Here is a 115,343-nt window from a genome sequence, read left to right as displayed (position 1 = left end):
CTCACGCACATCCGCTGCATCGGTATGGCACCGGCGCGTTGGAGCGTTCGGATCAGCTTGATCTGGGTCAGCAGCAAATCGGCCTGCTCGGCCGGCGTCAGTTCAGCCAAAGCCACCGCGATCGTCGAAGCCGCCCCGGCGACCCTCCGGCCGATGCCGCGCCCCTCCTGCGTCGGCCGCGCGATCACGGCCCGCGCGTCGCCCGGATCGGGCGAACGCTCCAGCAGGCCCTTCCGTTCGAGCGCCGACAGGGTATCGGCGATGCTCGCGGCGGAGACCGCAAGATGCGCCGCGATCTCCTTCGGCCGCAGTCCGGCGGGCCTGCCCGTCAGCAGGGCCAGCACCTGCGCCTGGGCGGGATTGACCCCGGCCCCGGCGGCCGAGGCCCAGCTTTCGGCGCGCATGACGAGCGCGATGCGCTCAAAGCCCTCGCGCAAGCAGATCGTCATGGGATCGGGGTCGGTTACAGGGTCCACACGATATTGATAGGACTCCTAATTATAACCGTCAACCCGCTGAGCGCGAAGATGGAGCCGGGCCCGGCCAGTGGCTCATGTCCTCAGGACGCGGTAGATCGCCGGGATGACGAGGACCGTCAGCGCCGTGGACGAGGCGAGGCCGAACAGGAGCGAGATCGCGAGCCCCTGGAAGATCGGATCGGCAAGGATGACGGCCGCGCCGATCATCGCGGCGATGGCGGTCAGCAGGATCGGCTTGAAGCGGATCGCGCCGGCCTCCAGCAGCACGTCGACGAGCGGCCTTCCGGGCCGGCGGGCATGGCGGATGAAGTCGGCGAGCAGGATCGAGTTGCGCACGATGATGCCGGCGAGCGCGATGAAGCCGATCATCGAGGTCGCGGTGAACGGCGCGCCGAACAGCCAGTGCCCCAGCATGATGCCGATGAAGGTGAGCGGAATCGGCGTGAGGATGACGAGCGGCAGCTTGAACGAGCCGAACTGCGCGACGACCAGGATGTAGATCCCCAGGATCGCCACCATGAAGGCCGCGCCCATGTCGCGGAACGTCACCCAGGTGACCTCCCATTCGCCGTCCCAGAGCAGGGTCGGGCGGCTTTCGTCCTCGGGCTGGCCATGCAGGGCGATCGCGGGCTTCGGCAGGCTCCCCCAATCGATCCTGTCGATCTCCTCCTGCACGGCGAGCATGCCGTAGAGCGGCGCCTCATAGGCGCCGGCAAGCTCCGCCATCACCATCTCGGCGGCGCGGCCATTATGCCGGAAGATCGGATAGGAGCCCGGCTCGCGCCGGACGCCGACGACGTCGCCGAGCTCGACCACGCTGCGCCCGCCCGGCAGCGCATTGGCCGGCACGGGGGTGGCGAGCACCGTCTCGTCGACGACCCCGGCCCCCTTGGGCAAGGCGAGCCGGATCGGGATCGGCGGGCGCCCATCGCCGCGATGGGAATAGCCGACATTCGCCCCGCCATAGAGATAACGCAGCGTGTCGTAGACATCCGACTGCTCGACCCGGTAGTACTCCAGGCTGTCCTGGTCGATGGCGAGGCGCACCCGCTCCGGCCGGTTGTGGTAGCTGTCGTCGATATCGACGATGAAGGGAACGCGCCCGAACGCCTCGCGGACCTTGTCGGCCACCGCGCGCCGCGTCTGCGGATCGGGGCCGTAGATCTCGGCCAGCAGCGTCGCGATCACCGGCGGGCCGGGCGGCGGCTCCACCACCTTGACGACCGTGCCCTCCGGCAGCCCGATCCCCTTCAGCCGCTCGCGCAGCTCGAGCGCGATCGCATGGCTCGCGCGCTCGCGCGCGTCCTTGGGCGAGAGGTTGACCGTAACCTGCCCCTGCTCGGGGTTGGCGCGCAGGTAATAGTGCCGCACCAGCCCGTTGAAGTCGAAGGGCGCGGCGGTGCCGGCATAGCTCTGGAAGGAGACGATTTCCGGCACCGGGGCAAGGCGGGCAACGATCTCCCTGAGCGCGCGGTCGGTGGCCTCGACGGAGGAGCCCTTCGGCAGGTCGAGCACCACCTGCAACTCGGATTTGTTGTCGAAGGGCAGGAGCTTCACCGTGACGTGCCGGGTGTAGATGAGCCCGAGCGAGGCGACGGTCGCGACGCCGACGACGATGAGGAAGGCCCAGGCCCGCGCACGGGTCTTGAGGATCGGCTGCGCCAGCGCGACATAGAGCCGGCCGAGCCGCCCGCCATTCGCATCCTCGTGCCCGCCGGCGACATGGCCTCCCCCGATCCGCAGCATCAGCCAGGGGGTGAGGATGACGGCGACGAAGAACGAGAACAGCATCGCAGCCGAGGCGTTGGCCGGGATCGGGCTCATATAGGGCCCCATCATGCCGGAGACGAAGAGCATCGGCAGCAGCGCCGCGACCACGGTCAGCGTCGCGGCGATGGTCGGGTTGCCGACCTCGGCGACGGCGTCGATCGCGGCCTGCGCACGCGGGCGCCCGTCGCGCATCGCCCAATGGCGGGCGATGTTCTCGATCACCACGATGGCGTCGTCCACCAGGATGCCGATCGAGAAGATCAGCGCGAACAGGCTGACGCGGTTGAGCGTATAGCCCATCAGCCGGGCGGCGAAGAGGATGAGCAGGATCGTCGTCGGGATGACGAGCGCCACCACGATCGCCTCGCGCCAGCCGATCGCCACGGCGACCAGGAGCACGATCGAGATCGTCGCCAGACCGAGATGGAAGAGCAGCTCGTTCGCCTTCTCGTTGGCGGTCTCGCCGTAGTTGCGCGTGACCGTCATCTCGATCTCGGCCGGGAAGATCCGGCCGCGGACCTCACCGAGCCGGGCCACGATCTCCTCGGCGATCACCACGGCGTTGGTGCCGGGGCGCTTGGCGATGGCGAGCGAGACCGCCGGCGCGGCCTCGAACCCATCGCCGACCTTGCGGATGTCGGTGACCCGGCTTTCCATCGGCGCGGTCTCCAGCACCACCCGGGCGACGTCACGGACATAGACGGGGCGGCCGTCGCGCGCGGTCAGCAGGAGATTGCCGATCTCTGGCAGCCCCTGCAGGGTCTGCCCCGCGACGACGGCGCGCTGGCCGCCCTCCTCGCGGACGAGGCCGAGCCGGAAGGAGCGGTTCGCCCCTTCGATCTTGGCGGCGAGCTGCTGCAGCGTGATGCCGTAGAGCGAGAGCTTCTCCGGGTCCGGCTCGACGCGGAACTGCTCGGGTTGCTCGCCGACGATGTAGGTCAGGCCGATATCGGGCAGCTTCGCGATCTCGACCTTGAGCTCGCGCGCGAGCCGCGTCAGCCCGTTGGCGCTCCAGCGCTCGGCCGCCGCCGGCGTCGGCCGGAGAGTGACGACGGCAATCGCCACGTCGTCGATGCCGCGCCCGACGATCAGCGGCTCGGGGATGCCGACCGGGATGCGGTCGAGATTGGCGCGGATCCTCTCATGCACCCGCAGGATCGCGGCGTCCGAACTGGTGCCGACCGCAAAGCGCGCCGTGACCAGGGCGCCGTCGTCGTCGGTCTGGGAATAGACGTGCTCGACGCCGTCGATGCTCTTGACGATGGTCTCCAGCGGCTCGGTGACGAGCTTGACCGCATCCTCCGCACGCAGGCCGTTGGCATCGACGCGGATGTCGACCATCGGCACGGAGATCTGCGGCTCCTCCTCGCGCGGCAGCGTGACGAGCGCGACGAGCCCCAGCGCGAGCGAGGCCAGGAGGAAGAGCGGCGTCAGCGGCGAGGCGATGAAGGCGCGGGTGAGAGCGCCGGCTATGCCGAGCTTCATGGGCGCAGGACCCGGTCGCCGTCGCGCAGGCCCGAGAGGATCTCGACGCGCCGCTCCCCGCCCTCCCCGAAGCTCTCGCCCAGAATGACCGCGACATCCATCGGGCCACCGCCGGCGGCGATGCGCACATAATCGACGCCATGGACTGTCCGGACCGCGTCGGGCGGAACCGCCAGCACCTTGCGCTTGCCGACGGGGACCCGGACCAGCGTGCGTTCGTTGACGAAATAATCCCCGATTCCCCCTACCTCGACATCGGCGATCACGCGCCCCTCGGCGATTTCCGGATAGACCTTGACGATCCGCCCCCGTCGCGCCGCTGGCAACGCACCGGGGCCTTGCGTCAGGCCCCGCCCGCCGACGAGGACTTGCGAATCCTGCACGATCTCGGCCGCATGGCGCTCCGGCAGCGACAGGCGCAGATAGTAGGGGCCGGGCGCGATGCGCACGATCACCTCGCCGGGCAGGACGACCGAGCCCGGCGTGACCGGCACGGTGAGGATCCGGCCCGTGGCGGGCGCCAGCACGTCGCCTTCGCGGCTGCTCTGCGCGATCACGGCCTTCTCGGCCCTGGCCGCCGCCACCTGGTTGGTCGCCACCTCGAAGAGCATCGTCGCCTGGTCGAGGCTGGCCTGCGAGCCGGTGCCGCTCGCTCTCAGCTGCTGCGCCCGCTCGAGCTGGAGGCGCGCATTCTCCAGCTGGGAATTGAGCGCCTCGATCTTGGCGTCGGCGGCGGTCAGCTGGAGCGTAAGCTTGTCGTCGACGACGACGGCGATCACCTCACCTTCCCTGACCTCGTCGCCCTGGCTGACGCCGAGCTCGCGGATCGAACCGCCGATCCGGGCGCGCGCCGGCACCACGATCCGGCTCTCGACCTGGCCGAACACGGCCTTCATCTCGGGGATCGTCTCGGCCTTGACGGTGAACTCGGCCGCCCGCGCCGGCAGGGCGGCGAGGACGACCGCGAGCAAAACGGCCGAGAAGCGGCTATGCGGCAACGGGCGATGCATGGAAGGCGCGACTTTCATGGGCGGCGGCCGGGCGGCAAAGCCCGGCCCGAGATGGACATGACGGCGGCTGCCGTCACTCGAAGGCGGCACCCGCCCGGCAACCGAGCTTGCGGAAGATCATGGCCGCCGGGCAGAAGCCGGTGATCGAGGCCTGAACGAGGTTCAGGCCGACGAAGGCGGTGAGCAGATACCACCAGGGCGACACATAAAAACCGAGCCCCAGCGAGACCAGGACCATCAAACCTGCGAACATCATCACGGCGCGATCGACTGTCATTTTGGCTTTCTCCTCGCTAAGAGCCTCAGCGGCCCGTGCGGTGGCTTGCATCTAACATTCAAGGAATATAAATTCAATATCATGAATGTAAAGGATATGATCCCGGCGGCGGAGGCGGCGGCCCAGCTGATGCGCAGCCTGTCCCATCCGCAGCGTCTCCTGGTGCTCTGCGCGCTGGTCGACGGCGAGAAATCGGTCGCCGATCTGCGTGAAGAGCTCGGGATCGAGCAGGTGCCGATGTCCCAGCAGCTCATGCGGCTGCGGGCGGATGGTCTCGTCGAGGCGCGGCGGGAGGGAACGACGGTCTTTTACCACATCGCCCAGGGCGAGGCGCTGAGCGTGATCCAGGCAATGCACACGGTGTTTTGCGCGCCGGTTTCCAAGACGCCCGGCGGCCGTCGCGAGCGCTCCTGAAGGATCTTGAGACCCCCGCTGCGGCTCAGGACAGCTCTTCCAGGCCGGTTCCCGTATCGAGAAAGCGGTCGAGCTTCGCCTTGTAGGGCGCGATATCGAGCTTTTGCGCCGCAAGCCAGCCGGGTTCGTAATAGGTCGAGGCGTAGCGGTCGCCGGCATCGCAGATCAGCGTGACGAGCGACCCTTGCGTTCCCTCCCGCATCATGCCGGCCGCGATCAGCAGCAGGGCCATGAAGTTGGTCCCCGTCGATCCGCCCACGCGCCGGAACAGCCGTTCCGACAGCACATGGGCGGCGGCGATCGAGGCCACGTCGGGTATGCGCAGCATGCGGTCGATGACGCCCGGCACGAAGGACGGCTCGACGCGCGGCCGGCCCACGCCCTCGATCCGCGAGGGCCGCGCCGAGGTGATGGCCGGGTCGCCCGTCCTGTAGGAATCGAAGAAGACGGAATTCTCGACATCGGCCACGCAGAGCCGTGTCGACAGGTTCTGGAAGCGGATGTAGCGGCCGATCGTCGCCGCGGTGCCGCCGGTACCGGCACTCATCACCACCCAGCGCGGAACCGGGTGGGGCTCGCTGGCCATCTGGCGGAAGGTGCTCTCGGCGATGTTGTTGTTGCCGCGCCAGTCCGTCGCCCGCTCGGCATTGGTGAACTGATCGAGATAATGGCCGCCGGTCTCCCCGGCGATGGCGGCGGCGGTCTCGTAGACCCGCGCCGGCTCGTCGACGAAATGGCAGCTGCCTCCCAGGCGCTCGATGGCATCCACCTTGGCGCTCGAGGTCGAGCGCGGCATGACGGCGATGAAGGGCAGGTCGAGCAGGCGCGCGAAATAGGCTTCCGAAACGGCCGTCGAGCCCGAGGACGCCTCGACCAGCGTCGTGCCCCGGCTGATATGGCCGTTGCAGATGCCATAAAGGAAAAGCGAGCGCGCCAGGCGGTGCTTCAGGCTTCCCGTCGGGTGGGTGGATTCGTCCTTCAGGTAGATCGAAATCCCCTTCAGCGCGGGAAACGCCGGGTTGATCAGGTGGGTGTCGGCCGAGCGCCGGCCGTCGCATTGCAGCAGGTCGATGGCCCGGAACACCCAGTCGCGGTCCGGCGACACGGCCTGCGCCGAGGGAAACGGGGTGGAATCGTCACATGCGGGATGTGTCATCTCAGCGTGCTAGTCGCCGTTGCCACTGTCGGCCGCGCGCAAGGTGTCCAGCGCCGGCATCGAGGTGATGTGGTAGCCGGCATCGACATGGTGGACATCGCCGGTGACGCCGCCCGAGAGATCCGACAGGTAATAGAGCGCCGCCCCGCCGATCTCGTCGAGCGAGACCGATTTGCGCAGCGGCGAGTTGGCGCGCTGCCAGGACAGCATGGCGCGCGCATCCGAGATGCCGGCGCCGGCCAGCGTCCTGACCGGGCCGGGCGAGAGCGCGTTGACGCGGATGCCGCGCGGGCCGTAATCGCCGGCGAGATAGCGCACGCTCGCCTCGAGCGCGGCCTTCGCGACGCCCATGACGTTGTAGTTCGGCATGATCCGGGTCGAGCCGCCATAGGTCAGCGTGATCATGCTGCCGCCATGCGGCATGCGCCCGGCCGCCCGCCGGGCGACCTCGGTGAAGGAGAAGCAGGAGATCACCATGGTCCGCGAGAAATTCTCGCGGCTGGTGTCGGCATAGAGGCCCTTCAGCTCGTTCTTGTCGGAGAAGCCGATGGCGTGGACGATGAAGTCCAGTGTATTGCGCTCGGGCTCGCCGCCCCAGGCTTCGTCGAGCGCGGCGAAGACTGCGTCGACCGAGGCCGCATCCTCGACGTCGCAGGGCAGGACCAGCGTCGAGCCGACGCTCTCCGCCAGCGGCCTGACCCGCTTGCCGAGCGCATCGCCCTGATAGGTGAAGGCGATCTCGGCGCCATGGGCGTTGAGGGTGCGCGCGATCCCCCAGGCGATCGAATTCTGGTTGGCGACCCCCATGACGAGGCCGCGCTTGCCGTGCATCAGCGGGAGCATCAGGCCCTCACGCCTCCAGCCGCTTCATCACGATGGTGGCGTTGGTGCCGCCGAAACCGAAGGAATTCGACAGGACGCAGCCCAAGCCCGCATCGTCGATGCGCTTGCGCACGATCGGCATGTCGGCGAAGGCCGGGTCGAGCTCCTCGATATGGGCGCTCTCGCAGATGAAGTCGTTGTTCAGCATCAGCAGCGAGTAGATCGCCTCCTGCACGCCGGTGGCGCCGAGCGAATGGCCGGTGAGCGATTTGGTCGCAGCGATCGGCGGCGCCTTGTCGCCGGCGCCGAAAACCTCGCGGATCGCCTCGATCTCCTTGCCGTCGCCGACCGGGGTCGAGGTGCCGTGCGGGTTGATGTAGTCGACCTTCGCCTTCACGCCCTCCAGCGCCATGCGCATGCAGCGCACCGCGCCCTCCCCCGAGGGCGCGACCATGTCGTAGCCGTCCGAGGTCGCGCCGTAGCCGACGACCTCGCCGTAAATCTTCGCGCCGCGCGCCTTGGCGTGCTCCAGCTCCTCCAGCACCACGACGCCGGCGCCCCCGGCGATGACGAAGCCGTCGCGGGCGATGTCGTAGGCCCGCGAGGCGACGGCCGGCCGGTCGTTGAAGGAAGACGACATCGCGCCCATGGCGTCGAAGAGCACGGAGAGCGTCCAGTCCAGCTCCTCGCAGCCGCCGGCGAAGATGATGTCCTGCTTGCCCCACTGGATCAGCTCATAGGCGTTGCCGATGCAATGATTCGAGGTCGCGCAGGCCGAGGAGATCGAATAGTTGACGCCCCTGATCTTGAACCAGGTCGCGAGCGTGGCCGAGGCGGTGGAGGACATGCCCTTGGGCACGGCGAAGGGGCCGACCTTCTTGGAGGAGCCGCTCTCGCGCGCCTTGTCGTAGGCGTCGATCAGGGCCCGCGTCGAGGGGCCGCCCGAGCCCATGATGATGCCGGTGCGCTCGTCGCTGACCTCGCCGGCCTCGAGCCCGGCATCGGCGATCGCCTGTTCCATGGCGACATGGTTCCAGGCCGTGCCGCCGCCGTGGAAGCGCATGGCGCGGCGGTCGACCACGCTGGCGGCGTCGAGCGTCGGCACGCCGGCGACGCGGCTGCGGAAGCCGTGCTCGGCAAATTCGGGAACGAAGGAGATGCCCGATTTCGCCTCGCGCAGCGAGGTCAGCACCTCCTGCGTGTTGTTGCCGATTGACGAGACGATGCCCATCCCGGTGACCACGACGCGTCTCATTGCCTAAAACTCCAGCATTCGGCGGGCGGCGGCGGACAGGCCGCCGGTCCGGATTCCTCAACCGCGCACATGGACCGGCCGCCCGCCGCGCGCAAGGCCGCGGCGCGCTTTTCCTTCAGGCGGCTTCCGGCTTGAACAGGCCGACGCGCATGTCGGCGACCGTGTAGATCCGCTTGCCGTCGGCCTCCAGCCAGCCATCGGCGATGCCGAGCACGAGCTTCGACTTGAAGACACGCTTGAAATCGACGCCGTAAACGACCTTCTTCACGCTCGGCAGCACCTGGTCGGCGAATTTGACCTCGCCGACGCCGAGCGCCCGGCCGCGGCCCGGCAGGCCGAGCCAGCCGAGGAAGAAGCCGGTGAGCTGCCAGAGCGCGTCGAGACCGAGGCACCCCGGCATCACCGGATCGCCCTTGAAATGGCAGTCGAAGAACCAGAGATCGGGCTTGATGTCGAATTCGGCCCGCACGAGGCCCTTGCCGTGCTCGCCGCCCGCCTCGGCGATCTCGGTGATCCGGTCGAACATCAGCATCGGCGGCAGCGGCAGCTGCGCATTGCCCGGCCCGAACAGTTCCCCGCGACCGCAGGCGAGGATCTCCTCGTAGCTGAAAGACGACTGACGCTGCATACCCGTGACGCGCTCCCTGGCACCGGCCGGGGGCGGCCGATGTCTCCTCGTGCCGTGCGTAACACGGCGCAAGCCCGAAACGAAAGAGCACCGGACACACCGACCCGCATCGCGGCCACGAAAACCACAGGCAGGATGCGCCCGATCAAACAAGGCGCGGCGCGCGCCTGCGCCATGCTTGCGGCGCGCCACACCAGGCCCTACATTTCAGCTTGGAATTATTCCAGGAGACGGAAGCCCTCCGGACATCCTGTTCGCATGGGGCACGAAAGCGGGCATGAGCGAGCCGATCATCCAGAACCAGGGCTACGGCGCGACGACGCGGCAGGGCTGTCCCTTCCACGACATCCGCCAGAAGCTCCGGCGCGTCGGCTTGCGGCCGACCCGGCAGCGCGTCTCCCTCGGCTGGGTGCTTTTCGCCAAGGGCCAGCGCCATGTCAGCGCCGAGATGCTGTTCGAGGAGGCGATGAAGGAGCGCATCCCGGTCTCGCTGGCGACGATCTACAACACGCTGCGCCAGTTCACCGAAGCGGGGCTTTTGCGCGAGCTGACGCTGGACGGCGCCAAGGCCTATTTCGACACCGCCGACCACGACCATCACCATTTCGTCGTCGACGGCGAGAACCGCGTGATCGACATCCCGGCCGAGGCGATCGGCGTCGCCAGCCTGCCGGTGCCGCCCGAGGGCTACGAGATCGCCCGGGTCGAGGTCGTGGTCAGGCTGCGCAGGATCGAGGGCTGATACGGACACCTCTCGTCATTCCGGGTTCGCGCCTGCGGCGCGCGCCGGAACGACGACCACGGGCGCTCAGTCCACCTTCTCGTTCGGATAGACGCCCCAGAGGCGCTCCTGGCGGATATAGCCGCTGAGATTGCCGACGCTGATGCGGCACCAGGCATCGGCGCAGGAGGCGACGTTGGCGACGACGCCGGGCTGAAGCCTGGCGACGACGCGCGCCTCTTCCGCCGCGGCGCTCAGCATCGGGAAAGCCTCGTCCTTCTTCTTCGACCAGGGGGCGACGAGCGCGGTGCGCCGGCCGGAGAGCAGGCTGTGCAGCACCCAGCCTTCGGTGCCGTCGGCATCGCGCACGCGCCGCCAGGTCTCGAATTCCGCCGTGATCTCGACCGGCAGGCCGGCCCGCTGATAGACCCAGCGCGTGCGATGCTCCTTCGAGGGGCCCTCGCGCAGGTTGACGCGGTCCGTCTTCAGGCTGACATAACGCGGCACCGGCAGCTTCGTCACCGATCCGGCCTGCATGTCCTGGGCCGAGGCGACCGCGGGCAGGCCGACGAGGGCGAGCGCCGCCAGGGCGCAGCAGCGCATCGACTTGACCTTCATGCCGCTATTCTCCTTCGCATGGCCCGCGCCCCGGCCGGAGCCGGCCGTCATCCGCCTTCCGCAGAACGCGCGGCCCGACCAGACGCATTGCAATCCGGCCGGCGCGTGCTCTAGACAACGAAGATGCCGCCGCGCAGCAACTCCCATTCCTGGGCCACCAGGGTTAATGGCGGGTTGAGGACATGCGGCCGATGACGGAAGGGTGACCGCCATGTCCAAGAAGAAGCCGCTGGTGGTGGTGACGCGCAAGCTGCCTGCCGTGGTGGAAACCCGGATGCGCGAACTGTTCGACGCCCGGCTCAACATCGACGACAAGCCGATGTCGCAGGCCGCGCTGGTCGAGGCGGTGAAGACCGCCGACGTGCTCGTGCCGACCATCACCGACAAGATCGACGCCGCCGTCATCGCGCAGGCCGGCGAGCAGCTCAGGCTGATCGCGAATTTCGGCAACGGCGTCGACAAGATCGACGTGGCCAGCGCCGTGCAGCGCGGCATCACCGTCACCAATACGCCGGGCGTCCTGACCGACGACACCGCCGACATGACGATCGCGCTCATCCTCGCGGTGGCGCGCCGGATCGCCGAGGGCGCGCGCGTCATCCCCGACGACGAATGGACCGGCTGGTCGCCGACCTGGATGCTCGGCCGGCGCATCACCGGCAAGCGGCTGGGCATCGTCGGCATGGGCCGGATCGGCCAGGCGCTGGCGAAGCGGGCCGCCGCATTCGGCCTCTCGATCCACTACCACAACCGCCGCCGGGTCGATCCGCAGATCGAGGAGAAGCTCGACGCGACCTATTGGGATTCGCTCGACCAGATGCTGGCGCGGATGGACATCGTCTCGATCAACTGCCCGCATACGCCGGCGACCTATCACCTGCTCTCGGCGCGCCGGCTCAAGCTGATGAAGCCGGACGCCATCCTGGTGAACACCGCCCGCGGCGAGATCGTCGACGAGACCGCGCTCGCCCGCATGCTGGAGGCCGGCGAGCTCGCCGGCGCAGGCCTCGACGTGTTCGAGAGCGAGCCGGCGGTCAATCCGCGCCTGCTCAAGCTCGCCCGCCAGCACAAGGTCGTGGTGCTGCCGCATCTGGGCTCGGCGACGCACGAGGGCCGCGCCGACATGGGCGAGAAGGTCATCGTCAACATCAAGACCTTCATGGACGGCCACAAGCCGCCGGACCGCGTGCTGCCGAGCATGCTCTGAGAAGCCGCCCGGCGGCTCCGCGAGCCTCGGGGCCGCTTACGCGTCCCGGAGCGTGTCGAACTGGCCTGTCCTGCGGAAGCGCCAGAGATAGGCCGGAACGATCGCCTCGGAGGAGGTCGGCGCCAGCCCGAGTCCGGCGAAATCGCGCCCCTCGGCAACCGCCGCAGGCGAGACGACATTGTCGCTTTCGAGCAGCGTCACCTGATCGCGCGTCATCACCAGCTCGTCCGGAATCAGGCCGAGCGTCAGCGCATCGGCGACCTGCAGGACGCTGCCCATGATCCGCGCCAGCGGGAAAGGCAGCGGCGCGATGAGGCGCTTGCGGCCGGTTATGCGGCAGATCTCCTCGACGATCTGGCGCAGGCTGAGCACCTCCGGCCCGCCGAGCTCGTAGACGCGGCCGCCCGGCACGGTGCCGTCGACGGCGCGGGCGACGATCTCGGCCACGTCGCCGACGAAGGCCGGCTGGAATTGCGTCGCGCCATCGCCGATCAGCGGCAGCACGGGCAGCATGCGGGCAAGCGAGGCGAAGCGGTTGAAGAAGCTGTCTTCCGGCCCGAACATCACCGAGGGCCGCAGCACGACCGCGCCGGGCACGGCGGCGAAGACGGCCGCCTCGCCCTCGGCCTTGCTGCGGGCATAGATCGAAGCCGATTCGGCATCCGCCCCCAGCGCCGAGACATGGGTGAGCCGGGCGATCCCGGCGGCGGCGCAGGCCTGGGCGACGGCGCGCGCGCCGTTGGCCTGCACGGCCGAAAAGCCCTGGCGGCCCTGCTCCTGCATGATGCCGACGAGGTTGACGACCGCATCGGCGCCCCTCACGGCCGCAGTGACCGAGGCGGGATAGCGCAGATTGGCCTGGACGGCGTGGATCTGGCCGACGACGCCGAGCGGCTGGAGGAAACCGGCGAGATCGGGCCGGCGCACCGCCACGCGCACCCGGTAGCCGCGCTTCACCAGGGCGCGCACGACATGGCGGCCGACGAAACCGGAGCCGCCGAAGACCGTGACGAGTTGCTGGGCCGGGGCGGGAGAAGCCATCGCGAAAGCTCCGTTTGGACTGCTTGAGCCCTCCTAGATCATGTTCCGCCAAAGTGGAATGCCTTTTGCGGCCGGTGCCTCGCACCGACGGGCCCTGCGGCATCACGTCCTGTCCGGATGGGGCGCCGCGACCCGGCATCGCGGTTTTCCCGGCCGGTCCGGAAACAAATGCATTTCGCCGCGACAGGCCCGTTGACAGGACGCGGCGCCCCCCGTAAACGAACCGCCGTTGCCCAGGTGGCGGAATTGGTAGACGCGCTGGTTTCAGGTACCAGTGGTGAAAGCCGTGGAGGTTCGAGTCCTCTCCTGGGCACCAAATTTACCTTCGTCGGCCTTCGCCGATGACCGAAAAGGCCCTTGAAACCGAGCGTTTCAGGGGCCTTTCTCTTTGCTGGCCTTTGTCGGTCTTCGTTGACATCCGGCGAATTCGTTGGCCTCCTCGGCGGCATAGGCCAACAGGCCCGAAATTCAGGCCAACACCATGCCCCTGACCGAGTTGCGATAAGGAATGCCAAGCCTGCCGACCGAACCGTGAAGCTACCGGACGGCGGCGGCCTCCAGCTCTGGATCGAGCCGAAAGGCGGGAAGCTCTGGCGCTTGGCCTATCGATTCGACGGCAAGCAGAAGAAGCTATCCATCGGCACATATCCGGCGATCGATCTTCGGGCGGCTCGGGCGAAGCGGGAGGAAGCCAAGGCTCTGCTCCGCGATGGCAAAGACCCCGGCGCCGAAAAGCGGCTGGAGAAGCTGACGGGGAAGGCCAACAGGGAAAACACCTTTGAGGCCATCGCCGCAGAAGTGGCCGCGAGGAAGAAGCAGAGCGGCAAGGCTCAAGCGACGCTCGACAAATTCGACTGGTTCTTGGCTGGTCACCCTGGCGATTTCCGCAGAGGATCCAAACGCGGGCCTGGGATATGCCCTCAACGCCCTGTCGGAGCTCCCGCAGGCTGCTCGTAGGGAACTCATGGCCGACCGCGCCTCGAAACTGGCGTCAATCGCCCGTCAACTTCGCGAACGTCCCGCAGCGGAGGCAACGCTAGAAAGTCTCACTCAGGAAATGGCGAACAGGCAGGCGGCACTCGAAGGGGAGATAGCCAAGCGCCGCTCAAGCATTGAGGAGGTGCAGAAACGATACGGCAGGGTTTCGGCCATAGGGGCAACGTGCGCAGCACAGTGGCACCGTTTCGACCTTTGCTCCAGCAAAGTGCTGACTTCCGGCGAGCACAACCCAAACTAGGCTCAGGATCTGTAATTTTGGGCTTCCGGCAGCTGTCCCTTGAGGGTTTCAAGGATCACCCTCGACCCACCCTTTGGTGACCGTCTCGGCGTGCAACAGCAGCAGGGAGCCGGTCGAGGTTGTGATCTCGAGCACCGTGACCGCGATGCCGGCCCTGGCGAGCAGGAGGCCCAGCATCAGGCCGGCCGGGCCGGCTCCGACGATGGCGCAGCCTGCTTCATCCGCTGCGACGTCGATATCGCGACCGGTGAAATCGACATCGTGATCCTGCTTGTCTGTCTGGATCACATGGCCGCCGGCTTCGGGGGAAACGTGCATCGTCTGTCCTCGGTCGCCGACGCGAATTAGAATTTCATCCTGGCCGTGACCTCCACGCTACGCCCGACCGCCGGCAGTTCGCCCAATGTCGGCCGGTAGGCCCTGTCGAAGATATTGTTGACCGCGACCGCCAGCGAATAGCGCCCTTCCGGCCCGAAACTGGCGCCTGCGGCCAGGTTGAGCGTCGCCCAGCTCGGGGATTTGTCCGTGACCAGCCCGCCCGTGCCCTCATAGGTCTGCTTGCTGCCGCTTCCCGCCCGCACGAACAGGTCGGCCCAATAGGGCAGCGTATCCCACCGCCCCTCATAGCGCAGGCCGAAACGGCCGCTCGCCACCGGCGTGTCGGAATTATAGGTCGTGTATGTGCCGAAATCGAGCTTGCGCCGCATCAGCGTGCCCGAGGCGTAGGGCGTGAAGCCGCTCTCGCCGATCCTGTATTCAGCCAGCAACTCCAGACCGTAGGTCGTGGCCTTGTCGGCATTGACGTAATAGCTCGCCGAGCTCGCCGCCGTCGCGGCCGTGAGGCAGGCGGCGCCGACCGCGAGGCAGCGGGTCGTGCCGATATAGTCCTGCGCCCTGGTCAGGAAGGCGGCTGCGTCGAGCACGAGGCCCTGGTGATCGTAGCGGACGCCGAATTCGACATTGCGCGAGGTTTCGGGCTTGAGCGACGGGTTGCCGTAGGTGACCCCCTGCCCGCCGGCGGTGGTCGAGCCGAAAAGCTGCAGCAGCGTCGGCGTGATATAGCCTTCCGAATAGCTGGTGCGCAGCACCGTGTTCGGCAGCCCCGACCATGTGAGCCCCACCGACTTGACCACCGCGGTGTCGTCCTTGGCGGGCAGGTTGGCGCGGGCGGCCGTCGTCGTCTCGTTCAGTGACGTGCGCGTATTGTAGAGGCGGGCTCCGGCCGTGAGCTTGAAATCATGGGGCAGCGTCCACTCGTCCTGGGCATAGACGGACAGGGTATCGATCGACGCCTTGTCGCGGCTCGTGCTGATCGTGGTCACCGGGCGCGGGCCGAAGCCGGTCATCACCGTGGTGCTGCCCTTCTTCGTATCCAGCGTGTCGCCGAGATATTGCAGGCCGAGGATCGTATAGTGCTTGTCGAAGGCGTTGAGATCGATCTGGAAGTTGCCGCCGTAATTGGCGATGCGATCCTCCGAGGTCGAATTCACTGCGACGGAGCGGGTCGGCGTCGTCCGCACCGTGACGCGGTTCTCGAAGACGCGCTCGACGGTCTGGTAGAAGGCGTCGGCATGGATCTTGGCGATGATCGGGGTGACCCGGTCGACGTCGTAGTAGAGGCCGACCTTGGTCCGGTCGCGCTTGGGCAGGTCGATCCGGAAATCCTGCCCCGCCACCGGCGTGCCCGGCCAGCCCTGGCTGGTCAGCCGGTGCCGCTCCGCCTTGAGGGCAAGGTAGTGGTTGTTCTCGGCTCCGAACCTGTAGCCGAGATGGGCGTAGAGATTGTCGTTGTGGAAGGAGGTGTCGTCGAGCTTGCCGCTCGGCGCCCAGCGGCTCTTCGGCACGTCGCGGTCACCATGCCTGTCGCCGCCGACCGAGAAGCGGTAGTCGAATTGGCCGAGCGTGCCGGAGACGGCGGCAAAACCCTGCCAGCCCCGGCTCGCCGAATACAGGCTCCCGCCGGTCTCGAACTGGATCGGCTTGTCGGCGCCGCCACGCGTCACGATGTTGATCACGCCGCCGATCGCCTTGGCGCCGAACAGGACCGAGGACGGGCCGCGCACCACCTCGATGCGCTCGATCACGGAAGGGTCGACCAGCAGGGGCGTGCCATAGGTGCTGTGGTCGGTGATTTCCTGGCCGTCGACCAGGATGGTGACGCGCCGCGAGGATTCGCCGCGGATCCGGATCCGCTGCATGCCGGCGACCGACTCGTCCGCGACCTGGACGCCCGGCACGTCGCGCAGGATCTGGGCGATGGTCTGCGGAGCCTGCCGCTCGATCTCGCTGCGCTCGATCACCGAGACCGAGCGGGGATTCTCGCGCACCGGCACGGCGGTGCGCGTCCCCATCACCGTGATCGTGTCGAGGAAAGTGACCTCCTCCGCCAGGGCGTGAGACGCCAGCGCCACGGGCGAGACGCTCGCGAGCAGGACGAGGGCGGCGAGCTTGCGGGTCGTCATCGGGCGTTCTCCCTCAGGGTCTGGCGGGATTGGGCGCAGTGCTGCTCGCCGGCGGCGGGCGCGGCGGCGATCGCGCGCCGGCAGGCCTCGGCACCGTCGTGCCGGATCACGGCGGCGTTCTCGCCGGAGAGGACGATGCGGTAGTGCTGAATCGGCTCGTCATTCGACTGGCCGTGGCTGAAATCGCTGAAACGCTCTGCCGAAGTGAAGCAGCCGGAGCCGGCGATGCGGGGGCCGCCCTTGGCGGCTCCGTCGTTGATGATCAGGCGCACGCGCTCGAGCCGTTCGCGGCACTCGGGGAGGGTCTCGGTGCCGACGAAGGCGGCGGACAGATCGCCTCCCGCCAGCGTCGTCATCACGATCATCAGCACATGGGTGTTCAAAGGCATATCTCCCTGCGACGAACCGGGTTTCGGCCGGCGCTGCCGGCGCGGGTTTTTCTTCAGGCCGGCGGGCCCGCCTGGATCAGCGGAAAGGCGACGAGCGGATGGATGCTGCGGGCGCGCCCGGCATCGACGGCGGCGAAGGCCCGACCGATCGTGGCGTCGTCCTGCAGAACCAGCGAAACCAGCTCGGCCATGTCGGCGCGATGGATGAAGCCGTGCAGTTCGGCATCCTCCGAGAGCATGCCGCGCCCCGTGGCGGGCTCCGACAGCAGCCCACCCGGGCGCAGGATCGTCCAGGCAAGCGAGCTCGCCCGCAGGCGCTCCTCCGCCCTGGTTTTGGCATCGACCGCCGCGCCGAAAGCCGCGATCGCCTGGGGCGAGCGGTAGGGCGCCATCTCGCCGCAGCCGATCGAGGTTACGAGCACGAAGCGGCGGGCCACGCCTGCCTTCCCGGCCTCGTCGATCAGGTTGATATTGCCCTCGTCATCGGCGCGCCGGCTATCCGCCGCCAACCCGCCTATCGTCGAGACGACGGTGCAGGCGGGCGGCACGCGGTCGAAGACCGCCGCCACCGCACCGCGATCCAGCGCATCGCCCGGCACCGCCTCGACACCGAGCTCAGCCAATGCCGAAAGCCCGGCGGGGTCGGAGCCTGAGCGCGTCATCGCGAAGACGCGCCGGCCTCTCGCCCGTTCCAGCCGCGCGAGCGCGAGGCCGACGCCGCGCGTGGCGCCGAAGATCAGCAGCGGCTCCATCTCAATGGCTCGTCGGGCTTTCCGGAAAGCGGCGTTCGAGCTCGGCGAAGCGCTCGACCTGCTCCGGCTTCAGCCGGCGCTGCTCGTCGCGCCCGACATAGATCTTGAAGATCGCCTCGCCCTCGGCGTTGAAGAACTGCACCGAGAGCGTGTCCACCCCCATGAAGGGCCGGCGCACGAAGAAGATCGCCTTGCAGTTCTCATGGCGCAGATGGCCGCCGAGACCGCTGGCGCCATGGAGATTGTACATGCCGTGCCCGATCTTGCCCGGCGGCACCGGGCCGGAGAACTCGACGACGGCATCCTTGGAATGGCAGATGAAGGTGACGTCGCCCCAACCGGCGATATCCTCCAGGACCGCCACGAAATGGGCGCCGTCGATGCGCTTCCTGCCGTCGGCAGGCAGACATTCGACGACCGTTCGCAGCGGGACGCCATGCTCGGCGGCGAGCGTCTCCAGAATGCCGTCCGGCTTCAGCGCAAGCGCCTGCCTGACCCGGTCAACCGCCGCATCGTGATCGAGAGTCTGCATGATATCGTCCTGTCCTTCGCTGGGGTGGATAACGAGCGCCGTCATGCCGCTGCCCTCGCAGGGCGCGGCGGGCCGTTCAGAAGGTCGTGGAAAGCGCTGACGAGGTTGCCGTACCAGAAGCGCCCGGCGACGGTGAGGTCGGCCGTCCCCTCGTCCAGAACGAGCAGGCCGGCCTGCTGCCACTGTTGCAGCAGGGGGAGCAGCAGGGGCGCCAGATCGCGGCCCGCGATGCGCTCCAGCCGCTCCAGCTCGAGATGGCCGACCTCGAACGCCGCCGTGACCGCATGGCGCAGCGCCGCGTTGCCGTCCCGTCCCGTCATCATCGCGATCGGCTTCTCGCCGGCACGCACCGCCATGGCGTGGCGTTCGAGATCTCCCGTCAGCATGTAGCCATGCCCGCCGAGCGAGCCGCCGGCACCCGAGCCGTAGGCCAGGCAATCGGCGCCCTCCTTGATCAGCAGGTTGTAGAGATTGCGCTCGCGGGTCGTGCGGCCCCAGTGATTGTTGCTCAACTGGCGCCAGTTGCGGCGCCTGAGGAAGGCTGCGCCCTCGGCGTAGAGCCCGCCGAGATCGGACAGTTCCGCAATGGACGGGAACTTTCCAGCGGAGATCGCGGTAGCGAGCGGCGTGCCGGGAATGAGGTTCAGCCCGTAGAGATCGATCCCGTCCGGCTCGAGCGCCGCCGCCGTGTCGAGATCCTGCCGCCAGATCTCGGGGTCCTGCCCCGGCAGCCCGTAGATCAGGTCGATCACCAGCGCCGCCCGGTCCCGCGCCCGCAGGTCCGCGAGGAAACGGATCGCTTCCTCGCGCGTCGAACGCCGGCCCTGCCGGCGCCTGACCTGCGTATCGAAGCTCTGCACGCCGATCGAGAAGCGATTGGCGCCAGCCTCCAGGCAGGCGTCGATCTTCTCGGGATCGAAATGGATGATGCGGCCCTCGACCGTGATCTCGCAATCCGGGGCGAGAGGAAGGCTCGCGCGCACGGCCTTGAGCAGGCGCGACAGCTCGTCTGCGCTCAAGGCGCTCGGCGTCCCGCCGCCGAGATAGACGGCATGCACGGGAACCCCGGCAATGGCCGCGGCACCGGCTTCGCGGCCGATCTCCTCAATCACGAGATCGACATAGCCCGACGCCTGCGCGCCGACATAGGCGTTCCGGTAGAAGCCGCAAAACAGGCAATGATTGGCGCAGAACGGGACATGGATATAGGCGAGGCGCTTGCCGCGCTCGCTCGCCTGCGCCAGCAGAGAGCGCCAGCGCCCCTGGACCTCATCCGGCTCCACCGGGCCGCCGCCGCGCGCTGGCATCACCGCCCGGCGCGCCTCGAAGGCATCACGGAGGGGGTTCGGGCCGATCCTGGCGAAATACGGCCCGATATCGGCAACACCCACCATGAAGCCCCCTTTCGCCGCCCGATGATCCAGGGCGGCGAAGTGTTAGCGAGCAATGCAATGGAGTTGTTTGCGATAGCACAAACAGAAAAAGTTATTTCTAATATTTATATTGTAATAAATTAAATCTATAAGGTATTAATCAGATTATACCCGATACAAAGCGCTGGAAAATAGCAGCCATGAATAGGTCTATTCTAATAAGATTTACCCTGCCGATACCACCACTGGCAGCCATAGGAAACGGTCTTGAGCGAAAGGCGATTGGCGGCCCGTAGCAAAGAGCCGACTGACATGCTCCGATCGGTGGTGGAGGTGTTTCCCTAGGCGGGGCCGGCGGTGTCGCGCGTCAGCACGAAGGCTGCGCCGGAGAGCATGAGAGCCGCGACGGCGAGAGCCGGGAACGGTCCGGGCCTGCTGCCGATCCAGAACAATCCGTAACCGATAGCCATGCCGATGCAGGACAGCGCCTTGGCCTTGCGCGGGATCGCGCCGCGCTCGCGCCAGTCGCGCAGCAGCGGCCCGAAGCGCGGATTGCGCAGGAGCCACTCCTCCAGCCGGGGCGAGGAGCGCGCGAAGCAGGCGGCGGCCAGGATGAGGAAGGGCGTCGTCGGCAGGACCGGCAGAAAGGCCCCGACGAAGCCGAGCGCCACTAGGCACCAGCCCAGCGCGAGGAAGCCCGCACGCCTCATCGGGCCTTGGCCTCCCGTGCCGCGGCCGGCGGAAGGCGGACATGCTCGGGCCGGAAGCCGAGGCCGATCAGCCGGCCGGCGAGGCGGGAGAGGATCGGCCAGCGCGCGATATAGCGCATGAAGGCCGGCGGGCCGGCGCGCTTCGCCTCGTCGCCCTCGCGTTTTCTTCTGTCGCGCCGCATCATCAACTGGAGCTTCTGCGTCGCCCTGGTGGGGAACCGGCGGCGCGCCTCGACGGCGGCGAGGTGCCGGTCGGAGACGATGCCGTCCCGCAGCAGCGCGGCGAGGATGTTCGCGGCCGCGACCGCGTCCTGGATCGCGAGGTTCACGCCGACCCCGCCGATCGGGGACATGGCGTGAGCGGCATCGCCGATGCAGATCAGCCCGGGCCGCCACCAGCGCGCGAGCCGGTCAATGCGCACGCTGAGGAGATGGACGTCGTCCCAGGAGCGCACCTCCCGCATGCGCTCGGGCGGCAGGGGCGAGACGGCGGCGACGGCGGCGCGGAAGGCGTCGAGGCCCGCTTCCTTCACCTCGGCGAAACCGCCCTTGCGGACCACATAGCCGCATTGCCAATAGTCGCCGCGATCGACCATGACGAAGCCCTGCCGCGGCCCGCCGTGACCCATCGTATAGGGCGGGTCGTCCGGCTGCCGGGAGAACTTCATCCAAAGCACGTCGCTCGGGCTGCCGAAGCGCTCGACGATGAGCCCGGCCTTCTCCCGGACGATCGAGTTGCGCCCATCGGCGCCGACCACCAGGCCGGCGCGCAGCATCAGCGGACCGTCGGGCGCGGCGGCGCGAATCCCGACGACCCGGCCGTCCTCCTCGATCAGTTCGGTCACCTCAGTCTGCATGACGAGCCGAAAACCCGGATGGCGCCCGGCTTCCGCCGCGACGAAATCCAGGAAATCCCATTGCGGCATGAAGGCGATGAAGCGACACCTCACCGGCAGGCGCGAGAAATCGGCAATCGTGACATCGGCGCCGCCGATCTCGGCATGCAGGCGAGGCGCCCGCGTATGCGGCAGCTTCAGCAGATCGTCGAGCAGGCCGAGCTCGGCCATGACCTCCAGCGTCGAGGGGTGGATGGTGTCGCCGCGGAAATCGCGCAGGAAATCGGCGTGCTTCTCGAGCACCGTGACCGCGACACCGGCCCTGGCGAGCAGGAGGCCCAGCATCAGGCCGGCCGGACCCGCTCCGACGATGACGCAGCGGGTTTCGTCCGCTGCGGCACCGACACCGCCGCTGGTGGGATCGCCGGCGCGATCGGCCTCGTCGCTCTGAATCACATGGCCGAACTCCACCGGTGCTTCGAAACAGCACCATACTCAACCCAACCCCGCAAGACCCGCATCGAGCTCCTCCATCAAATGATAAGTTATAAAGTTACATCACTGGCGCCCGGACTCCAATATCCCCCTGCTCTCTATGCTCGTGACGGATAGGAGACGGATCCGAGCGGGAGCGACCATTTGGCAACAGGCGGGCGAACGGCCCCACACCGCTCTCCCGTGAACCGGATCACGCTTCTTGCGGACTTGCTTCGGGAAAGTGGAGAGCTCTTCTGACGGAAAGAGGAGCATTTCATGGGCAAGCTGCAGCGCCGGTTTGGGAAGGATTTTGAGGCTGAATTATGAAAATATGAAAAAATATACAAAACATATTATAAATCTTCTTCGACAATCGCGAAAACTACTACATGTTAAGCTGACTGAAGCGCGATGGCGATGCCCTGACCGACGCCGATGCACATCGTCGCGAGCGCGCGCCTCTTGCCGGTCAGCGAAAGCTCCAGCGCTGCGGTGCCGGCGATGCGGGCGCCCGACATGCCGAGCGGATGGCCGAGCGCGATGGCGCCGCCGTTCGGGTTCACATGGGCGCCGTCCTCGGCGATGCCGAGCTCGCGCAGCACCGCGATGCCCTGGCTGGCGAAAGCCTCGTTGAGTTCGACAATGTCGAAATCGCCGGGCTTCAGGCCAAGCCGCGCGCAGAGCTTGCGCGTGGCCGGGATCGGCCCGAGGCCCATGACGCGCGGCGCGATGCCGGCCGTGGCGCCGCCGACGACACGTGCCAGTGGGGTCAGGCCGTATTTCACTGCCGCCTTCTCCGAGGCGACGATCAGCGCCGCCGCGCCGTCATTGACGCCGGACGCATTGCCGGCCGTGACGGTGCCGCCTTCCTTGCGGAACGGGGTGCCGAGCTTGGCGAGCTTCTCCAGCGTGGTGTCGCCGCGCGGGTGCTCGTCGCTCTCGACGCGGATGGGATCGCCCTTGCGCTGCGGGATCAGGACGGGGACGATCTCCCTGGCGAGCCGGCCGCTCTGCTGGGCCGCGACCGCCTTGAGCTGCGAGCGCAGCGCGAAGGCGTCCTGGTCGGCCCGGCTGATGGCGCAGTCGGCGGCGACGTTCTCGCCCGTCTCCGGCATCGAATCGACGCCGTACTGCGCCTTCATCAGCGGATTGACGAAGCGCCAGCCGATGGTGGTGTCGTGGATTTCCGCCTGGCGCGAGAAGGCGCTCTCGGCCTTGGGCATGACGAAGGGCGCGCGCGACATGCTCTCGACGCCGCCGGCGATCATCAGCTCGGCCTCGCCCGCCCTGATCGCGCGCGCCGCCGCGATGACGGCATCCATCCCCGAGCCGCAGAGCCGGTTGATGGTGGTGCCCGGCACCTCCTTGGGCAGGCCGGCGAGCAGCAGCGACATGCGCGCGACGTTGCGGTTGTCCTCGCCCGCCTGGTTGGCGCAGCCGAAGATCACGTCGTCGACAGCCCCGAAATCGAGCTGCGGATGCCGCTCGACCAAGGCCTTCAGCGGCACGGCGCCGAGATCGTCCGCTCTCACAGAGGACAACGAGCCGCCGAAGCGTCCGATCGGAGTGCGGACATAGCCGCAGATGAAAGCCTCGCTCATCGTCTCACCCAAGATCCCACTTGAAGGTCTTCGTGTACACGGAAGGCCTTCGGTTTGCCTCACCCATCGCCGCAATCGCCATGCCAGCACTGGCAGGAAGGTTGCAAGGCTTCGCAAACCAGCCTCCTCGTACCGATCGCCGCTGGAGCACGATATCGTTGTTCGGCCGCGCTGGCACACTGATTGCGGCACGCGGTCGCCGATCTTCGCATCCAGGGCATCGTCCCCGAGGATATTGGTGATCATCCGCGCCCCCTCGTCGAGCAGGACCGCCGCGACGACATAGGGAACCTTGTCTCGGTATGCCGCCGTCGGCGCCCGCCTGACGATCGTGAAGCTCTCGATACGGCCAAACCCGCCGGCCTCCACCTGATCGAGATCAGCTTCCCAGCAGGCCGCGCAATGATGCCGGGGCGGAAACTGAAACGACCGGCAGGCGCGGCATTTCTGGAGAAGCAGGCGTCCTTCCCGGGCCGCGGCCCAGTATTCCCGTGAGTCGCCGTTCGCAGGGCTTGGTTCGTTCGTCGTCACGATGAGCTCCTGCGCGCAGGGGTTTTGCTGAAACGGGAGGGGATGGAGCACCCTCGAATGGGCTTCAATGCGCAACGGCCCGGGCCATCGGGGGCAGGCGCCGAAGCGCTGCACGGCTCGCCGCCAGCTCGGCTTCCTTTTGCCGGCGTCGTTGCAGCGACGAGGGGATGTTCATCGCTTTCCGAGTATGGCGCAAACCGCTTCTTTCGCAGACGGGCGGAAGGCGTCTACGACATGGTCGACCTTGCCTTTCGCACCGAAAAGATGACCGACTTCATCCGGGCGCATCGCAAGGCGCATGACGGCGCTCCCGTTTACGGACTTGGCTATTCGAATGGGGCCAACATCCTCGCTTCGGTGATCTTCGAGGCGCCTGAACTGTTCGACCGTGTTGTGCTGATGCATCCGCTGATCCCGTGGGAGCCTGAGGCGAATGCTGCGCTGAAGTCTCTCGATGTGCTGATTACCGCCGGCCGGCATGACCCCATCTCGCCGCTGCCGCTGACCGAGTCCCTGGCAAGGTATCTTGCAGAACAGGGCGCCAAGGTTGACCTGCGATTGCACGATGGCGGCCACGAAGTCCGCCCGCAGGAAGCAGACTTCATCACCACCTTCCTCAGACGAGACCCGTAGGCCCGTTTGTGGAGCAGGACGCATGACCTGCGACCCTTTTCTCCCGCGGTCTGAGGGAGGGTCCCGAGTTTGATTTCTGGCCTCAAGCGGCCGGCTTTTCCAGCGCGGATTTGAGGGCGAACTCGGCGGGCGTGACCAGCCATCGGACAAGCGATTGGGTTGCATGCCCCTGCAGCCAGTCGGATATTGCGCTGGACATCACCGGTGCCGAAGATATCGCCGCCTCCGTCCGCCGCTGTTCGACGGTGGCGTCGGTTGCCGCCGACGGGTGCCGCGCAACAAGCGCCGGCTTTCCTTCCTCCCGAGAAGAAGCGGAGGAAGGAAAGCCGGCGCGCCATCGTCGCCGGCCGCCAAAGGGACTTCGGCCGCGACTAGAGCAGGTCCGGTGTCACGCCTCCTCTTGGCCGGCATGGCCCTCCGGGTCGCGCAGGATATGAGAGAGGTCCGCGCATTCGTGATCTGGCGACCCTGGCTCGCCGACGCCCCGCGGTCGATCCGCATCCTGTCGGGGCGCGGGGGAATGGCCAGCCCTGCCTCCAGGGCTTCAACGAGACCCTATGCCTGGTGGCCTCGCCTTTAGCCTGGATCAGGATCCGGAGCCTGGCCGATGAGCCGGCGGTATCAGCCATGGCCGTAATCGTCTGCACCACCATCGCCCGGACCCTGGCCATCGCGCGGATCGTGGCAGCGGAGCCAGTCCCGCAAGCGACCAGTCGGTCCGTCGCGTTCCTTCTGCTGGCGTAGGGCGACCTTGACGGTGTTGCGCCCGAACCGGCTCGGCGGCGGTGAGAAAGCCTCCGGCGCCGCATCGCTCGCCAGCAGGTTCCGTACCGCGCGCTTCGTCGCCACCAGTCCGGGATCTCCAAAGCGGTCGAGCAGATCGGCGAAACGGTCGAAGGCATCGCGGTCGAACGGCCGTGGCTGCCCCATCGCATCCCTGAGCGGGTGGACCGGCACCAGATGCGCGCAGGGCACATGACCGGCGGGCACCGGCTCGGTCGCGGCATGGGTGCGGCCCGCCCGCAGCAATTGCGGCAGCACATGGGTATGCGGGCCTTCCGGGCTCCTGCCGTCGGCCGGCGGGATCGGCTGATAGACCTCGCAGCGGCCGATCCGGGCGATGAAGACGCGGTGCGGCCCCGCCGCGACGATCGCCGGCATGGCCTGGTTGCCCGGCTCGAACAGGGAACGGCCGGCCTGGGCGCGCAGCAGCCCGATCAGGGCGGGATCTGCGGTCCGGATGCAGATATCCGCCTGGAGCGTGCCGAGCCCCATGTCGAACAGGATCGCGCCGGCATCCGCCGCGCGCAGCGCCTCGCTGTCGGGACCGAGGTCGGTCAGAACCGTGCGCCGGCTCATCGCACAGGCTTCTTCCGGCAGGCAGAGTGCGACGCGGTGGCTCCAGATCGTGCCGATCGCCGTCTCGGAAGCGAAAAGCCGCACGCCGTCGAGCCCGCCGAAGCCGATGCCGCCGCGCGCCGTGGTCGCCGCGAGACGGCCAGGCTCGTCGACGATCGCGACCGGCTCGCCGGGATCGCGCATGAACTCGGCGATGGCGCCGAAGGTGCCGAGATTCCATTGGCTGGTTTCGTCCAGGAGATGCGCGCGCAGGACGGCACGGATCGCTTCGCTATCGGTCATGGCTTACTCCCCAGGGCAGGAGAAAGGGCTCGCCTTCATGGCTGCCGCGCAGCACCGCGATGCCGAACACCGCCTTGAGGCGCCGGTCGTCGAGGACCTCGGCCGGCGGTCCGGCGGCGACGAGCCTCCCCCGATCGATCAGGGCCAGACGGTCGCAGAAGCGGGCGGCCAGCGTCAGGTCGTGCAGCACGACGACGACGCCGGCTCCGCCCCGTGCCGTGCGGCGCAAAAGCTCCATCACCTCGAGCTGGTGCAGCGGGTCGAGCCCGGCGAGCGGCTCGTCGGCGAGAAGATAGAGGGCCTCGACCGCCAGCGCCCGGGCCAGCAGCACACGCCGCTGCTCGCCGCCCGAGAGCGTGCCCAGCGTCCGGTCGCCGAGATCGGCGGCGTCGCAGGCTTGCAGGGCCCGTGCGATCGCAGCGTCATCGGCCGGCGACAGCCCGGAGAAAGGGCGGCGGTACGGCAGGCGCCCCAGGCCGACCACGGCCTCGACCGAGAGCGGCCAGGCCGCCTCGCCGCCCTGCGCCAGATAGGCGACGCGCCGGGCGAGCGCCTGCCGGCCGAGCGCGGCGGCCGTTTCGCCGTCGTAGCGCACCGTGCCGCCCGCCGGCGGGCTCAGGCCGGCGAGGACGCGAAGCAGCGTGGTCTTGCCGGCACCGTTGGGGCCGACGAGGCCGAGGCATTCGCCCGGCCTCACATCGAGATCGACGTCGCGCAGGATCGGCTTGCCGCCGAGCGAGACGGTGATGGCGCGGGCCTCGACGGTCATCGCGCCTCCCGCCGCATGCGGTCGACCAGGCTGAACAGGAAGGGCGCGCCGATCAGCGCCGTCACCACGCCGAGCTTGAGCTCCGGCCGGATCGGCGCCAGCCTGAGCGCCGTATCGGCGGCGAGCACCAGGATGGCGCCGCCGAAGCCGCTGACCGCCAGCAGCCGGCCGGGCCGGTTGCCGACCAGCGGCCGCAGCAGATGCGGCACCACGAGGCCGACGAAGCCGATCGCGCCCGCAACCGCGACGGCGCTGCCGACCGCCAGCGCCGTGCCGCCGATCAGCCGGGCGCGCAAGCCGGCGAGGCCGACACCGAGGCTGGCGGCGGTGTCGTCGCCGAGCGTCAGCGCGTCGAGGGCCGAGGCCGTCGAGAGCAGCAGGCCCCAGCCGACGAGCATCAGCGGCAAGGCGAGCAGGACATGGGTCGGGCTGCGGTCGGCGAGCGAGCCCATCAGCCAGAACACGATCTCCAGAGCGGCGAAGGGGTTGGGCGCGAGGTTGAGCGCGAGCGCGGTCGCGGCACCGGCGAAGCTGTTGAGCGCGACGCCGGCGAGGATCAGCGTGGTGGTGCCGGCCCCGCGGCCGAGCAGGATGAAGAGCACGAGCGTCGCGAGCACCGAGCCCGCGATGCCGCCGAGCGGCAGGGCGAGCGCGAAACCGGCCGAGAGCCCGGAATAGAAGGTCAATACCGCACCGAAGGCGGCGGCGCTGGAGATGCCGATGACGCCGGGCTCGGCCAGCGGGTTGCGCAAGAGCCCCTGCAGCGCCGCGCCCGAGAGCCCGAGGCTGAAGCCGACGAGCGCGCCGAGCAGGGCGCGCGGCAGGCGCAACTCCCACAGCACCAGTGCCGGAAGCGTCGGCCGGCCGGCGAGAAGATCACCGAGAGCCGCGCCGAGATCGAGCGGTGCATAGCCGATGGCGACCGAAAGCACGAAGACGGCGAGCGTCGCCAGCGCGAGCAGCGCGACCAGCAGCATGAGCGGCGGGGTCCCTCTCATCGGGCTTCCCCGGCGGCCCTGGCGAGCAGATCGACGGCGTCTAGCACGCTCGGCCCGGCGCAGGTCCACAGCCGCGACGGCAGGGCGACGAGCGTCAGCCGCGCGCCGAGCTTGCGGATCAGCGGATGGTGCAGGATCTCTGTGGCGAGCGAGGGCGGCCCATCCGGCGTGTCGTTGAGGATCAGCATCTGCGCCCCGCCGAGCGCCACGGTCTCCAGCGCGATCCGGCCATAGCTCTCGATGCCGAGGCTGGCGGCGATGTTATCGAGGCCGGCGGCGTTCAGGATCTCGTCGACCAGCGAGCCGCGCCCGACGGCGAAGCCGTTGGGCTGCAGGACGATGGCGCGGAGACGGTGGGCCGGTCGCCTCGCGGCGATCGCGGCGAGGCGCGCATCGATTTCGGCGATCAGCGCGGCGCCGCGCGCCTCCTCGCCGATGAGCGCCGCCATCTCCGCGATCTGGGCGCGCATCTCGGCGAAGCTGCGCGGCACGCCGAACTCGCGCACCGGGATGCCGGTGCGTTTCAGCAGCGCGACCGTCGTGCGGGTGGTATAGGCGCCGGCGACGACGAGGTCCGGCTTCGCCGCCAGGACCTCCTCGGCGAGGCCGTGATTGACCCCGACCGCGCGGGCCGCCTGCGCCATGTTGGCATTGCGCGGATCGCGCGAGAGCCAGGTGACGGAGGCGATGCGGTCGCGGCCGGCCAGCCGCAGGACGAGTTCGTCCGTGCACAGGTTGAGCGAGACGATGCGCTCGGGCTTCGGCTTGGCCGAGAGCGCTCCCGCCGCGGTGCCGGCCAGCACCGCGGCGAGAACGATCGTCGAGCGTCGCGCGCGAAAAAGCCTCATCCGCCCAAGGCTACCCTGATCCCGCCGAAAGCGCCGAATCCAGGCACGAGGAAGCCGACCGGATTCTCCCAGCGCTTGTCGAACAGGTTGTCGACGCGACCGAAGACCGTGACCTTGTCGGTCGCCTTGTATTCGGCGACGAGGTTGACCAGCGTCGCGCCCTTGGCCTTGAGGCGCGGCACCGAGAAGTCGCGGTTGCCGTCGACCCAGGGGCCGACATAGAGCACTGTCGCCGAGAGGGTGAGCTTCTCCATCGGCGTCCAGGTCGCGGTGGCGCTGGCCTTGTGGCGCGGCCGGCGCAGCAGTTCCTGCCGGGCGATCTCGTCCTTGGCCAGCGTGAAGGTGTAGTCGGCGCGGATGCGGAACTGCGGCGAGATCTCCAGCGCGGCGAAAGCCTCGGCACCCTTCGTCTCGGCCTTGCCGACATTGGCGTAGGAATCGAAGGTCGCGTTGGTGACGATCAGGTTGTCGATGTGGTTCTGAAACCAGGTCGCGCCGAATTGCAGTTTGCGGTCGAAGAGCGGCTGCTCGAAACCGACATCCCAGCCGCGGCTCTCCTCCGGCTTCAGGTTCGGGTTGCCGTGGAAGTTGAAGCCCGGGCGATAGTCGACGAAGAGCTCGTTCAGCGTCGGCGCCTTGAAGCCGGTGCCGTAGCTCGCCTTCAACCTGGTTTCCGTGCCCGGAACGATGACGGCCGGCGCGATGCGCCAGGTGGTGTGCCCGCCATAGCTGTCGTCGTCGTCGTGGCGGATATTGGCGGCCAGGAAGAAGCGGTCCTGGATATTGCCCTGGTATTCGAGGAAGCCCGCCTTGTTGCCGTTGGAGGCGGTGAGATTCGTCGTCTCCAGTCGCTCGCGCTCGTATTGCAGGCCCATGATCAGGTTGTGGCCCTTGGCGATCTCGTAATCGCCGCGCCAGTCGACCTTGGTGCGCTCGCCGCGATAGTCCGTCGGCAGGCCGAGAAGGCCGAAGGCGTTGGGGGTGCGGCTGAAGCGATCCTGGTTGGAAAAGGAGACGCCGTAGCGGTTGACGAAGCGCCCGGCGAACGGGTCCCAGACCACCTCGCCACGGGTCAGGAACTGCCCGTAGTTCTGGCTCGAGCGATACGGCGTCGGGCGGCTCGGGAAGCCGGCATCATAAGTGTTGAGGAACTTGCCGTCGGTATAGCGGCCGGTCCAGTTGAGCCTGAGCGTGTCGGTGAGGGCAAAGCCCAGCCGGCCGGAATAACTATAGCTGTCGAAGGCGTCCGGCCGCACGCGCTGGCCTGGAGGGGTGAGCTGCTTCGGCACGGTATCGTTCGAATCCGAACGGAAATGGCTGACGTTGAAGGCGTAGTCGAAGCGGTCGTCACCGCCGCTGAAGCCCGCCGCCTGGTTGAAGGTGCCGTGCGAGCCCGCCTCGACGCGGGCTGTGACCTTCGGCGGCCCCTCGCCGCGCTTCGTCGTGATCGAGATCACGCCGCCGATCGCATTGGCGCCGTAGAGGCCGCTCTGCGGGCCGCGCAGCACCTCGATACGCTCGATGTCGTCGGTCGTCATCGAGCCGAAATCGAAGGAACGGTTCGGCGTCGCCGGGTCGTTGGCCTCGATGCCGTCGATCAGCACCTTGACGTGGTTGGAATTGGTGCCGCGCATGAAGACCGAGGTCTGGCCGCCCGGCCCGCCGGTCTGGACGATGTTGAGGCCGGGCACGGCGGCAAGCGCCTGCGGCAGGGTGCGGCGCTGCTGCTGCGCGATCTCCTGCGCCGTGACGACGGTGACGGAGCTTGCGACCTCGCGCGCCGGGGTCGGCCTGCCGGTCGGGCTGACGACGATCTCGTCGAGGGCGATGGCGCCCTGCCCGGCCGGCGGCGCCGGCTGACTCTGCGCGAAGACCGGGCCGGCGGCGCAGGCCAGGCCGAGAAGCGAAACGGAAAACAGGAGACGGCCGCATCCCGCGGCGGGCTGGAAGGGGATCACGCTGGAGACCTCGGGCGTTGACGTCAGTGGCACGTCACCGCGAACGCGATCTCCCATCGGCCGCGCGAAAGGCGGCGAACGGTCGAATCAGCGATCGGCTCACCCCGTCCGAACGTGTCCGCGTGTGACCACGGCTGACGGCAGGTCTCCTGGCTCGCGGGTCGGTGCCCTTCGCCGCCTTCCCAGGTCCGAGGCCCCAGTGGCGTCTGGCGAAAGGCTCGCCGCTTACAGTTGCGGGGGCAGCCGCGGCATGAGGAGGCACCCCCCGCACCGCGTTCCCTTTTGATCCCGTGAGGGAACCGTCCCGAAGACGGGTAGAGCGGAAATGCCGCGGCGTCAATGATACCAACGGTAGCCGGAATCCGGACCAGCCTCGCTCTCGAACATCTCGATCCTCGCGGCGCTTATTGACAATCCTCTGCAACTGTTCCCACGGCGACGCATATGCAGTCGGATTCTCATCCTGCATGTCCGCCGCAGCAGGCTGGCTCCGCGGATATACGATCGTAGGATAAAACAGCTAGGACGAATTTGTGACACAACCGAAGTCTGCCCGCATAGGGGATCAGCTTTCCTCAACGAAAACCCGATTTCGTCGTTCGGCGATCATCGGCAGGCTCATGGAAACCAACAGCGTGACTGCGAGCACCAGCAGGACAGCGCTGATCGGGCGGGTGATGAACACGCTCAAGTCCCCGTCGGCCAGGATGAGGGCGCGGCGGAAATGTTCTTCCAGCATCGGGCCGAGGATAAAGCCGAGGATGAACGGAGGAATCTCACAGTCGAGCTTCGAGAGCGCGTAGCCGAGCAACCCCGAAATGATTATCTGGTAGACGCCGAAGGTAGCGTTGTTCACGCTATAGACGCCGATGCAGCAGAACACCAGGATGGCGGGGAATAGAACATGGTATGGTACCCGCAGCAAGGAGACCCAAACCCCGATCAATGGCAAGTTGAGGATCACCAGCATCGCATTGCCGATCCACATTGACATGATCAGGCCCCAGAACAGGTCGGGTTTGTTGTTGATGACGTTCGGCCCGGACTCGATCCCCTGCATGATCATTGCGCCTATCATCAGCGCCATCACCGCGTTGGAAGGCACGCCCAGCGCCAGCATCGGAATAAAAGAGGTCTGGGCACCGGCGTTGTTGGCGGATTCGGGCGCCGCGACCCCCTCGATTGCGCCTTTGCCGAATTCGGCAGCATTGGACGACACTCGCTTTTCGAGATTATAGGCGACGAAGGACGACAGCATGGCGCCGCCGCCCGGCAGTACGCCGAGGACCGATCCGATCGCCGTTCCCCGGATCGATGGCGGAATAATCCTTTTGAAATCGCTGAGTGAAGGCCAGATGCTGCCGACCTCGCTGATCGTCCCCTGCGACTCGTCTGTCGCCTCGAAGTTGCGGAACATCTCGACGATGCCGAACGTGCCGACGGCAATCGCGACCAGGTCCAGCCCGTCGAACATCTCGGGCATCCCAAAAGTGAAACGCTCGGCGCCGGTGTAGATATCGCTCCCGGTCAAGCCGAGCAGCAGGCCGAGCGTGACCATGCCAATCGCCTTCAGCACCGACCCCGACGCCAGTGCGATGGAAGACACCAGCCCGAGGGTCAGCAGCGCGAAATATTCCGCCGCTCCGAAACTGAGGGCGACCGTGGTTAGAGGTATCGCGACGAAGGCGATGAGCAGCGTCGCCATGCTGCCGGCGAAGAACGAGCCGAGCGCCGCGGCTGCGAGCGCTGAACCCGCCTTGCCCCGCCGCGCCATCTGATAGCCATCGATGGTGGTGACCGATGATGCCGCCTCCCCCGGCAGGTTGATCAGAATTGCCGTGGTTGAGCCGCCATACTGGGAGCCGTAATAGACCCCCGCCAGCATGATCAGCGATGTGGTCGGATCGAGGCCGAAGGTCAGCGGCAGCAACATAGCGATGGTGGCGAGCGGCCCCAGCCCCGGCAGCACACCGATCGCCGTTCCCAGCAGGACGCCGGCGAAGCAATAGCCAAGGTTGATCGGCTGGCCGGCGACGGAGAGTCCGAGCGCGAGATGATCGAACATTTCCATGTTCGCCTCAGTAACCGAACCATGGGCCGAGCACGGGAACCGGCAGCCTTACACCCCACGCGAAGATCGCGGTCGAAAGGATCGCCAGCCCGGCGCTGACCAGCACTGCCTTGCCAAAATGCAGTTCCTTGCTGGCCATCGACGCCACCAGCGAGGTCAGAAACACCACGGGCAGCAGACCAAGCCCTTCGAGGGTTCCCGCGAAGACGACGACAGCGACCGACAGGAAAGCCACCGCCCGCCAGGGAACCTGGCCAAACACAGCCTCCTTTCCGGCGAAAAGCGAGCGGACGACGACAGCCAAGCCGATCAACGCCAGGACAAGCGACAGCAGAAGCGGCACATAGCCAGGCCCCATCCGCGAGGCCGTGCCGAGAGGCAGATCCAGCGACATCTTCCCGTAGAGCAGGCCGACGATGATGTACACGCCGCCTGTCAGGAGGTCTTTCCGGCTGAACGTCATAGTGAGGACCCCCGTTTCACGGCTGCCGGCAGTCAAGCAACCTCGGGCCAGTCACGAAGCCTCGAAGTCCGGCCGCGCTTCTGGCAGGCCGGGACTCGATGCGGCGGGTTGCGGCAGATTACTGCAAAGTGATGCCAGCCTGCTTGATGATACCGCCCCAGCGCTCGAGTTCGGAGTTTATTTTGATCTGCAGTTCCTTTGGCGTGCCGGGCGTGATCGCGACGCCTTGCGCCTCCAACTTCTCGCGCAGCGCCGGCACTTCAAGCGCGGCATGGAATGCGGCATTGAGCTTGGCGACAATTTCGGGCGGCGTTCCGGCTGGAGCGAGCAGCCCGTACCAGATGCTTGTTTCATAGCCGGGCAAGCCGGATTCATCGACGGTCGGGATTTCGGGCAGCAATGGAGTCCGCTTCAGCCCAGCGAACGCAATGGCGCGGGCCTTGCCGCCTTCAACCGCCGACCAGACCGTATTCTTCGACGCGATGATGAAGTCGAGTTCGCCGGACATCAAATCGACGACGGCCGGAGCGCCGCCTTGGTAAGGTACGTGACGCGCCTTGATACCCGCCGTGTGGGCGAAGAGCTCGCCGGAGAGATGCAGCCAGGAGCCATTTCCCGCGGAGCCGAACTTGAGTCCGCCGGGTTTGGATTTGCCGAGCGCCACCAGGTCGCTCACCGACCTGACCGGAAGCGCTGCGTTCACGAACAAGAACCCCGGAACAACCGCGAGCTCTGTGATCGGCGTAAAGCTTTTGATTGTGTCGTAAGGCAGCGTCTTGTTCAGCAACGGCGCATGGATGAAGTCGTTGTAGATCAACAGGATTGTGTAACCGTCAGGTTTTGCCTTGGCGACGAAATTGGTGCCGATGATCTGTCCAGCCCCAGGCCTGTTGTCAACCACTACCGGCGAGCCAAGAGACTTCGAGACCTCGTCGGCTAGGAGGCGGGCAATGAAGTCGGCGCTACCCCCGGGAGGCGTCGGCAGAACGATGCTAATCGGTTTGGATGGAAACTTGGATTGCGCCTGGGTGCCTCCCCATGATCCAAGCAACAGGACTGCGGCAGCCAACGCGGACACCAGATGTTTTCTCATTTCCTCCTCCTTTGTTATATTGAATGTTTATCGCCTCTGATCGTTCGCTATCTGAAACGTATCGGGTCGGCGAGGATGCGCTCGCTACCGAAGCTCACTGGGCTCAAGACCGCGCTGGCGTTCTCGCCGTCCGCTGCGCAGACATGCGCCAGCGCCGCCTCCAGGGATGAGAACCAGACAATGTCTGCCGCGTCGCAGGTAAGAGGTGCGCTGCCGTCGAACTCCCGATGCACAACCTGTTCGTGGCCAGCCAGCTTTTCGGTATCCAGGCGATCGGCGTATTCCTCAACGAAGGCAGCCCGAAATTCTCCTGGCGTCACGTCGGAACGGCGCCTCAGGAAGGTGATCAGCTTGACAGCGCGATCCTCCGCTGGTGGCGCCTTCCTGACGATACGGTCGCCCTCGACGACGACGAGCTTCGACATGTCCACGAAGGCGTGCGCGTCCGGGCCCGTCTCTCTCTTGTAGCCTTCGGAGGCAAAGGCATCTCGCATCGACTGGGCATCATCGAAATCGAGCTCGGCGCAGAGATCGAAGTTTGGATGCGGCAGCGGCCGTAGGCCGCCCACGAAGAGCGGATGGTTCTGAACGTAGCGCCGCAGGCCGGGCAGATGAAGCGCACTCGGCCCGTGCACCTCGCGCCAGTGCTGGGCAAACGATGCCCTGGAGACGCCCGCCTTCCTGGGTGCAACCGCCAATCGCGTATACATTCGTCGGGTACTCCTCGTCAGGCGGCGGCCGCCGTTCTCAAACCACTCCCGAGCGGGAGAGGAAATCCAGCACCTGAGCACCATGCTCTTCAGGCTGCTCGATATGCGAGAAATGCCCGACGCCCGGCGGCAACAGAATTTCGACCTTGGGCGAGTTCACCAGCCGTTCCGCGCTTTCCCGCACGGCCGTTTCGCTGACGATCCAGTCGTCCTGGCCGCGGATGAACAGCACCGGACAGCGAATCTGCTTCATGCGGGAGCGGTAGTCGAAATTGCCGTAGGCCGTCAGATCGGCCTGGATACTGATCGAGGAGTAGCAGCGCACTTCCCACATCAGATAATCCCGCACCTGCTGGCGCGTCCGATGGCCGGTGCGGTCGATGGTGCGGGCGATATGGTGATAGGCCGGATTGATCCTCGGATGATCCATCATCGCGAGCGCGGCCGGCGACTTGGTCGTCGGTGTGTAGTCCGCGCCCTGGAAGGAGATGGCCGCCGCCACCTCGCCCGGATAGTCGCCGGCAAGCTGCAGCACAAGATTGCCACCGACGGAGCAACCCAGGACGACGACCGGCTTCGTGATGCCGACGGCCCTGCGGAACGCCCCGATGAACTGCGAGATCGCATCCATCGTGGACAGGCACCGGTTGCCGTCCAGCGGCCAGGATTTGCCGTGGCCCGGCAGGTCGACAGCATAGAAGCGACCGCTGCCGCAGACGACGTCGGCGAATTTCTGCCACTGCCGGCAGTCGCGGCCGGCGGTATGAATGCCGAGGAAGACGACCTTGCCATGATCGTCGCCGGCCGTCTCGTAATAGGTCCGCACGCCGTCGACATCGACATAATGGCCGGTGATCGGGTTCTTCGTCGACCAGGTGAACGCCGGATCGTGGCCCGCTGGCATCGGCTTCGACACGACCGCGATGCCGGCTTTCGCCGCCGCCTTGGGCAGCAGCCGCGTGAAATGCGCCATCGCTTGCGCCTCGGCGGAATAGCGGACGCGGTCGCCCCGGATGATCGTGCTGCCGAAGGGCTTGACGATCGCCTGGGTGAGATCGATCAGGCCGACGAACATCTTGACCCAATCGCTCTTCGGGCCGGTGATCTCGTAAAGCCATCCGCTCGAATGGCCCTCGTCCCCGGTCACGGCGACGATACGTCCCTGGCGGAAGCAGAGGTTGTATCCGTCGTCGCCGATGCCAAGGCGGACCCAGCCGTCGAGATGCTCGGCGAAGATCGGAAAGCCTGAATCCTGCGCGCAGATCTCGGCCATCGCGGCGAGGATGGCGGCCACGGTGTCGCGGCTGACTTCGGGAAGGGAAGCCGGGTCGGAAGAAGCGATGTTCATGGCGGGATTCTCTTCAGAAGGGCCGCGGAGTGACAAGGATTTCGCCGCGCTCGACGACGACGGTCCCGTCGACCGCGAGCGTTGGCTCGGTCATGATCCCGTCGAGATGCAGCGAGCTCTGGTATTTGCAGCGCCACGAGCCATCGAGCGCGTTCAGGCCCGAACCGCAGGCGATGTGGACATGGCCATAGACCTCCTTGTCCTCGAAGGAGCTGCCGATCGAGCGGGCGGCATAGTTGGTCCCGACGGCCAGCTCGCCGATGTAGCGGGAATATTCGTCGCCGTGCCGGTCGAGGATGCGCTCCAGTGCACGCGCCTCCGCACCGCCCGAGATGCTGACGATCTTGCCGTCTTTCAGGTCCCAGATAATCGGCTCGCGCAGCAGCCCCACTTCCATCATGAAGGCATCGAGCACGATGCGGCCGTTGCCCGAGTGCTCCTGCGGCGTCGTGTTGACCTCGCCGCCGGGGTAGACGATCGTGCGGGCGCCGTTTTCAAACCGGCTGTAATAGGCGGAGAAGTTCCTTCCCGTCATGTCGAAGGTGACATCCGTGCCCTTCGGCGACGTCAAATGGATGCTCGTGCCCTTGTTCAGAGCGTCCCGCGTCTTGATCGAGATGTCGCGGACGATGTCGACATCGGCCCTGGCCGCACCGCTGACCAGCATGTCCTCGGTGACGTTGGACATCACGACATAGCGCACCTTGTGCTCAAGCCGGGCCACATGGCACGCCTTGCTGTGCGAGATGCTGCGACTGCAGCAATTGATCAGGATATCGCAGCTCTTCATCGCCGCCGCCACCGCCGGCGGCGGCTCCGCGCTCGGAACCGCCAGCGGCTCCATCACCGTGATGCTGACGGTGCCGCCATCGCCGCGGATGGCGCCGGCGATGGAATAGTAGACGAGCGGGCTGATCTCGGTGTCGGTGACGATGCAGACCTGCTCGCCTGGCTTGATCGCCAGCGTCTCCCTTGAGAAGCGGGTGGCAGCAGCGCCGATCTGGAACAGGCGTCCCGGCTTCGCAGCCGTGTCGACCATCTCGTACCAATATTGGTTTGCCAACTTGTCCCTCGCCACGGTCATTTACGGAACCGGCTCCCATTCTTTTTGTCGGAGCCTCTTGAGCGTGGCCAAGCTGGCATCAAAGATCAAATGATGTTAGATGCTAATTCTCAATCAATTTTTTTGATGCCTCAGGGGACAGCACTATGACTCTGAAGCAGTTGCAGGCATTCTATTGGATCTGCCGAATGGGCGGCTTTTCGGCTGCGGCAAAGCGGTTGAATTCGACGCAGACGGCGATCTCGATGCGCATTCGCGAGTTGGAGCAGAGTTTCGGCGTAAAGCTCTTCGAACGCGGAGGCCGGGAACTTCGCATGACCAGCAAAGGCAGGGAACTATACCCGCTTGCCGAAGAACTTTTGGAGAAGACGGCCCGCATCCAGTCGGCGATCTCCGATCCAGCTTCGATGTCCGGCATGGTGCACCTCGGCGTTACCGATTTCATCGCGGTGACCTGGCTGCCGCTGCTGGTCCGCGCCATCGAGGAAAAATTTCCGAACGTCCTGGTCGAAATGGACGTCGATCTCGGCCCCAACATCCAGCACAAGATCGATTCGGCCGAAGTCGACCTCGCCTTGATGCCGGGGCCTCTGCCGGGGCGTCATTACCTTCACCGGCACCTGGGCTCGGTCGAGTTCGCCTGGATGGCGAGCCCTTCGCTCGGCGTGCCGGACAAACTCGCACATGAAGATCTAGAACAGCTCCCGCACCTCTCCCTCCGAAAGGCGTCCAATTCCTACAATCTCGTCCAGGACTGGCTAAGCGCACGTAACATCCGGTTCCGCAGGACCTACTTCTGCGCCAACATGCAGGTGCTGATATCGCTCACGCTGGACGGGCTCGGCATCAGTCATTTGCCGCTCGACTACGTCCGTCCGCACATTGAGAGCGGCAGGCTCCGGGTGATCTCCATTCCTCCGGATATGGAAAGCCTGGAATATTATGCGATCTTCGACCCGAAACTAGCCTCGGTCATCGTTCAGTCGGTCGCGGATTTGGCCGTGAACTGCAGCTCTTTTCAGTGAACCCGCTCACAAGCCGGTTCTCGATGCTGCCGGGGTACACGCGAACGAAGGCGTACACGCGCGAAGGCTGCAGTTGCAGCGCAGCGATGAGGGCTTCCGGCCTGATCTCGAACGCGGCGACCTTCACGGAATACATCCAGAACCCGCGCCGCAAGGCGCGGGTCACGAAGATGATCCATGCCGGCCTCGAGGACGAGAAGCGCGCCGCCGGCCTGCTGGCCTATCTCAAGCAGTTCGACGCCATCGGCAAAAGGCGCAAGAACCCGCCCTGGAAAATCTGCAGGTCAAGCTCACCATCGCCTCAGGCCAGAGACGAGCTTTTCCTGTATAATCAAATTTTTGACTGGAATCCTGTTCGTAGATTCGAAGCAAAATTAGATTTTTGATCATCCCTGTATTCAGCGCATCGGTCGACTCTATCCTGAGTCACAAAGAATATTTCCCTATCATTATTATCTGATATTCAGCATGAATTTAAACTTATTGATTTACGAAGCGCAGGATGCTATCAGGCCGATGTGCTCGATGTGGGCACGCATCTGCTGGTTGGGGAGGACGGCATGTCTCACGACGCCCTCTTGCAATTGGGGATGGCTTCAGTCGTGCTGAGCGCCTCCCAAAAGGAAGACACTCTTGTCGCGCGCACGCTGGACCCGCGCGCCGAGGCCATCGACCGGGATAGCACGGGCCGGCACGTAGTGCTCGGGCTTCGTGGGCAGACCCTGCGCAGGGGCAACAGCGCGAAAGCGCTTCCTCTTCGCGAGGAGACGGCGGCAGCCCTTCGCCCCGTCGCCTGAACGCGCCCGCCGCCGGCCACCTCCAACCTGCCTCGATCCGGCCGCTGGAAGATCGCGCCGGAAGACCGATCCGAAACGTCGCGCACAACGGGGCGCCAGCCGCAGCTATCGCGCACAACACAAGGTTCCGATGATCGAGACACCGTATTACCAGATCGACAAAAGCAAGCTGCTGCGCAATCTGCGGACGATAGGATACGTCCGCGATCGTTCCGGCGCGAAGGTGCTGCTGGCGCTCAAATGTTTCGCGACCTGGGCCGTCTTCGACGTCATGCGCGATCATATGGACGGCACGACGTCATCGTCCCTCTACGAAGTGAAGCTCGGGCGCGAGGCGTTCGGCGGCGAGACGCATGCTTACAGCGTCGCCTTCGCCGACCACGAGATCGATGAGGTCGTGGCGAATGCCGACAAGATCATCTTCAACTCGATCCGCCAGCTCGACCGCTACGCCGGCCGGACCGGGGGGCTGAGCCGGGGCCTGCGTCTCAACCCGGGCATCAGCTCGTCGCATTTCGATCTCGCGGATCCCGCCCGTCCGTTCAGCCGGCTCGGCGAGCAAGATCCGGCGGCCATCGCGCAAGTCATCGACCAGGTCGACGGCCTCATGATCCACAACAACTGCGAGAACGGCGATTTTGTCCTGTTCGAGCGCATGCTCGGCCAGATCGAGGAAAGGTTCGGCGCGCTGTTCTCGCGGGTGAAATGGATCAGCCTCGGCGGCGGCATCCATTTCACCGGCGAGGGCTATCCGCTCGCGGCATTCTGCGAGCGCCTCAAGGCATTCTCGCAGCGCCATGGCGTGCAGCTCTATCTCGAGCCCGGCGAGGCCGCGGTCACAGAAAGCACGACGCTCGAGGTGACGGTGCTCGACACGCTCTTCAACGGCAAGCATCTCGCCGTCGTCGACAGTTCGGTCGAGGCGCATATGCTCGACCTGCTGATCTACCGGCAAAGTGCCCGCATCGAGCCCGATAGCGGCAACAACCGTTACATGATCTGCGGCAGGTCCTGCCTCGCCGGCGATATCTTCGGCGAATTCGCCTTCGATCGCGAATTGAAGCCGGGCGATCGCCTCTCGATCCAGGATGCGGCCGGCTACACCATGGTCAAGAAGAACTGGTTCAACGGCGTGCAGATGCCGTCGATCGTCATGCGCGAACCGAACGGCAGCCTTCGGCTGGTCCGCGCGTTCTCCTATCAGGATTATCGATCGAGCCTGTCCTGAAAGCCCCCCTCCCCTTTGAATCAACCGGAAGCCGAAAGGAGGCCCCCGCCCAAATGAAGAGAAATGTCCTGATTATCGGCGCCGGCGGCGTAGGCCACGTCGTCGCCCACAAATGCGCGCAGAACAACGACGTTCTGGGCGACATCCACATCGCCTCGCGAACGAAGGCCAAGTGCGAGGCGATCGTCCGTTCGGTGCATGCGAAGGGAAATCTGAAGACGGGAGGACGGCTGATCGCGCATGAGGTGGATGCGCTGGATGCCGGGCAGATCGCCAGGCTGATCGGGACGACGGATAGCGCGATCGTCGTCAATGTCGGCTCGCCTTTCCTCAACATGTCCGTGCTGTCGGCATGCATCGCGACCGGTGCCGCCTATATCGACACGGCAGCCCACGAGGATCCGCTCGAGGTCTGCGATCCGCCGCCCTGGTACGGCAACTACGAATGGAAGCGGCAGGCCGAATGCGCAGGCGCCGGCGTCACGGCCATCCTCGGCGCGGGCTTCGATCCGGGCGTGGTCAACGCCTATGCCCGCCTCGCCCAGGACGAGTATTTCGACACGATCGACTCCATCGACATCATCGACATCAATGCCGGCGATCACGGCCGGTACTTCGCCACCAATTTCGATCCGGAGATCAATCTCCGCGAATTTACCGGGCCGGTCTGGTCCTGGCAGCGGGGTCGATGGACGTCGAACCGGATGTTCGAGGTCAGCAAGCAATGGAATCTGCCGGTCGTCGGAAAGCGGACCGCCTATCTGACGGGCCATGACGAGATCCACTCGCTGTCGCGCAATCTCGACGTGCCGAACATCCGCTTCTGGATGGGGTTCGGCGAGCGCTACATCGCCATCTTCAACGTCCTGAACAATCTCGGCCTGCTCTCCGAGAAGCCGATCAGGACCGCGGAGGGCCTGGAGGTGGTCCCGCTCAAGGTGGTCAAGGCCGTGCTGCCCGACCCGTCGTCCCTCGCCCCCGACTATGCCGGCAAGACCTGCATCGGCAACGTGGTCAAGGGCGTGAAGCACGGCAAGCCGCGGGAGGTCTTCATCTACAACGTCGCCGACCATGCCGAAGCCTTCGCGGAAGTCGGCAGCCAGGCGATCTCCTATACGGCGGGCGTGCCTGCCGCGGCAGCGGCGATCCTCGTCGCCAAGGGCGACTGGGACGTGGGGGCCATGGTCAACGTCGAGGAGCTTGCGCCGAAACCGTTCCTGGCGCTCCTCGACCGCATGGGCCTTGCAACCCGTATCAGGGATGGCGATGGAGACCGGCTCATGAGCTTCGCGGCGGCGGCCGACCGGACCAAGAGAAGCGTCGGGGCGCTGGTTCCGGTCGCCTGACCGCAACCGCGCGATGCCTCGCGAGCCGGGGCTGGATCCGATCCGGTTGGATCAGCCGGATCGGATCATGCGCCGGAGCATGGGGGAACGGCACGACCCGCACGATCGACGCGCGGCGCTTTCAATCGGTCGGACGGGAACGCTGACGCAGGGGCGCCCGTGCGTCACCGGCATCGTCCCGCTCGGGCGCCCCAAACATGAACTGGTGGGGCTCGCGGCCTCAGGCCCCTCTCCCGCTGCCACAACTTTCTCAAATGAGATCAAACGCATAGCCTCTGCGGAGGCTGAGAACGGAGCGTGATTTCGTGTTGCGTCAGCTCGCAACACGTTTCGTTTGATTTCAACGGGCTACAGCGGGGTCGCGGCGCCTCTACGCGACATCGCCGGCAGCCGAACACAATTCGTTCCTGTTAGGGGGTGGAGGTGAAGCGCGCGCTCCTGCCATTGCCCTCTCTGCGCCGCCCGAGGCGGCCGATCGACGCCGTCGCGGGCTTCTTCGCCTGAGCCTTACCGCAGCAGCCGCCAGCCGCCGTCTTCGCACTGCCGCCTTTTCGCGGCTCCCGCTCTCGCCTGCGCGCTCGCCGCCTCCGCCCGCATCCCCAAGGACGACGCCGGTCCTGACCTGGGACCCTTTTCTCCTCCGGTCCGAGGGAGAGTCCCGAGTTTGATTTCTGGCCTCGAGCGGCCTGTTTTTCCAGCGTGGATTTGAGCGCTTTTTCGGCGCTGCATCGCCGGCTCGCCAACATCCCGGTTGACATTCCCATAATTTAATACAATGTGTATTTTAACAAGGAGGCGAGAGATATGGGGCTGCTGATCGGCATCGATGCTGGCGGGACCTTCACCGATCTGATGGTTCACGACACTGAGACGGGCCTCACATATTCGCACAAGACGTCGTCGACTCCCGCCAACCCGGCCGATGCGATTGTCCGGGGAATCGAGGAGCTGCTTGCCTGTCACCGGCTCCCCGGGGCTTCCGTGGAGCGCGTCTCGCATGGCACGACCGTCGGCACCAACGCGCTTCTCCAGCGCAGCGGGGCTCGTATTTCACTGATTACGACCCGTGGTTTCCGGGACCTGATCGAGATCGGCCGGCAGACCCGGCCCTATAATTTCGACATGCACACGGATTTTCCGCCGCCCGTCGTGCCGCGTCACCGGCGTGTCGAGATCGAAGAACGGGTCGGTGCGGATGGTTCAATCCTGGCCGCAGTCGATCAGTCCGATCTCGATCGAGCTATCGGCGAGGTGCTGCGCGAAGAGCCGGAGGCGGTGGCTGTATGTTTCCTGTTCGGCTACCTGAACCCGGTTCACGAGCTTGAGGTGAAGCGTGCACTCGGCGTGCGAGCCCCGAAGCTATTTGTGTCCACGTCCAGTGAAGTCCAGCCCGAATTCCGGGAGTACGAACGCATCTCGACCACGGTTTTGAATGCCTATCTACAGCCGGCAATGGCACGCTACCTGGATGCCGTGGACAGGGAATTAGCGATCAAGATGCCTGGAGTCCGGGTGGCGATCAGCCGATCCAACGGCGGGCTGATGTCGCTGCCCCTGTCGAAATCATTCCCGATCCGGACCGCCCTCTCCGGACCTGCCGCGGGTGTGATCGGTGCTGCCAGCGTGTTGAGGAGCGCCGGGCGGCCGAATGCGATCACCTTTGACATGGGTGGAACGAGCGCTGACGTGGCTCTGATACTGGACCACGAATGCGGTTATCGCCATGCCTCGTCGATCGGCGGCTTTCCGATCCGAATGCCCATGCTCGATATCCACACGGTGGGGGCTGGTGGTGGGTCAATCGCCTGGTTCGACAAGGATAATCTTCTCAAGGTTGGCCCACGCAGCGCCGGCGCTGTTCCGGGCCCAGCCGCTTATGACAAAGGTGGCGTCGAGCCGACGGTCACGGATGCGAACGTGGCGCTCGGACGATTGTCGCCAGCCGGTCTTCTCGGCGGCGCGATGCGGCTCGATCAGGATTTGGCGCGGCAGGCCGTCAATCAGGTGGCGGTTCCGTTGGCGCTTTCCGTGGAGCATGCGGCCTGCGGCATCATCGACATTGTGACTTCGAACATGGTCCGCGCCATCCGGGCCATCACGGTCGAGCGCGGCTTCGATCCGCGAGACTTCGCCCTCGTCGCTTTCGGCGGCGCCGGTCCGCTGCATGCCCGCTCGGTCGCGGCCGAACTCGGGATCGGCGAAATTCTCGTGCCGTCCCGGCCCGGCCTTCTCTGTGCTGCCGGCGCTCTCACGTCGCGTTTCAAGGAAGATCTCGTTCGCACGGTCAACCGCCCCATCCGCGACGACGCGGATCTCTCTCAAATCGCTTCCGGCATTGCTGAACTGCTCGATCAGGCAAAAGCCTGGTCTGCTGTCGAAGTGATCGACCCTGCGACCGTAGAACACCAGGTCGTGCTCGACATGCGGTATATGGGCCAGAATTTCGAGCTTCCGATTCCGCTGTCGCGCGAGGAGATCCAGGCGCTGCCGCAAGCGGACACACTGCGCGACCGGTTCTTTACGGAGCATGATCGGCAATACGGATTCCATGCTCCGGACGGCGTGATCGAAGTCGTCAATATCCGCATGACCGCCGAGAGCGGCGCCGGCCCCGGCCTCGTCCATGATCAGGTCAATGTTGATCGACCTGCGGCTGTCCCGCGGGGGACCAGAACCATATGCTTCGATATCTCGGGTTCGATCAGCACTCCGGTCTATTGGAGAGACGACCTGGTCTCCGGCCAGAAATTGATCGGGCCGGCGGTCGTCGATCAGCTCGATACAACCAGCCTCCTGTTTCCCGGGGACGGGCTCGAGGTCGACACCAACGGCAATCTCATCATCGCGGTGAAGTCATGAATCGTTTCGTTCCCGTGAACCCCGCCGAACAGCTGGATCCTATCAGCATCGAAGTTATCCAGAACGGCTTAAGGTCTATCTCTGACGAATGCTATATAGCGCTCATGAAAAGCGCTTACTCGACCAATATAAAAGAGCGGCATGATCATAGCACCTGCATCATGGACGCTTCCGGGCGGATCGTCGTCCAAGCCGCGCAGACGCAATCGATCCATTTGAGTTCGATGCTCGGCCATGTCGAAGCGCTCCTATCGCGTTACCGCCTGACCGATCTCCAGGAGGGGGATATCTTCATCTCCAACGACCCTTTCGTGGCCGGCGGCACTCATCTTCCCGACGTGAATTTTGCAATGCCGATCTTCTTTGAAGGTCGGATCATCGGATTCTCATGCAACATTGCCCATCACGTGGATGTCGGCGGCATGGCCCCCGGCAGCATGTCGTCGAATATGACCGAAATCTACCAGGAAGGGCTCCGCCTGCCGGTCGTTCGGCTTGTCTCGCGCGGCCAGATCGTTCCCGACGTGCTCGAGATAATCCTGCTGAACGTTCGGGTGCCGCAGGAGCGTCGTGGCGATTACTTTGCCCAGATCGCCGCTTGCCGCCTGGGGGAGCGCCGCGTGCGGGAGCTTTGCGAACGCCGCAGCGCCGGCCGCGTCCTGGCGACATTCAAGGAGGTGATCGATCGTACCCGTGCGCGCATGCGACGTGCCATCGAAGAACTCCCGGATGGGATCTACCGCTTCGAAGACGTCATGGAGGATGACGGCAACGGTACGCACGACATCCCCATTCGCCTTTCGCTCACAGTCGACGGCGATCGCATTCGGCTCGACTTCAGCGGCACGAGCCCCCAGGTCCGTGGCAATATCAACTGCCCGTTGACTGCCACTCAATCGGCCGTCGGCTATGTATTGAAGGCGCTGCTCGATCCGGATGTGCCCAATAATCATGGCATTCTCGACGTGATCGAGATTCATGCTGAGCCGGGCTCGCTGCTGAACCCGGTTTTCCCGGCTGCGGTCGCCTACCGGGCCCATACAACCCAGCGCATCATCGATGTCGTCATCGGCGCACTCGCTCCTGCGCTTCCGGATCGGGTCATCGCCGCGAGCAACGGCTCGAATACAACCGCCGTGTTTTCCGGCATCGACCCGCGCAGCAACCGGCCCTATCTTTACCTTGAGACTCTCGGCGGCGGCTGTGGCGCGCGATCGTTCAAGGACGGCAAGGACGGCGTTCAACAGCATATCGCAAACACCGCGAACCTCCCGGTGGAAGCGATCGAGAGCGAATACCCTCTTCGCGTGCGTGAATATGGTTTCGCATCGGATACCGGCGGAGCGGGCCGGTTCCGCGGTGGCCTGTCGCTGCGCCGGACCATCGAGCCAATCGATCATGATTGCCTTTTCAACGGTGCCGGCGAGCGATTTGTCCATGCACCCTGGGGAGTGTTCGGAGGCGGTCGCGGCGCGCCCGGTCGCATCCGTCTGGTCGACGCCAACGGAGGAGCCCGTGATCTTGGCGGAAAACCCGCGCCGATGATCTGCCCCGACCGCCACGCCATCGAGATCACCACTCCAGGGGCCGGCGGCTACGGCGATCCGCAAAAGCGTAGCGCTGCCGATCTGGCTCGCGACTTGCGCAGCGGAAAATTCAGCATGGACTTTATCGCAAGTCGATACGGCATCGCCCCGGCGGCGCTTGAACGGGCGGCCCGCGCCGCACCGGACACGGACTACGATGACCCGCCTGCGCCCTGGCATAACGTGGATCAGGGATGAGTTCGGACAACCACTTTGCCGCCGCAATGGGATTGACCGCATAAGCCATTAATAATACACTGTGAATAAAATAGGTGGTGCATGGCTACCAAGGTCTATATCGGGGGTGGTGCCGGCTTTGCAGACGAGCGGCCTGACGCCGTCGAAATCCTCGTGGGCACGCTGGAACGTCGTAACGGGCCCCGCTACATCATCCTCGAAACGCTCGCGGAACGGACGCTGGCCCTTGCTCAACTCGAGCGGCGCAGAAATCCCGATGCCGGTTACACCCCTCAACTCGGCGCTTTTCTGCGTCCGATCCTGACACGCTGCGTCACCGCGGGCATTCGGATCGTCTGTAATTCAGGGGCCGCCAATCCCAGGGCTGCGGCGGCCCTCGTGTTCGGGATCGCCAGGGAACTGGGGCTCGAGGGCCTGCGCGTTGGCCTGATCGAAGGGGACGATCTCCTCGGTATGGTTTCCGAGCAGGAGATTCGCGCCTGGCCGACGATCGAGGGGCTTCCGCTCGGGGACGAGCCGCTGATTGCCGCCAACGTCTATCTCGGCGCACGCCCGATCGCCGAGGCGCTGAACCTCGGCGCCCATATGGTCATAACCGGTCGCTGTACGGATTCCGCGCTCGTTCTCGGCCCTTTGATCTCGGAGTTCGGCTGGACAGAAACCGATTGGGATCTTCTTGCGGCCGGGACCTTGGCCGGTCATCTCCTCGAATGCAGCGCCCAGGTCTCGGGCGGTTACTTCGCGGATCCTGGCTACAAGGACGTGCCTGATCTTGGACGGATCGGCTTCCCGATCGGTGAAGTCGAGGCGGACGGCCGACTGGTCATCACCAAGGCGGACGATACGGGCGGTCTGGTTTCGACCGCCACGGTGACTGAGCAACTGCTCTACGAAATGCACGACCCCGCGGCTTATGTGGTGCCCGACGTGGTGCTCGATGTGACCGCTGTCCGCCTCGAGGAGGCCGGTCCCAACCGGGTCGCCGTAACCGGAGCGCGCGGTCGACCCCGTCCCGAGACTCTGAAGGCGACACTCAGCGTTGAAGGCGGGTTCCTGGCCGAGGGAGAGATCACCTATGCGGGACCCAATGCCCTGGCTCGCGCGGAGCTCGCCGCGCAGGTGCTGGCCGAGCGTCTGCGTATCGTCGGTATTCAGTGTCCGACGCGCATCGACCTGATTGGCGCGGTCAGCAGCTTCGACGGCGACAGCGGCACGATGCGCCGTCGGGGCGAATTTCCCAACGATGGCGAATATCGCGTTCGGCTCGCCGGCAATGCCCCCGACAAGCTTACCGCGGATCGCATCGCCAACGAGGTGATTGGTCTCTACAGCACCGGCCCAGGGGGAGGAGGAGGCGTCAGGAAAGGTGTTACCGGCAGGGTTCAGACCCGGTCCGTACTGCTTGGGCGGGACTTGGTTAAGCCGACCGTTGAAATCTTGGCGGAGGCCCCCCTATGAGCGCCGAAGAAACCCTGGAGGTCGCTCTCCATGAGGTTGCCCACAGCCGAACGGGCGATAAGGGCAATCGCGTAAATGCGAGCCTCATCGCCTATGATCCCGCGATCTTTCCGCTGTTGGCCGAGCAGGTGACAGCTGAGCGGGTTGCCCGGCTTTTTTCAGCGCGCGGACCGGTCAAGGTATGCCGCTACGATCTGCCTTTGCTGGCAGCCTTCAATTTCGTGATCGATGACGTTTTGGAAGGCGGCGTCAACGGCAGCCTCAACCTGGATGGGCACGGCAAGACCTTGTCCTTTTTCCTGCTGACCTTGCCGGTCAGGATCCCGCGTCATCTCCTCGCAGCGCGCAAACGAGGCTTCGACGACCAGCCCGCTCCAATGCGAAGAGTGGCGTCCTGAATGGCTGGGCCGATTCATCACTCGAGGAGGGCAGAGGACCGCGCCTCCGCCATCGTGCCGGTCGACGATGGGCAGTACGGCACGCGAAGCGATGCCGCGAGCCCGCTCCTGGAAGCCGTTGGCATCTATCGCAGGTTTGGCGGGCTGCGGGCGCTGCAGGGGGCGAGCATCGCCGTGCAGCCGGGCACGATCACCGGCCTGATCGGCCCCAACGGCGCGGGAAAGAGCACGCTGTTCAATATCATCGCCGGCGCATTGTCCCCGGATCAGGGGACTGTACGCCTGCGCGGCCGAGACGTGACACATGAGCGGCCTGATCGACGGGCAGCGCATGGGCTCATCCGCACATTCCAGTTGTCGAGAACGCTTCCGACGCTGAGTGTCCTTGAGAATCTGATGCTTTATGGGCCGAAACAGCCGGGAGAATCGGTCTGGGCAGCTCTTCGCGGATCCGCTGCCGCCGTGGACCGGGAGCGTGATCTGCGCAAATCCGCGTGGCGGATCGCTGAGATGCTCAAGCTCGGCCACCTCGTCAACGCCGCCGCCGCGGATCTCTCAGGCGGCCAGAAAAAGCTTCTTGATCTGGGGCGCGTGCTGATGGCGCAGCCACGGCTGATCCTGCTCGACGAGCCCATGGCGGGGGTCAATCCCTCGCTCAGCCGCGATCTCAGCGAGCATCTGCTGCAAATCCGGGCCGCCGGAATCACGGTGCTGGTGATCGAGCACAACATGAGTTTCGTCAAGTCCGTCTGCGACTATGTCTATGTTCTTGCGGGAGGCCGGAACCTCGCTGAGGGCAGGTTCGAGAGCATCCGCGCACACCACGGTGTTCAGCAGGCCTATCTCGGGAGCGATGCATGACGCTCCTGACCGCAGCCGGCCTGGTCGCAGGCTACGGCGCCCAAGACGTAATCCTGAAAAGCATCAGTGTCTCCGTCGCCGCAGGGGAGGTCGTGGCGATCCTCGGGCCCAACGGCGCGGGAAAATCGACATTCCTCAAGGCGCTTGCCGGCGTCGTGCCTCTCAGAAAGGGATCGATCCTGCTGGCCGGGCACGAGATCTCAAACCTGCCGCCGCGAGAGCTGGCGAAGAGGGGGGTCGCCTTCGTGCCGCAGGAGCACAACGTCTTCCCGAGCCTGACCATCGTCGAAAATCTCGAGATCGGCGGAAATCTCCATCCCTCCTCCAACCGGGAGCGGACCGAGAAGGTCTTCGAGCGCATTCCTGCTCTTGCCGAAAAACGGCGCGCACGGGCAGGGGCGTTGTCCGGCGGCCAGCGCCAACTCCTCGCCATGGGCATGGCCCTCATGGTCGATCCGAGGCTCGTCCTGTTGGACGAACCGACCGCGGGTCTCTCTCCAGCGGCGGCTGGAGACCTGTTCCAGCTGATCCGAACATTCGCGGATAGCGGCATAGCCGTTCTGTTGGTCGAGCAGAATGCCGTAAGGGCGCTGGAGTTCGCGGAAAGAGCCTACATCCTGGTCGATGGCTGCAATAGTCGGGAAGGACCTGCCGCAAAGCTCCTGGCCGACCCCGAGATACGCTTCGTCTTCCTGGGAGAACACGCAGCCGAGACGCTAAAATCAACGTAACATAGGGGAGCAAAGCATATGACCGCCTCTTTTCATCCTACGCGCCGTGCTGTCGCGGTTGGTGCCTCCGCACTCGCAGCACTTCCGATTCCGTCGTTTGCACAGCAGTTTCAGGGGCCGATCCGTGTCGGCGGCCTGGTTCCGCTCACCGGCGCCGGCGCTCCCCACGGCCCGACGATGATGAAGATCCATCGTGCAATTGTCGAAGACGTCAACAGGGCGGGAGGCATATTTGGCCAGAAGATCGAATATTTCGGAGAAGACGATCAGACCAATCCGGATGCCGGCGTTCTCGCGACTCGAAAGCTCATAGACGTAGACCGCGTCAGCGCAATCATCAGCGTCTGGGCATCGAGCGTCGGAGCCGCCATGCTGCCGATCTGTTGGCAGAATAAAGTCATTATGTTTGGCATCACTTCCGCTGACTCGCTTAGCGCCATGCCTCACCAAGGATATTTCATCCGAACGCATCCCGATACCGGCATGCAAGGACGCAAGCTGGCCGAGTTCGCGATCAAGCGAAAAGCCAAACAGGTCTATGTTCTTGCCCCGCAGCAGCCATATGCCGAGCCGTTCATCCGAGCGGTCGAAGCCGCGTGCACGGCAGCCGGAACGAAAGCGACCAGCGTCATCTACGATATTCGTAAGACGTCCTTTCGTACGGAAGTCGACCAACTCCTCAAGGCGCAGCCCGATGTCGTCCTGCTGGGCGGGCTGGCACCCGACAACATCATCATGACACGCGATCTTTACAGAGCCGGTGTCAAGGCGCCGATCATCGGCCTTGCGACGGGCGTCAATCAGGCCGTGATAGACGGGGCTGGAAAGCAGGTCGTCGAAGGCCTCTACACGCAAGTACCGGTTCCGGCGCTGGGATCACCAGGTTACAAGCGCGTCCAGGAGATCGCCGGCACAGATCAGCCCGACACCTACGCCTGCCAGGCTTTCGACCATATCAATCTTTTCATCCTCTCGGTCGCCCGGGCCAAGGCGGCAACCGGCACGGCAATCAAGGATACCATCCGTTCGGTCAGCAGTGGTTCGGGGGAGGTCGTGACGGACGCCCTGGCGGGTCTGGCGATCCTGCGCGAGGGACGCCCGATCAATTATGACGGGGCCTCCGGACCTTGTTCGTTCGAGCCGAATGGCAGCCTTTCAGACTGCGAATTCCAATTGCAGCAAATCCGTGACGGCAAGCTCGTCAACGTGACCCTCTGATGAGTTCCGAACTTCTACAACTAACCGTCAACGGGCTCATGGCCGGCTCTACGATTGCTTTGCCAGCTGTGGGGTTGAGCCTTATCTTCGCCGTCCAGAGAATAACGAATTTCTCGATGGCGGCGCATGTGGCCGTTGGCGCCTTTGTAGGATACGTCTCGAACACTTACTTCGGAGTCCCCTTCGTGGGGACTCTCATTTTTGCCTTTATCCTCGCGGGACTTGTCGGGGTTTTCACAGATCGGATTGCGTTGCAGCCTCTGCGTGGCGGGGGACCCTTGATCGTGGCCATCGGTTCGATGGCGTTGAATATGGTTCTCGAGAACGCGCTGCGCATGCTCTTTGGAAACGATGTCCGTTCCCTCGACGTCCCGATCATGCGCGACGTCGTGTGGGGCAACATCCGAATCGCGCCGCAGCAGTTCGAGAATCTCGGTCTCGCGGTCGTCGCCATGGGTCTTTTGTTCGGCCTCCTGACCTTTACAAGCATCGGGCGCGCCATGCGGGCGGTGGCCGATAATCCTCAACTTGCAGACATAAAGGGAATAGATCCTCGACGTATCTCAACCATCTCCAACTTTATTGGAATGGGTCTCGGTGGCGCTTCGGGAATCATCCTGGCAACGAATACTGCGATTACGCCCGATATGGGCTTTCTGATCATCATTTCGGTCTTTGCCGCGGCCGTTGTCGGAGGGCTCGGGAATGTGACCGGAGCAGTCGTTGGAGCCATTCTGATCGGCGTCGCCGAAGAGTGGTCGACGCTGATCCTGCCGGTCAACTATCGATCGGCGATTGGATTTGTAGCGATCATCATGACATTGGCCCTACTTCCCCGCGGCATTCTCGGCGGACGCCAGACTATCTGAGAGCAGGCAATGCTGAATTATCTCACAGCCGCGGGGACATTCGCAGGCATCTACGCCCTGATTGCGCTTGGCCTCAATATAATCTGGGGCATGACCGGCATGGTCAACCTTGGCGTAATTGGCTACTATGCTTTTGGCGCATATGCTTCCGCTATTCTCTCGCTTGAGCTGGGTATTCCGGTGCCGCTATCGGCACTGATCGCTGTTCTGATCACGGCTGGAGTCGGCGCTGCCACAACCTTGGGTGTCGTGCGGGTCAAAGATGATTATCTTGCTATTGTTACGCTAGGATTCGCAGAAACGGTGCGCTTGGTCGCTGAGAACGAGGTGTGGCTTACGAACGGTACGGATGGCCTCGCCCAGATTCCGCAGCCCGGTCTCGATGTGCTGGGGCCAGCGTTCGGCTACTGTTATTTTGCTTTCGTGCTCTTGACCGTTTGTGCAGCGCTCTTCCTCCTGGAGCGGCTTCGCGGCGCTCCATTCGGCCGAGTGCTCCGCGCTATTCGTGACGACGCGCCGGTCGTCGCAGCCGCTGGGAAGAACGTTGTCCAGTTTCAGATGGTCGCGCTGGCGATCGGCGCGGGCCTCATGGGGCTGTCCGGCGCAATATACGCGCACTATATCGGATTTGTATCGCCAGATACATTTGGAACACAGAGGCTTATCTATATATTCTTTGCAATAAGCCTCGGCGGGAAAGGCAATAATTTTGGTGTAGTCCTCGGAACATTCCTGCTCGTTCTTTTCGATGAAAGCGCCCGCTTTGCGATCTCGTCCCTGCCTGGCCTGTCGGCCGTTCAGATCGGCGCCGGCAGGCAATTCATTATTGGCGTTTGCTTCCTCCTGGTGCTCCGCTTTAGGCCCCGAGGCGTTCTCCCGGAGGCAAGGCCGGCGTATGGCCCGGAATAAGTGCCGACCACCCAGGCAGACTTGCCGGCATGAAGTATTTCATGAGGTAGGGACTACGCTAACGCTTAACAGATCATTCTGCTTCATGTAAGCCGCCACATTCTCCTGGAAAAGCCGGGTATGGCGGCCGGCCAAGGCTTCGGCGGATACGGCGTTTCCTGTTTCGATTTCATCGAGAATCTGCTCATGTTCCTCGACGAGACGATCGAAATAGGATCGATAGCTCTGGCTACGGGTGACAGCCGCGGAATGGACCAGGTAGGCGAAGCGCATCGTTGCATTCAATGTGCGCGTTTGAGCCTCGGCGAGGTAGCGGTTGCCCGCAGCGCGACCGAGCTCATCGTGAAACCGCCAATTGGCTTCTCCCATCGCGCGGAAATCATTGCGCCGCGCCGCGTCAGCGAAGTCGACGTTTATCTTTCTGGCCGCGGTCAGCGCCACTTTATTGGGGCGGCGGGCCGCCAGGTGGCAGATCGCACGCGAATAGAGGTCGAGAGCCTCGAAAAGCTCGCCGACGCTGTCGAAATCGATCGGTGACACCCGTGCGCCCCGGTTTGCGACGATCTCGACGAGTCCGTCCGCCTCGAGCCGGATCAGCGCTTCCCGAACGGGAGTGCGTGAAAGCCCGAATGATTGCACGAGGGCCAGCTCATCCAATAGCGCGCCCGGTCTCATTTCCATCATCAAGATCTGGCTGCGGAGCTCGTCATAGACGACTTGGCTGCCAGTGCCTTTCGGGCGGCCCGAAGGGCGCAACGGCCCTGTATCCACGGTCATGCAGATCCTCGATCTCTCATCTGTGAAAATCTGTGAGAAACCATGATATAATACCGCGCCGGCAAGGGCCACGGTCGGGCCGCTTTGAGATGGACGCCGGGCTCGCGGCGATGCGATTTTGACGTGAACGACTCCCGAGAAGACCCCGGGCGCCCGAGATGCGCAAGTGCCGCAGGCAACGACACCCAGGCGAACATCGAGGCCCTTTCGGCGCCTGTATCAGGTCGGAATTCTCGATAGGCCGGCGCCTTTCGGCCCGATGCCGGGACAAGGCGGTTCAGCTGAGATCCAGCGTGGCGAACTGGTCGCCGTAATTGCCGTGGGGGAGTTGCTCGAACCCGGTCGGCTTGTACACCGCGAGGTTCTGGAGGTTGGAGCAGAAGCACGGGATCACCGGCGTGGCCTCCAGCATCATCGCCTCGGCCTGCACCGATGCGGAAGCAGGCCGGCGGGATCTCCGGGCGGCGGTCAGGAAGACCGATTTCCGCGACGACTTCAGACGAGGCTGGCGACGTTTTGCGAAACGGATGCGGCCGCGGCCACGACGAGGGGCGCGAAACGGGCTTTCGCCTCCTCCGGCGTGTAGCGGGTGCTCGACACGCTGATGTTGAAGGCGCAGAGGGGCTGGGCCTTCGCGTCCAGGACGGCGGCCGCGATCGACAGATCGCCGTGATAGAATTCCTCGAAAGCCGTCGCGTAGCCCTGGGCGGCCGAGGCTTCGATCTTCCCGATCAGCGCATCGAGCATGTAGGTCGTCGAGGCCGTGTAGGGTTTGAGATCGCTCTGTTCCAGGACGGCGCGGGCCGCAGCCGGCGCCATGCGGGAGAGCATGGCGATGCCCGGCGCCGTACAGAAGGCGGGCATCTTCGCGCCGACCACGACATCGTTCGCCAGGACATGCCGGCTGAGAAACCGTGAAACGAAGATGATATCCGTGCCGTCCAGAACGGTGAGATTGATGGTCTCCTCGGTCTCCCGGCTGAGGTGGAGCAGATAGGGGATCGACTTCGTGATCAGCGTGTTGGATCGAACGTAGTTGGACCCCATCGTCAGCGTCTTCGACGTCAGCTCGAGGCGGCGGTTGTTCTCGTTTTTCTTCATGTAGCCGAGCTTGGTCAGGGTATGGGCGAAGCGCTGTGCCGCGCTCTTGTCGAGATCGGCCGCCTTGGCGATCTCCGTCAGGCTCAGCGTCGGATGAGCCGGGCTGAACGCGGCCAGGACACGAAAGGCCTTCTCGACGGAGCGGACCGTCAGCGGGTCGTGACGCTCGCCCGCGGCGTCGGCCGTCTTCTTCTCCCGGCGCTCGGATCCAGATCGTCCCACCATGAGCCATCCCCCAACTAGGTTTGAATTGACAATTCAAGCAAGATTATAATACGCTATATTGTATCTCATTGCAATACGATAACTGGAGGCTGATTTCATCATGACGGACGGAGTGGTGGAAGAAGCGCGGGGCGAGATTGCACTGATCCGGCTCGCCAAGCCCGAAATCCTCAACGCCTGGGACGCGCCGATGCGAGCGCGCCTCGTCGACGCGCTGCGCCGCGCGGGAGACGATCCGCAGGTGCGCGCCATCGTCCTGACCGGGACCGGGGAACGCGCCTTCTGCGCCGGCCAGGATCTGCGCGAGGCCAGGAGCTTCGACGCCGAGCGGGCCGAGAGCTGGATCCGGGAATGGGAGACGCTCTACGACACCATCCGCTCGCTGCCGAAGCCCTTCGTCGTCGCCCTGAACGGGCTCGCGGTCGGCTCGGCCTTCCAGGTCGCCCTGCTGGCCGATTTCCGCATCGGGCATGCCGAGGTCCGCATGGGGCAGCCCGAGATCAACGCCGGCATCGCCAGCATCACCGGTCCCTGGATCATGCGCGAGATCCTCGGGGTGGCGCGCACGACGGATCTGGCGCTGTCCGGGCGCCTGATGCCGGCGGAGGAGTGCTTCCGGATCGGCATCATCAATCGTCTGGTGCCGCGCGAGCAGGTTCTCGACGAGGCGCTGGCGCTGGCGCGCGAACTCAGCGGCAAGGCCGCGCTCGCCATGCGGCTGGACAAGCAGTGGTTGCGGGAGATGAGCGAGCCCGGCTTCCGAGCCTGCATCGCCGCGGCGATCCGTTACCATCGTGAATCCTATGGATCCGGCGAGCCGGGCCGGCAGATGGAGAAATTCCTCGATCGCGGAGCGCGAGCGTGAGGGTTTCGCCATGACCGGCGCCCTGCAAGGGTTCGTCGATCTGCTTCGGCGGCGGGCCGATGCCGAGCCGGACCGCGTCTTCGCCAGCTTCGAGGGCGCGTCGCTGACCTTCCGCGAGCTCGATCGTCAGTCCGATTCCTGTGCCGCGACGCTGCGGCGGCAGGGATTGGGCCGAGGCGACCGGGCCGTCGTGATGATGCGCAACGCGCTCGCCGTCCTGCCGCTGCTGTTCGGCCTGGCGAAGGCCGGCGTGGTCTGGGTCCCGGCCAATCCCCGTCAGCGGGGCGCCGGGCTGAAGTACCTCCTGGAAAGCAGCACCCCGCGGCTCGTCGCCGCCGACGCCGATCTCCTGCCCGAGATCGCCGCGAGCGGAGCCCGCCTCGAAGGGGTTCCCCTCATCGCGGACACGGCGGCCGGAGGCGCCACTCCGCTCGGTGCGATATTGTCCGGCGACGCGGTCTTCGCGGAAGAGCCACCCGGCCCGTCGGCCCCCTTCGCGCTGATGTACACCTCCGGAACGACCGGGCGGCCGAAGGGCGTGGAGGTTTCCCATGCGATGCTGCGTGTGGCGGCGGAGGCGGCGGCGATCGTCTCGGCCGTTCGCCCGGGCGACGTTCTGTTCGTCTGGGAACCCCTGTTCCATATCGGCGGCGCGCAGCTCCTGGCGCTGCCGCTGCTGGAGGAGGTCAGGCTGGCGATGGTGCCCTCGTTCAGCGCGAGCCGCTTCTGGGAGCAGGTTCGCGACGAGAAGGCCACGCATATCCATTACCTCGGCGGCATCCTCCAGATGCTGCTGAAGCAGCCGCCGCGATCCGACGACCTGACCCATGGCGTGCGGATCGCCTGGGGCGGCGGCTGTCCGCCCGATATCTGGCGGCTTTTCCGGCAGCGCTTCGGCGTCGCCATCCACGAATGCTACGGCATGACGGAGACCTCCAGCATCGCGACCTGCAACATCGGCGGCACGGTGGGGGCCGTGGGCAAGCCCCTGCCATGGTTCGACGTGGTCCTGCTGGGCGATGACGGGCTCCCCGCCGCTCCGGGCCGGCGCGGCGAGATCGCCGTGCGCGCCAAGCGGCCGGGCGCCCTTTTCGCAGGCTATCTCGACAATGCCGAGGCGACGGCGGCGGCTTTCCGCGACGGACTGTTCCGGACCGGCGACGTCGGGAGCTGGGATGAGACCGGCGATCTGCATTTCCACGGGCGCAAGGGCGATAGCGTGCGCTGCAAGGGTGAGAACGTCTCGGCATGGGAAGTCGAGCATGTCGCGGCGCAGCACCCCACGGTGGAGGATTGCGCGATGATCGGCGTGCCGAGCGAGCTCGGCGAGCAGGACATCAAGCTTTTCGTCAAACCCAAACCGGACTGCGAGGTCGATCCCGCCGCCCTTTCCGATTGGCTCGAAGAGCGCCTCGCGCCCTACCAGAACCCGCGTTACATCGCGACGGTCGATGGCTTCGAGCGAACCCCCAGCGAGCGTATCATGAAGCACAGCTTGTCGAAGGCCACCACGGATTGCTGGGATCGCGGCGCACGTTCAGCTGTTGAAAAATTTGCCCTGGTTTCTGCGGAGATGCGCTCGTGAGCCCGTCCCAGTCCCACGACATCCGTATCGGCGTCGATATCGGCGGCACCTTCACCGATCTCGTCGGCGTGCGCTCCGACGGCGTGCTCTTCGTCGAGAAGGTGCTGTCCTCGACCGAGGATTACAGCCGCTCGATCGCGAAAGGGATCGAGGTCATCCTGAAGCGGGCGGAGTTGCCGGCCGCCTCGGTGACCGAGATCGTCCATGCGACGACGGTCGCGACCAACGCCATCCTCGAAGGCAAGGGCGCACGGACCGGCCTGATCACCACCGCGGGCTTCCGCGACGTGCTCGACATGCGCCGGCACCGCCGCCCGGACATGTACAATCTCGACTGGGTGAAGCCACCCATCCTGGTCGAACGTTATCTGCGCCGCGAAGTCGGCGAGCGCATCGACGCGCACGGCGCCGTCATCCGGCCTCTCGACGAAGGCTCCGTCCATGCCGCGATCGACCGGCTGGTGGCCGAGAAGGTCGACTCCTTCGCGGTCTGCCTGATCAACGCCTTCGCCAACCCCGTCCATGAGCAGCGCATCGGCCAGATCCTGCGCGAGCGCCTGCCCGACGCCTCGATCTCGCTCTCCTCCGACGTGCTGCCCGAGGTGAAGGAGTACGAGCGCACCAGCACGACCTGCGTCAACGCCTATGTCCGGCCGGTGATGCAGCTTTATCTGGCGAGCCTGAAGTCGCGCCTCGCCGGCATGGGCATCATGGCGCCGCTGCTCACCATGCAGTCGAACGGCGGCATCATCAGCGCCATGATCGCGTGCGAGCGGCCGGTCAACATCATCGAATCCGGCCCGGCCGCGGGCGTCATCGGCGGCGTCGCCACCGCCATGCAGGCCGGCGCCTCCAAGGCCATCACCTTCGACATGGGCGGCACCACCGCCAAGGCCGCGCTGATCGAGGGCGGCGAGGCCAGCCGGATCGGCAGCCTGGAGGTCGGCGCCGGCATCTCGAGCTTCAGCCGCCTGACCACCGGCGGCGGCTACACGATCGGCACGCCCTCCATCGACGTCGCCGAGGTCGGCGTCGGCGGCGGCAGCATCGCCTGGCTCGACGAGGGCCGCTCGATCCGGGTCGGGCCGCGCAGCGCCGGCTCCAATCCCGGCCCGGTCTGCTACGGGCTGGGCGGCACCGAGCCCACCGTCACCGACGCCAATCTGGTGCTCGGCCATCTCAACCAGACGCATCTGGTCGGGGGCACGCTGCCGGTCGACGTCGAGGCGGCGCGCCGGGCGATCGCCCGCGTCGTCGCCGAGCCGCTCGGCATCAGCATCGAGGACGCCGCCTACGGCATCGTCGCGGTCGCCAATGCCGGGATGATCCGGGTCATCCGCGCGATCTCCTCCGAGCGCGGGCAGGACCCGCGCGACGCGGCACTGATCTGCTTCGGCGGCAACGGCCCCGTCCATGCCGTCGAGCTGGGGCGCCAGCTCGGCATGCGCAAGGTCGTGGTCGCGCTCACGCCCGGCGTGTTCAGCGCCTACGGGCTGCTGCATACGCCGATCGAGCACAGCTATTCCAGATCGACCTATTGCGTGCTCGACGAAACCACCCGCACCGGCATCGAGGCGACGCTGGCGGAGCTCGTCGCCATGGCCGCGCGCGATATGCAGGAAGCCGGCTACGGCGATGTCCGCGTCGCCTATCGCGTCGACGGCGACCTGCAATATCGCGGCCAGGGCTCGACGATCCCGACCCGGTTCTCCGACGATGTCGCGACGCTGGGCGATCTGAACGCCGTGCTCGGCCGCTTCCACGACGAGCACCAGCGCATATTCGGCTATTGCATGCGCTCCGAGACCGTCGAGGTCGTGACGCTGCGCCTTTCCGCGCGCATCGTGCAGGATCGGGACGCCGCGCTCCGGCGCTACACGCTGGACCGCCCGCACCGCGTCGCCGCAGGCGAGCGCCGCCGCATCTATTGCGGCCCGGAGATCGGCTATCGCGACGCGGCGGTGACGACGCGCGAAGGCATCGGACGCGAGCCGCTGGCGGGGCCGGTGATCGTCGAGCAATACGATACCACCATCGTCGTGCCGCCCGGAACCACGATCTCCCGCGGCGACGACAACACGCTCACGATCGACATCGCGACGCAGGCCGCCGCCTCCTTCGGCGACGAGCGCTTCGACGGCGTGACGCGCGAGCTGGTGCGCCACGGCCTCGAGACCCTGGCCGACGAGATGGCGCTGACGCTGATCCGCACCTGCCGCTCGCATCACGTCAAGCATACCGGCGACTTCTCGACGGCGCTCGCCGACGCTGAGGGCCGGCTCCTGGCGCAGGGCATGACGATCCCGCTGCATCTGGGCGCGATGCCCGACGTGATCGAGGCGGTGATCGCCCGCTATGACGGCGACATCCATGACGGCGACGTCTTCATCATGAACGACCCGTTCGGCGGCGGCATGCACCTGCCGGACATCTTCCTGGTGAAGCCCGTCTTCGCCGAGGGCCGGCACGTCGCCTTCACCGCCGCGATCGTCCACCATCTCGACATCGGCGGCAACACGGCCGGCGGCAACTCGCCGCTGAACACCGAGACCTTCGCCGAGGGCCTGCGGATTCCGGTGCTGAAGCTGTTCCGGCGGGGCGAGGCCGATCCGTCGATCCTGCCGATCCTGCTCGCCAATGTCCGGGTGCCGGACAAGGTGCGCGGCGACATCGACGCCCAGCTCTCCGCCTGCGAGCGCGGCGCGCAGGACTATGCCGCCCTGGCGGCGCGCCACGGCGTCGCCCATCTCAAGCGCTACGAGAACCAGCTTCTCGAAGCCTCGGAGGCGATCGCGCGCGACACGATCCGGGCGATCCCCGACGGAAGCTATGCCTTCGAGGACTTCCTCGACGACGACGGCATCAGCGAGGAGCCGATCCGCATCGCGGTGAAGATCACGATCGACGGCGACCACGCGCTGGTCGATTGCACGGGCAGCGCTCCGCAGGTCGCCGGCGCGCTCAACGCCACCCTCTCCGCCACCAAGAGCACGGCCTATCTCGCCTTCCGCTGCCTGATGCCGCCCCACGCCGCGACGAATTCCGGCTATATGCGGCCTATCACCATCGTCGCGCCGGAGGGCACCGTGCTCAACGGCAGCAGCCCGGCAGCAGGCGCCGCCCGCGCCATCACCACCTACCGGCTGATGGACGCACTGTTCGGCGCGCTCGGCAAGGCGCTGCCGGGTCGGATCATGGCTGCCGGCGACGGCGGCTCGCTGCTGCACACCTTCTCCGGGCGCACGCCGGCCGGCAAGCCGTTCATCTTCGTCGACATGCTGCGCGGCTCCTGGGGCGCCAGGCCCGCCGCCGACGGGCTGGACGGCACCTCGCTCGCTTTGGCCAACGCCTCGGCGGTCCCGGCCGAGGTGGTCGATCTGGAGGGCATCGTCCGGCTCGAGCACTGGAGCTATGTGCCGGATGCCTGCGGGGCCGGGCGCTTCCGCGGCGGCATCGGGGTGATGCGCGAATATCGTTTCCTCGCCGATGCCGGCAGGCTGCAATACCGTTCCGAGCGCCGGAAGTTCCTGCCCTACGGCGTCGCCGGCGGGCAGCCGGGCACGCCCTCCTTCGTCCTGCTCGACCCCTATGGCGAACCGCAGCTCCTGCCCGGCAAGGGCGAGGTGCATCTGCGCAAGGGCATGGTGATCCGGGTCTGCCAGTCCGGTGGTGGCGGCTATGGCTCCCCGCTCGACAGGGACCCGGAGGCGGTCGGCCGCGACGTCCGCGACGAATTGCTCGGCATCGCGGCCGCCCGAGACGTCTACGGGGTCGTGACCTCCGCGGCTGGAGAGGTCGATGCCGCCGCCACGGCCGCCCTGCGCGCCCGGATGCAGGCGACGCAGCCGGAGAGCGAGGAAGCGCATGTCCTGCCGGCCACCGAGTCCGATCTGGCGGGAATCGTCGAGAAGGCGGGCAAGCTGATGCAGCATTCCGCCCCTGTGCTGCTGCGGAGGGTGCGCGGATGACGGACATGCTCGCCCGGCCACCGGCCACGCTCGGCGCCGGAGTCCGGATCCGGGGCCTCAGCCTGAAGTATGGTGGGTTCAAGGCGGTCGATGACGTCTCCCTCGACATCGCTCCGGGCGAATTCGTGACGATGCTCGGACCGAGCGGCTCGGGCAAGACGACGACGATGATGTCGATCGCCGGCTTCATCCGGGATTACGAGGGCTCGATCTCGATCGGCGGCGAGCCGGTCGACGCACTGCCGCCGCACCGGCGCAATATCGGCGTGGTCTTCCAGCATCTGGCCCTGTTTCCGCATATGACGGTCGCGGACAACATCGCCTTCCCGCTGCTGATGCGCGGCATGCCGAAAGCGGAGATCGCGGATCGCGTCCGGCAGGCGCTCGACCTCGTGCGGCTCAGCCCGATGGGCGGCCGCTTGCCGAGCCAGCTCAGCGGCGGCCAGCAACAACGCGTGGCGATCGCCCGCGCGCTGGTCTTCTCGCCACCGCTCCTGCTGCTGGACGAGCCGCTCGGCGCCCTCGACCGGAAACTGCGGGACGCCCTCCAGCTCGAGCTGAAGGAGCTGCATCGCAAGCTCGGCATCACCATCGTCCTGGTCACGCACGACCAGGTCGAGGCCATCATCCTCTCCGACCGGGTGGCGGTGATGAATGCCGGCCGCATCGCGCAGATCGCCACGCCGACCGATCTCTATTTCTCGCCGGCCAATCGGTTCGTCGCCGATTTCGTCGGCGAGTCCGCCTGCTTCCCCGGCACGATCCGCGCAGTCGACGGCGCCCGCTGCGTCGTCGAGGCGATGGGAGGGTTGCGCTTCCACGCCCGCCACCTGCACGGGCCGAAGACGGGCGACGCGATCGAGGTCATGCTCCGGCCCGAGCATGTCCGCATCGCCCCGGAGCCGGATGCAGAGAACGCCGTCGAGGGCACCATCATCGACAGCATCTTCCTCGGTGAGCACACCAGGATCAGGGTGGCGCTGCCGGGCGGCGGCACGATCGCCGCCGTGGTCGACAATCGCAGCGCGCCCCGCGAGCGCGGGGAAAGCGTGCGGCTCGGCTGGGCGGCCTCCGACGCGCTCGTCCTGCCTCCAGACCAATAATCGTATCGCTATGCAATCCGATAAGATTTATTGCGATATTGACTGAATTCGCCTAGCTTCGTCTGCAACCACGACAATGAGGGGACGACCAATGACGCATCGCAATCCAACCCGCCGCACGGTCCTCGGTGCCATCGGTGCCCTGGCGGCGGCGCCATCCTCGGCGGCCTTCGCCCAATCGGGCGAACGGATCGTCGTCGCCTCCTATGGCGGGCGCATGCAGGACAGCCAGCGCGCCGCCTATTTCGAGCCTTTCACCAAGGAGACCGGCATCGCCGTCAACGACACGACCGGGATCACCCTCGCCAAGGTCAAGGCGATGGTCGCCAGCAAGAATGTCGAGTGGGACGCCTTCCTCGTGACGAACGAGGAACTCGAGGCGCTGGCCGAGGCCGGGTTGCTCGAGAAGATCGACTATGGCCAGATCGACAAGGCGACGATCGCGGAGATCGATCCGCGGCTGGTGCACGATTACGGGGTCGGATCGCAGTATTTCGCCTCGGTGATCGCCTATAACACCCGCAAATACACCAAGGACAACCATCCCCGGAGCTGGGCCGAGGCCTGGGATACGGCGAAGTTCCCCGGCCCGCGCGTCTTTCCGGCGGGCAGCTACCAGCTTCGGCCGATCGAGCCCGCGCTGCTCGCCGAGGGCGTCGCGCCCGACAAGCTCTATCCGCTGGATCTCGAACGGGCCTACAGGAGCCTCGGCAAGATCCGGCCGAGCGTGATCAAATGGGTCAGCTCCGGCAATGCCGGCCCGCAGGCGCTGGTGGACGGCGAGGCCGACATCGTGATCGCCAATCACGGCCGCATGGCGCAGTTGCGCGATGAAGGGGCGCCTGTCGACTACATCTGGGACGGCGCGGTCGTGACGGCATCCTTCTGGGCTATTCCCAAGGGCGCGAAGAACTACAAGAACACCTTGAAGTTCATCGAATTCGCCTCGCGCGCCGACCGCCAGGTCGATTTCGCCAGCCGCATGCCCTACGGCCCCTCGAACCGGAAGGCGTCGGCGGCGCTGCCGGCGAAGTTCGCGCGGGACAATCCGGTGTCGCCGGAGAACCTGCCGAAGGTGGTCTTCATGAACGCGAAGTCCTGGGCCGAGAAGACCAACGGAAAATCCACGCTCGAACGCAATGTCGAGATGTGGAACCGCTGGATCCGCGAGTGATCGCAGCGTCGAGTCAGCCGCCGGCGCCCGTCGCCGGCCGCTCCATGCAGCCCGCTCCCTGGACGCCGACCGAACGATGAACCCCGGCATCTCCCGATCTCGCATCCGGCTTTCGGGTCCGGGGCTGCTCTTCATGCCCGCCCTGGCCTTTCTGGTCGTCACCTATGTCGTGCCGATCCTGGGCCTGTTGACGAAGAGCTTCGGCAGCGAAGGCTGGACGCTGCGGTATTATGCCGACGTCATGTCCGACACGCTGCTCTGGCGCGTCTTCGCCGAGACCTTCGTCCTGGCGGCGCAGGTGACGCTGATCTGCGCGGTGATCGCCTATCCGCTCGCCTATGTCGTGCTGCGCCTGCCGGAACGGATGCAGAAACTGGCCCTGCTGCTCATGCTGATGCCGCTCTGGACCAGCGTCCTCGTGCGCGCCTATGCCTGGATCGTGCTGCTCGGCCGGCAGGGCATCGTCAACGACGCCCTGGTCGGCATCGGCATCGTGCCGGAGCCGTTGCAGATCCTCTACGGCCGCTTCGCGGTGGCGCTCGGCCTCGTCCATCTCCTGATCCCCTTCGTGTTCTTCCCGCTGTTCGCGGTCATGCGCCGTTTCGACGGAAGGCTCCTCTCGGCGGCGGAAAGCCTCGGCGCCAATCCTGTCCTCGCCTTCCTGCTGGTTTTCCTCCCGCTCACCTTGCCGGGCCTTTTGTCCGGCAGCCTGATCGTGTTCCTCCACGGCATCGGCTATTTCGTGACGCCCGCCATTCTCGGCGGTCTCAAGGAAGTGACCTATGTGATGCTGATCGAGGAGCAGGTGAACACCCTGTTCAACTGGGAGCAGGCCGCCGTCATGGCGGTCATCCTGCTGGTCGCGACGCTCGTCATCGTGCTCGTCTGCGCGCGCACGCTCGGGCTGATCGAGGGCGGCGGCGATGCGCCGTCGAAGCCGTCGGGGACGTTCTCGCTGCTGCTCCATGCGGCGGGGGCCGTCCAGGCCCGGCTGCGCGGAGGCCTCGACCGTTCGGCCGGCCGCAGCTGCGCCCGGGTCTCGGCGGGGGCCGCCGACCTTCTCGGCAAGGGCTTCGCCGTCGCGACGCTGCTGTTCCTGCTCACGCCGATCTTCATCCTGCTGCCGCTGAGCTTCAGCGCCTCGCCCTTCCTGCAATTCCCGCCTTCGGGCTGGTCGCTGCGCTGGTACGAGACCTATTTCTCACGGCCGGACTGGACGGGGCCGACCCTCACCAGCTTCCAGGTCGCGGTGGTGAGCGCGATCCTCGTCACGGCGCTGGGCCTGGCCGCCGCGGTCGGCGTGACGCGCTCGCGCTCCCGGCTCGCACAGGTTTCGCTGGCGCTGATGCTGTCGCCCGCGATGATTCCGACGCTGATCATCGCGGTGGCTCTCTATTTCCAGATGTCGAGCATCGGGCTGGCGGGGACGCGGATCGGCCTGATCATCTCCCATCTGGTGATCGGCCTCCCGATCGTGGTCCTGATCCTGATCGGCGGGTTGCGCCAGGCGGACCAGCGTCCCGAAATGGCGGCGCGCAGCCTCGGCGCGGCGCCCTTGCGCGCCTTCATGAAGACGACCTTCGTCGCGATCAGGCCGAGCATCGTCGCGGCCGGGCTTTTCGCCTTCCTCGCCTCGTTCGACGACGTGACCGTCGCGCTGTTCATCAGCGGCACATCGGCGGTGACGCTGCCCGTGAAAATGTGGGAAAGCGTGCGGCTGGAACTCGATCCGACACTGGCCGCGGTGTCGAGCGTGCTGGTCGTGTTCTCCATCGCCCTTTTGTCCCTCTCCGAGGTCGCGAAACGGCTGGGCCGGGGAAACACGGCCTCGCCGCCCGGCTGAGGCGCCGACATGCTCGAGCTGGCGAGAGACGGCCGGGAACCGCCCCTCGCCGTCATGCTGTCCGGGAGCGGAACCAGCTTGCAGCGGAACGCACGCCTGGATCGTCGCGCGTCCTGTCGGACGCAAAGCGGCGATCCAGCCTTTTGTCTCAGCATCGGATTTCCGGAAAACCGGGATTCCACTTTTCCGTCCGATGACCCGGGATGAACGCCAGCCCTCGCCCCTCCATGTTCGCCGCTTTCGCCGTCCGCAATTTCCGGTTCCAGTGGGGCGCGGATCTGCTGACGTCCTGGGCCTTCGAGATGGAGACGATCATCCTCGGATGGTACATCTTCACCGAGACCGGATCGGTTTTCCTGCTCACCCTGTTCGCGTCGCTCCAGTTCTTCGGTACGCTGATCGCCCCGGTGTTCGGCCTCCTCGGGGATCGCGCGGGGTACCGCAACGTGCTGTGCCTCATGCGCGTCGTCTACGCGCTATTGGCCGGCGTCCTGGCTGTCCTGTCCGTTCTGGGAGCGTTGTCGCCGGTCGTGGTCCTGGTCGTCGCGGGCCTCGCCGGCATGGTCCGGCCATCCGATATCGCACTGCGCAACGTGCTGATCGGCGAGATTCTTCCGCATGAGCGGCTGATGGGGGCGATCGGGCTCGCCCGCATCACCACCGATTCGGCGCGCACCGCGGGGGCGCTGGTCGGCGCCGGTGCCGTTCATGCGGTCGGCATGGGATCGGCCTATGGGTTGGTCGTCGCGTTCTATCTGTCGAGCGCCGGGCTCATGTTCGGCGTCAGGCTCGCTCGGGGCGCTCGCCTCGCGTCCGGGACATCGCCCTGGCGCGACATGGCCGATGCCGCGCGCTCCGTCCGCGATGCGCCGCCTCAACTGGCGGCCATGCTGCTGGCCTTCCTCGTCAACTTCACCGCCTATCCCTTCACGCTGGGGCTGCTGCCCTATCTCGCGCGCGAGATCTACAAGACCGGAGAGACGGGCCTCGGCTATCTCTCGGCCAGCGTGGGGCTGGGCGCGATGACGGCCTCCCTGTTGCTGAGCAAGCTCGGCTCGGCGGTTTGGCCGGCCCGCATGATGCTGATTTTCAGTATCGTCTGGCACCTGCTGGTGATCGCCCTCGGCTGGGCGCCTCATTTCACGGCCGGCTCGGCTTTCCTCGTCCTCAACGGCGCCGCTTCGATGCTGTGTCTGCTGCCGATGGCGGTGCTTCTGCTGCGTGGAGCGCCGCCCGCCTTGCGCGGGCGTATCATGGGGATACGGGCGCAGGCCGTCTACGGCCTGCCGCTCGGATTGCTCCTGTCGGGCCCGCTCATCGAGCATGTCGGGTTTCGGGCGACGGCAACGATCTATGGGCTGCTCGGCACCGTCTGCACGCTCATGATCCTGATGCGCTGGCGCACGCATCTCTGGCCTGCGGGAGCCGCCTCCAATCGTGGATGACGGCACGGCTTCGGCAGATAGTCGTCGTGCAAACCGTCCTATGCCTGAGGGTGGTTCATACCGGCTCGTTGGCGAGTGAGGCAGAAGGGTTTCCGCCTCACCCGGGATGCAGCTTACCGATACTTTTCCCAGAGCTTCCACTCGTATCGGATCGCGGCACAGACGAAATCAGTCATCATCTGGAAGGACTTCTCGCCCACTTCCACCGAGGCGTTCGCCGGATCGCCCCAAATGCCTCCGTGGAAATTTTCGAAGACCTCCGGCGGATACTTGTAACGGCCGATGGCCCCGCCAAGATAAGGCATGTGGTCTTCCGGAGGACGATCGCCCGGGATGTTCGGCTGATAGCTCTCAGCCTTGTCCATTCGGACGAGATTCGGGATGGCGACCAGCATCCGCGAGGTTTCGCCCTCGCCGCCATGCGATTGCGAGCGCTCCGATTTCATCATCGTGCGATAACCTTTGCCCCGGACACCGATCAGCTTGTTAAGCGTCACGACGCTCGCATCGGTCGTCTCGGAAACCTCCTTCGCGACGATCTGGAGGATCGCGTCGGTCTCGGCATGGCCGCATAGCAGGTAGATAACCTTGAAGCCCTGACCCACGAGTTCGCGACAGACCTCCTCGGTGATCGCCATCATGGTCTTCTGCGAGATGTTGATCGTCCCGGGGAGGGAAAGCGGGCACTCGCTGAGGAGAGGCCGCGGCCCGTAGGGAATGACGGGTCCCGACAGAACCGGGATGCCTTCGCGATTGAGCACCGCCGCGGCCATCCTGGCGAGGGTAACGCACTGGTAGACGTCCGTCCCCAGCGGGAGATGGGCGCCATGCTGCTCGATGGCTCCTGTCGAGACGATGATGTGTGCGCCCTTCTCGATGGCGGCCGCCACGTCCGGGCTCGTCAGCTCCTCGTAATGCGGGATATCCCGGAAGCTATCGGTCTTCTTGTAGGGAAAAGTCATCTCTTGGGCCTTTCGGTAGGGTGATCTGGTGGCTCGGTCATGCCCGAGATCAAATGCGATCTATCTCATTGTCAGAGCAGCGGATTTTTCCAAAAATGGGTCTAGGAGACCGCTTCGATGTATCGATTCAGAGCCTTCGCCGAATTCTCCGCGTACCATTCGGCATCGGCGGGAACCTGCATCGCGTAATTCTCCGCAGCCCCTGGGTTGAACCGCTTCATATCCTCGGGGACCAGGGCGTCCGCGGCGGGGTTGATCGGTCCATTGCCCAGCAACTGGAACCAGATCACCTGGGCCTTGGGATCCTGCATCGACGCGATGAACTTGAAGGCTTCCTTCCCGGCCGGGTTGCCCTTCAGCACCAACGAGGCGCCGGGCCAGACGCTCCCCTGGTTGAAGGTGAAAGTGTACCGGCCCTTGGTTTCCCGATGGGTCACATAGGCGCGGGTGTGGAACATGTTGCCCATGACCACCTCGCGATCGCGTGCCATCTGCTGGCTTTCCGCCCCCGTCGACCAGAAAAAGCTGTGCTGCTTGATCTGCTTGATCTTCTCCAGCGCCCGGTCGACATCGATCGGATAGATCTTGCTGGGCTCGACACCATCGGCCAGCAATGCGGCCTCCAGCTGGCCGTCGATGTGCTTGCGCAGCATCCGGCGGCCGGGGAATTCCTTGACGTTCCAGAAATCCTTCCAGTCCTTGGGCGCGCGCTCCTTGAACACCTGGGTGTCCCACGTCAGCACGAAGGAGAAAATATAGCTGCCGATACCCCATTTCGAGACATGCTCAGGGCGCACCTTGCTGCGGTCGACGATCGAATAGTCGATCTCCTCCAACAGCCCCTGGCTGCCGAGCTCGAGAGCCGCGGGCAGGTTGCGGTCGGCGATGTCCCAACTGACCTTGCCGCTCTCGACCATGCTCTTGATCGCGCCGGAGGTGGCGCTGGAACCGTCGATGGTGATGGTGACCCCGGGGTTCGCCGCCATGAACGGCTTGGCGAAGGCTTCCCTCACCGCCGCGACGGCGTCGCCGCCCGCGTTGACGTAGACGATCTCGGTGCCGGCAGCCAGCGCAGGCGTCATGCGGAACAGCCCGGCTGGAACGCCGAGGGCGCCGAGGACCGCGAGGAACGCCCTTCGGTCGACCAGCTGCCCGTCGATGACGGCGCGAAAACGCTCGGTCAGGAAATCGGTGGTCTCCTTTGATCTCTGTTCCATCATATTCCCCATTTTTGAATGTTGATCCGGCTGGGCCCGCCGTGGGTCGTTCGCCTCGTCTTGCCGCAAGGTCATTCGTCTTGGTCGGCGAGCACGATGCCGCCCGCCGCGGGATGCCAGGTCAGCCAGACGGCTCGGTCCTTTTCGAGTGGGACGGCGCTCTGCCAGCTCGGGCAGATGACCTCGAATTCACCCAGATCCGTCTGGGTCTTGAGGATCGTCGTGGCGCCCTGATAGCTCACGTCCGACAACCGGGCCTGGAGCTTGTTGGCGCCGTCGGCGGGTTCATGCATCTCGACCGAGATGCGCTCGGGCCTGATCGCCAAGGTCAGGTTCTCTCCGGGGCGGGGCTTTTGGCCGCTCGTCTCGATCGCGAACTCACGATTGCCGGGCGTGAGGACAAACGAGCCGGCCCGCTCGACGAACGTGCCCTCGATATAGTTGCTCCTACCCAGGAAGCCGGAGACGAACCGCGTCGCCGGATTGTCGTAGAGGTCCCGCGGTGTCCCGTGCTGGATGATACGGCCGCCTCTGAGGATCGCGATCTCGTCGGACATCGAAAGCGCCTCGTCCTGATCGTGGGTCACGTAGATGAAGGTCACGCCGAGGCGCGAATGCAGGGATTTGAGCTCCCATTGCAGATCGGCGCGCAGCCGTCGGTCCAGGGCCGACAGCGGTTCGTCGAGCAGGAGCACGCGCGGCTCGAAGACCAGGGCGCGGGCGAGCGCGACGCGCTGTTGTTGCCCGCCTGAAAGCTCCCGCGGATAGCGGCCCGCGAGGTGCCCGAGCTGCACCATGTCGAGCGCGTCGGCGACGCGCCGGGTGAGTTCGGCCGAACCGACATTGCGCAGCTTCAGGGAGAAGGCGACGTTCTCGGCGACGGTCAGGTGCGGAAACAGCGCATAGCCCTGGAAGACCATCCCGAAATTCCGGGCTTCCGGCGGGCGGCGTGTGATGTCGACGCCGTTCATCAGGATCTTCCCCGATGACGGGACGGTGAAGCCCGCGATCGACATCAGCAACGTGGTCTTCCCGGAGCCCGACGGCCCCAGCAACGTCAGGAATCGTCCATCGACGATCTCAATCGAAACGTCTCTGAGAGCCTGAGCCTCACCGTAGAACTTCGATACCGCCTTGATCTCGATGTTCCCACCGGTGGCATTGGCAATGTTTTTCACTCAGCTGCCCCCCTGGAGCTATTGTCTGGAAGTCGCCGGCCCTGGATCAGGTCGCATGGCCGAAGCGCCGCGCAGACCAGCGGTCCCAAAGGATCTTGAGGAGAACGGCGCAGATCGTCGCGCAGATCAGGATGACGCCAATCGCCGCGATCGTCGGACTGACATTGTCCTGGATGCCATCCCAGATCTTCCGCGGGAGTGTGTAGATCGCGCGGCGCGTCAGGAACAAGGCGACGACGATCTCGTCCCACGCGATCGCGAAGGACAGAATTCCGCCCGCAACCGCGCCTGGCCAGATGTTCGGCAGCAGCGTCAGCCGAACCGCCTGGAATGGTGCCGCCCCGAGGCTGCGGGCGGCTTGCTCGAGACGCAGGTCGAAATTCGCCAGCGCCACCGAGACGGAGACGACGACATAGGGAATGCCCTTCATCGCATAGGCGATGATGAGCCCCGGATAGGTGTCGAGCAGCCCGAATTCGGCCCAGACCCGATACATTCCCAGAGCGTGGACAATCGACGGCACGATCATCGGCGTGAGCATGAGAATGCGGATCGCCTCGCCGGCGGTGGAAGACAGGCGCCAGCAACCGATCGCCGCCGAGGTTCCTAGCGCAATCGCCAGGAACGACGAGCTGAACGCGACGATCGCGCTGTCGAGAGCGGAGCGCCGCCAACTCGCATCCTCCAGCAGCTCGCGATAGTGCGTGAACGAGATTTCCCCGCTCGGCAGCGATAGAAAGCGCTCCGGCGTCAGCGAGACGGGAACCACGACGAACAGCGGGAGCACCAGGAAGCAGATGACGATCCACGCGGAGCCGAAGACCGCGAACTGACCTGTGGAGAGCCTTCCACGTTTCATTTCACGGCTCCGAACATTTTCTTGAAGTTGGCGATGCGAGCCATGACGATCAGCAGAATGAGCACCATCGCGAGGATCGAGGCGGCCAGAGCCGTTCCTTGCCCCCAGGCGAGGGTATGGCTGACCTGGACAGCGATATATTCGGCCAGCATCGTCACCCGCCCGCCGCCGAGCAGCGCCGGCGTGACGTAGAACCCGATCGAGAAGATGAACACCAGGATGCCGGCGCTGAAGACGCCAGGGAGCGTCAGCGGGAAGTATATTTTGCGGAACGCGTGAAAGGGCGAGGATCCGAGCCCGCGAGCTGCCATGACATAGCGATCGTCGATGTTGCGCATGCTCGCGAGAAGCGGCATCACGGCCGTCGGGATGAGGTAATGCACCATGCCGATGACGACGCCGATCTGATTCCGGATGAGTTGCACGGGCGCGTCGGTGAGGCCGATCGACTGCATCGCCTCGTTGACGATGCCGCGGGTCTGGAGCAGCGCGATCCAGGCGAAGGCGCGTATCAGAATGCTGACCCAGAAGGAGAGAAGGACCGCGGTCACCATCCAGCGCTGCCAACCCGGCGAGGCATGCAGGATCGCGTAGGACAGGAGATAGCCGAAGAAGAGCGCCACCAGGGTCGAAAGCGAGCAGATCCATAGCGTCGTGCCGATGACCTTCCTGATCACCGAGCTGGATGCGATGTCCACATAGTTGCCGAAACCGACGCTCGGCTCGGTGAAGCTGATGATCAGGATCCTGAGCAGCGGATAGATATAGAAGATGCACAGGACGCACGCTGGAATCAGCGCCATCGCCAGATAGACTGTCAGCCCTTCCGTCTCGGACGTCGATCTCATCTGAAGCTACCTTTGACCGACCGGAAATACGTCTTTGCGAGCTTCGGTCGCCGGGCGGGCCGAGCACAGCCCGGCTCCCGTCCAACCGTCGCTGGCGAAGGGCCGGCTTGCCAGCTTCCGGGCCCCGGTCATCCCCCTCTCCCCGTGCGGGAAGCCATGTAGCCGTCGATCACCGCGATCATCCTGCCCCGCGTCATGGGATCGTTGTGACCGCCGAAAACTGTTTGAACCGGCAAGCGCTTCAGGCGCTCCATCGTGGCGAAATACGCCGGCACGCTCGCATCCGGGCCGGTATCGTCGATCACGCCGTCATAAATCGCATCGCCGCTGAAGAGGCTTCCCGTCTCCGCTTCGAACAAGGCGACGCTGCCGGAAGAGTGGCCGGGCAGATGAAGCACCTCCAGGCGCCGATCGCCGAGTTCGACGACAGAGCCTTCGTCGACGAACGACGTCGGCTTGACCGGCCGACGCATGTGGGCGTCGATATCGTAGTCGTCGTCGGGCACCGCGTCGACCACGAGCTCGGTGACGGCGATGCCTGCGCGCCGCAGCATCTGGGCACTCTGAGGCGACATCTTCGGGAAGCGCAGCCCCCTGGTTCCGGGCCGGCACAGGGCATCCGCCTCTGCCGGGTGAACGAGAATATCGTGCTCGGGGAATTCCGAATGACTGCCGATATGGTCGGCATGGCTATGCGTGGTGAAGATCGCGAGCGGCGCGCGCGACAGCGATTCAACGATCGGGCGGAGCGCGGCCACGCCCATGCCGCTGTCGATCAGCAGGTTCCGCCGCAAGCCGAGCAGGAGATAGCAGTTCGCTCGAAAGAGCCGATGGCAGCGCGGCTCGGTGATGCGATAGAGATCCGGCCTGAGCCGGGACACCGTGAACCAGGATCGTTGGACGGGCAGGGTCACCTAGGGCCCTTTCCCGGCGCTCGCTCGAGCGCGCGCCTGCGCCGCCACGGCGAGAAGGGAGAAGATCGTGAACAGGACCTGGGCGCCGGCCTGCGCCGTGTTTGTGGTGGCGTCATAGGCAGGAGAAACCTCGACGAGATCGCCACCGACGAAATCGACGCCGCCCAGCCCGCGAAGAAGCGACAGGGCCTGGAGAGAACTCAGCCCCCCGATCTCGGGCGTGCCGGTTCCCGGGGCGAAAGCCGGATCCAGGCTGTCGATGTCGAAGGAGAGATAGGTCGGGCCCGTGCCGACGACATCCCGGGCCGCCGCGACAATGCGGTCGACGCCCATGCTCAGGAACGCGTCCGCGTGGATGACGGTCATGCCGGCGTCGCGCGAGAACTCCCAGAGATACTCCGCGCCGCCGCGGATGCCGATCTGGATGGTGCGCCGCGGATCGATGGTCCCGTCGAGGACCGCCTGCCGGAACGGGCCGCCATGATGGAACCGCGACCCCTCATAGGGTCCGCTCGTGTCGCAATGAGCATCGATATGCACGAGGCCCACCGGCCTTTCGCGGCCGACAACCCGCAGGATCGACTGCGTGATCGAATGATCCCCGCCGACCGAAAGCGGCACGACGCCCGCATCGACCACTGCCTGGAGATGAGCCTGGATGTCCTGATGGCAGCTCTCCAGGTCGAACCGGCTACGGAACGGGACGTCGCCGATATCCGCAGCATTGGCGATCATCATCGGAGCGACGCCGAGCCCGTGCTCGAAGGGCCCTATGCGCTCGATCTGGCGCACCGCCCGCGGTCCGAGACGGCAGCCAGCCCGGTTGGTGACGCCCAGATCCATGGGCACGCCGAGGACGGCGATATCGAGATCGCAGAATTCAGGCGCCTCGATGCCGCGCTCCAGTAAAGGCAAGTCGAAGAATGTCGAAAATCCAGAATAAGGAAGCTTACGCTGGTCGCCCTTGAACTGCTCTTCCGCTACCTGACGGAATAGAGGATCGTAGAAATTACTGCCGGCCTCCGAGCCATATTTTGCTCTTAGGCGCTGAATCTCGCTCTCAGCCGTCAAGAAAACTCTCCTGATCCGCCGCCAAACGCATCAAAGCTTCTTGCGCCTGGCATACTGATTGCCTGTCGTCGCAATAAATTTTACTCTTGGTTTCGAGGCCGGCAATCGCCAGATTGGAAACCGCCGTTTTGGGAGGCTCTAACTATGACCAGACCAACGAGCGCCACGCCCATCGCCGATTTCGATATTCGCCTTCTTCGTGTCTTCAAGACGATCGTCGAGGAAGGCGGGCTCAAGGCGGCGACCGCCGCGCTCGACGTCAGCCTTCCAACGATCAGCAAGCAATTATCGGACCTGGAGGCCCGGCTCGGGGCGAGGTTGTGCGAGCGCGGCAGCAGGCGCTTCGAGCTCACCCCCGAAGGTCACGTCCTCTACAAGGCCGCGGTCGATCTGTTCGTGGGCATCGGCCAGTTCGAGTTCGAGATCGATCAGATGAAGATCGGAAAGAAGGGGGAGCTGAGGCTCGCGGTTATCGACAACGTGATCTCGGACGATAATTGCCCGCTGATCGGCGCGTTGACGCATATGCAAAAGAACGACGTGCATATCCGCCTGTCCGTTCTCGATCCGGACACCATCCTGTCCAAGATTTCGGAAGGCCGCCTGGATGCCGGCATCGTGCCCGTCTATCGCAAATGGGCCGGTCTGGAGTACCGGGTGCTGTATTCGGAACAGATGAGCCTGTATTGTGGGCAGTCCCACCCGCTGTTCCACAGGCATGACGATGTCTGCGAGCGCGAGCTTATCGACCACGACTTCGTCGAGCACGGCTATGTCGACGTCAACGAGATCGATGATTTCGCCCCGGTGGGCAAGGCCGGCGCCACAGCCTGGCAGGTCGAGGCGGTCGCCATACTTCTCATGACCGGGCGCTATCTCGGCTATCTGCCGGACCACTACGCCGAGCCGCTGATCAGGAAGGGAAAGATCCGCCGATTGCTGAAGGACAGCGGCGGATACCGGACCAACGTGGCGCTTGTCCATCGTGTCGCCGCACGGCCGTCGCGACCGTTGAAGATGCTCTTTTCGGCCCTGGACGAGGCTTTGACAAGCGCGAAGACGCTGGTCGCAGGTGAGCGGGCCATCAATAGCGAGATGAGTTTCAAGCTCTGAAAGCCCGTCTCGACGACACGATACTGTATCGCTCGACGGACCGCTGCTGTCGTCGCGGCGCTCCCAAGGCCGGCGGGGAAACAACGCATAGTTCCGAAAATCACATCGAGCCGGCGCCTGTGTGCAGGGAGATTGGTGACATCCGTCTCACAGAGAAATCGACGATGGCTTCAACCAGCACATCGAGCGCGTCGAATGCTCTCGCCCCGACGGCGTGGCTGTCCGCCACGAGTGAGAACTCGGTGCACGCGATCATCTGCACTGTGACGCCGTTCGCCAGCAGTTCCGCCGACGCATGATGGAACACGTCGCGGGAGAAATCGCCGGCCCCCCGCGCCTTGATGCTTTGGATGGCTCTGAGCAGAGCGTTCTGATCGGTGGGATACGCGGCCGTCAGGCCCAGCCGAGCGAGCTTGTCCTCGAACAGCCGGATCCGGCATACGGCTGGCGAAGCCAGAATGCCGATCCGGCTCGACCCGCCGGCGAGTTGCCGGGCGCGGGCGACGGACAGATCGATCATATCGATGAATGGAATGGTCACGGCCGAGCGGATCGCTTCGGCGAAGTGATGAGCGGTGTTGCATGACATCGCCAGTGCTTCGGCGCCGGCCAGCTCCAGGCGCCGCGCCATATCGGCCAGGACCGGCGCGGGATCGTCTCCGGTGCCCTCGATGAGCCGGGCGATCCGCGAAGGCACCTGCGTGTTCTGGTCGACGATCAGAGGAATGTGATCGCGGTCATCTGCAGCAGGTACGGCTGCGATCAGCTTTTGCATGAGAAGCACGGTCGCCTGAGGACCCATGCCCCCGAGTATGCCGACCGTCCTTGGCATTGAAAAACCCCTTCGATCCGCAGCGCCGGAAAGGGCCGGCAGGAGCGCGCGGCGCGCACCGCCCTGTCGGGCGGCGTTCATCCTGAACCCACATCGAGCGCGCGCTAAGCCGCCTGGAAATAGCTATCGTAGCCGAACAGCCCCACCGAACCGCCCGTATGCAGGAAGACGATGCGTTCGCCTTTCTTGAAACGGCCCTTGCGGATGTAATCGATCAGGCCGGCCGCGCCCTTGCCCGAGTAGACCGGATCGAGAAGGATACCTTCGATCTCGGCGAACATCCGGATGGCTTCCAGCGTGTCCGCTCCCGGAATGCCGTAGCCCTTGCCGACATAACCGGTGTCGGCGACCACATCCTTCCGCTGGACGACGCCGGGGCAGCCGAGCTTGGCGGCGGTGCGTTCGGCAAGCGCGAAGACGTTCTCCTCCTGCTTGGCCTTGGGCGCGCGAACGCCGATGCCCAGAAGCGGCACGCCCGCATTGATCGCCTGGAGGCCGACGATGAGACCGGCCTGCGTGCCGGCGCTGCCCGTCGCGGTCACGAGCGTATCGATCACGAGGCCGATATCGTTGGCCTGGCCGATGAGCTCCATCGCGCAGTTGACGTATCCCAGCGCGCCCGTCGGGTTGGAGCCGCCGCCGGGGATCGTATAGACCTTGCGTCCCTGGCTTCGGAAGGTCTCCGCGACCTGCTCCATCTCGGCATTCATATCGAGCCCCGAGGGGCGTTTTTCCGTCGACGCTCCGTGAAGGTGATCGAGCAGGACATTGCCGTTGTTGTTGTAGTTGGGATCGTTCGAGCCGGTCCGGTCCTCCAGCAGAATATGGCAGGACAGGCCGAGCTTCGCGGCGGCCGCGGCGGTCTGCCTTGCGTGGTTCGACTGCGTGGCGCCCTGGGTCATCACCGTGTCGGCGCCTGCGGCGAGCGCCTCCGCCATCAGGAATTCCAGCTTGCGGGTCTTGTTGCCGCCGGTCGACAGGCCGGTGCAGTCGTCACGCTTGATCCAGATCTCCGGCCCGCCGAGTTCCCGGCTCAGCCGATCGAGCCGCTCCAGCGGCGTGGGGAGATGCGCGAGACGAACCCGGGGGAAGCGAGCTAGATGCATGGCCAATCCTCAACTTGCACAATACGATTCTTGCAAAAAGACTTTTCCGGTGCAAATTCAAAATTCTCCATATAAATTGCAAGAACTGCATCTTAGGGCATATTCATGCGGCTGGAATGGCTGGAAGACATCCTCGCCGTGGCTGAAACCGGCTCCTTGCGCGAGGCAGCCGAGCGCCGGCACCTGACGCAATCGGCATTTTCGCGCCGGGTGCAGCACATCGAAGACTATGTTGGCATCGCGCTCTTCGATCGGTCGCGCAAGCCGGTCCAGCTTCACCCGGCCACGGCCGAGCAGCGCGAGGAGATCGCGCGCCTGGCTCGCAAGCTCCATCAGCTCACCGACGATCTGCGTCGCAGCGATCGGACTGCGGGCAACCGGCTGGCGCTCGCCAGCCAGCATGCGCTGACCGCTTCATGGGCGCCGCGCTTCATCGAGCGGGTCCAGTCCGAAAACAAGGACGTTTTCTTCAAATTGCGCTCGGCCAATCTCGAGGAGTGCTTCGCCCTTTTGCTGTCACGCCAGGCCGATCTCGCCGTGGCCTACCGCGTCGCCGGCGAGGAACACCGCATCGCCGCCACCTACATCGAAACGCTGTCCATCGGCCGGGATCGGCTCGTTCCGGTCTTTGCGCGATCGCGGGCTGACCACCTGAACGATCGTATCGAGCAACGCGAACTGCCGTGCATCGCCTATCCACCGGAGGTCTTCTTCGGAGACGTGCTCAACCGGATCCTGCTTCCCCGGATGCGTAACACGATGCGGATCGTGCCGATGGTCGAGACCGCTCTCACACAGGCGTCCCTGGAGCTGGCGGCGAGCGGTATCGGTGTTGCCTGGGTTCCGCAATCACTGGCGCGGGATCGAACAGCAGCAGGCGAACTCGTCGATCTCTCGGCTGTTCTGCCGATATGCGATCTGGAGGTCACGGCGGTTCGGATCGCAGGGCCGGCGACCCATGCCGAAGCTCTCGTCTGGGAACAGTTGAAAGGATGACGGCATCATCGCGCCTGACGGATCGCTTCCATCGTCGGGCCGGCCGGCCTGAGCGAGTGCGAAACGCTGGTCCAGCACCCGGCCAGCATGACCCATACGACCTACACGCCGGGACGAGCGCACCAGGCACGGCATCAGCGACGCCCTGCTGCGCCTGTCCGTCGGGCTGGAGAGGCTCGACGACCTGCTCGACGACGTCGAGCAGGCTCTCAACGCGATCCGGGGGCTGCCGGCTCCGGCCTTCCGGCAAAACCAGGACGCCGCCTTCACTCGCCGGTCAGCTCGCGGTTGCGGCGGCTGACCTCCTCGCTGTAGCGCTTGATCGCATGCGCCTCGCTGAGGATGCCGACGAGGCGGCGGCTCTCGCGATCGGCGACCACCGGCAGCGCCTCGCTCTCCGCCTCGTCGAACAGCTTCAGCGTATCGCGCACCGACATGGCGGCGAGCAGCATCCTGTCCCGGTTGCGCAGGAGATGGCGCACGGTGCGCGGCGCGGGCTCCGCCGCCGCCTTCTCGTCCAGGGCCGGGTCGGGCTCGTAGAGCGCGCCCGGCGGCACCATCCCGGCATAGGCGTCCCCTGCCCCGACGGCGACGAGGTAGTTGGTCGAGCCCGGCGGGTACTTCAGCCGCGCCTCGGCGATGGTGGCGTCGGCTTCGATCTTCGGCACCTCGATGCGCATCATGCTGCCGGCGGTGAGATCGCGCATCCAGCCGATGTCATGGGCGCCGCGGATGCTCTCGCCGCGCAGGTGGAAGCGCCAGGTCGCGAAGGAGAAGCCGAAGAGCCGGCGCGTCACCAGCGAGGCGGCCCCGGCCGCGCCCATCACCGCCAGCGTCAGCTTGAGATCGCCGGTCATCTCGAGCGCCAGCAGCGCCATCGTCATCGGCCCGCCGACGATCGAGACGGCAAGCGAGCTCATCCCGACCAGGGCGAACAGCGTCTCGTGGCCGGCGAGATTGGGGAAGACGAGCGTGATGAGGCCGATGAAGAGCCGGCCGGTGACGACGCCGAGCAGGAGCGAGGCGAAGAACAGGCCGCCGCGGAAGCCCGAGCCGATCGAGACCGAGGAGGCGAGCGCCTTGGCGACCAGCACCAGCGCCAGCAGGCCAAGGCCGGTCGGCATGCTGAGATAGAGATTGATCGCGCCGTGCCCGGCCGAGAACACCGTCGGAATCCAGATCGCCAGCCCGCCGACGACGAGGCCGCCGAAAGCCGGGCGCAGATAGCTCGGGATGCGCGAGCGCCGGAAGCCCGCCTCGACGAAGGCGGCCGCGCGCATGACGACGATGCCGACGAGGCCGCAGGCCGAGCCGAGCAGCACGACCAGCGGCAGGTCCGCGATGGTGATGGAGCCGATCGCCGGCACCTCGACCGAGAGCAGCGCCGGCGAGAGGATGTCGTGCGTCACGGTCGCCATGAAGGTGGCGGCCATGACCGGCACGAAGGCGGCGATCGAATAGCTGCCGAGGATGAGCTCGAAGGCGTAGAAGGCCCCGGTCAGCGGCGCATCGAAGGCGGCGCCGATCGCCCCGCCGGCGGCGCAGCCGACGATGAGCCGCAGATCCGCCCGGCGCAGGCGCAGGCGCCGCCCGATATGGGAGGCGAAGCCGCTAGCCGCCTGGGTATAGCCGGCTTCGAGGCCCACCGAGGCGCCGGAGCCGCTGGAGCCGATGGTCTGGAGCGCGACGACGATGCTGTCGCGCATCGACATGCGCCCGCCATGCAGGGCGTTGGCCTCGATCGGGTCGACCGGCTGGCTGCGCTTGCGGAAGAAGAACCAGGAGACGAAGCCGACGACGAGGCCGCCCGCCACCGGCCCCGCCACGGCCCGCCAGGGCGGAATGCCGGCCGCGACCGAGAGGCGCTGGCCGCTGGCGATGCCGAAGATCAGCTCGTGCATGAGCTGCGTCGCCAGCGACATGGCGACGACGATCAACCCGGCCATGACGCCGATCGCTGCGGCGAGAGCGACGATGCCGAACTCGCTGGAGCGGATCAGGGCGCGCAGGCCCTGCGGTGCGTCGGCCGGCGCGGGATCGGGAGTGGTGGCTTTGACGGCGATCAAGGCGATAAGCCCGTAAGGCGGTGTCTGCGTCCGTGGGCGGTCGCATATCGCCGTGGCGAGGACAAGGGCAATCCGCTCGGCGCCCGAGCCACGGCTTCCGGGACGATCCACGGGCGAGCCACGCTCAGGGGGCTATTGGGCCTTCTTGCCGGTGGCGTCGAACTGCTTGAGATAGGCCAGCAGGTCGGCGACGCGCTTCTCGTCCTTGATCCCGGCATAGATCATCTTCGTGCCCGGCACCTTGCCGCGCGGGTTCTGGATGTATTCGGCGAAAGTCGCCTCGTTCCAGACCAGGCCGGAATCCTTCATCGCCGCGCTGTAGGTGTAGCCTTCGCGCGTGCCCGCCTTCTGCCCGATGACGCCGTTGAGGATGGGGCCGACCGTGTTCTTGGCCGTTTCTCCGATCTGATGGCAGGCACGGCATTGGGCAAAGACCTTCTCGCCGGCGGCAGCGTCCTGTGCATCGGCGGGCTGTGCGGCGAGGCCGAGCAGGGCAGCGCCGGCGAAAATCGCGAACTTCATCTCGGTATCTCCTATGGCTTCGGAGCGAACGGATTGACCCAGCCGCTGCCCTGCGCCGGCGCCTTCGGCGGAAAAGCCTGGGCGAGATAATCGAGCAGGGTCTTGCGCATCTCCGGGTCGGGCTCCGGCATGCCGTGCTTCTCGGCCATCCAGTTCAGCGTGTCGTCCCAGCGGGCCCGATCCATGCCCTGCCGGCCGACGACCTTCATCGAATGGCAACCGATGCAGTAGCCGAAGGTTTCGTCGCGGCCCGGAAAATCGGGCAGCGTCTCGGGGGTCTCCTCCTGGGCGAAGCCGGTGGAAGGGGCGAGGAGGATGGCCGCGAGAGCGGCCATCCGAAGCGATTGCGCACGCAACATCGTCAACCCACCAGGATCGCGATGCGGTGGAACGGGTTGGAGCCGTAGCCCTGCGGGTTCCAGTTCGTCGCGACATGCGGCTGGGCGACGCCGCGGGAATCCGTCGCGCGGGCCCAGAGCTCGAAATAGCCCTCGCTCGGCAGCGTCACCTTCCCGGTCCAGCGCACCCAGTCATAGCGGTTCTTCGGCTTGGCGAGCGTCATCGCATGCCAGCGCTGGCCGGCGTCGAAGGACACCTCCACCTTCGCGACCTCATGGTCGCCGGCCCAGGCCGCGCCGCGCAGGGCGACCTCGCGCGTCGCCGCGGGCAGGCGCGTGCCGTTGGCGGGCGCGCTGATGATCGAGCGCACCGGCATCGAGGTCAGGTCGGCGAAATTGGTCTTGCCGTCGGCATTCGAGCCGGGAACGATCGGAACCGTCGGCACGCGGTAGGAGGTGCCGCCCATGCCCTGTCCGTCATGCGGCGTGGCGCGGACCAGGATCCGGTTCAGCCATTTCGACGAGAGCGAGGCCGGCCAACCCGGCACGACGAGGCGCAGCGGGCCGCCATGGATATGCGGCAGCGGCTCGCCGTTCATCGCCCAGACGATCAATGAATGCGGCTCCAGCGCCTTCTCGATCGGCATGCCGCGCGAGACCGCGTCCTTGCCGGGGTCGCCGGAGAGATGCGGATCGGCGCCGAAATGGCCGGTGAACTTGGCCGAAGCCTTGAGCCCGGCCGCCTTCAGCACGTCGGCGAGGCGCACGCCGGTCCATTCTGCACAGCCGGCGCCGCCATTGGTCCACTGGTTGCCGCGCGCCGCCGGCGAGAAGAAGGAGCGGCCATTGCCGCCGCATTCCAGCACCATGCGGAAGCTGTGCGGGGTGAAGCGGGATTTCAGCTCCTTCACCGTCAGCGTCAAAGGCTTGTCGACCTCGCCCTCGATCTTGAGCTGCCAGCCGTCGACATCCGTGACCGGTTCGGGGATCTGGCCGTTGTTGCGGACGAAGAATTTCGCGATCGGCGTGGTGTCGTCGTCGAGCAGGCTCTCGGGCGTCTCGGCGACGAGGGGGCGGTCGCCGAGCAGGACCATACCCTTGTCCTTGCCGGGGTAGTCGAAGGGCTGCGGCCCCTTGGGCGGCGCGGCGGCCGGGGCGCCTTGGGCGGCAGCCGGCGAGACGGGGGACAGGCGGGTGAGACCGCCGGCAGCCAGGCCAAGCGCGGCGAGGCTGCTGCCGAGCACGAGACGTCGCGATGTACGGGGGGTATCAGCGGCGCCTGCGGCAGGCACGGCATCGGTATCGGCTGCGCCATCGCGCAGGTCTGCTTCATTCAGCATGGCGTTTCTCCGGAGGACATATTCCTCACTGGAGAGAACGCTTCAGGGCCTCGATTTATTCCAGGCCGAGAGAATCTTTTTTCAGCCGAGGCAGGCTGCTCCGACACTGTGGGCCTCGGCGAGCGCCGCGACCTGCTCGCGCGCAACGCCGGGCTCGTCGCGCGTGATCCGGGCGACGAGCGCAGCGATCCCGTCGAGGCGAGCCGGATCGACGCCGCGGCCCAGCAGGGCGTAGCTCGCGTGCGCGCCGCGCCAGGCACGGATCGCAAGGCCGTCGCGATCCTGCACCGCCGGCCGCGGCGGCAGCACCTCCTCGACGGGCGCGATCCAGAGGCCGACGCGGCAGCCGTTCGGCCCGACATAACCCGCCAGCATGCCGCCGCCCCGATGCCCCGACGGATCGAGCGAGAGATGCACGAGGCGCAGCGAGGCGAGCGACAGATCCGGCAGCGACCCGGCCTCGGTACCGGCGAGCTCGACCTCCAGACGCAGCGCCTCGCCGGGCGGGGTCTGGGCCAGCCAGAGCTGATGCGCGACGATCGCGGCGGAAAGCGACGAGCCCGACGCTGGCCGGTGGCCGATGCCGAGCGCGGCGGCTGCGATCAAAAGGGCGAAGCAGGCAACGACGGCCGAGGGCAACCGGCGCGCGAGGCGCGGGCGGGCTTGCGGCAGGACGACGGGCGGGGGCGAGATCGGTTCCGCCTCGGCGACGGCTGCACGAAGCTGCGTCAATGTCGCGACCTTCGCGGCGACCGCGTGATCGGCCGCGATCGCCGCCGCGACCCTGGCGGCGGCGGCGCGCGACAATTCGCCGTCGACATAGGCGTTCAGCAGCGGCCAGGAGATGTCTTCGCGATGGGTCACTTCATCACCTGGGCCGCCGGCGCCGCGATGCGAGAGGCCTGATATTGTCGTTCTCGATCGCCTCGAGGAGCGACAGGCGAGCACGGCTCAACCGGCTCATCACCGTACCGACGGGAATTGCGAGAATTTCGGCGGCCTCGGCGTATTTGAAACCGGCGAGTTCGACAAGCTCGATGATCTCGCGCTGCGCGGGCGCTATCACGCTCAAAGCCTGCTGCACCGATATCCTCGCGATCAGATGATCATCGTAGTGCCAGCCATGGCCCACGAGCTCATCCGCCGCGATATCCTCCGAAGCCTGGTTTCGACGGCGCTCGTCGATCCAGATGTTGCGCAGAATCGCGAACAGCCAGGCGCGAAGCCGGGCTTCCTCGTCGGGCGCAACGGCGCCCAGCGCCTTCACCGCACAGGATTGCAAAAGGTCGGAAGCCGCGTCACGGTTGCCGCTCAGACGATAGGCATAACCGAAGAGGCGATCCCAATTGTCACGGAGAGCACGCTCTACCGTTGCAGCGGACGTCTTCCTGACCATCGTTACCAGCCGCCCCCTTGGCAAAGCGCTGCATCGCCGATGCCTTCATTGTTAGCGAAATGACGATCTGGCCTTTCCCAAAAAAGATCTCAATCCGCAAAACATGAAAATGTGAGACAAACTGAAATTTCCCGGCGGCTAAAGCATCGGATGCGAAAAGTGAAATCCACTATTCGGAAAAATCCGATGCCCCGACAATAAGATAGATCATCGTTACCGCGCCGACAGGACGCGCGATGACCTAGAGCAATTCCGCGATTCTCCGAATCGCGGAATTGCTCCAGGTCTTTGTTTTATCGCATTTTCTTCACGCGAACCGGTGTCCACTTCGCTCGAAAATGCTCTAGAGATCCGTGCTCTGCGGCAGGATCACGAGGTCGCGGATGGTGACGTTGCGCGGGCGGGTCAGCATGAAATGCACGGCCTCCGCCACCTCCTCGGCCTCGATCAGGCCGCCGCGGGCGCGTTCGGCCTCGAGCTTCTCCTGCGGCCAGTCGGCGATCAGGGCCGTCACCACCGGGCCGGGCAGCACCGCCCCGACGCGCAGGCCGTGCGGGATGACCTGGCGGCGCAGCGTATGGACGAAAGCCTGCACGGCGTGTTTCGAGGCCGTGTAGACCGGCTCCCAGACCACCGGGACCACGCCGGCCACCGAGCTGGTGACGAGGATGTCGCCCGTCCTGCGCGCGATCATCTGCGGCAGAACGGCGTGGATGCTGCGGAAGACCGCATTGACGTTGAGGTTCAGCATCCGGTCCCAGGCGTCCGGGTCGCCCTCGCTCACCGGCCCGCCGACATAGGCGCCCGCATTGGCGTGGAAGATGTCGAGCGGACCCGCCTTGTCGAGGATCTGCGGCAGCATGCCCGCGACGGAAGCCGGATCGGTCAGGTCGACGACGAGCGGGATCGCCGCGCGGCCAAGCGGCGCCGAGACCCGCGCGAGGGCTTCACCGTCGCGGTCGATCAGGACGACGCGCGCCCCGGCGGTGATGAGCCGCCTGGCGCAGGCGAGCCCGATCCCCGAGGCCGCGCCGGTGATTGCGGCGATTTTTCCGGTCAGGTCCTGGGTCATCTCGGGGTCTCCGATGCGGCTTGGGTCCGGGCGAGCTGCCGCGCCGTGCGGGCCGCCGTCTGCAACGCCTCGAAAGCGGCATGGCGCCCGGCATGCCGCGCGGCGATCGCGCCCCCGGCCGGCAGGAAGACGGCGGCGCCCGGCGCCATGCCTTCCATCGCCCCGGCGAGGTCGGGGAAGATCGTCGCCGCCGTCGCGGCGAGCATGGCGGAGCCGAGCAGGACGGGATCGACCGCGTCCGGCACCAGCACGGGCAGGCCCGCGCAATCCGCCAGCAATTGCCGGATCAGGGGCTGGCGCCCGGCGCCGCCGCTGAGCACGATCGCCTCGATCACGGCGCCCTTGGCACGGCTCGTCTCGATGATCTGGCGCAGGCCGTAGCCGATCCCCGTGAGGCCCGCGACATAGAGCGCGACGAGATCGTCGAGGCTCCGCTCCATGCCGAGCCCGGCGATCACGGCGCGCGCCTGCGGGTCGGCATGGGGCGAGCGGTTGCCGAGGAAATCGGGCACGACGATCACCTCGCCGGCGAGACCGACCGCCTCCGACGGCCCGGCGACGGCGCCCGTCGCCTGCGCGGCGAGCCAGTCGGGCAGTGAAAGCCCCTCGGCTTCAGCCCGGCGCTGCGCCTCGGGCGCGGCCGGGTGGAAGCCGAGCAACTGCTCGATCGCGGCGCCGGCTCCCGATTGCCCGCCCTCGCTCAGCCAGAGGCCGGGCGCCATGGCGGAAAAGTAAGGTCCCCAGATGCCGGGAATGAAGATCGGCTCGCGGCTGCTCGCCATGGTGCAGGCCGAGGTGCCGAAGACATAGGCCATGCGGGTCAGCGCCGTGCCGTGCGGCGAGCGAACCCCGACCGAGCCGACGCCCCCGGCATGGGCATCGATCAGTCCCGCCGCGACGGCGATGCCCGGCTTCAGCCCGAGCTCGGCCGCGGCCTGTTCGGTCAGTCCGCTGCCCAGCGCGGTGCCGCCCGGCACGATCTCGGTGCCGATGCGGGCGAAGCCGCCATCGGCCAGGTCGCCGAGCCCGATCAGCCGGAAATAATCGGCGTCCCAACGGCTCTCATGGGCGAGATAGGTCCATTTGCAGGTGACGGTGCAGGTCGAGCGCGTGAGCGAGCCGCTGGCGCGCCATGTCAGGAAATCGGCGAGGTCGAGGAACTGCCACGCCGCTTCATAGGTCGCCGGCAGCTTCTGCTTCAGCCAGAGCAGCTTCGGCGTTTCCATCTCGGGCGAGATCGTACCGCCGACATAGGCGAGGACCGGGTGCTTCGTCGCGTTGATGCGCTCGGCCTGCTCGATGGCGCGGTGGTCCATCCAGACGATGATGTCGCGGTCGGCATCGCCATGCGGCCCGACAGGCAAAGGCGTCCCGCCCGGCCCGAGCACGACCAGCGAACAGGTCGCGTCGAAGCCGATGCCGGCGATATCGTCGGCTGCGAGACCGGCTTCCGCCATCGCCTCGCGCACGCTGGCGCAGACCGCCCGCCAGATATCCGCGCTGGACTGCTCGGCGATGTCGGGACCGTCGCGATGGAGCGCGATCTCGCGCTTGCCCGTCGCGACCATGCGCCCCCGCCCGTCGAAGATGCCGGCCCGGGCGCTGCCGGTGCCGACATCGATGCCGATGACGTGCCCGCGCATCTCAGGCGGCGGCGCGGTTTTGCGGGCCGGCGCGGCTGCCATCCGGGTTGCGCAGATAGACGCCGCGCTCGAGCTGCTGGCGGCGCAGCTCCTCGACGTCGATATCGGCCGGCGGCCGGTTGCCGCGCACCGAGATCTTGGCGGCGCGGCCGGCGGCCTCGCCCATCGCCATGCAGGTCGCCATGACGCGGATCGCGCCCATCGCCTCGTGCGTCGCCGAGATGCTGCGCCCGGCGACGAGCAGGTTGCCGATCTTCCGCGGCACCAGCGAACGATAGGGGATGTCGTAGCAGTCGCCGCACCAGATCAGCGTGCAGCCGTCGTCGGCCGGGCGGTGGATGTCGATCGGATAGCTCGCCACCGCGATCGCGTCGTCGAAATGCTTGCAGGCGAGCACGTCCTCCTGCGTCATCACGTATTGGCCGACGATGCGGCGCGTCTCGCGGATGCCGAGGAAGGGCGCGGTCTTGGTGAAATAGGCTTTCTCGAAGCCCGGCACATAGCCGACGAGATAGGCGACGATGTCGTCGATCTGGGCGCGGCCCTCGATCTCGCCCTTGGTCAGGCTGCGGGCGTCGGTGCCGTCCGTGCCCTTGACGCGGGTCATGTTGATCCAGACCTCGCCCTTCTTCAGCCCGGTGATGATGATGGTGCGCTCGTTGGGGATCTGGAGGCCGCGCTCTTCCTTGGCCTTAGCCATCAGCTCGCGCAGGCCGACGACGATGAACTGCTGGTTCTGGCCGAAATATTCGGCGGGAATGAAGTCGGTGAGATAGGTGCGCGCCGCCGGCGGGGCGTTGGCGATGGAGAGCCTGAGCGCATCAGTGTCGACGCCTGCGAGGCAGAACATCAGCGTCGGCGGCTGCATGCCGCCCTCGGCATTGCCCTTCTCGGTCGGGACGCCGGCGCTGTAGGCGACGTCGGCATCGCCGCTGCAATCGATCACGACCTTGGCGAGGATGGCGCTGCGGCCGCTCTTGCTCTCGGTGATCACGCCGCGGATCGTGTCGTTCTCGACCAGCGCCCCGGCGAAGAAGGTGTAGAACAGCACGTCGACGCCGGCTTCGGTCAGCATTTCGAGCGCGACGGTCTTCACCGCTTCCGGCTCGACCAGCGTGATGCCCATATGCAGCGGACAGGGCCGGTGCTCGCTCGCGCCATCCCTCTCCCTGCGCAGCCTCTCGATGAACTTCTGCGGCAGCCCGTCGATGATCTGGTTGCCCTTCTGGCCGAGGAAGCCGAGCACCGGCAGGCCGATCGTCATGTTGCCGCCGACGAAGCTGCGGCTCTCGATCAGCCCGACGCTGAGGCCGTCCTCGCAGGCCGCCAGCGCCGCCGTGATGCCCGAGGGGCCGCCGCCGACGACGAGCACATCGTATTCGGCAGAGACGGGGATGGAGCGGGCCGGCTCCTCGATGAAGCGGGTCGCGGCGGTCGACATGATGGTTGGGTCCTTCAGGATGCGATGATGATGTCGGACGGCCGCGGAGCGACATGCGCCCCGCGGCCAATCAGCGAGGATCAGGCCGGCATCATCGGCTTGACGCGCTCGATGATGGCGGAGACGGCGTCCTTGACCGGCTTGCGGCCGAGCACGGCGAGCTGGACCTCCTCGAGGAAGGTCGCCTGGGCGCGCGCCGCTTCCGGGAAGGGCGGGAAGGCGCCGCGCGCCGTCGCCAGCACCTTCGCCTCGACGGCGGCGAGCGGATTGCCGGCCTTCAGCTTCTCGTCGGCATAGGTCGAGACGCGGACCGGGCCGTTGCCGTTGAGCGCCATGCCGAGCGTCACGCGCTTGCTCGAGACCTCCCTGATGAAGCTCCAGGCCAGCGCCTTGTCCTTGGCGTTCTTCGGGATCGACATCGCCCAGGCTTCGACGACGGAGGCCATCGGCATCTTGCCCTGGATCGCGGTCGAGCCCGGGAAGGGCACGGCCTTGATCTTGCCGGGGAACTTGCTCTGCTCGGCATTGTTGAGCTGCGCGCCCCGCGCGAAGGGCAGCACGGTGAAGGCGGCGCGGCCCTGCTGGAGCCAGGTCACCTGGTCGTCGTTCTTGGTCGTCGCATAGCTGCGCGGCAGGCTGCCGGCCTCGAACATGCCGCGCAGGGCGTCAAGCCCCTGCTCCAGCGCCTCGCGGTTCGGCACCAGCTTGAGATCGGGGCTGATGAAATCGCCGCCATAGGCGCGGGCGAACATCACCGGGAAGACGGCGAGGTCGCTCGCCAGCACCATGCCGGTGACCGGCGTGCCGGCCTTGGAGGTGAAGGTCGTCTTCTTCGCCTGCGCGATCAGCTCCTCCAGCGTCGTCGGCGGGGCTAAGATGCCGGCCTCCTCCAGCAGCGCCTCGTTGTAGAACAGCCCCTGCGTGGCGTGGCGCACGGGGATGCCGATCAGCTTGCCGTCGACCGTCATGCCCTGGACGAGGCCGGGCGCGATGTCGCCGAAATCCTCGATCGCCTCCTTGGCCTGATAGGGGCCGAGCGGCTCGAACAGCGCGGCGATCTGCGAGGTCGGGCGGTTGTCGATCAGATAGCCGACGCCGTATTCGGTCTCGTTCAGGCTCGCCTCGCGGAAGAGCCGGTCCTGCAACGGATTCGAGTCGAAGGTGGTGAAGGCGATCTCGGCGTCGTTGGCCTTGCGCCAGCCCGCCATCAGATCGCCCTCGCCGCTGCCGAGTACGGTCTGGTGGACCTTGTGGCTGAGCACGTTCAGCGTCTTGCCGGCGGCGAAGGCGGGCCGGGCGGCGAGCGCCGCCGCCATTCCGGCCGAGCCGGCGACGAATGCGCGCCGGGTGATCTTCGTTCCCTGGTGTTTCAACATGGTTTCCTCCTTCTGGTGGTTGGCTACCCCTTCGTCGAACCGGCGGTGAGGCCGGCCACGAGGTAGCGGTTCATGAAGACGACGAAGACGAGGACGGGCACGAGCTGCACCGTCGAGGCGGCGAAGAGGATCCCCCAGTCGACCCCGTCGATGGAGCCGATCATCTCGGAGATCACCAGCGGCGCGGTCTTGGCCTTCGTCGCGGTGAAGACGAAGGCGAAGAGGAATTCGTTCCAGGAGAAGACGATGACGAAGACCGCGACCGCCAGCACGCCCGGCATCGCCAGCGGCGCGACGATCCTGCGCAGGATGGTCATGCGGCTCGCCCCGTCGATGGCGGCCGCCTCGTCGAGCTCGCGCGGGATCTGGTCCATGAAGGTGCGCATCAGCACCGTGCCGAGCGAGACGAAGAAGGTGGCGTAGAGCAGGATCAGCACCAGATGCGTGTCGCTGAGGCCGAGCGCGTTGACGATCGGGAACAGCGGCAGCGTCACCACGATCGGCGGGATCAGCCGCACGACGATCAGTCCGCCGAGGCTGGCGCCGAGCCAGCGCCCGGAATGGCGCGAATAGACATAGCCGGCGCAGGCGCTGGCGACGATGGCAAGTAGCGTCGCGCCGGTGGTGATCAATAGGCTGTTGAGGAGCCCGTCGAAGAACACGCCCCAGGAGCGCCAGAGCTCGGCGTAGTGCTTGAAGGTCGGGGTGAACAGCCATTTCGGCGGCACGGCGAAGATGTCCTGCCCCGGCTTCAGCGACGACAGGGCGATGAACAGGATCGGGAACAGCGACCAGAACAGGATCGCGGCGACCGCGACCGCCTTGCCGAGCCCGGTCAGCAGGCGCTCAATGCGCATGGCCGAGCCCTCCGCGCCTGAGCAGGAGGATGTAGGCGCCCGCCAGCACGAGCGAGACCACGACCATGATCCAGGCGGTCGCGGCGGCCGAGCCGAAGGCGTTGAAGGTGAAAGCCTCCTGATAGAGGTAGATCGCCACCACCTCGGTCGAGCGCGCCGGGCCGCCCTTGGTCAGCAGCCAGGCTTCCGAGAACAGGCGGAAGGCGAAGATGTAGCGGAACAGCAGCGCGATCAGCATCGCCGGGCCGAGCAGCGGCAGCGTCACGCGGCGAAAGGCCTGCCAGCGCGTCGCGCCGTCGATCCGCGCGGCCTCGTAAAGCTCGGCGGGAATGGCAAGCCGCGCCGCATAGACGATGACGAAGGTGAAGGGCAGGTGCAGCCAGATCGTCAGAAGGCCGATCAGGACCATCGCGTGCGAGGGCTCGAACGACCAGTCGAGCGTCGGCAGGCCAAGCGCCCGGAGCGCCAGCGTGACCGGCCCGGCATCGGGATCGAACAGGAAGCGCCACATCACCACGGCCGTGACCTCGCTGACGGCATAGGGCGCGAGCACGGCGACGAGCAGGAAACGCCGGAACGGCAGGCCGCTGGCGAATAGCAGCGCCATGCCGAGCCCGATGGCGAGCTCCAGATGCACCGCAACGACGACGAGGACGACCGTGTTGAAGAGCGCGCTGTGAAACGCCGGATCGGCGAGAACGCGCCCATAGTTCTGAAGGCCGACGAAGCTCGGCGCCTGGCCGAAGCTCGAGGTGTTCAGGCTCAGCCAGACGACATAGAGCGACGGCAGCACGATCACGCTCAGGATGAGCAGATGCACCGGCGCCAGCAGCGGTAATATCCGTGCCGTTCTCTCGAGCTGCACGCGTTCCTCCACAATGTCATTCGGTCCGGGCTCTGTCGGCCCGGTGGCTCGGCTGTCGGTCAGTGCACCGCCTTGGGCGAGGCGGATGGTCTCTCCGGGTTCGGACGCGGATCGGAAGCCCGGCCGTTGCCGCGTTCGGCCGCGGCAGTGAGATCGCGCACGGAATCGCGGGCCTGCAGGCTCGCCTGCAGCACGGTATGTCCGGGCGGCGCCCCGTCCCCCGCCATGCGGGCGCGCAGGCGGTTCCAGGCGGCTTCCGCGATCTCCGCGATCGGCTGGCGGATCGCGGTCAGACCCGTCCGGCGCGCGCTCATCCAGGGATAGTCGTCGAAGCCGACGACCGAGACGGGATCGGGGATGTCGATCTGCACCCGGGCCAGCGCCGAGAGCGTGCTCAGCGTCGTGACGTTGGTGAGCGCGATGACGGCGCTCGGCTGCGTGTGCCGCTCCAGCCAGTGCAGGAAGGCGGCGGCGCCGCGGTCGGCGTTCGAGCCGAGCTCGATGACGGTCGGCTTGCGGTCGAGCATCGTCCCGATCAGCTCGCAGGCGCCGCGGGCGCGCTCGCGGATCGGCGAGATGGCGAGGCTGGAGGCCGCGACCAGGATGTCGCGATGGCCCTTGGCGAGGAGGTGGCGGGCGGCGATCTCGCCGGCCTCGCGGTTGTCGATCGCCACGGTGTCGACGACCGAGCCCTCGGGCGGCACGCGGTCGGCGAAGACGATCGGCAGCCGCCCGACCTTGCCGCGCAGCGCGTCGGGAACCGCATCCGAGCAGGGGACCGCGATCAGCCCCGAGGGCCGCCAGGCGAGCAGGGTGCGCAGCCGCGATTGCTCCAGCCCGAGATCGTCGCGGGAACTGGCGACGAGGATGTCGTAGCCGTCCTTCTGCGCCAGCACCTCGAGCTGCGAGACCAGCGAGGTGAAGAAGACGTCGTCGAGATCGGGCACCAGCACGCCGACGACGCGAGCCTGGCCCGAGCGCAACTGGGACGCGGCGCGGTCGACCTGATAGGCGAGCTCGCCGGCAGCCTTCAGCACGCGCTCGCGCAGATCGGCGTTGACCGGCTTGTTGCCGCTGAAGACGTTCGAGACCGTCGCGGTCGAAACGCCCGCGCGAGCTGCGACATCCCGGATCGTGACGCGTCCCTTGTCCATCAAGCGCCTGTTAAACGTTTAACTGTAAAACGTTTAACAGGCTTTGCGGCGAGGGACAAGAGCGTTTCCGCCGCAACCCGCCAGGGCGGGCGACATCTCCCCGCTGCTGAGCCGGCGTCTTTACGAGCTGCGACGGATTCCGGGGAAATCGAAACGATAAGTGGACCTCACGGCTGCGAAGGCTGCCCGGCCGCCCGATCGAGCTTCAACCGTTGCCGGGCGTTGCGACGTGTTGGCGCATGAGCGCCTCGGCCAAGTCGGCATCGCGCTTTTGCAGGGCCCGGACGATCTGCCGGTGTTCCTCGACAGCTCCTTCGTAATGATCCGGGATTTGCCCCGTCCGGGCCCGATAGAGTCTCAAGCTTGCGACCCTCCAAGCGGCTCAGCGCTTCGCGCAACGGTCCACGGCTGATGCATATCGAAGAGAAGGGCCGCAGCGTGCGCCGGCCCGATCTGACGGTCGCCGTCCAGGACCACACCGTCTCGACCCTGCCCGGGCACCGGACCTCGGACCATATCGAGGCGATGCGCGGAGCTGAACGGCACGGCTTTCGGCTCTTCGACGTCGACGATCCCGAGCAGGGCATCGTCCATGTCGTCTCGCCCGAGCTCGGCATCGCGCCCTGCCGGGCCTGACGCTGGCCTGCCCCGAAAGCCACGCCTCCACGGTCGGCGCGCTTGGAACGCTCGCCTTCGGCTGCGGCACGACCGAGCTGGAGCATGTCTTCGCGACCCTTGTCTTGCTTCATGCGGCCTCGGACCGCTCCTGCGGCGTCAGATAGGCATTCCGGAAGGTCGTCATCACATGCCCGACCATGTCGCGGGCGATGTGGAGTTGATCGTCCTGGAAGGCGATCGCCCGCGGCGAGTTCAGCACGATCTCGTAGCTCGGGAAGTAATCGACGAAGTCGAAGCGGCGGAACAGCTCCTCGGCGACCGCCCGCAGCACCGATTTGGACGCGCTGTTGGCGACGATGACGTCCGCATCCTTGAAGGTCGCGCCGAACGGCACCGGCGAAACCGTGACGACGAAGCGCATATCCGGGTGGCAATGCTCGCGGATCAGCCCGATGATCTCCAGCATGTCGGCGAGCGTCGCATCATAGCCGTAGTCGACGAAGCGGAAGCGGTCCGGCATCCGCTGCAGCCAGGCCGGGCCTGGATGCGCGTTCATGGCGAGGCCGGTCTCGGCGTCGAGCCAGGTCTCGGTCAGGCCGAGCGTGAAGAAGCACAGCCGCGCCTGCCTGATCTGCGCGGTCGCATCAGCCAGGCGCCTGCGGTTGGCGAAGGCGGTCTCGCGATCGAGCAGCCTTAAGCCGCTGGCATGCGGATCGAACCACTGCCCGGAAGCGAGCTCGATCAGCCCGTCATCCGGATAGCTCTCGCCGAGCAGGACGCGCTTCAGCTCATGGGTCATCGAGCGGACCGAGTATTTGTTGAGCGCGCCGCGGGACAATTGGCCGCGATCGGCACCGCCGCCGCGGCCGGTCTCCTCGTTCCAGCTCTCGAAATGCTCGGCCGGCACCCCGTGGCCGTCGAGCAGCAGCCTGAGGCCGCGCATCATCAGGATGTTCTCGACCTCGCGCGCAAAGCACGAGCCCATGGTGAAGATCGGCCAGGACGGATCGATCCTGAATTTCGGCTTGTGCTCCACGGCCAGATAGTCGCCCGTGGTCAGGCGCTCCCTGGCCATCTTCTCCGGCTTGCCGGAGATCCAGCCGCGCACGGGGTTGCCGCGCATGATCGAAAGTGCGGTACCTGCATCGTATTCGATCTTCATGATCGTCTCCTGATGGGTGCAATCGACGGGTTGCACAGCCCTCACATCCGATGGGGAACGCCGTTCCGGTCGAGGAAATCGCGCATCCGGTCGTAGGATGCGGCATAGCTCTTCGCGAGGCCGGCGAGCGCCGCCTCCCGATAGACCGCGCGCCAGCCGCCTTCCGCCAGGGCCGCCTCCGGCACGACCGGGATCTTCAGCGTCTCGGCCAGCTCCTGGCTGCGCGTGTCATAGGCGACCAGCACGCCGGGCACGCCATGGGCAACGGCCGGCAGCACGCCATGGACGCGATAGCCCACGGCGAGATCGAGCGAGCGGGCGAAGGCGTCGTAATGCTCGACGTCGAAGAAGGAGAACAGCTGCTTCTCGTAGATCCGGCGCATAGCGGGGTCGTCCGGCCCGTTCCACCAGCCGGTCCTGACGAATTCGGCGACCGCCTTCTCCTTGGCTGCAGGATCGCGCAGGAAGAACGCCTTCTCCTCATGCTCGCCATGCGAGGACATCACCATCTCGCTCTGGGCATCGACCTTGAGCAGGGCGGCCTTCTGGTTGCTGAGATAGGCTTCCGGATCGGCGGTGTAGCTCTTGTCGGCCTCGCGGCGCAGGCTGAACGCGACCTTGCGGATATCGCGCTGGTCGGGAACGCGGATCCCAAGGTCGCGGTTGCGGGTGCGGAAGATCGAGGGGCAGCCCACCACCTCGACATTGCGGATGCCGTTCTGCCGCAGGGTCTCGGCGCTGAAGGCGCCCCGGACGCCGATGGCGGCCGAGCGCTCGGCCACGATCGACCAGAAGCGCCGCGACGCCTCGGGAAGCTCGATCCTGCGGTTCTGGCTCGCCTGGGCGCCGACGCCGATGGCGTAGACCGGCAGCTTCACCTTCTCCAGCACCTCGACGGCGCGGAACCACTCCATGTTCTCGTGGATGAAGTTCGAGCCGCGCACGAAGACGAAGTCGAACTCGCTGGCATAGCGCGCGATGTCGGCTTCGGTCGGCGCCATGATCTTCATCGGCTCCAGATGCGCGTAGCGCAGGAGCTTCAGCGTCGAATCGTAGACGATCATGTCGCCGATGTTGAAGTAGTCGCCGAGCAGCTTCTCCACCGGGACGCGGTACCAGCGCACCTTGTCGTGGTCGTAGACCTCGCCGGCCGGATAGATCACCAGCGCGCGCAGCCTGGTCTCGGTCGGGATCGGGCGCAGGTTCGAGCCGGGAGCGAGCGTGCCCGTGGCGGCGTCGGCGACCGCGATCGAGCGAAGCCGCCGCTCGGGCAAGCGCGGCAGCGGGATCGCCAGCTCCGCGACATCGGCCTCGCCGGTGACGATCGCGCCGGGCTGGATCGTCGCATAGTCCTGCCCGTCGAGCACCAGCCTGAGCGCCGGCCAGCTTCGATCAGGCCGGCGGCCGACGCAGACGACGATCTCGTCGGTGGTCGCCCGCAGGATTCTGGTGGCGCTATCCAGGGCAGCGGCGGATGCGGGCGAAGGCACGGGCGCGTTCATGAGCCCTCCTTGACGAAACGAAGTTTCAGGCGGACCAGATCGCGATCGGGGCCGAGCTTGCAGCCGGTGACGTGCATCCGCGTCATGAACAGATAGGCGGTGTCGCCCGTCGTCTGGAAATTGCGCGAGCGCGACTGCGGGTCGGCGATGGCGCCGTAGCCGTAGCGCTGCCGGTCGCCGCAGTTCCTGCTCCACATCGTCGGATGCACGATGAGCGTCTGCAGCGGCGACCAGCGGATCAGATCGTCGGACCAGCTATAGGCGACGCGGCCGCCCGCGATGTTCCGGTGCGGGTCCGGGCCGAGATGGAAGAGGGCGAGCCATTTTCCGCTCGCCTCGTGCCGGGTGACGGAGCCGACCGTGGTCGGCAATTCCTCGAGCGTCCGGCACGGCCGTGCCCGGCTCAGATCGTCGCGATAGGGGTCGACCGCGGGAATCGTGAAGTCCTGCCCGTCGAAGGCGCGCCACGCCGTCGGGTCCCTGACATCCGTCGACCGGAACAGGCAGACGCCGTGCTTCTGGCCTTCTCCTCCCGTGGTCGCGATCAACGCATACCAGGCGCCGTCCTTCTCGACGATGTTCGAGGGGTTGAAGAAGCCGCGATGCCGGCCCTGGTCGACATCCTGCCTGTAGGGCGGCGCCGCCACGAGCGGGCGCGGCTCGTCGGTCCTGAAGCTGCGTCCGCCATCGTCCGACCGCGCGGCGGTGACGACGTTGTACCAGCAGCTCATCGCATCCTTGAACCGGCAGGCGCCCGGATGCTTGTCGGCATGGTACTCGGCATGCACCAGCGCCTGGACGTGGCGCCCGTCGTCGGTCCAGGTCGCGGCGATCCAGCTCTTGTCGCTGAAGGCGCTCGGATCGGCGCTGTTCTTCGCCTCGAAGGAGACGGCGCAGCTCTTGCGGATCGAGGACAGCTCGGCGCCGATCAGCGGGCGGCTGCGGTAGTGGCTGGCGAAGGCGACGACCTCGCCCTTGTCGTCGCGGAAGGCGCGCAACGGCGCGTCCGGCAGGTCCCATTCCTCGCAACGCTCGCGCGCCCAGGAAACCACCGTCTCCTCCTCGGCACCGGGCGCGACCTCGAGCCGGTAGCCCGGCGCCTGCGCCCATGCGGCCGGAGGCGAGAGCAGCAGGCATGCCGCCGGCAGCGCCGCGCGCAGGGTTCGGGCGCCGCTCATGCGACCTTCCGCTGCGGTTCGCGCGCGCGCGGCACCATCTTGTTGGCGACGCCGTTCTCGACGAGGAAGTCGCGCATCTGCCCGTAGACCCGGGCATAAGCCGCGTTGAAGCGGTCGAAGCGCGCCTGCTCCCAGTAGTCCTCCAGCCGGAAGTTCCGGCCGGCGAAGACGTCGAAGCTCGGAATCGCGAAGGTGTCCGCGAATTCGACGGTGCGGCTGTCATAGGTGAAGTAGATCGAGGGCGTGCCGTTGGCGAGCGCCATCAGATTGCCGTGCAGCCGATAGCCGAGCACGAGATCGAGCCCGCGCACCAGCCGCTGATACTCCGCGACGACGTCGGAATAGAACATCCGGCTCCGGTAGAGGCCCGCCACCTGCTCGTCGAGATACCAGTTGCTCGCCCACTCGTTCTCCTTCAGCGCGGCAAGCGCCGCGGCCTTCTGCTCGGGCGTGCCGAGGGCGAGCTTCTTCTCCTCGGCCTCGCCCTGCGACATCAGCGTGACCTCGAAACGGTCCGCCATCGCCTTCACCAGATCGCGGTGGAAGGTGAGGTAGCGCCTGATGTCCTGCGCATAGGTCTTGGAGACCTCGCGCCGCAGCGTGACGCCGGCGGTCCTGACCTGGTCGAGCGGCGGCAGGCGGATCGCGAGATTGGGATCGTTGTTCCGGAACGCGGTCGGGCAGCCGATGATGCGGACATTCCCGATCCCGAGATCGTTCAGCACCTCGGCCGAATAGGTGCCGCGCACGCCGAGCGAGGCGGTCGAATCCGCGATCAGCCTGAGGACCGTCCTGGTCGCCTCGCTCAGCTCCAGCTTGCCGCTCACCGGCGCCTGCGCACCGATGCCGAAGGCGATGACCGGAATCTTCAGACGGCGCAGCACCTCCGGCGCCTGCGCCCAGTCCATCTCGGCATGGATGTAGTTCGAGCCGCGCAGAAAGACGTAATCGTACTCGGCATTGAGCCGGTCGATCATCGCCGGATCGACACGGTCGATCGGCAGTTCGTCGAGCGCCTCGAAATCGAGCAGCTTCAGCGAGGAATCGAAGACGAAGGCGTCGCCGATGTTGTGGTAGTGGTCGATATGGGCGGCGAGATTGGCGTAGTCGTACCAGCGCACATTGTCGTGGTCATAGACCTCCCCGGAGGGGCTGATGACGAGGATGCGGGCCATGGACGGTCTCCCCTGTTGTTTCGTTGTTTCAGGCGATCATCGCGGCCGGATCGCGCTGCGCAGGCTGGGGCTTGCTGCGTGCGGCGATCAGCCGGCGATAGAGATCGAGATGCGCCTGCGCACATTCGCGATGGCCCATCGGCCGCTTGATGCCGCCGCGCAGGCGCTCCCAGAGCTTGGGCTCGGTCAGGGCGCGCGTCATGCAGTCGACGAGGTCCTCCGGGCTGCCGGCGCGGAAATGCAGCCCGTCGACCTCGTCGGCGATCTTCTCGGCCATGCCGCCGAGCTGGCTCGCCAGGATCGGGCGGCCGTGGAAGAAGGCCTCCTGGATCACGATCGGCGCGTTCTCCCACCAGATCGAGGGCATCACCACCCAGTCGACCGAGCGCATCAGGTTCGGCATCTCGTGGTTCTGGAAGGCGCCGCAGAAGCGCACGCGCCGGCCGGCGCTCTCGATGAGTTTCGCGAACTTGTCCTGATAGGCTTGTGGCTGGCGTTCGAGATTGCCGCCATGGACCAGCAGGATCGCGTCCTCGCCCCAGACGGAATCCGGGATGCGCGTCACCGCGTCGATCAGCACGTCGGCGCCCTTGTAAGGCGTGAGCTGGCCGAAATAGGCGAAGCGCGAGCGCCGCCCCTTGCCCTCCGGCAACGGCCGCGGCGGGGCGGGCGTGGCGACGTCGATGCCGTTCTCGATCACCGAGAAGCGCTCCCCGGCGAGCCCCCAGTCGACATAGCGGTCGGCCAGGAAGCGGCTCGGCGAGACGAAATGATCGGCGAGGCCGAGCATGCCCTTGATGAAGGTCTCGCGGGCCAGGAAGCGGGCCGGCGCGATCTCCGGGAAGCAGGCGTTGCAGTCGGTCGGCGATGCCCGGTAGCAGAGCTTGAAGGCGCCGGGCTTCACCATCTGGCCGTGATGGTGGCAGATCGAGAGATATTCGTGGAAGGTCACCACGATCAGCGCATCCGGCAACGCCTCGCGCACCGCGAACAGGCATTCGAGCCCGAGCCCGATGAAATGGTGGAAATGCACCACGTCGGGCTTGAGGTCGTGCAGCACGCGCACGAAATCGCGCTCGATCTCGTCCGTCGCCCGGTTGGAGATCAGGAAGTGGTCGTAATCCTCGGCGTAGTAGAGCAGTTCGCCGCCGCGCTGGCGCAGGCTCATCAGCGCCGTGCCGGCATGGCGCGGCGTCGGCGCGCCGACGCGGGCGAGGTAGTGGGAATCGATGCCCTCGCCGGCCTGCAACCCCTTGTGCAGGTTGTAGGACGCCATCTCCGCCCCGCCCAGCGAGAGCGAAGGATGGCCGTGCGATATCACCAGAACCCGCATCCTCAGCCTTTCATGTTGGAGATGGCGAGCGCCCAGCGCCTGTCGAAGCTCGTTCGGTCGGCGAGCCGGGCGAGCGCGCCCCCATGCGGCATCGCCGTCTCGCCGTCATCGACCGCATAGATCTCGACATCGGGGACCCAGAGCGAAGGCGAGCCCGCCATCCTGAGCTTGAGGCAGAGATCGAGCCCCTTCTCAGCCGTGGTGAAGTAGTTGCGGGCGAAGCCGCCGACCTCGACGAAGGCGGCGCGCGACAGCACGCAGCATTCGCTGACGCCGGCTGCGACCTCCATCGGGCCGAGATCGCCGACCGCCTCCAGCGGATAACCGACGAAGCGGTTGGCGATACGCCGGGCCGCGCCCTCGCCTTCCAGCCAGGCCCCGGCCCAGCGGATCGAATCGTCCTCGAAGAGCAGCGTCGGGCTGGCGACGCATTGGCCGCCGCGGGCGCGGTAGGCGCGTTCGAGCCGGCCGAGCCAGCCCGGCATCCGGATCTGCGCGGCGCCCGACAACAGCGCGACCGTCTGGAAGCGGCAGGACCGCACGCCGGCCTCCAGCGCATCGCAACCATCCGCGACGCCTTCCACCGCGACGAGCCGGACCGACAGCCCGTAGAAGCGGGCGAGCCGCCGCGCTTCCGCGCCGACACGGTCGAAGCTTTCGGAAGGCGCTGCGAGCACGATCGGCAACGGCCTCGCCTCGGGGTCCATCGCGAGCAGCGCGAACAGGGCCGAGAGTTCGCGGTGCCGATGGTCGAGGCCGACCACGAGGCCGAGCGGCGCTTCCGCGTCGAAGGGGCCGACATCGAGGGTCTCGACCGCGCGCGGCGGCGCGATCTCGGCCGCCTGGAGCGCCGACGCGATCTGGCGCTCGACCACGGCGTTCGCAGTCGAGGAGCGCGGATCGAGCAGGCCGAGGACGCGCTCCAGAGCCTGTCGCGGCTCAGCCCGATCGGGTTCGAGCGGCAGGAAGGCCGGGCCGGTTCCCTGCACCTCGAAGGCCAGGTGAAGCGGCTGTCCGGCCTCCGGCTTAAGCTTCGGCGCGAAGACGATGAAGCCGTGATTGCTGCGCCGCGCCGCGAGAGCCGGGCCGAAGCGCGGGTCCTCCATGAAGGCCGCCGTCACGTCGGCACGCTGCACGCGCGTCCACAGCCGGTCGATCGCGCAGGACTGGCTGCCGCCGCGCAGCGTGACGCCGCCGACCCGGCGCTCGGGATCGAAGAGCCAGCCGATGATCAGCACGCCGGTGCCCTCGACCAGGGTCACCGAGTCGATGCCGGCGCGCACCGGCTCCTCCAGCAGGCAGACCGTGTCGCGCCCGTCGAAGCGCTGTGCGGCCCGGCGCAACTTCTCGGCCGTCGCCTGCGGAGCCGTGCCGCGCTGCAAGCCGTCGCGCAGATGGCCGGGCACGGTGATCGGTTCGAGCAGGACATAGCGCTCATAGACTTCGAGCGCGCGCCAGCCGTCATTGCCGCGGAAATAGAGCCGCTCGATCTCGCCGGGTCGCTGGACGTGGCAATCCTCCAGCAGGCCGAAGAAGCCGCGCGCGCCCTCGCCGAGATCGTCGCGCTCGAAGATCCCGGTTTCGAGATTGGCCGGCGACAAGCCGCCATGCGAGATCAGGAGCTTCACCCGCCCGGCGGCGAAGTGGGAGGTCCAGCCCTGCAGGAAGATGCCGGCGCCCGACCCTGCCGTTTCGCCGAGCGCCCCCATCACCTCGACGAAGCCACCCGGCCGCGCCACGGTCTGGAGCAGCATCGACACCGCCCGCAGCCGGCGCGGATTGGGCGCGCCGGTCAGCAGAACTTCGAGCAAACCGTCGACGACGCTCGAAAAGGCCTGGCCGGCATCATCGGCGAGTTCGGACAGGAAGGATTGCAGCGGCTGCGGCTTCGCGGCCAGGATCAGCCGCAAAGGCCGGCCGGGGCGGCCGATCAGCAAGGCGCCGCTGCTGCCGGCATCGGCGCCGGGCGCCGGCGCGAGGCACAGGAAACCGGTGGCCGAGGACGCCTCGGCGCCGGGCCGGCGCCAGCTCAGCACCATGGTCTGTGCGCGGTTTCCCGGATTGCCGTCGACCGCGACCGGCACCTTGGCCGGAATGGCGTCGCAGGCGCTGCGGACCAGGATGGCGTTCTCGCCGAGCGGCGTCCAGGCCACGGTCGGCGCCGGGGCGACCGCCGTCCTCTCTGGAACGATGACCTCGCTCACCACGTCAGCCTCCCCACAGCATGACGGCGAGCGTGACGAAGGACATCGCGGCGGCGAGCGCCGAGAGGAAGCCGAGGATCACCGTCACTTGCCTGAGCGGGGCCCGCGCCTCCTTGCGGATCGCGGCGAGGCGCTCGTCGAAGGCGCGCAGCGTGCCGTCGAAGCGGAGCTGGAAGACGTCGAGCTCGGCGATGCGGCGCATGACCTCGCTCTGGCTCTCGGCCTCGGCCTTGGTGGCTTCCGCCAGCGCATGGTTCTCTTCCAGCCGCGCGGCGATGCGGTCGAGCTTCTCGTTGAGCTCCTTCTGGGCGAGCTGGCCGCGCCGGTTGAGCGCGATCAGCACCTCGACCTTGTCGAAGAAGCGCGCCAGCGGCACGGCGATCGCGGCCTCGGCCGCGAGCTCGTCCGCCGCCGGCAGGCGCAGCTCCAGCTCCGCCCCGGTCTCGGGCGAGATCCCGACGACGCTGAGGCGGCCGCGGGCCGCGACCAGCGCCGCGTCGAGCTCCAGCGAGAAGGCATGCTTGCCGTCGCCGATGCCGTTGCGGCGCAGATCGATGCGGCTCTGGTCGGCCCTGGTTTCAGCGACGACCTTGCCGTCGCAGGAAAGCTTCACCGTGACGGCCTGGTCGGGACGGGTCTCGTCCCAGATCCAGCCATGCAGGCGATTGCCGTCGAGGGCGTCGATCCGGCCGTTGAGCCTGGCCGGGTTGACGTTGGGAAGGCGGACCTCCTGGTCCTGATACTCGGCGTTCGTCATGCGGCCTCCGCGTGCTCGAGGCTGTCGAAGAGGGCGAGGTGGCGGCCGGCGCATGCGGCGAGCGAAGGCTGCTCGGCGATGCCGTGGACGAGGCGCTGCCAGAGCCCGGCCTCCTCCATCGCCCGGCGAAAGGTGCGGGCGAGCGCGGCCGGGTCGCCCGGCCGGACATGCAGCCCGTCGATCTCGTCACGCACCATCTCGGCCATGCCGCCGATGGCGCTGACGATCGGCGGCCGGCGGTGCTGGAAAGCTTCCTGGATGACGAGGGGCGCGTTCTCCCACCAGATCGAGGGCATCACCACCCAGTCGATATCGGCCATCAGCGCCGGCACCTCGTCGCGGGCGTAAGGCCCGCTATGGCTGACCACGCCCTCGGTTCCGGCGAGCGCGGCGGCGAGCGCGCTGGTGAACGCCTCGCTCTGGAACGGCGCGCCGCCGTGGATGCGCAGGCTGAAGCCCTCCGCCCCCGAGGCTTGCAAGATCCTGGCCGCCTGCAACAGCGGCAGCACGCCCTTCCAGGGGTTGAGATTGCCGAAATAGCCGAAGCTGGTGCGCTTGCCCGTGGCCGGCCGGTGCGGAGCGGCCTCCTGCGTCGGGCGGGCATTGGCGATGACCTCGATCCGCTCTGCCGCCAAGCCCCAATCGATATAGCGCTGGCGCAGGAAGCGGCTCGGCGCGATGAAGCGATCGACGGCGGCCAGATGCGTCTTGATGAAGCGCTCGCGCAGCAGGAAGCGGTCGGAGCCGATCTCGGGGAAGCAGCCATGGCAGGCGGCGGGCGAAGCGCCCTTGCAGCGCTGCCGGTCGCCCGGCCGCAGCATCAGCCCGTCATGGTGGCAGATCGGGTAGTAGTCGTGCAGCGTCATCACGATCGCCGCCTGCGGCAGGAGCCGGCGCGCCAGCGTCAGGAACTCGGCGCCGATCAGCACCAGATGATGGACGTGGATCACCTCCGGCCGGAATTCCTCCAGCAGCGAGGCGAGATCCTGCAGCGTGCCGTAATGGTCGATCTGGCTCATATGGAAGCGGTCGTAGTGAGCGCTCCAGAGCACGACGTCGTCGCCGATCGCTTGCAGCGCCGTGCCGGGATGCGGCTCGCGATGCATCGCGTTGGTAGCGCCCAGGAACAGCACCTCGTAGCCCTGCTCGCGATAGGCCCCTGCCAGATCATGCGCGAAGATCTCGGTGCCGCCCGGATGCAGCGCCGGATGGTTGTGCGCGACGACGAGGATGCGCCGGCTCACGGCTCGCCCCCCGGTTTCGTCGCGATCAGCAGGTCCTGGTAATGGGCCGCGCCGATGCCGCGCCAATGCCCCGGCCGCAGGGCTTCGACGGCGAGCCCGGCCTGCATCGCCTGCTCCAGCAGGAAGCGGCTGTCGATCCCGGCGGCGGCGAGCGGCGCCTCGTCGATGGCGTACCAGCCCGGCCCCTCCTGCCAGCGCTTGAACGAGAGACGCTCCTGGCCGGTCTGCGCCCCGTCGATGGCGAAGGCGGTGAGGAAGAGACGCCCGCCCGGCGCCAGCAGCCGCGCCGCTTCCCGCAGATGGACCACGAGCTCCTCGGGCGGCAGATGCGTCGCGACCGAGGTCATCGTCACGAAATCGAAGCTGCCGTCGGCGAAGCCGAAGCGAACCTCGACGCCGGGCAGCGAGCCTTGCGGATTGTAGAGCGGATGGGCGATGTCGAGCCGCTGGAAACGGAAGCGCGGATAGGCCGGCGTGATCGTCCGGGCGCACCAGAGGATGCCCTCCATCACCGGATCGACGCCGTCATAGCTGCCGCGCTCCGGGTCGAGATATTGCGTCAGCGGCACCGCCATGCGGCCGATGCCGCAGCCGATGTCGAAGACGTGCTCATGCGGCTTCAGCCGGCCGATCCGAACGAAATGGCCGAGGAATTCGGCACCGATCGCGCGATAGTCGCCATCGCCGACGAAGATCGAATCCGGCGGCGGATACGGCATGAAGCGGTTGCTCCGCAACGAATCCAGCAGCCAGTCGAGTCCCGGACCGGCGGGCGCCTCCGCTGGAACCGGCTCTGCCGCGATCTCTCTCAAAGCCGTCATCGCCGTCATGCCGCGTTCGCTCTCCTGAAGGTGAAGCGGGGAACGAGGTCGGGTGAGCTCGGCACGGGCTCAGGCGACACGGGTTCCACCGCCGAGGTTTCGAAGGCCAGCATCAGCGCCTCGATCTGCGCATCCCAGCGCCGCGTCTGGAGCCAGGCATTGTGCTGGGAGGCGGCGCCGCGCGTGTAGTCGACGCTCTTCGAGATCGACTGCCGCTCGAGATGGTAGAGCGCGACGCCGGGCGCATAGACGATGCCGAAGCCGGCGCGCCGGACCTTGAGGCACAGATCGCTGTCCTCGTAGTCGCCGATCACGTAGCTCTCATCGAAGCCGCCGAGCTCGGCGAAGAGCTCGCGCGGCATGACGATGCAGGCGCCGGTGACGCCGGGCACCGGGCGCTCGACATTGGCCGGGGCATAGCCGCCCGGCATGCCCTTGAAGTAATGGTGGTTGAGCCAGATGCCCCTGCCGTCGCGCTTGAAGAACAGCCCGGCATGCTGCAGCGAGCCGTCGTCATAGATGAGCTTCGGCCCGACGGCGCCGACACGCCGCTGCCGGTCGAGCTTGCCGATCAGCGCCGGCAGCCAGCCGTTCCCGGCCGGGATCACGTCTGAATTGACCAGCGCCAGCGCCTCGCCGCGCGCCAGCAGCGCGCCCGCATTGCAGGCGGCAGAGAAGCCGCCGTTGCGCGCCATCGCCACGAGCTGCATCGGCAGCCCATAGGCGAGATGCAAGCCCCCGAGGAGATGGCCGACCTCGGCCTCGTGCTCGGGCGAATCGAGCACGTAGATCAGCTCGGCGTTCTCGACGAACCAGGGATCGCCGGCGAAGGCCGCGACCTGCACGCGCAGGAAGTCGTAGACACGGTAGAGCGGGATCACCACCGAGGCTTTCGGCCGGGCCGCGACCGGTCCGAACCGTTTGACCGCCGGCTCCGGCCGGCTTTCCCCGAGTTCCTCCTGGCAGGCCGCGAGGATCGGCGCGAGCGTCTCCTCCAGCATCATGGGCGTGAGATATTGCGGCGGGATCGCCGACAGCGCCCTGGCCCGGATCGTCGCCGCATCGGCCGGCTGGACCGGCGGGCGCAGCGTCAGCGTCGTGCCCGATTTCAGCCTGATCTCGCAGCGCGGCTGCAGAACCGGCGCACCGGCGGCATAATCGCGGGCGAAGGCGGCAAAGCCCGTCGCGGCGCGCGTCTGCCCCTCCTCCCCCGTCGGCAGCCTGGCCGGGAAGCGCTGGAGACGCGACAGCATCGCGATCGGCTCGCCGGCGCCGCGATGCAGCAGCACCTCCTCCAGGAGTTCGTCGGGATCGCGCAGCCAGCCGCCGATCAGCAGCCCCGCGCCGTTGCAGACCGCGAGGTCGAGCTCGGCGGCGGGCAGGTCGTCGTTGCGGCGGACATGCTGCACGGCGAGCGGCACCCGGCGCTGCATCTCGACGGCGAGCAGGCGGCCCTGCCCGGACAGTCCGGCGAGCTGCTCGACGACCCAGTTGCGCAGTCCGTCGCGGCTCGCAGCCTTCCCGGCCCACCAGCGGCCGAGCGAGGGCGCCGCCTGCCGCCCCGGCAGGGACCGGACCACGAGCGAACGCTCGCTTTGCAGGATCAGGAGCCCGCCGCCGCGAACCGGCGGCTCGTCCATGACGAGGTGAAGCTCGCGCTTGCCGCTGCGATCGGCGATGCCGACGCGCGATCTGAGATCGAGGCGCGCGAGGCCGGCGCCATCGAGGCGCGATGCCGTCTGCAAGCCGGTGAAGTCGCCGGGCACGATGGTCTGGCACAGCCATTGCCCTTCGACCAGCGCCGCGCCGGGCTGCATCGCCACGGGCTTCGGAAACAGGATGAGCAGGAACTGGCGCAGGAAGGACAGGTAGTTCGGCAGCGTGGAGAGGCCGAACAGGGGCGGCCAGGCCCGCAGCAGCGCATTGGCCAGGGTCAGCCTCGCCTGCGGCGCGAGGTCCTTCAGGATCTCCCTGGGATCGGCAAGGCCGTGGACCAGCGCCGGATCGAAGCCCGCCGTCACGTCGCCCTGCGGACCGTGGTCCGACAGGGTCGCGACGATGCCGTCCTGCCCGGCCGCCCGGAAGGCGACGGCGAGGCGCTCGCGCCCGTCGCGCAGGCCGAGCGAGATCGAGGCGGCGGCGAGGCGGCGCCCGCCCGCCGTCAGCGCGATCGCAGGCTTGCCGAAAGGCGAGGCTTCGAGCGTCCAGCACAGCAGGAAGACCGAGCCGCCGAGGCGGTGGAGTTCGAGCTGGGTCGGGGCGGCTACCGCCGAGGCGACGGGCGCGAGTGAAAGCATGAAAGGCGTTCCTGCGACACGGAAAGGAGCCCGGAGCACCGGCGGGAGATGGCGGCTCAACCCGCGAAAGGACGGCGCTCCGGGACGTCGTCGGGACGCGAAGCCCTCCGCCCGGCCATGGATCGCGGCCGGACGGAGCGTCGCGTCGGAACGATCAGGCGACCGAGAAGTAGGAGTGCGGGTCGGCCTGGACGTCGTCGGCATTCACGCCGACGAGGGTGACGGTGTCGCCATGGCCGAGATCGATGACGGTGTTGCCGCCGACCGTGGTCGCGCGAGCCGCCACGTCCTCCGCCGTGTGGACGCCGGTCCCGTTTATGTCGGGGGCGATCTGCAGCATGTCCGAGCCGGCCTCGAAATCGAGCACGACGTCGTTGCCGCCGCCACCGGCGAAGACGAAGGTGTCGGAGCCGGCACCGCCCTGAAGGATGTCGTTGCCGGCGCCTCCGAACAGCATGTCGTCGCCGGCGCCGCCCTGGAGGACATCGTTGCCTGCGCCGCCATCCAGGATGTCGCTGCCGTCACCGCCCTGCAGGACGTCGTTGCCGGCGCCACCCTGAAGGATGTCGCTGCCCGGTCCGCCTTGCAGGATGTCGTTGCCGTCACCGCCGATCAGAACGTCATCGCCGTCGTTGCCGCGCAGGATGTCGTCGCCGAGACCGCCGCTGAGCGTGTCATGGCCCTCGCCGCCGAACAGCGAATCATTGCCGTCGTCGCCCGAGAGCACGTCGTCTCCCTGCCCGCCGAAGAGCATGTCGTTGCCCTCGCCGCCGAACAGCGCATCGTTGCCGCCGTCGCCATAGAGCAGGTCATCGCCGCCTTCGCCGAACAGCGTGTCGACCTCGTCGCCGCCGTGAACGATGTCATGACCGCCGCCGGCGAGAATGACATCGCTGAAACGAGTCCCAATCAAATGGTCGTCGAATGCACTTCCTTCGATCGTCGCCATGCGGTGCCTCCTAAGTGATTGATGAACCCGAATTTGTCGGCAGCCAGACCGCCGATCTCAGTATCCGGATACTGTTCCGGCGACACGACGCTCGTCACATCACCGCTCGACATCCAAATGATTACGCGAAGCACGCGTCGCATCAACAATTTTATTGTGACAATTTTGCGATGCAGTATCACTAATAGGCAATTTTTATTTAGTAATATCTCTGTTATTCGTAAGGATATACTTCCAAATTTGAAATACCGGCCCGCCTCTCGCCGGCCCCGGCCTCAGTCCTCGCGGAAGGCGCGGTTGAAGCTGTCGGTGAAGGGCGAGATCAGGTAGTCGATCGCCCGGCGCGCGCCGTTGACGATCATCACCTCCGCGGTCATGCCGGCATGCAGCGCGACCTTGTGGTCGCGCAGGCTCTGCGGATCGATCTCGGCCCGCACGACAAAATAGGCGGCACCGGTCTTCTCGTCGACGAGCTGGTCGGGCGCGACATAGGTCACCTTCGCCTCGAGCGGCGGCAGCAGCCGCGAATTGAAGGCCGTCAGCCGCACGCGGGTCGCGTTCCCGACGCGCACCGCGTCGATATCCCGCGGATCGACCTTGGCCTCGACGATCAGCGGCTCGTTTTCCGGCACGATATCGAGGATCGCCTCGCCCGCCGCGATGGCGCTGCCGGCGGTGCGCATGCGGATATTGGCGACGATGCCTTCCTGAGGCGAGGTCACCACCAGCCGGCGCAGCACGTCCTCAGCCTGGACGATGCGCTCGGTGACCTCCGACAAGGCCAGCTGGGTTTCCTGGATATCCCTGGCGACCTCGTTCTGACGATCGAGGCTGATCGACAGGATCTCGAGGTTGGCGCCGGCCACGGCCTGCTCGGCCTTGGCCTTGCGGGCGGCATATTCGCCGGCCCGGCCGGCGAGCTCGCTCTGCTTGGTCTGCAGCTCGACGAGCTGGCTGCGCTTGGTATAGCGCTTCTCGTAGAGGTCGGCGAAGATCCTGACCTCCTCGTCGATCAGCGAGCGCTGCCGTTCGGTGGCGTCGATCTGCGCCTTCAGCGCCTCTGCCTCGGCCTGATACTGTTCGATCACGCGCTGCTGGATCTGGATCTTGCCCTCGTGGACCTCCGCCCGCGATTTGAACAGGGTGCGCTCGGCCCGCAGGACCTCGCGCGCGACCGGCGTCTCGGCCCGCTCGATATCGTCGGGGAAATCGACCTCTTTAGCCTTCGTCTGCTCGGCCCTGAGACGGGCGAGCTTCGCCACGAGCCCGACGCGCTTCGCCTGCAACTGCTGCAGCTCGGCACGGGCGCGGGCATCCTCCAGCCGCAGCAGCGGCTCGTCCTTGGAAACCCGCTCGCCCTCGCCCTTCAGCAAGGTCTTGAGGATGCCGCCCTCGAGGTGGCTGACCGTCTTGCGCTTGGAGTCGACGGCGACGACGCCGCTGGCGACGGCGGCATTGTCCAGCCGGGCGGTCACGGCCCAGGCGCCGAAACCGCCGAAACCGACCCCGATCGCCGCCACACCGGCCAGCACGAGACTGCGCAGGCTCGGCATGCGCTCATCCGCTTCATCCGGCGGCGGCGCCGCGACGAGGGCCCTTTCGGGGCGCTTGATCAGGGATCGCCCGGTCATGCCGTCGCTCCCCGAGCGGCGGGGGCCGGCTCCGGCTCGATCCCGACACGCCCGCTCGGCGTGATCATGCCGGCGATCGCCGCGCGGGGCCCGAATTGCTGGACGCGGCCGTCGCGCAGGACGAGCAGCTTGTCGACGACCTGCATCACCGAGGGCCGATGCGCGATCAGGACGACGATCGCGCCGGCCTCGCGCGCCGCCGTCACGGCGCGGATCAGGCTCTGCTCGCCCTCGGCGTCGAGATTGGCGTTCGGCTCGTCCAGGACAATCAGCCGCGGCATGCCGTAAAGCGCCCGCGCCAGGCCGATGCGCTGCCGCTGGCCGCCCGAGAGCTTGAAATCGCTGTCGGCGACGCTGGTGTCGTAGCCGAGCGGCAGCCTTCCGATCAGCTCGTGCACCCCGGCGATGCGCGCCGCCTCCAGGATGGCGTGCGGATCGGGGTCGTGCATGCGCGCGATATTCTCGGCGATCGTGCCGTTCAGCAGCGAAACCGATTGCGGCAGATAGCCGACCATCGCCCCGAAGGAGCCCCGCTCCCAGAGATAGGTGCTGTGGCCGTCGAGATAGACGCCCCCGGCATTCGGCTTGAGCACGCCGACGAGGAGCCGGGCCAATGTCGACTTGCCCGCGCCCGACGGCCCCACGACGCCGAGAACCTCGCCGGGCTCCAGCGAGAAGGAGACGCCCTTGATGACGGTCTGCTCGGAGCCCGGCGGCGCGAAGATCGCGCGATCGACCACGAGATCGCCCTGGCAGGGCGGCGTCGGCACGCTCTGCCGCTGCGAGCGGCGCGACAGGACGAGTTCGCGCACCCGCTTCCATGCGGTCGCCGCCAGGACCCATTGCCGCCAATCCGTGATCATCGAATCGAACGGCGCCAGCAGCCGGCCGAGCAGGATGCTCGCGGCCATCAGCGTGCCTGCCGTGACCTCGTTGCGGATGATCAGGATCGCGCCCGTCGCATAGATCGAAAGCTGCATCGTCATCCGCGAGGCGCGCGTCACCGCCGCGATCAGCTTGCCGCGGCGCGTGCCCATGTCGAGCTGCTCGATCATCGCGAGCTGCTGGCCCCGCCAGCGCTGCGCCAGTGCCGGCAGCATGCCCATCGCCTCGATGGTTTCGGCGTGGCGGAGGCTGGCGCCGACCTCGTTGATGCTGGCGACGCCGGCCTCGTTGGCCTCCTTCAGGACCCGCCGCGTCAGCATGTCCGACAGGACGCCGAGCAGCAGCAGGATGATCAGCGAGGCCAGCCCCACCAGCCCGTAGACCGGATGGAGAAGGAACAGCACGGCGAGAAAGATCGGCGACCAGGCCGCCTCGAGCGGCGTCGCGATCGCCGAGCTCGCGATGAAGAAGCGGATGTCGTTGAGATCCCGGATCGCCTGCGTCGCCTGGCCCGAGCCCTGCTCCAGCGAGGCGCTGACCGCAGCCTGCAGGGCAGGCAGGTTGAGCCGCCGCGCGAAGATGCTCGCCATGGTCTGGAAGGTCAGCGAGCGGATGAACTCGATCGTGCCGTACAGCGCGAGCGCGCCGACGGCGATGACCAGCAGCATCGTCAGCGTGTCGTAGCTATGGCTGACGGTGACCCTGTCCTGGACCTGCATCATGAAGAGCGGGACGGTCAGCAGCAGCAGATTCACGCACAGGCTGAGAAGGGCCGCATAGCCGAGGCCGCCGAAGAACGACCTCTGCAGATCCCGGATCAGGACATCGGGAGCCGGCTTCACCGCCTTCATGCATATCTCCGCGAGCGTGGGTGGTCGGGCTGATGAAAGCGATGTCGCCATCACCGTGCGTCGCCCGGCTGTCAGCGCGCTCAAACGAGATATGGGACCAGTGTCAAGATTATGACAGATTAGACTTCTATTCCAGCGTACCGGATAGCAGCAAATGAGGCCTTATTGTGCGATATTTCGAAATTCGAACCAGTTCACGACCGTTTCAGAATTTCTAGATTCTTACCATTCAATCAAGAAAATCGGCATGTACTTTGCTTATAGGCTCCGTGGGGGAAAGGAAGAAACCCGGATGGATTGTTCAAACATCAATCAAGTGGGGTAAGGGATGCACTTCAAATTGCATGGCGGCGAGCAATTTTCAGGCAGATCCTTGAACGGCCAGCACCGGCCGAACAGCGATGGCGAAGTGGACGAGGGTCCGGATCGGAGAGTTTCGGCCTTCGATCTGGCCCGTGTCATCGAGCGGGTGAGTCGGCGCTTCCTCGATTATCTGCGCCTCGAGCTGGGCAAGCTCGGCATCGACGACATTTCACCGGCACAGGTGATGATTCTGCTCACCATCGGCCAGGGCGAGATCGCCGTCCGTGATCTGCTGGATCGCGGGCATTACGGCGGCTCCAACGCCTCCTACAATCTCAAGCAGCTCGTCGAGAGCGGCTATCTGGAGCGCGGAGCGTCTCCGCGCGACAGGCGGCTGGCCCGGATCTCGCTCTCGCTCAAGGGGCAGATGCTGTGCGAGCGGCTGCGCCAGATCGACGAGGCCAGCGCCTGCGGCGCACGCTCCGGGAACGCGCTCGATGCCGATTTCCTGACGACCCATGAAACCCTGCGCCGGCTCGAGCAGTGGTGGAATGACTCCCTCCGCTACAGCGGCATCCTGCTGGCCTCATGCATATCCTATTCGTTCATCGTTCGGGATCTGGTCAATTCGCTGCTCTGATCGCGAGCCTCGTCGCCCAGGGCGACGAGGTCACGCTGATCAGCGAACGCCCGGCGCCCGGGCAGCCCGGCCTGCGTCAGCTCGCCTACACGGTCGCAGCCGCCTCGACGCAACATCCGGCGCTCGTCGCCACCGATTATCATCTGCGGACCGGCGAAGCCGTCGCCGGGCTGATGACCTCGCTTGCGACGAGCGATCCGCCCGATGTGGTGATCGGGCATACCGGCTGGGGCGGTCTGCTGTTTGCGCGCGACGCCCTGCCGGATGCCGCTTTGCTCGGCTATTGCGAATATTATTATCGCAGTTCCGGATCGGATCTGGATTTCGGGGCGACGGCGCCGATTCCCCAGCCGGAGCGGCAGCGCATCCGCATGCGCAATGCCGCGCAGCTTCTCGCCCTCGACACGCTCGACGCCGCCTATGCGCCGACGCAGTGGCAACGCCGGCAATATCCTGCCGCCTATCGCCGGCGCATCGCCGTCTGCCATGACGGGATCGACACGGTCGTCTGCCGGCCCGAGCCTCGGGCCGGCTTCTGCCTGCCGGACGGCCGCGTGCTCACGCCGGGCATGCCCGTGGTCACTTTCGCCGCGCGCGATCTCGACCCCTATCGCGGCTATCCGCAGTTCATGCGGGCCGCAGCTCTCCTGGCCGAGCGCCATCCCGAGTCGATCCTGGTCGCCGTCGGCGGCGATGGAGCCGGTTATGGGCGCCCGCGCGAGGACGGCATTTCATGGCGCGAGGCGATGCTGGCGGAAACCGGGCTCACCGGCCGCATCGTCCACATCCCCTGGCTACCCTATGAGAGCCTGATCAGGCTCTTCCAGGTCTCGGCGGCACATGTCTATCTCACGGTGCCCTTCGTCCTCTCCTGGTCATTGCTGGAAGCGATGGCCTGCGGCTGCCTCGTCGTCGGCTCGGACACACCGCCGGTGAGGGAGGTGATCCGGGATGGGGTCAACGGCTTCCTCGCCCCGTTCGACGATCCGGCCCTTCTGGCGCAACGAATCGGGGAGGCGCTTCAGCGCGCGCCGCTGACGGCTCCACTGCGTCGCGCCGCCCGCGAGACGGTCCGCGCCGGCTATGAGCGCGAGCGCTGCATCGATCGCCAGCTCGGCTGGATTCGAAGGCTCGCCGGGTAGACGCATGTTCGCGCTCGATGAAAGGATGCGGAAGGCCTGAAGGCGACGGCGACCTCAACCCGGCGAGCGCCAGTGGAATCCGGAGCGGACGGAACGGGGCGAGGCCCGGCTTCAAAGATCGTGTCCGGTTTCGCACGAACCTGCCGCGCCTGACGGGATCCGTCATCCGGGGCGGCGTCCGCTTCTGGACAGCCAGCGGTCTTGGCGACTGTGGTGGACGTCGCTCAGCTGTTCGCCCCCGACATGTGCCGCGCGATGATATAGCCGAAGGTGAGCCCCGGACCGAGCGTGATGCCGGGGCCGGGATAATTGCCCCCCATGATGCTCGCCGCATCGTTGCCCACAGCATAGAGCCCGCCGATCGGCTTGCCTTCCGTGGTGAGGGCTTCGCCGTTGCGGTTGGTCTTCAGGCCGGCGAAGGTGCCCAGATCGCCGATATGGAGGCGCACCGCATAGAACGGCCCGTTCTCCACCGGAGCAAGGCATGGGTTGGGCTTGACCTCCTGGTCGCCCAGACAGCGGTTATAGGCCGTGCTGCCCTTGCCGAATTCGGGATCCTCGCCCTTGCGGGCATGCTCGTTATAGGACGCGACCGTCCGCTCGAGCTGGGCCCCGTCGGCTCCGATCTCCCGCGCGAGATCGATCAGCGTGCGCCCGCGCAGAAGATAGCCCGATTTGATCAGGCGCTCGTAGGGAACCGGCGCGGGCTTGGCGAAGCCGAGGCCGTATTTCCGGTAGGTGCGATGATCGGCGATCAGCCAGGCGGCGTTTTCCGTTCCCTCCTCGGCGCAGCGCTGGATCATCGCGCGGCAAAAATCGTGGTAGGAATTGGCCTCGTTGACGAAACGCCGCCCGGAACGGGTGATGGCGATGATGCCCGGCTTATAGCGGTCGACGAAATGGGGAAAGGTGCCCGGCGTGCCGTCGGGCCGGACGGGCCGCGAGATCGGCACCAGCGCGGCGGCATTCGGATATCTCTTCTCGATCTCGGCGCCGGCGGTCTCGCCCAGCCGCAGGCCGTCGCCGGTGTTGCCGGGCGGAGCGGGAGAAGCGTGCTCGTACCCGCTCGGCGCATGGGGCAACAATTGCCTGCGCAGGATCGGGTCCTGCGGAAAGCCGCCAGCCGCCATCACCACGCCGCGCGCGGCATGGACCTCGCAACGGCCGGTCGGCGTATCCAGCACGGCGCCGACGATCCGGCCGCCCTTCCCGGTGATCAGGCTGGTCGCCGGCGAACTGGTCCAGATCGGCACGCCCTTGTCGAAGCAGGATTTCGCCAGCCGCCCGATCAGGGCGTTGCCGTTCACCAGCCGCATCGGCCGCCCGTAGAAGGCCATGTCGCGGACGAACCTGGCCATCAGCCTGGCCACATAGAACAGGGAAACCGGCGAGCGCGTCACGTTGAAGAAATGCTGCAGTTCCTTGCCCGAGCCGATCATCATGCCCAGAAAGGTGATCTCGCGCAGCGGCGGTCGCAGCCGGGCGATCTCCCCGCCCAGTTCGCGCCCGTCGAAGGGACGGGCGACGACCGCGCGGCCGCCCGATGTTCCGCCGGGAGCATCGGGGTGATAATCGGAGAACTCCCGGCCGACATCGAACTGCAGGGTCGTGTTCGCCTCGAAGAACTCCACCGCCTGGGGCGCGGCATCGAGGAAGGCATCGATGCGCTCCGCATCGTAGAAAGCCCCGGTCTCGTGCTTCAGATAGGTGCGGGCCTGCTCGACGCTGTCCTCGACCCCCGCCCGCCTGGCCGGGCCGCTGTTGGGAACCCACATCCAGCCGCCCGAGCGCGCGGTCGTGCCGCCGAAGACGGGCTCCTTCTCCGCCACGATGACCTTCAGCCCGCGATGCGCCGAGGCCACTGCGGTTGCGAGCCCCGCGCATCCCGACCCCACGACCAGAACATCGCATTCGACGCGTCTCATCCACCGATCCCCCTCAGGAACAAGGCCGATATGATCGATGGACGAGGTCGGGCCCCGGTCCCTCGCCAGCCGATGCGCAACGACGGCGCCGTTATTATATTATAGCGAAGCCATACGTCAAAGAATAATTGACGATCAGAGCGGCGCGCCGCCGGGAAAACGCCGTCAAAGGCGATGCGCCGGAAATGCCCAGTGCGACCGGAGCAGGGCCGACATGGCAAGTAAATTGTCATAAGACAAAATAATTCGTAATTGACAGATTTCTTGCCTATCCGATATAACGCTGCCCGAGCCGGCCGGGTCGGCGCGCCGTCAGCGGGAGTAAGCGATGTACGAAAAGCTGCTGTCACCGGCGAAGGTTGGACCCTGGGAACTGGCCAACCGGGTGGTGATGCCGCCGCTGACCCGCAGCCGGGCGGACGGCGAATGGGTCCCGAACGCGCGCGCCGCGGAATATTACGGCCAGCGCAGCAGCGCGGGCCTCATCATCTGCGAGGCGACGCAGATCAGCCCGGACGCGACGGGTTATCCGCGCACCCCCGGCATCTGGAGCGCCGGGCAGACGGCGGGCTGGAAGACGGTCGTCGATGCCATCCACGCGGGCGGCGCCAAG

General features: G+C 66.4%; 104 protein-coding genes, 1 tRNA gene, 1 pseudogene and 1 riboswitch (2 of these 107 running past the window's edge). Of the genes and pseudogenes, 35 read left to right on the top strand and 71 right to left on the bottom strand.

Annotated features, from left to right (window positions below; genetic code table 11):
* The 4 genes from M9917_RS10200 to M9917_RS10185 form a co-directional block, all read right to left on the bottom strand.
* A protein-coding gene (locus tag M9917_RS10200; RefSeq protein WP_297254817.1) for a MarR family winged helix-turn-helix transcriptional regulator crosses the window boundary here: on the bottom strand, positions 1-404 show its 5' portion. It extends 190 nt beyond the left edge of the window; the window shows 404 of its 594 coding nt (coding positions 1-404); it begins with the start codon at positions 402-404; its stop codon lies beyond the left edge, outside the window.
* A 147-nt stretch (positions 405-551) separates the two neighbouring features.
* Positions 552-3,734, bottom strand: a complete 3,183-nt coding sequence (locus tag M9917_RS10195; protein WP_297253320.1) for an efflux RND transporter permease subunit — start codon at positions 3,732-3,734, stop codon at positions 552-554.
* Positions 3,731-4,744 (bottom strand): efflux RND transporter periplasmic adaptor subunit, encoded by a 1,014-nt coding sequence (locus M9917_RS10190; protein WP_297253318.1) that lies wholly within the window; start codon positions 4,742-4,744, stop codon positions 3,731-3,733. Before M9917_RS10190 ends, M9917_RS10195 begins: the two co-directional genes overlap by 4 nt.
* A 73-nt stretch (positions 4,745-4,817) precedes the next feature.
* A complete protein-coding gene (locus M9917_RS10185; RefSeq protein ID WP_297253316.1) occupies positions 4,818-5,021 on the bottom strand; it encodes a YgaP family membrane protein in 204 nt (67 codons plus the stop codon).
* Positions 5,022-5,117: 96 nt separating this feature from the next.
* Here M9917_RS10185 and M9917_RS10180 point away from each other — a divergent pair, with 96 nt between their 5' ends.
* Positions 5,118-5,435, top strand: coding sequence for an ArsR/SmtB family transcription factor (locus M9917_RS10180; RefSeq protein ID WP_297253314.1), 318 nt, complete (start codon positions 5,118-5,120; stop codon positions 5,433-5,435).
* 25 nt (positions 5,436-5,460) lie between these two features.
* On the opposite strand, the gene M9917_RS10175 is transcribed toward M9917_RS10180, so the two are convergent.
* From M9917_RS10175 to fabA, 4 genes are all read right to left on the bottom strand, one after another.
* Complete coding sequence (locus tag M9917_RS10175; RefSeq protein WP_297253312.1) at positions 5,461-6,591, bottom strand: PLP-dependent cysteine synthase family protein; 1,131 nt, start codon at positions 6,589-6,591, stop codon at positions 5,461-5,463.
* A gap of 9 nt (positions 6,592-6,600) precedes the next feature.
* A complete protein-coding gene (gene fabI / locus M9917_RS10170) occupies positions 6,601-7,434 on the bottom strand; it encodes an enoyl-ACP reductase FabI (protein WP_297253310.1) in 834 nt (277 codons plus the stop codon).
* 7 nt (positions 7,435-7,441) lie between these two features.
* Positions 7,442-8,668 carry a beta-ketoacyl-ACP synthase I gene (fabB, locus tag M9917_RS10165; RefSeq protein ID WP_297253308.1) on the bottom strand — a complete coding sequence of 409 codons (1,227 nt, stop codon included), beginning with the start codon at positions 8,666-8,668 and terminating at the stop codon, positions 7,442-7,444.
* 115 nt (positions 8,669-8,783) lie between these two features.
* Entirely contained in the window at positions 8,784-9,296 is a 513-nt protein-coding gene (gene fabA, locus M9917_RS10160; RefSeq protein ID WP_297253306.1) for a 3-hydroxyacyl-[acyl-carrier-protein] dehydratase FabA, read from the bottom strand.
* A gap of 277 nt (positions 9,297-9,573) precedes the next feature.
* Between fabA and irr the strand changes: the two genes are divergently transcribed.
* Positions 9,574-10,038, top strand: a complete 465-nt coding sequence (irr, locus tag M9917_RS10155) for a Fur family transcriptional regulator Irr (RefSeq protein ID WP_297253304.1) — start codon at positions 9,574-9,576, stop codon at positions 10,036-10,038.
* A 66-nt stretch (positions 10,039-10,104) separates the two neighbouring features.
* Here irr and M9917_RS10150 read toward each other — a convergent pair whose 3' ends face one another.
* A complete protein-coding gene (locus M9917_RS10150) occupies positions 10,105-10,635 on the bottom strand; it encodes an SH3 domain-containing protein (RefSeq protein ID WP_297253302.1) in 531 nt (176 codons plus the stop codon).
* A gap of 211 nt (positions 10,636-10,846) precedes the next feature.
* Here M9917_RS10150 and M9917_RS10145 point away from each other — a divergent pair, with 211 nt between their 5' ends.
* Complete coding sequence (locus M9917_RS10145; protein ID WP_297253300.1) at positions 10,847-11,842, top strand: 2-hydroxyacid dehydrogenase; 996 nt, start codon at positions 10,847-10,849, stop codon at positions 11,840-11,842.
* A 36-nt stretch (positions 11,843-11,878) separates the two neighbouring features.
* Here the strand turns inward: M9917_RS10145 and M9917_RS10140 are convergent, their stop codons facing one another.
* A complete protein-coding gene (locus tag M9917_RS10140) occupies positions 11,879-12,883 on the bottom strand; it encodes a complex I NDUFA9 subunit family protein (RefSeq protein WP_297253298.1) in 1,005 nt (334 codons plus the stop codon).
* A gap of 231 nt (positions 12,884-13,114) precedes the next feature.
* Between M9917_RS10140 and M9917_RS10135 the strand changes: the two genes are divergently transcribed.
* Positions 13,115-13,199, top strand: a tRNA-Leu gene (locus M9917_RS10135).
* A 41-nt stretch (positions 13,200-13,240) separates the two neighbouring features.
* Positions 13,241-13,840 carry an Arm DNA-binding domain-containing protein gene (locus M9917_RS10130; RefSeq protein WP_367273917.1) on the top strand — a complete coding sequence of 200 codons (600 nt, stop codon included), beginning with the start codon at positions 13,241-13,243 and terminating at the stop codon, positions 13,838-13,840.
* A gap of 328 nt (positions 13,841-14,168) precedes the next feature.
* Here M9917_RS10130 and M9917_RS10125 read toward each other — a convergent pair whose 3' ends face one another.
* The 10 genes and pseudogenes from M9917_RS10125 to M9917_RS21760 form a co-directional block, all read right to left on the bottom strand.
* Positions 14,169-14,438: an FAD-dependent monooxygenase gene (locus tag M9917_RS10125; protein ID WP_297253296.1), complete on the bottom strand. Its 270-nt coding sequence runs from the start codon at positions 14,436-14,438 to the stop codon at positions 14,169-14,171.
* A 26-nt stretch (positions 14,439-14,464) separates the two neighbouring features.
* Entirely contained in the window at positions 14,465-16,582 is a 2,118-nt protein-coding gene (locus M9917_RS10120) for a TonB-dependent receptor plug domain-containing protein (protein ID WP_297253294.1), read from the bottom strand.
* A complete protein-coding gene (locus M9917_RS10115) occupies positions 16,579-16,953 on the bottom strand; it encodes a hypothetical protein (RefSeq protein WP_297253292.1) in 375 nt (124 codons plus the stop codon). The genes M9917_RS10120 and M9917_RS10115 overlap by 4 nt, the downstream gene beginning before the upstream one ends.
* 71 nt (positions 16,954-17,024) lie before the next feature.
* A complete protein-coding gene (locus tag M9917_RS10110; protein WP_297253290.1) occupies positions 17,025-17,723 on the bottom strand; it encodes an SDR family oxidoreductase in 699 nt (232 codons plus the stop codon).
* Position 17,724: 1 nt separating this feature from the next.
* The gene (gene hutX, locus M9917_RS10105; RefSeq protein ID WP_297253288.1) at positions 17,725-18,255 is read right to left on the bottom strand and encodes a heme utilization cystosolic carrier protein HutX; all 531 of its coding nucleotides are present in this window, start codon (positions 18,253-18,255) and stop codon (positions 17,725-17,727) included.
* Positions 18,256-18,296: 41 nt separating this feature from the next.
* Positions 18,297-19,649: a heme anaerobic degradation radical SAM methyltransferase ChuW/HutW gene (gene hutW / locus M9917_RS10100; RefSeq protein ID WP_297253287.1), complete on the bottom strand. Its 1,353-nt coding sequence runs from the start codon at positions 19,647-19,649 to the stop codon at positions 18,297-18,299.
* 320 nt (positions 19,650-19,969) lie between these two features.
* The gene (locus tag M9917_RS10095) at positions 19,970-20,338 is read right to left on the bottom strand and encodes a YbaN family protein (RefSeq protein WP_297253285.1); all 369 of its coding nucleotides are present in this window, start codon (positions 20,336-20,338) and stop codon (positions 19,970-19,972) included.
* On the bottom strand, positions 20,335-21,546 hold the full coding sequence (locus tag M9917_RS10090) for an FAD-dependent oxidoreductase (RefSeq protein ID WP_465246373.1): 1,212 nt from the start codon (positions 21,544-21,546) through the stop codon (positions 20,335-20,337). Before M9917_RS10090 ends, M9917_RS10095 begins: the two co-directional genes overlap by 4 nt.
* 497 nt (positions 21,547-22,043) lie before the next feature.
* Positions 22,044-23,252 (bottom strand): 3-oxoadipyl-CoA thiolase, encoded by a 1,209-nt coding sequence (gene pcaF / locus M9917_RS10085; RefSeq protein ID WP_297253281.1) that lies wholly within the window; start codon positions 23,250-23,252, stop codon positions 22,044-22,046.
* A gap of 249 nt (positions 23,253-23,501) precedes the next feature.
* Positions 23,502-23,783: pseudogene (locus tag M9917_RS21760) on the bottom strand (Zn-ribbon domain-containing OB-fold protein); the annotation flags it as partial.
* Positions 23,784-23,840: 57 nt separating this feature from the next.
* Here M9917_RS21760 and M9917_RS10075 point away from each other — a divergent pair.
* The gene (locus M9917_RS10075; RefSeq protein ID WP_297253277.1) at positions 23,841-24,416 is read left to right on the top strand and encodes an alpha/beta hydrolase; all 576 of its coding nucleotides are present in this window, start codon (positions 23,841-23,843) and stop codon (positions 24,414-24,416) included.
* Positions 24,417-25,037: 621 nt separating this feature from the next.
* Here M9917_RS10075 and M9917_RS10070 read toward each other — a convergent pair.
* The 11 genes from M9917_RS10070 to M9917_RS10020 form a co-directional block, all read right to left on the bottom strand.
* On the bottom strand, positions 25,038-26,057 hold the full coding sequence (locus M9917_RS10070) for a DUF6925 family protein (RefSeq protein ID WP_297253275.1): 1,020 nt from the start codon (positions 26,055-26,057) through the stop codon (positions 25,038-25,040).
* Positions 26,047-26,826: an ABC transporter ATP-binding protein gene (locus M9917_RS10065; protein ID WP_297253273.1), complete on the bottom strand. Its 780-nt coding sequence runs from the start codon at positions 26,824-26,826 to the stop codon at positions 26,047-26,049. Before M9917_RS10065 ends, M9917_RS10070 begins: the two co-directional genes overlap by 11 nt.
* Positions 26,823-27,824, bottom strand: a complete 1,002-nt coding sequence (locus M9917_RS10060; RefSeq protein WP_297253271.1) for a FecCD family ABC transporter permease — start codon at positions 27,822-27,824, stop codon at positions 26,823-26,825. The genes M9917_RS10065 and M9917_RS10060 overlap by 4 nt, the downstream gene beginning before the upstream one ends.
* Positions 27,821-28,672 carry an ABC transporter substrate-binding protein gene (locus M9917_RS10055; protein WP_297253269.1) on the bottom strand — a complete coding sequence of 284 codons (852 nt, stop codon included), beginning with the start codon at positions 28,670-28,672 and terminating at the stop codon, positions 27,821-27,823. Before M9917_RS10055 ends, M9917_RS10060 begins: the two co-directional genes overlap by 4 nt.
* The gene (locus tag M9917_RS10050) at positions 28,669-30,663 is read right to left on the bottom strand and encodes a TonB-dependent receptor plug domain-containing protein (RefSeq protein ID WP_297253268.1); all 1,995 of its coding nucleotides are present in this window, start codon (positions 30,661-30,663) and stop codon (positions 28,669-28,671) included. Before M9917_RS10050 ends, M9917_RS10055 begins: the two co-directional genes overlap by 4 nt.
* Positions 30,664-30,752: 89 nt before the next feature.
* Positions 30,753-30,949, bottom strand: a riboswitch (cobalamin riboswitch).
* A 246-nt stretch (positions 30,950-31,195) separates the two neighbouring features.
* Complete coding sequence (locus tag M9917_RS10045; RefSeq protein ID WP_297253266.1) at positions 31,196-32,701, bottom strand: tripartite tricarboxylate transporter permease; 1,506 nt, start codon at positions 32,699-32,701, stop codon at positions 31,196-31,198.
* A 7-nt stretch (positions 32,702-32,708) separates the two neighbouring features.
* Entirely contained in the window at positions 32,709-33,128 is a 420-nt protein-coding gene (locus M9917_RS10040; protein WP_297253264.1) for a tripartite tricarboxylate transporter TctB family protein, read from the bottom strand.
* Between the two features lie 154 nt (positions 33,129-33,282).
* Positions 33,283-34,257 carry a Bug family tripartite tricarboxylate transporter substrate binding protein gene (locus M9917_RS10035; RefSeq protein ID WP_297253262.1) on the bottom strand — a complete coding sequence of 325 codons (975 nt, stop codon included), beginning with the start codon at positions 34,255-34,257 and terminating at the stop codon, positions 33,283-33,285.
* A 47-nt stretch (positions 34,258-34,304) separates the two neighbouring features.
* The gene (locus M9917_RS10030; RefSeq protein WP_297253260.1) at positions 34,305-34,967 is read right to left on the bottom strand and encodes an EthD domain-containing protein; all 663 of its coding nucleotides are present in this window, start codon (positions 34,965-34,967) and stop codon (positions 34,305-34,307) included.
* Between the two features lie 37 nt (positions 34,968-35,004).
* Positions 35,005-36,315 (bottom strand): alpha/beta fold hydrolase, encoded by a 1,311-nt coding sequence (locus M9917_RS10025; protein WP_297253258.1) that lies wholly within the window; start codon positions 36,313-36,315, stop codon positions 35,005-35,007.
* Between the two features lie 13 nt (positions 36,316-36,328).
* Positions 36,329-37,378, bottom strand: coding sequence for an aminopeptidase (locus M9917_RS10020; protein WP_297253256.1), 1,050 nt, complete (start codon positions 37,376-37,378; stop codon positions 36,329-36,331).
* Positions 37,379-37,524: 146 nt separating this feature from the next.
* On the opposite strand from M9917_RS10020, the gene M9917_RS10015 reads away from it, so the two are divergent.
* The 14 genes from M9917_RS10015 (at position 37,525) to M9917_RS09950 (ending at position 52,861) form a co-directional block, all read left to right on the top strand.
* Positions 37,525-38,403 carry a LysR family transcriptional regulator gene (locus tag M9917_RS10015; RefSeq protein WP_297253255.1) on the top strand — a complete coding sequence of 293 codons (879 nt, stop codon included), beginning with the start codon at positions 37,525-37,527 and terminating at the stop codon, positions 38,401-38,403.
* Positions 38,400-38,789: a c-type cytochrome gene (locus tag M9917_RS10010; protein WP_297253253.1), complete on the top strand. Its 390-nt coding sequence runs from the start codon at positions 38,400-38,402 to the stop codon at positions 38,787-38,789. The genes M9917_RS10015 and M9917_RS10010 overlap by 4 nt, the downstream gene beginning before the upstream one ends.
* A gap of 174 nt (positions 38,790-38,963) precedes the next feature.
* A complete protein-coding gene (locus M9917_RS10005; protein WP_297253251.1) occupies positions 38,964-39,200 on the top strand; it encodes a hypothetical protein in 237 nt (78 codons plus the stop codon).
* A gap of 130 nt (positions 39,201-39,330) precedes the next feature.
* A complete protein-coding gene (locus M9917_RS10000) occupies positions 39,331-40,428 on the top strand; it encodes a carboxynorspermidine decarboxylase (RefSeq protein WP_297253249.1) in 1,098 nt (365 codons plus the stop codon).
* A gap of 53 nt (positions 40,429-40,481) precedes the next feature.
* Complete coding sequence (locus M9917_RS09995; RefSeq protein ID WP_297253246.1) at positions 40,482-41,774, top strand: saccharopine dehydrogenase family protein; 1,293 nt, start codon at positions 40,482-40,484, stop codon at positions 41,772-41,774.
* Positions 41,775-42,578: 804 nt separating this feature from the next.
* Positions 42,579-44,633, top strand: a complete 2,055-nt coding sequence (locus M9917_RS09990; RefSeq protein ID WP_297253245.1) for a hydantoinase/oxoprolinase family protein — start codon at positions 42,579-42,581, stop codon at positions 44,631-44,633.
* Positions 44,630-46,417 (top strand): hydantoinase B/oxoprolinase family protein, encoded by a 1,788-nt coding sequence (locus tag M9917_RS09985; RefSeq protein WP_297253244.1) that lies wholly within the window; start codon positions 44,630-44,632, stop codon positions 46,415-46,417. The genes M9917_RS09990 and M9917_RS09985 overlap by 4 nt, the downstream gene beginning before the upstream one ends.
* Before the next feature lie 81 nt (positions 46,418-46,498).
* Positions 46,499-47,875 carry an acyclic terpene utilization AtuA family protein gene (locus M9917_RS09980; protein ID WP_297253242.1) on the top strand — a complete coding sequence of 459 codons (1,377 nt, stop codon included), beginning with the start codon at positions 46,499-46,501 and terminating at the stop codon, positions 47,873-47,875.
* Positions 47,872-48,273: an AtuA-related protein gene (locus tag M9917_RS09975; RefSeq protein ID WP_297253240.1), complete on the top strand. Its 402-nt coding sequence runs from the start codon at positions 47,872-47,874 to the stop codon at positions 48,271-48,273. The genes M9917_RS09980 and M9917_RS09975 overlap by 4 nt, the downstream gene beginning before the upstream one ends.
* A 54-nt stretch (positions 48,274-48,327) precedes the next feature.
* Complete coding sequence (locus M9917_RS09970) at positions 48,328-49,134, top strand: ABC transporter ATP-binding protein (RefSeq protein ID WP_297253238.1); 807 nt, start codon at positions 48,328-48,330, stop codon at positions 49,132-49,134.
* Entirely contained in the window at positions 49,131-49,865 is a 735-nt protein-coding gene (locus M9917_RS09965) for an ABC transporter ATP-binding protein (protein ID WP_297253236.1), read from the top strand. The genes M9917_RS09970 and M9917_RS09965 overlap by 4 nt, the downstream gene beginning before the upstream one ends.
* A gap of 18 nt (positions 49,866-49,883) precedes the next feature.
* A complete protein-coding gene (locus M9917_RS09960; RefSeq protein WP_297253234.1) occupies positions 49,884-51,083 on the top strand; it encodes an ABC transporter substrate-binding protein in 1,200 nt (399 codons plus the stop codon).
* Positions 51,083-51,952, top strand: coding sequence for a branched-chain amino acid ABC transporter permease (locus tag M9917_RS09955; protein ID WP_297253232.1), 870 nt, complete (start codon positions 51,083-51,085; stop codon positions 51,950-51,952). Before M9917_RS09960 ends, M9917_RS09955 begins: the two co-directional genes overlap by 1 nt.
* Before the next feature lie 9 nt (positions 51,953-51,961).
* Entirely contained in the window at positions 51,962-52,861 is a 900-nt protein-coding gene (locus M9917_RS09950; protein ID WP_297253230.1) for a branched-chain amino acid ABC transporter permease, read from the top strand.
* A gap of 39 nt (positions 52,862-52,900) precedes the next feature.
* On the opposite strand, the gene M9917_RS09945 is transcribed toward M9917_RS09950, so the two are convergent.
* The 3 genes from M9917_RS09945 to M9917_RS09935 form a co-directional block, all read right to left on the bottom strand.
* Entirely contained in the window at positions 52,901-53,638 is a 738-nt protein-coding gene (locus M9917_RS09945) for a GntR family transcriptional regulator (protein ID WP_297253228.1), read from the bottom strand.
* A 277-nt stretch (positions 53,639-53,915) separates the two neighbouring features.
* The gene (locus M9917_RS09940) at positions 53,916-54,050 is read right to left on the bottom strand and encodes a hypothetical protein (RefSeq protein ID WP_297253226.1); all 135 of its coding nucleotides are present in this window, start codon (positions 54,048-54,050) and stop codon (positions 53,916-53,918) included.
* Positions 54,051-54,133: 83 nt separating this feature from the next.
* Positions 54,134-54,964, bottom strand: a complete 831-nt coding sequence (locus M9917_RS09935) for an IclR family transcriptional regulator (RefSeq protein WP_297253224.1) — start codon at positions 54,962-54,964, stop codon at positions 54,134-54,136.
* A gap of 100 nt (positions 54,965-55,064) precedes the next feature.
* Here M9917_RS09935 and M9917_RS09930 point away from each other — a divergent pair, with 100 nt between their 5' ends.
* The 7 genes from M9917_RS09930 to M9917_RS09900 all read left to right on the top strand — a co-directional run bounded on the left by M9917_RS09930 (position 55,065) and on the right by M9917_RS09900 (position 66,947).
* Positions 55,065-55,829 carry an enoyl-CoA hydratase/isomerase family protein gene (locus M9917_RS09930; protein WP_297253222.1) on the top strand — a complete coding sequence of 255 codons (765 nt, stop codon included), beginning with the start codon at positions 55,065-55,067 and terminating at the stop codon, positions 55,827-55,829.
* A 10-nt stretch (positions 55,830-55,839) separates the two neighbouring features.
* Positions 55,840-57,414, top strand: coding sequence for a class I adenylate-forming enzyme family protein (locus tag M9917_RS09925; protein WP_297253220.1), 1,575 nt, complete (start codon positions 55,840-55,842; stop codon positions 57,412-57,414).
* Complete coding sequence (locus M9917_RS09920; RefSeq protein ID WP_297253218.1) at positions 57,411-61,382, top strand: hydantoinase B/oxoprolinase family protein; 3,972 nt, start codon at positions 57,411-57,413, stop codon at positions 61,380-61,382. Before M9917_RS09925 ends, M9917_RS09920 begins: the two co-directional genes overlap by 4 nt.
* Positions 61,379-62,485, top strand: coding sequence for an ABC transporter ATP-binding protein (locus M9917_RS09915; RefSeq protein WP_297253216.1), 1,107 nt, complete (start codon positions 61,379-61,381; stop codon positions 62,483-62,485). The genes M9917_RS09920 and M9917_RS09915 overlap by 4 nt, the downstream gene beginning before the upstream one ends.
* A gap of 91 nt (positions 62,486-62,576) precedes the next feature.
* On the top strand, positions 62,577-63,659 hold the full coding sequence (locus M9917_RS09910; RefSeq protein ID WP_297253214.1) for an ABC transporter substrate-binding protein: 1,083 nt from the start codon (positions 62,577-62,579) through the stop codon (positions 63,657-63,659).
* Positions 63,660-63,792: 133 nt separating this feature from the next.
* Positions 63,793-65,502, top strand: a complete 1,710-nt coding sequence (locus M9917_RS09905; protein ID WP_297253212.1) for an ABC transporter permease subunit — start codon at positions 63,793-63,795, stop codon at positions 65,500-65,502.
* Positions 65,503-65,705: 203 nt separating this feature from the next.
* Positions 65,706-66,947: an MFS transporter gene (locus M9917_RS09900; protein WP_297253210.1), complete on the top strand. Its 1,242-nt coding sequence runs from the start codon at positions 65,706-65,708 to the stop codon at positions 66,945-66,947.
* A 113-nt stretch (positions 66,948-67,060) separates the two neighbouring features.
* On the opposite strand, the gene M9917_RS09895 is transcribed toward M9917_RS09900, so the two are convergent.
* The 7 genes from M9917_RS09895 to speB form a co-directional block, all read right to left on the bottom strand.
* On the bottom strand, positions 67,061-67,909 hold the full coding sequence (locus M9917_RS09895; RefSeq protein ID WP_297253208.1) for a creatininase family protein: 849 nt from the start codon (positions 67,907-67,909) through the stop codon (positions 67,061-67,063).
* A gap of 101 nt (positions 67,910-68,010) precedes the next feature.
* A complete protein-coding gene (locus M9917_RS09890; RefSeq protein WP_297253207.1) occupies positions 68,011-69,126 on the bottom strand; it encodes an ABC transporter substrate-binding protein in 1,116 nt (371 codons plus the stop codon).
* A 71-nt stretch (positions 69,127-69,197) separates the two neighbouring features.
* Positions 69,198-70,304, bottom strand: a complete 1,107-nt coding sequence (locus tag M9917_RS09885; RefSeq protein WP_297253205.1) for an ABC transporter ATP-binding protein — start codon at positions 70,302-70,304, stop codon at positions 69,198-69,200.
* Positions 70,305-70,350: 46 nt separating this feature from the next.
* Positions 70,351-71,163: an ABC transporter permease gene (locus tag M9917_RS09880; protein ID WP_297253203.1), complete on the bottom strand. Its 813-nt coding sequence runs from the start codon at positions 71,161-71,163 to the stop codon at positions 70,351-70,353.
* A complete protein-coding gene (locus tag M9917_RS09875) occupies positions 71,160-72,011 on the bottom strand; it encodes an ABC transporter permease (protein ID WP_297253201.1) in 852 nt (283 codons plus the stop codon). Before M9917_RS09875 ends, M9917_RS09880 begins: the two co-directional genes overlap by 4 nt.
* Positions 72,012-72,139: 128 nt before the next feature.
* Positions 72,140-72,925: an MBL fold metallo-hydrolase gene (locus M9917_RS09870; RefSeq protein ID WP_297253199.1), complete on the bottom strand. Its 786-nt coding sequence runs from the start codon at positions 72,923-72,925 to the stop codon at positions 72,140-72,142.
* Positions 72,926-73,996: an agmatinase gene (gene speB, locus M9917_RS09865; protein ID WP_297253197.1), complete on the bottom strand. Its 1,071-nt coding sequence runs from the start codon at positions 73,994-73,996 to the stop codon at positions 72,926-72,928.
* A 144-nt stretch (positions 73,997-74,140) separates the two neighbouring features.
* Between speB and M9917_RS09860 the strand changes: the two genes are divergently transcribed.
* On the top strand, positions 74,141-75,109 hold the full coding sequence (locus M9917_RS09860; protein ID WP_297253195.1) for a LysR family transcriptional regulator: 969 nt from the start codon (positions 74,141-74,143) through the stop codon (positions 75,107-75,109).
* Between the two features lie 100 nt (positions 75,110-75,209).
* Here the strand turns inward: M9917_RS09860 and cuyB are convergent, their stop codons facing one another.
* Both cuyB and cuyA read right to left on the bottom strand, forming a co-directional pair.
* Entirely contained in the window at positions 75,210-75,941 is a 732-nt protein-coding gene (gene cuyB, locus M9917_RS09855) for a cysteate racemase (RefSeq protein WP_297253194.1), read from the bottom strand.
* A 104-nt stretch (positions 75,942-76,045) separates the two neighbouring features.
* Positions 76,046-77,047, bottom strand: coding sequence for a D-cysteate sulfo-lyase (gene cuyA, locus M9917_RS09850; RefSeq protein ID WP_297253192.1), 1,002 nt, complete (start codon positions 77,045-77,047; stop codon positions 76,046-76,048).
* A 105-nt stretch (positions 77,048-77,152) separates the two neighbouring features.
* Here cuyA and M9917_RS09845 point away from each other — a divergent pair, with 105 nt between their 5' ends.
* The gene (locus tag M9917_RS09845; RefSeq protein WP_297253190.1) at positions 77,153-78,043 is read left to right on the top strand and encodes a LysR family transcriptional regulator; all 891 of its coding nucleotides are present in this window, start codon (positions 77,153-77,155) and stop codon (positions 78,041-78,043) included.
* 94 nt (positions 78,044-78,137) lie between these two features.
* Positions 78,138-78,344: a PLP-dependent transferase gene (locus M9917_RS09840; RefSeq protein ID WP_367273922.1), complete on the top strand. Its 207-nt coding sequence runs from the start codon at positions 78,138-78,140 to the stop codon at positions 78,342-78,344.
* Here M9917_RS09840 and M9917_RS09835 read toward each other — a convergent pair.
* The 14 genes from M9917_RS09835 to M9917_RS21755 all read right to left on the bottom strand — a co-directional run bounded on the left by M9917_RS09835 (position 78,310) and on the right by M9917_RS21755 (position 92,474).
* A complete protein-coding gene (locus tag M9917_RS09835; protein ID WP_297253188.1) occupies positions 78,310-80,109 on the bottom strand; it encodes a chloride channel protein in 1,800 nt (599 codons plus the stop codon). The genes M9917_RS09840 and M9917_RS09835 overlap by 35 nt on opposite strands.
* A gap of 132 nt (positions 80,110-80,241) precedes the next feature.
* On the bottom strand, positions 80,242-80,631 hold the full coding sequence (locus M9917_RS09830; protein WP_297253186.1) for a c-type cytochrome: 390 nt from the start codon (positions 80,629-80,631) through the stop codon (positions 80,242-80,244).
* Positions 80,632-80,642: 11 nt separating this feature from the next.
* The gene (locus tag M9917_RS09825; RefSeq protein WP_297253184.1) at positions 80,643-80,966 is read right to left on the bottom strand and encodes a hypothetical protein; all 324 of its coding nucleotides are present in this window, start codon (positions 80,964-80,966) and stop codon (positions 80,643-80,645) included.
* A gap of 26 nt (positions 80,967-80,992) precedes the next feature.
* Positions 80,993-82,309, bottom strand: a complete 1,317-nt coding sequence (locus tag M9917_RS09820; protein ID WP_297253182.1) for a sulfite oxidase — start codon at positions 82,307-82,309, stop codon at positions 80,993-80,995.
* An 81-nt stretch (positions 82,310-82,390) separates the two neighbouring features.
* Positions 82,391-83,173 (bottom strand): anti-sigma factor, encoded by a 783-nt coding sequence (locus M9917_RS09815; protein ID WP_297253180.1) that lies wholly within the window; start codon positions 83,171-83,173, stop codon positions 82,391-82,393.
* Between the two features lie 4 nt (positions 83,174-83,177).
* Positions 83,178-83,705 carry an RNA polymerase sigma factor gene (locus M9917_RS09810; protein WP_297253179.1) on the bottom strand — a complete coding sequence of 176 codons (528 nt, stop codon included), beginning with the start codon at positions 83,703-83,705 and terminating at the stop codon, positions 83,178-83,180.
* 343 nt (positions 83,706-84,048) lie between these two features.
* Positions 84,049-84,777: an SDR family oxidoreductase gene (locus tag M9917_RS09805; RefSeq protein WP_297253177.1), complete on the bottom strand. Its 729-nt coding sequence runs from the start codon at positions 84,775-84,777 to the stop codon at positions 84,049-84,051.
* Complete coding sequence (locus tag M9917_RS09800) at positions 84,774-86,420, bottom strand: FGGY-family carbohydrate kinase (protein WP_297253176.1); 1,647 nt, start codon at positions 86,418-86,420, stop codon at positions 84,774-84,776. Before M9917_RS09800 ends, M9917_RS09805 begins: the two co-directional genes overlap by 4 nt.
* A 1-nt stretch (position 86,421) precedes the next feature.
* Complete coding sequence (locus M9917_RS09795) at positions 86,422-87,861, bottom strand: FAD-dependent oxidoreductase (RefSeq protein WP_297253174.1); 1,440 nt, start codon at positions 87,859-87,861, stop codon at positions 86,422-86,424.
* Positions 87,862-87,941: 80 nt separating this feature from the next.
* Positions 87,942-89,237, bottom strand: a complete 1,296-nt coding sequence (locus M9917_RS09790) for an ABC transporter substrate-binding protein (RefSeq protein WP_297253172.1) — start codon at positions 89,235-89,237, stop codon at positions 87,942-87,944.
* Between the two features lie 23 nt (positions 89,238-89,260).
* Positions 89,261-90,094, bottom strand: a complete 834-nt coding sequence (locus M9917_RS09785) for a carbohydrate ABC transporter permease (RefSeq protein ID WP_297253170.1) — start codon at positions 90,092-90,094, stop codon at positions 89,261-89,263.
* Positions 90,084-90,959: a carbohydrate ABC transporter permease gene (locus M9917_RS09780; protein ID WP_297253169.1), complete on the bottom strand. Its 876-nt coding sequence runs from the start codon at positions 90,957-90,959 to the stop codon at positions 90,084-90,086. The genes M9917_RS09785 and M9917_RS09780 overlap by 11 nt, the downstream gene beginning before the upstream one ends.
* A gap of 59 nt (positions 90,960-91,018) precedes the next feature.
* A complete protein-coding gene (locus M9917_RS09775; protein WP_297253167.1) occupies positions 91,019-92,113 on the bottom strand; it encodes a LacI family DNA-binding transcriptional regulator in 1,095 nt (364 codons plus the stop codon).
* Between the two features lie 205 nt (positions 92,114-92,318).
* Positions 92,319-92,474 (bottom strand): FCD domain-containing protein, encoded by a 156-nt coding sequence (locus M9917_RS21755; protein ID WP_367273916.1) that lies wholly within the window; start codon positions 92,472-92,474, stop codon positions 92,319-92,321.
* Positions 92,475-92,524: 50 nt separating this feature from the next.
* Between M9917_RS21755 and M9917_RS09770 the strand changes: the two genes are divergently transcribed.
* Both M9917_RS09770 and M9917_RS21750 read left to right on the top strand, forming a co-directional pair.
* Positions 92,525-92,749 (top strand): hypothetical protein, encoded by a 225-nt coding sequence (locus tag M9917_RS09770; protein ID WP_297253165.1) that lies wholly within the window; start codon positions 92,525-92,527, stop codon positions 92,747-92,749.
* Complete coding sequence (locus tag M9917_RS21750) at positions 92,737-92,895, top strand: aconitase family protein (protein ID WP_367273921.1); 159 nt, start codon at positions 92,737-92,739, stop codon at positions 92,893-92,895. Before M9917_RS09770 ends, M9917_RS21750 begins: the two co-directional genes overlap by 13 nt.
* Here the strand turns inward: M9917_RS21750 and M9917_RS09765 are convergent.
* From M9917_RS09765 to M9917_RS09705, 13 genes are all read right to left on the bottom strand, one after another.
* Entirely contained in the window at positions 92,859-93,893 is a 1,035-nt protein-coding gene (locus tag M9917_RS09765) for a GSCFA domain-containing protein (protein ID WP_297253163.1), read from the bottom strand. The two genes, M9917_RS21750 and M9917_RS09765, sit on opposite strands and share 37 nt — an antisense overlap.
* 41 nt (positions 93,894-93,934) lie before the next feature.
* Positions 93,935-95,395, bottom strand: a complete 1,461-nt coding sequence (locus M9917_RS09760) for a polysaccharide pyruvyl transferase family protein (protein ID WP_297253161.1) — start codon at positions 95,393-95,395, stop codon at positions 93,935-93,937.
* A complete protein-coding gene (locus tag M9917_RS09755; RefSeq protein ID WP_297253160.1) occupies positions 95,392-96,573 on the bottom strand; it encodes a hypothetical protein in 1,182 nt (393 codons plus the stop codon). Before M9917_RS09755 ends, M9917_RS09760 begins: the two co-directional genes overlap by 4 nt.
* Positions 96,570-97,748: a polysaccharide pyruvyl transferase family protein gene (locus M9917_RS09750; RefSeq protein ID WP_297253158.1), complete on the bottom strand. Its 1,179-nt coding sequence runs from the start codon at positions 97,746-97,748 to the stop codon at positions 96,570-96,572. The genes M9917_RS09755 and M9917_RS09750 overlap by 4 nt, the downstream gene beginning before the upstream one ends.
* 28 nt (positions 97,749-97,776) lie before the next feature.
* Positions 97,777-99,081 (bottom strand): glycosyltransferase family 4 protein, encoded by a 1,305-nt coding sequence (locus M9917_RS09745; protein WP_297253155.1) that lies wholly within the window; start codon positions 99,079-99,081, stop codon positions 97,777-97,779.
* A gap of 2 nt (positions 99,082-99,083) precedes the next feature.
* Positions 99,084-101,285, bottom strand: a complete 2,202-nt coding sequence (locus M9917_RS09740) for a glycosyltransferase family 2 protein (RefSeq protein WP_297253153.1) — start codon at positions 101,283-101,285, stop codon at positions 99,084-99,086.
* 4 nt (positions 101,286-101,289) lie between these two features.
* Positions 101,290-102,042, bottom strand: a complete 753-nt coding sequence (locus tag M9917_RS09735; protein WP_297253151.1) for a hypothetical protein — start codon at positions 102,040-102,042, stop codon at positions 101,290-101,292.
* Positions 102,039-103,286 carry a glycosyltransferase family 4 protein gene (locus tag M9917_RS09730; RefSeq protein ID WP_297253149.1) on the bottom strand — a complete coding sequence of 416 codons (1,248 nt, stop codon included), beginning with the start codon at positions 103,284-103,286 and terminating at the stop codon, positions 102,039-102,041. Before M9917_RS09730 ends, M9917_RS09735 begins: the two co-directional genes overlap by 4 nt.
* Complete coding sequence (locus M9917_RS09725; protein ID WP_297253147.1) at positions 103,283-104,116, bottom strand: class I SAM-dependent methyltransferase; 834 nt, start codon at positions 104,114-104,116, stop codon at positions 103,283-103,285. The genes M9917_RS09730 and M9917_RS09725 overlap by 4 nt, the downstream gene beginning before the upstream one ends.
* Positions 104,113-106,404: a glycosyltransferase gene (locus M9917_RS09720; RefSeq protein WP_297253145.1), complete on the bottom strand. Its 2,292-nt coding sequence runs from the start codon at positions 106,402-106,404 to the stop codon at positions 104,113-104,115. The genes M9917_RS09725 and M9917_RS09720 overlap by 4 nt, the downstream gene beginning before the upstream one ends.
* A 154-nt stretch (positions 106,405-106,558) precedes the next feature.
* On the bottom strand, positions 106,559-107,353 hold the full coding sequence (locus tag M9917_RS09715; RefSeq protein ID WP_297253143.1) for a calcium-binding protein: 795 nt from the start codon (positions 107,351-107,353) through the stop codon (positions 106,559-106,561).
* Between the two features lie 275 nt (positions 107,354-107,628).
* On the bottom strand, positions 107,629-108,984 hold the full coding sequence (locus tag M9917_RS09710) for an HlyD family type I secretion periplasmic adaptor subunit (protein ID WP_297253141.1): 1,356 nt from the start codon (positions 108,982-108,984) through the stop codon (positions 107,629-107,631).
* Complete coding sequence (locus tag M9917_RS09705; RefSeq protein ID WP_297253139.1) at positions 108,981-110,720, bottom strand: type I secretion system permease/ATPase; 1,740 nt, start codon at positions 110,718-110,720, stop codon at positions 108,981-108,983. Before M9917_RS09705 ends, M9917_RS09710 begins: the two co-directional genes overlap by 4 nt.
* A gap of 409 nt (positions 110,721-111,129) precedes the next feature.
* On the opposite strand from M9917_RS09705, the gene M9917_RS09700 reads away from it, so the two are divergent.
* Positions 111,130-111,663 carry a MarR family transcriptional regulator gene (locus tag M9917_RS09700; RefSeq protein ID WP_297253137.1) on the top strand — a complete coding sequence of 178 codons (534 nt, stop codon included), beginning with the start codon at positions 111,130-111,132 and terminating at the stop codon, positions 111,661-111,663.
* Complete coding sequence (locus M9917_RS09695) at positions 111,612-112,805, top strand: glycosyltransferase (protein WP_297253136.1); 1,194 nt, start codon at positions 111,612-111,614, stop codon at positions 112,803-112,805. The genes M9917_RS09700 and M9917_RS09695 overlap by 52 nt, the downstream gene beginning before the upstream one ends.
* 224 nt (positions 112,806-113,029) lie before the next feature.
* Here the strand turns inward: M9917_RS09695 and M9917_RS09690 are convergent, their stop codons facing one another.
* A complete protein-coding gene (locus M9917_RS09690) occupies positions 113,030-114,730 on the bottom strand; it encodes an FAD-dependent oxidoreductase (protein WP_297253134.1) in 1,701 nt (566 codons plus the stop codon).
* A gap of 328 nt (positions 114,731-115,058) precedes the next feature.
* On the opposite strand from M9917_RS09690, the gene M9917_RS09685 reads away from it, so the two are divergent.
* Positions 115,059-115,343, top strand: partial view of an alkene reductase gene (locus M9917_RS09685; RefSeq protein ID WP_297253132.1) — the 5' end (the start) only. The gene runs 813 nt beyond the window's last position; only the first 285 of its 1,098 coding nucleotides appear in the window; the start codon lies at positions 115,059-115,061; its stop codon lies beyond the right edge, outside the window.

This window comes from Bosea sp. (in: a-proteobacteria) (assembly GCF_023953965.1).
Taxonomy (GTDB): Bacteria; Pseudomonadota; Alphaproteobacteria; order Rhizobiales; family Beijerinckiaceae; genus Allobosea.
Note: the sequence above shows the minus strand (reverse complement) of the source record. Positions and strands in the feature narration are given on the sequence as shown.

Coding starts and splice junctions, on each gene's coding strand:
- M9917_RS10195 (WP_297253320.1), bottom strand. CDS start 3,734: ATGAAGCTCGGCATAGCCGGCGCTCTCACCCGCGCCTTCATCGCCTCG.
- M9917_RS10190 (WP_297253318.1), bottom strand. CDS start 4,744: ATGCATCGCCCGTTGCCGCATAGCCGCTTCTCGGCCGTTTTGCTCGCG.
- M9917_RS10185 (WP_297253316.1), bottom strand. CDS start 5,021: ATGACAGTCGATCGCGCCGTGATGATGTTCGCAGGTTTGATGGTCCTG.
- M9917_RS10180 (WP_297253314.1), top strand. CDS start 5,118: ATGATCCCGGCGGCGGAGGCGGCGGCCCAGCTGATGCGCAGCCTGTCC.
- M9917_RS10175 (WP_297253312.1), bottom strand. CDS start 6,591: ATGACACATCCCGCATGTGACGATTCCACCCCGTTTCCCTCGGCGCAG.
- fabI (WP_297253310.1), bottom strand. CDS start 7,434: ATGCTCCCGCTGATGCACGGCAAGCGCGGCCTCGTCATGGGGGTCGCC.
- fabB (WP_297253308.1), bottom strand. CDS start 8,668: ATGAGACGCGTCGTGGTCACCGGGATGGGCATCGTCTCGTCAATCGGC.
- fabA (WP_297253306.1), bottom strand. CDS start 9,296: ATGCAGCGTCAGTCGTCTTTCAGCTACGAGGAGATCCTCGCCTGCGGT.
- irr (WP_297253304.1), top strand. CDS start 9,574: ATGAGCGAGCCGATCATCCAGAACCAGGGCTACGGCGCGACGACGCGG.
- M9917_RS10150 (WP_297253302.1), bottom strand. CDS start 10,635: ATGAAGGTCAAGTCGATGCGCTGCTGCGCCCTGGCGGCGCTCGCCCTC.
- M9917_RS10145 (WP_297253300.1), top strand. CDS start 10,847: ATGTCCAAGAAGAAGCCGCTGGTGGTGGTGACGCGCAAGCTGCCTGCC.
- M9917_RS10140 (WP_297253298.1), bottom strand. CDS start 12,883: ATGGCTTCTCCCGCCCCGGCCCAGCAACTCGTCACGGTCTTCGGCGGC.
- M9917_RS10125 (WP_297253296.1), bottom strand. CDS start 14,438: ATGCACGTTTCCCCCGAAGCCGGCGGCCATGTGATCCAGACAGACAAG.
- M9917_RS10120 (WP_297253294.1), bottom strand. CDS start 16,582: ATGACGACCCGCAAGCTCGCCGCCCTCGTCCTGCTCGCGAGCGTCTCG.
- M9917_RS10110 (WP_297253290.1), bottom strand. CDS start 17,723: ATGGAGCCGCTGCTGATCTTCGGCGCCACGCGCGGCGTCGGCCTCGCG.
- hutX (WP_297253288.1), bottom strand. CDS start 18,255: ATGCAGACTCTCGATCACGATGCGGCGGTTGACCGGGTCAGGCAGGCG.
- hutW (WP_297253287.1), bottom strand. CDS start 19,649: ATGGTGGGTGTTGCCGATATCGGGCCGTATTTCGCCAGGATCGGCCCG.
- M9917_RS10095 (WP_297253285.1), bottom strand. CDS start 20,338: ATGAGGCGTGCGGGCTTCCTCGCGCTGGGCTGGTGCCTAGTGGCGCTC.
- pcaF (WP_297253281.1), bottom strand. CDS start 23,252: ATGAGCGAGGCTTTCATCTGCGGCTATGTCCGCACTCCGATCGGACGC.
- M9917_RS10075 (WP_297253277.1), top strand. CDS start 23,841: ATGGGCTTCAATGCGCAACGGCCCGGGCCATCGGGGGCAGGCGCCGAA.
- M9917_RS10070 (WP_297253275.1), bottom strand. CDS start 26,057: ATGACCGATAGCGAAGCGATCCGTGCCGTCCTGCGCGCGCATCTCCTG.
- M9917_RS10065 (WP_297253273.1), bottom strand. CDS start 26,826: ATGACCGTCGAGGCCCGCGCCATCACCGTCTCGCTCGGCGGCAAGCCG.
- M9917_RS10060 (WP_297253271.1), bottom strand. CDS start 27,824: ATGAGAGGGACCCCGCCGCTCATGCTGCTGGTCGCGCTGCTCGCGCTG.
- M9917_RS10055 (WP_297253269.1), bottom strand. CDS start 28,672: ATGAGGCTTTTTCGCGCGCGACGCTCGACGATCGTTCTCGCCGCGGTG.
- M9917_RS10045 (WP_297253266.1), bottom strand. CDS start 32,701: ATGGAAATGTTCGATCATCTCGCGCTCGGACTCTCCGTCGCCGGCCAG.
- M9917_RS10035 (WP_297253262.1), bottom strand. CDS start 34,257: ATGAGAAAACATCTGGTGTCCGCGTTGGCTGCCGCAGTCCTGTTGCTT.
- M9917_RS10030 (WP_297253260.1), bottom strand. CDS start 34,967: ATGTATACGCGATTGGCGGTTGCACCCAGGAAGGCGGGCGTCTCCAGG.
- M9917_RS10025 (WP_297253258.1), bottom strand. CDS start 36,315: ATGAACATCGCTTCTTCCGACCCGGCTTCCCTTCCCGAAGTCAGCCGC.
- M9917_RS10015 (WP_297253255.1), top strand. CDS start 37,525: ATGACTCTGAAGCAGTTGCAGGCATTCTATTGGATCTGCCGAATGGGC.
- M9917_RS10005 (WP_297253251.1), top strand. CDS start 38,964: ATGTCTCACGACGCCCTCTTGCAATTGGGGATGGCTTCAGTCGTGCTG.
- M9917_RS10000 (WP_297253249.1), top strand. CDS start 39,331: ATGATCGAGACACCGTATTACCAGATCGACAAAAGCAAGCTGCTGCGC.
- M9917_RS09995 (WP_297253246.1), top strand. CDS start 40,482: ATGAAGAGAAATGTCCTGATTATCGGCGCCGGCGGCGTAGGCCACGTC.
- M9917_RS09990 (WP_297253245.1), top strand. CDS start 42,579: ATGGGGCTGCTGATCGGCATCGATGCTGGCGGGACCTTCACCGATCTG.
- M9917_RS09985 (WP_297253244.1), top strand. CDS start 44,630: ATGAATCGTTTCGTTCCCGTGAACCCCGCCGAACAGCTGGATCCTATC.
- M9917_RS09980 (WP_297253242.1), top strand. CDS start 46,499: ATGGCTACCAAGGTCTATATCGGGGGTGGTGCCGGCTTTGCAGACGAG.
- M9917_RS09975 (WP_297253240.1), top strand. CDS start 47,872: ATGAGCGCCGAAGAAACCCTGGAGGTCGCTCTCCATGAGGTTGCCCAC.
- M9917_RS09965 (WP_297253236.1), top strand. CDS start 49,131: ATGACGCTCCTGACCGCAGCCGGCCTGGTCGCAGGCTACGGCGCCCAA.
- M9917_RS09960 (WP_297253234.1), top strand. CDS start 49,884: ATGACCGCCTCTTTTCATCCTACGCGCCGTGCTGTCGCGGTTGGTGCC.
- M9917_RS09955 (WP_297253232.1), top strand. CDS start 51,083: ATGAGTTCCGAACTTCTACAACTAACCGTCAACGGGCTCATGGCCGGC.
- M9917_RS09950 (WP_297253230.1), top strand. CDS start 51,962: ATGCTGAATTATCTCACAGCCGCGGGGACATTCGCAGGCATCTACGCC.
- M9917_RS09945 (WP_297253228.1), bottom strand. CDS start 53,638: ATGACCGTGGATACAGGGCCGTTGCGCCCTTCGGGCCGCCCGAAAGGC.
- M9917_RS09940 (WP_297253226.1), bottom strand. CDS start 54,050: ATGCTGGAGGCCACGCCGGTGATCCCGTGCTTCTGCTCCAACCTCCAG.
- M9917_RS09935 (WP_297253224.1), bottom strand. CDS start 54,964: ATGGTGGGACGATCTGGATCCGAGCGCCGGGAGAAGAAGACGGCCGAC.
- M9917_RS09930 (WP_297253222.1), top strand. CDS start 55,065: ATGACGGACGGAGTGGTGGAAGAAGCGCGGGGCGAGATTGCACTGATC.
- M9917_RS09925 (WP_297253220.1), top strand. CDS start 55,840: ATGACCGGCGCCCTGCAAGGGTTCGTCGATCTGCTTCGGCGGCGGGCC.
- M9917_RS09915 (WP_297253216.1), top strand. CDS start 61,379: ATGACGGACATGCTCGCCCGGCCACCGGCCACGCTCGGCGCCGGAGTC.
- M9917_RS09910 (WP_297253214.1), top strand. CDS start 62,577: ATGACGCATCGCAATCCAACCCGCCGCACGGTCCTCGGTGCCATCGGT.
- M9917_RS09905 (WP_297253212.1), top strand. CDS start 63,793: ATGCCCGCCCTGGCCTTTCTGGTCGTCACCTATGTCGTGCCGATCCTG.
- M9917_RS09900 (WP_297253210.1), top strand. CDS start 65,706: ATGAACGCCAGCCCTCGCCCCTCCATGTTCGCCGCTTTCGCCGTCCGC.
- M9917_RS09895 (WP_297253208.1), bottom strand. CDS start 67,909: ATGACTTTTCCCTACAAGAAGACCGATAGCTTCCGGGATATCCCGCAT.
- M9917_RS09890 (WP_297253207.1), bottom strand. CDS start 69,126: ATGGAACAGAGATCAAAGGAGACCACCGATTTCCTGACCGAGCGTTTT.
- M9917_RS09880 (WP_297253203.1), bottom strand. CDS start 71,163: ATGAAACGTGGAAGGCTCTCCACAGGTCAGTTCGCGGTCTTCGGCTCC.
- M9917_RS09875 (WP_297253201.1), bottom strand. CDS start 72,011: ATGAGATCGACGTCCGAGACGGAAGGGCTGACAGTCTATCTGGCGATG.
- M9917_RS09860 (WP_297253195.1), top strand. CDS start 74,141: ATGACCAGACCAACGAGCGCCACGCCCATCGCCGATTTCGATATTCGC.
- cuyB (WP_297253194.1), bottom strand. CDS start 75,941: ATGCCAAGGACGGTCGGCATACTCGGGGGCATGGGTCCTCAGGCGACC.
- cuyA (WP_297253192.1), bottom strand. CDS start 77,047: ATGCATCTAGCTCGCTTCCCCCGGGTTCGTCTCGCGCATCTCCCCACG.
- M9917_RS09845 (WP_297253190.1), top strand. CDS start 77,153: ATGCGGCTGGAATGGCTGGAAGACATCCTCGCCGTGGCTGAAACCGGC.
- M9917_RS09830 (WP_297253186.1), bottom strand. CDS start 80,631: ATGAAGTTCGCGATTTTCGCCGGCGCTGCCCTGCTCGGCCTCGCCGCA.
- M9917_RS09825 (WP_297253184.1), bottom strand. CDS start 80,966: ATGGCCGCTCTCGCGGCCATCCTCCTCGCCCCTTCCACCGGCTTCGCC.
- M9917_RS09820 (WP_297253182.1), bottom strand. CDS start 82,309: ATGCTGAATGAAGCAGACCTGCGCGATGGCGCAGCCGATACCGATGCC.
- M9917_RS09810 (WP_297253179.1), bottom strand. CDS start 83,705: ATGGTCAGGAAGACGTCCGCTGCAACGGTAGAGCGTGCTCTCCGTGAC.
- M9917_RS09805 (WP_297253177.1), bottom strand. CDS start 84,777: ATGACCCAGGACCTGACCGGAAAAATCGCCGCAATCACCGGCGCGGCC.
- M9917_RS09800 (WP_297253176.1), bottom strand. CDS start 86,420: ATGCGCGGGCACGTCATCGGCATCGATGTCGGCACCGGCAGCGCCCGG.
- M9917_RS09795 (WP_297253174.1), bottom strand. CDS start 87,861: ATGTCGACCGCCGCGACCCGCTTCATCGAGGAGCCGGCCCGCTCCATC.
- M9917_RS09790 (WP_297253172.1), bottom strand. CDS start 89,237: ATGTTGAAACACCAGGGAACGAAGATCACCCGGCGCGCATTCGTCGCC.
- M9917_RS09785 (WP_297253170.1), bottom strand. CDS start 90,094: ATGCGCATTGAGCGCCTGCTGACCGGGCTCGGCAAGGCGGTCGCGGTC.
- M9917_RS09775 (WP_297253167.1), bottom strand. CDS start 92,113: ATGGACAAGGGACGCGTCACGATCCGGGATGTCGCAGCTCGCGCGGGC.
- M9917_RS09770 (WP_297253165.1), top strand. CDS start 92,525: ATGCATATCGAAGAGAAGGGCCGCAGCGTGCGCCGGCCCGATCTGACG.
- M9917_RS09765 (WP_297253163.1), bottom strand. CDS start 93,893: ATGAAGATCGAATACGATGCAGGTACCGCACTTTCGATCATGCGCGGC.
- M9917_RS09760 (WP_297253161.1), bottom strand. CDS start 95,395: ATGAACGCGCCCGTGCCTTCGCCCGCATCCGCCGCTGCCCTGGATAGC.
- M9917_RS09755 (WP_297253160.1), bottom strand. CDS start 96,573: ATGAGCGGCGCCCGAACCCTGCGCGCGGCGCTGCCGGCGGCATGCCTG.
- M9917_RS09750 (WP_297253158.1), bottom strand. CDS start 97,748: ATGGCCCGCATCCTCGTCATCAGCCCCTCCGGGGAGGTCTATGACCAC.
- M9917_RS09745 (WP_297253155.1), bottom strand. CDS start 99,081: ATGCGGGTTCTGGTGATATCGCACGGCCATCCTTCGCTCTCGCTGGGC.
- M9917_RS09735 (WP_297253151.1), bottom strand. CDS start 102,042: ATGACGAACGCCGAGTATCAGGACCAGGAGGTCCGCCTTCCCAACGTC.
- M9917_RS09725 (WP_297253147.1), bottom strand. CDS start 104,116: ATGACGGCGATGACGGCTTTGAGAGAGATCGCGGCAGAGCCGGTTCCA.
- M9917_RS09720 (WP_297253145.1), bottom strand. CDS start 106,404: ATGCTTTCACTCGCGCCCGTCGCCTCGGCGGTAGCCGCCCCGACCCAG.
- M9917_RS09715 (WP_297253143.1), bottom strand. CDS start 107,353: ATGGCGACGATCGAAGGAAGTGCATTCGACGACCATTTGATTGGGACT.
- M9917_RS09710 (WP_297253141.1), bottom strand. CDS start 108,984: ATGACCGGGCGATCCCTGATCAAGCGCCCCGAAAGGGCCCTCGTCGCG.
- M9917_RS09705 (WP_297253139.1), bottom strand. CDS start 110,720: ATGAAGGCGGTGAAGCCGGCTCCCGATGTCCTGATCCGGGATCTGCAG.
- M9917_RS09695 (WP_297253136.1), top strand. CDS start 111,612: ATGCATATCCTATTCGTTCATCGTTCGGGATCTGGTCAATTCGCTGCT.
- M9917_RS09690 (WP_297253134.1), bottom strand. CDS start 114,730: ATGAGACGCGTCGAATGCGATGTTCTGGTCGTGGGGTCGGGATGCGCG.